Source organism: Bacillus sp. 01N45, assembly GCF_056399205.1.
Map to the genome: position 1 here is coordinate 1 of NZ_JBFTQW010000014.1, position 115,343 is coordinate 115,343.

At 31.5% G+C, this 115,343-nt stretch carries 111 protein-coding genes and 13 pseudogenes; 29 read left to right on the forward strand and 95 right to left on the reverse strand.

What is annotated here, in order from left to right:
- Positions 1-230 (reverse strand): annotated as a pseudogene (locus tag AC1DMU_RS24820) (acetyl-CoA carboxylase carboxyl transferase subunit alpha); the annotation flags it as partial.
- 32 nt (positions 231-262) lie between these two features.
- Positions 263-709 (reverse strand): MarR family winged helix-turn-helix transcriptional regulator, encoded by a 447-nt coding sequence (locus AC1DMU_RS24825; protein ID WP_476941590.1) that lies wholly within the window; start codon positions 707-709, stop codon positions 263-265.
- Between the two features lie 692 nt (positions 710-1,401).
- Between AC1DMU_RS24825 and AC1DMU_RS24830 the strand changes: the two genes are divergently transcribed.
- The 3 genes from AC1DMU_RS24830 (at position 1,402) to AC1DMU_RS24840 (ending at position 4,076) form a co-directional block, all read left to right on the forward strand.
- The gene (locus AC1DMU_RS24830; RefSeq protein WP_476941591.1) at positions 1,402-2,511 is read left to right on the forward strand and encodes an acyltransferase family protein; all 1,110 of its coding nucleotides are present in this window, start codon (positions 1,402-1,404) and stop codon (positions 2,509-2,511) included.
- Positions 2,512-2,745: 234 nt separating this feature from the next.
- Entirely contained in the window at positions 2,746-3,654 is a 909-nt protein-coding gene (locus tag AC1DMU_RS24835; RefSeq protein WP_215559242.1) for a VanZ family protein, read from the forward strand.
- A 14-nt stretch (positions 3,655-3,668) separates the two neighbouring features.
- The gene (locus tag AC1DMU_RS24840; RefSeq protein WP_088064979.1) at positions 3,669-4,076 is read left to right on the forward strand and encodes a hypothetical protein; all 408 of its coding nucleotides are present in this window, start codon (positions 3,669-3,671) and stop codon (positions 4,074-4,076) included.
- A gap of 386 nt (positions 4,077-4,462) precedes the next feature.
- Here AC1DMU_RS24840 and AC1DMU_RS24845 read toward each other — a convergent pair whose 3' ends face one another.
- Complete coding sequence (locus AC1DMU_RS24845) at positions 4,463-6,793, reverse strand: glycoside hydrolase (RefSeq protein WP_215559243.1); 2,331 nt, start codon at positions 6,791-6,793, stop codon at positions 4,463-4,465.
- A 1,181-nt stretch (positions 6,794-7,974) separates the two neighbouring features.
- Between AC1DMU_RS24845 and AC1DMU_RS24850 the strand changes: the two genes are divergently transcribed.
- The gene (locus tag AC1DMU_RS24850) at positions 7,975-8,088 is read left to right on the forward strand and encodes an exosporium leader peptide-containing protein (protein ID WP_327964159.1); all 114 of its coding nucleotides are present in this window, start codon (positions 7,975-7,977) and stop codon (positions 8,086-8,088) included.
- 235 nt (positions 8,089-8,323) lie between these two features.
- On the opposite strand, the gene AC1DMU_RS24855 is transcribed toward AC1DMU_RS24850, so the two are convergent.
- From AC1DMU_RS24855 to AC1DMU_RS24875, 5 genes are all read right to left on the reverse strand, one after another.
- Positions 8,324-8,704, reverse strand: a complete 381-nt coding sequence (locus AC1DMU_RS24855; RefSeq protein ID WP_075313087.1) for a hypothetical protein — start codon at positions 8,702-8,704, stop codon at positions 8,324-8,326.
- A gap of 282 nt (positions 8,705-8,986) precedes the next feature.
- Positions 8,987-9,268, reverse strand: coding sequence for a hypothetical protein (locus tag AC1DMU_RS24860; RefSeq protein ID WP_088064977.1), 282 nt, complete (start codon positions 9,266-9,268; stop codon positions 8,987-8,989).
- Between the two features lie 648 nt (positions 9,269-9,916).
- Complete coding sequence (locus tag AC1DMU_RS24865) at positions 9,917-10,306, reverse strand: helix-turn-helix domain-containing protein (RefSeq protein ID WP_215559244.1); 390 nt, start codon at positions 10,304-10,306, stop codon at positions 9,917-9,919.
- Positions 10,307-11,071: 765 nt separating this feature from the next.
- Positions 11,072-11,812: a hypothetical protein gene (locus tag AC1DMU_RS24870; protein WP_088064975.1), complete on the reverse strand. Its 741-nt coding sequence runs from the start codon at positions 11,810-11,812 to the stop codon at positions 11,072-11,074.
- Between the two features lie 180 nt (positions 11,813-11,992).
- Positions 11,993-12,496, reverse strand: a complete 504-nt coding sequence (locus AC1DMU_RS24875) for a hypothetical protein (protein ID WP_476941592.1) — start codon at positions 12,494-12,496, stop codon at positions 11,993-11,995.
- 1,062 nt (positions 12,497-13,558) lie between these two features.
- Here AC1DMU_RS24875 and AC1DMU_RS24880 point away from each other — a divergent pair.
- A pseudogene (locus AC1DMU_RS24880) lies at positions 13,559-13,729 on the forward strand (DUF6262 family protein); the annotation flags it as partial.
- A 748-nt stretch (positions 13,730-14,477) separates the two neighbouring features.
- On the opposite strand, the gene AC1DMU_RS24885 reads toward AC1DMU_RS24880, so the two are convergent.
- Positions 14,478-14,696 carry an alpha/beta-type small acid-soluble spore protein gene (locus AC1DMU_RS24885; RefSeq protein WP_372471298.1) on the reverse strand — a complete coding sequence of 73 codons (219 nt, stop codon included), beginning with the start codon at positions 14,694-14,696 and terminating at the stop codon, positions 14,478-14,480.
- A gap of 324 nt (positions 14,697-15,020) precedes the next feature.
- Positions 15,021-16,193 (reverse strand): tyrosine-type recombinase/integrase, encoded by a 1,173-nt coding sequence (locus tag AC1DMU_RS24890; RefSeq protein WP_476941593.1) that lies wholly within the window; start codon positions 16,191-16,193, stop codon positions 15,021-15,023.
- A gap of 403 nt (positions 16,194-16,596) precedes the next feature.
- Between AC1DMU_RS24890 and AC1DMU_RS24895 the strand changes: the two genes are divergently transcribed.
- Positions 16,597-17,595 carry a helix-turn-helix domain-containing protein gene (locus AC1DMU_RS24895; protein ID WP_088064969.1) on the forward strand — a complete coding sequence of 333 codons (999 nt, stop codon included), beginning with the start codon at positions 16,597-16,599 and terminating at the stop codon, positions 17,593-17,595.
- A gap of 569 nt (positions 17,596-18,164) precedes the next feature.
- Here AC1DMU_RS24895 and AC1DMU_RS24900 read toward each other — a convergent pair.
- Positions 18,165-18,350 (reverse strand): hypothetical protein, encoded by a 186-nt coding sequence (locus AC1DMU_RS24900; RefSeq protein WP_371400271.1) that lies wholly within the window; start codon positions 18,348-18,350, stop codon positions 18,165-18,167.
- 61 nt (positions 18,351-18,411) lie between these two features.
- On the opposite strand from AC1DMU_RS24900, the pseudogene AC1DMU_RS24905 reads away from it, so the two are divergent.
- Positions 18,412-18,477, forward strand: a pseudogene (locus AC1DMU_RS24905) (DUF2187 family protein); the annotation flags it as partial.
- A gap of 58 nt (positions 18,478-18,535) precedes the next feature.
- Here the strand turns inward: AC1DMU_RS24905 and AC1DMU_RS24910 are convergent.
- The 4 genes and pseudogenes from AC1DMU_RS24910 to AC1DMU_RS24925 form a co-directional block, all read right to left on the reverse strand.
- Positions 18,536-18,835, reverse strand: coding sequence for an ArsR/SmtB family transcription factor (locus tag AC1DMU_RS24910; protein WP_000214796.1), 300 nt, complete (start codon positions 18,833-18,835; stop codon positions 18,536-18,538).
- 625 nt (positions 18,836-19,460) lie between these two features.
- Entirely contained in the window at positions 19,461-20,201 is a 741-nt protein-coding gene (locus AC1DMU_RS24915; RefSeq protein ID WP_262751746.1) for a YrrS family protein, read from the reverse strand.
- 238 nt (positions 20,202-20,439) lie between these two features.
- On the reverse strand, positions 20,440-20,874 hold the full coding sequence (locus AC1DMU_RS24920) for a hypothetical protein (RefSeq protein ID WP_002004029.1): 435 nt from the start codon (positions 20,872-20,874) through the stop codon (positions 20,440-20,442).
- A 355-nt stretch (positions 20,875-21,229) separates the two neighbouring features.
- Positions 21,230-21,357, reverse strand: a pseudogene (locus AC1DMU_RS24925) (Holliday junction resolvase RecU); the annotation flags it as partial.
- Positions 21,358-21,756: 399 nt separating this feature from the next.
- Between AC1DMU_RS24925 and AC1DMU_RS24930 the strand changes: the two are divergent.
- Positions 21,757-22,064 (forward strand): annotated as a pseudogene (locus AC1DMU_RS24930) (hypothetical protein).
- Between the two features lie 197 nt (positions 22,065-22,261).
- Here the strand turns inward: AC1DMU_RS24930 and AC1DMU_RS24935 are convergent.
- From AC1DMU_RS24935 to AC1DMU_RS24980, 10 genes and pseudogenes are all read right to left on the reverse strand, one after another.
- Complete coding sequence (locus AC1DMU_RS24935; protein WP_088064967.1) at positions 22,262-22,537, reverse strand: barstar family protein; 276 nt, start codon at positions 22,535-22,537, stop codon at positions 22,262-22,264.
- Positions 22,538-22,557: 20 nt separating this feature from the next.
- A complete protein-coding gene (locus AC1DMU_RS24940) occupies positions 22,558-22,779 on the reverse strand; it encodes a ribonuclease domain-containing protein (RefSeq protein ID WP_427325874.1) in 222 nt (73 codons plus the stop codon).
- 88 nt (positions 22,780-22,867) lie between these two features.
- Positions 22,868-23,191 carry a hypothetical protein gene (locus AC1DMU_RS24945; protein ID WP_088064965.1) on the reverse strand — a complete coding sequence of 108 codons (324 nt, stop codon included), beginning with the start codon at positions 23,189-23,191 and terminating at the stop codon, positions 22,868-22,870.
- A gap of 20 nt (positions 23,192-23,211) precedes the next feature.
- Entirely contained in the window at positions 23,212-23,463 is a 252-nt protein-coding gene (locus AC1DMU_RS24950) for a hypothetical protein (RefSeq protein ID WP_372471296.1), read from the reverse strand.
- Between the two features lie 78 nt (positions 23,464-23,541).
- Positions 23,542-23,940: pseudogene (locus AC1DMU_RS24955) on the reverse strand (pre-toxin TG domain-containing protein); the annotation flags it as partial.
- A gap of 150 nt (positions 23,941-24,090) precedes the next feature.
- Entirely contained in the window at positions 24,091-24,411 is a 321-nt protein-coding gene (locus AC1DMU_RS24960) for a hypothetical protein (protein ID WP_088064964.1), read from the reverse strand.
- A 216-nt stretch (positions 24,412-24,627) separates the two neighbouring features.
- Entirely contained in the window at positions 24,628-24,828 is a 201-nt protein-coding gene (locus AC1DMU_RS24965; RefSeq protein ID WP_065228895.1) for a cold-shock protein, read from the reverse strand.
- Positions 24,829-25,251: 423 nt separating this feature from the next.
- Positions 25,252-25,434, reverse strand: a complete 183-nt coding sequence (locus AC1DMU_RS24970) for a hypothetical protein (RefSeq protein ID WP_088064963.1) — start codon at positions 25,432-25,434, stop codon at positions 25,252-25,254.
- 209 nt (positions 25,435-25,643) lie between these two features.
- Positions 25,644-26,231 (reverse strand): annotated as a pseudogene (locus tag AC1DMU_RS24975) (DUF3967 domain-containing protein).
- 97 nt (positions 26,232-26,328) lie between these two features.
- A complete protein-coding gene (locus AC1DMU_RS24980; RefSeq protein WP_088064962.1) occupies positions 26,329-27,009 on the reverse strand; it encodes an S-layer homology domain-containing protein in 681 nt (226 codons plus the stop codon).
- A 466-nt stretch (positions 27,010-27,475) separates the two neighbouring features.
- On the opposite strand from AC1DMU_RS24980, the gene AC1DMU_RS24985 reads away from it, so the two are divergent.
- Complete coding sequence (locus AC1DMU_RS24985; RefSeq protein ID WP_476941600.1) at positions 27,476-28,891, forward strand: WXG100 family type VII secretion target; 1,416 nt, start codon at positions 27,476-27,478, stop codon at positions 28,889-28,891.
- Between the two features lie 16 nt (positions 28,892-28,907).
- On the forward strand, positions 28,908-29,219 hold the full coding sequence (locus tag AC1DMU_RS24990; RefSeq protein WP_000923399.1) for a contact-dependent growth inhibition system immunity protein: 312 nt from the start codon (positions 28,908-28,910) through the stop codon (positions 29,217-29,219).
- Positions 29,220-29,259: 40 nt separating this feature from the next.
- Here AC1DMU_RS24990 and AC1DMU_RS24995 read toward each other — a convergent pair.
- Positions 29,260-29,949, reverse strand: a pseudogene (locus tag AC1DMU_RS24995) (N-acetylmuramoyl-L-alanine amidase); the annotation flags it as partial.
- Positions 29,950-30,074: 125 nt separating this feature from the next.
- Between AC1DMU_RS24995 and AC1DMU_RS25000 the strand changes: the two are divergent.
- Positions 30,075-30,212 carry a DUF3956 domain-containing protein gene (locus AC1DMU_RS25000; protein WP_000376554.1) on the forward strand — a complete coding sequence of 46 codons (138 nt, stop codon included), beginning with the start codon at positions 30,075-30,077 and terminating at the stop codon, positions 30,210-30,212.
- 142 nt (positions 30,213-30,354) lie between these two features.
- On the opposite strand, the gene AC1DMU_RS25005 is transcribed toward AC1DMU_RS25000, so the two are convergent.
- From AC1DMU_RS25005 to AC1DMU_RS25020, 4 genes and pseudogenes are all read right to left on the reverse strand, one after another.
- On the reverse strand, positions 30,355-30,546 hold the full coding sequence (locus AC1DMU_RS25005) for a hypothetical protein (protein ID WP_476941594.1): 192 nt from the start codon (positions 30,544-30,546) through the stop codon (positions 30,355-30,357).
- A gap of 442 nt (positions 30,547-30,988) precedes the next feature.
- Entirely contained in the window at positions 30,989-31,186 is a 198-nt protein-coding gene (locus AC1DMU_RS25010; protein WP_016119215.1) for a hypothetical protein, read from the reverse strand.
- Between the two features lie 903 nt (positions 31,187-32,089).
- Positions 32,090-32,458 carry an ArpU family phage packaging/lysis transcriptional regulator gene (locus AC1DMU_RS25015; RefSeq protein ID WP_088064961.1) on the reverse strand — a complete coding sequence of 123 codons (369 nt, stop codon included), beginning with the start codon at positions 32,456-32,458 and terminating at the stop codon, positions 32,090-32,092.
- Positions 32,459-32,593: 135 nt separating this feature from the next.
- A pseudogene (locus AC1DMU_RS25020) lies at positions 32,594-33,207 on the reverse strand (Holliday junction resolvase RecU).
- A gap of 413 nt (positions 33,208-33,620) precedes the next feature.
- Here AC1DMU_RS25020 and AC1DMU_RS25025 point away from each other — a divergent pair.
- Complete coding sequence (locus tag AC1DMU_RS25025; RefSeq protein ID WP_170962667.1) at positions 33,621-33,797, forward strand: hypothetical protein; 177 nt, start codon at positions 33,621-33,623, stop codon at positions 33,795-33,797.
- Between the two features lie 977 nt (positions 33,798-34,774).
- Here AC1DMU_RS25025 and AC1DMU_RS25030 read toward each other — a convergent pair.
- The 6 genes from AC1DMU_RS25030 to AC1DMU_RS25055 all read right to left on the reverse strand — a co-directional run bounded on the left by AC1DMU_RS25030 (position 34,775) and on the right by AC1DMU_RS25055 (position 38,124).
- A complete protein-coding gene (locus tag AC1DMU_RS25030) occupies positions 34,775-35,020 on the reverse strand; it encodes a hypothetical protein (RefSeq protein ID WP_088064985.1) in 246 nt (81 codons plus the stop codon).
- Positions 35,021-35,802: 782 nt separating this feature from the next.
- Positions 35,803-36,066, reverse strand: a complete 264-nt coding sequence (locus AC1DMU_RS25035) for a hypothetical protein (protein WP_088064959.1) — start codon at positions 36,064-36,066, stop codon at positions 35,803-35,805.
- Complete coding sequence (locus tag AC1DMU_RS25040; RefSeq protein ID WP_141542821.1) at positions 36,063-36,308, reverse strand: helix-turn-helix domain-containing protein; 246 nt, start codon at positions 36,306-36,308, stop codon at positions 36,063-36,065. The genes AC1DMU_RS25035 and AC1DMU_RS25040 overlap by 4 nt, the downstream gene beginning before the upstream one ends.
- Complete coding sequence (locus AC1DMU_RS25045) at positions 36,265-36,528, reverse strand: hypothetical protein (protein ID WP_088064957.1); 264 nt, start codon at positions 36,526-36,528, stop codon at positions 36,265-36,267. Before AC1DMU_RS25045 ends, AC1DMU_RS25040 begins: the two co-directional genes overlap by 44 nt.
- Before the next feature lie 14 nt (positions 36,529-36,542).
- Entirely contained in the window at positions 36,543-37,301 is a 759-nt protein-coding gene (locus tag AC1DMU_RS25050) for an ATP-binding protein (protein WP_476941601.1), read from the reverse strand.
- The gene (locus AC1DMU_RS25055; protein ID WP_372471293.1) at positions 37,285-38,124 is read right to left on the reverse strand and encodes a phage replisome organizer N-terminal domain-containing protein; all 840 of its coding nucleotides are present in this window, start codon (positions 38,122-38,124) and stop codon (positions 37,285-37,287) included. The genes AC1DMU_RS25050 and AC1DMU_RS25055 overlap by 17 nt, the downstream gene beginning before the upstream one ends.
- 164 nt (positions 38,125-38,288) lie before the next feature.
- On the opposite strand from AC1DMU_RS25055, the gene AC1DMU_RS25060 reads away from it, so the two are divergent.
- From AC1DMU_RS25060 to AC1DMU_RS25070, 3 genes are all read left to right on the forward strand, one after another.
- Positions 38,289-38,564: a hypothetical protein gene (locus tag AC1DMU_RS25060; protein WP_252196089.1), complete on the forward strand. Its 276-nt coding sequence runs from the start codon at positions 38,289-38,291 to the stop codon at positions 38,562-38,564.
- Positions 38,565-38,648: 84 nt separating this feature from the next.
- Positions 38,649-38,981: a hypothetical protein gene (locus AC1DMU_RS25065; RefSeq protein ID WP_252196090.1), complete on the forward strand. Its 333-nt coding sequence runs from the start codon at positions 38,649-38,651 to the stop codon at positions 38,979-38,981.
- Positions 38,982-39,387: 406 nt separating this feature from the next.
- Positions 39,388-40,278 carry a helix-turn-helix domain-containing protein gene (locus AC1DMU_RS25070; protein ID WP_088064955.1) on the forward strand — a complete coding sequence of 297 codons (891 nt, stop codon included), beginning with the start codon at positions 39,388-39,390 and terminating at the stop codon, positions 40,276-40,278.
- Between the two features lie 832 nt (positions 40,279-41,110).
- On the opposite strand, the pseudogene AC1DMU_RS25075 reads toward AC1DMU_RS25070, so the two are convergent.
- Positions 41,111-41,676 (reverse strand): annotated as a pseudogene (locus AC1DMU_RS25075) (DUF3472 domain-containing protein); the annotation flags it as partial.
- A 711-nt stretch (positions 41,677-42,387) separates the two neighbouring features.
- Here AC1DMU_RS25075 and AC1DMU_RS25080 point away from each other — a divergent pair.
- Together AC1DMU_RS25080 and AC1DMU_RS25085 are read left to right on the forward strand one after the other, a co-directional pair.
- A pseudogene (locus AC1DMU_RS25080) lies at positions 42,388-43,260 on the forward strand (ComEC/Rec2 family competence protein); the annotation flags it as partial.
- A gap of 2 nt (positions 43,261-43,262) precedes the next feature.
- Entirely contained in the window at positions 43,263-43,475 is a 213-nt protein-coding gene (locus AC1DMU_RS25085; RefSeq protein ID WP_088064953.1) for a DUF3006 domain-containing protein, read from the forward strand.
- 44 nt (positions 43,476-43,519) lie between these two features.
- Here AC1DMU_RS25085 and AC1DMU_RS25090 read toward each other — a convergent pair.
- The 9 genes and pseudogenes from AC1DMU_RS25090 to AC1DMU_RS25130 all read right to left on the reverse strand — a co-directional run.
- A pseudogene (locus AC1DMU_RS25090) lies at positions 43,520-43,968 on the reverse strand (SDR family oxidoreductase); the annotation flags it as partial.
- 510 nt (positions 43,969-44,478) lie between these two features.
- Positions 44,479-44,748, reverse strand: coding sequence for a hypothetical protein (locus AC1DMU_RS25095; RefSeq protein ID WP_088064952.1), 270 nt, complete (start codon positions 44,746-44,748; stop codon positions 44,479-44,481).
- Between the two features lie 510 nt (positions 44,749-45,258).
- Positions 45,259-46,281, reverse strand: coding sequence for a 2,3-diaminopropionate biosynthesis protein SbnB (gene sbnB / locus AC1DMU_RS25100; RefSeq protein ID WP_088064951.1), 1,023 nt, complete (start codon positions 46,279-46,281; stop codon positions 45,259-45,261).
- A gap of 57 nt (positions 46,282-46,338) precedes the next feature.
- Entirely contained in the window at positions 46,339-47,358 is a 1,020-nt protein-coding gene (locus AC1DMU_RS25105) for a hypothetical protein (protein ID WP_088064950.1), read from the reverse strand.
- Position 47,359: 1 nt separating this feature from the next.
- Positions 47,360-48,385, reverse strand: coding sequence for a TauD/TfdA family dioxygenase (locus AC1DMU_RS25110; RefSeq protein WP_088055649.1), 1,026 nt, complete (start codon positions 48,383-48,385; stop codon positions 47,360-47,362).
- Positions 48,378-49,601, reverse strand: coding sequence for an argininosuccinate synthase domain-containing protein (locus tag AC1DMU_RS25115; protein ID WP_179864156.1), 1,224 nt, complete (start codon positions 49,599-49,601; stop codon positions 48,378-48,380). Before AC1DMU_RS25115 ends, AC1DMU_RS25110 begins: the two co-directional genes overlap by 8 nt.
- Positions 49,594-50,859: a DUF6421 family protein gene (locus AC1DMU_RS25120; RefSeq protein WP_098133736.1), complete on the reverse strand. Its 1,266-nt coding sequence runs from the start codon at positions 50,857-50,859 to the stop codon at positions 49,594-49,596. The genes AC1DMU_RS25115 and AC1DMU_RS25120 overlap by 8 nt, the downstream gene beginning before the upstream one ends.
- A gap of 3 nt (positions 50,860-50,862) precedes the next feature.
- A complete protein-coding gene (locus AC1DMU_RS25125; RefSeq protein ID WP_088064947.1) occupies positions 50,863-51,099 on the reverse strand; it encodes a hypothetical protein in 237 nt (78 codons plus the stop codon).
- A gap of 5 nt (positions 51,100-51,104) precedes the next feature.
- A complete protein-coding gene (locus tag AC1DMU_RS25130; RefSeq protein ID WP_088064946.1) occupies positions 51,105-52,613 on the reverse strand; it encodes an AMP-binding protein in 1,509 nt (502 codons plus the stop codon).
- Between the two features lie 212 nt (positions 52,614-52,825).
- On the opposite strand from AC1DMU_RS25130, the gene AC1DMU_RS25135 reads away from it, so the two are divergent.
- A complete protein-coding gene (locus AC1DMU_RS25135) occupies positions 52,826-53,212 on the forward strand; it encodes a RidA family protein (RefSeq protein ID WP_088064945.1) in 387 nt (128 codons plus the stop codon).
- An 856-nt stretch (positions 53,213-54,068) separates the two neighbouring features.
- Here the strand turns inward: AC1DMU_RS25135 and AC1DMU_RS25140 are convergent.
- The 15 genes from AC1DMU_RS25140 to AC1DMU_RS25210 all read right to left on the reverse strand — a co-directional run bounded on the left by AC1DMU_RS25140 (position 54,069) and on the right by AC1DMU_RS25210 (position 70,833).
- The gene (locus tag AC1DMU_RS25140; protein ID WP_179196856.1) at positions 54,069-54,791 is read right to left on the reverse strand and encodes a winged helix-turn-helix domain-containing protein; all 723 of its coding nucleotides are present in this window, start codon (positions 54,789-54,791) and stop codon (positions 54,069-54,071) included.
- A 23-nt stretch (positions 54,792-54,814) separates the two neighbouring features.
- A complete protein-coding gene (acpS, locus tag AC1DMU_RS25145) occupies positions 54,815-55,234 on the reverse strand; it encodes a holo-ACP synthase (protein ID WP_179196855.1) in 420 nt (139 codons plus the stop codon).
- A 36-nt stretch (positions 55,235-55,270) separates the two neighbouring features.
- Positions 55,271-55,525 (reverse strand): acyl carrier protein, encoded by a 255-nt coding sequence (locus tag AC1DMU_RS25150; protein ID WP_088055641.1) that lies wholly within the window; start codon positions 55,523-55,525, stop codon positions 55,271-55,273.
- Positions 55,526-55,556: 31 nt separating this feature from the next.
- On the reverse strand, positions 55,557-56,708 hold the full coding sequence (locus tag AC1DMU_RS25155; protein ID WP_088064942.1) for an acyl-CoA dehydrogenase family protein: 1,152 nt from the start codon (positions 56,706-56,708) through the stop codon (positions 55,557-55,559).
- Between the two features lie 5 nt (positions 56,709-56,713).
- Positions 56,714-57,448 carry a hypothetical protein gene (locus AC1DMU_RS25160; protein WP_088064941.1) on the reverse strand — a complete coding sequence of 245 codons (735 nt, stop codon included), beginning with the start codon at positions 57,446-57,448 and terminating at the stop codon, positions 56,714-56,716.
- A 17-nt stretch (positions 57,449-57,465) separates the two neighbouring features.
- Positions 57,466-58,731, reverse strand: coding sequence for a diaminopimelate decarboxylase (gene lysA / locus AC1DMU_RS25165; RefSeq protein WP_088064940.1), 1,266 nt, complete (start codon positions 58,729-58,731; stop codon positions 57,466-57,468).
- Between the two features lie 5 nt (positions 58,732-58,736).
- Positions 58,737-59,603 (reverse strand): amidohydrolase family protein, encoded by an 867-nt coding sequence (locus tag AC1DMU_RS25170; RefSeq protein WP_088064939.1) that lies wholly within the window; start codon positions 59,601-59,603, stop codon positions 58,737-58,739.
- Between the two features lie 28 nt (positions 59,604-59,631).
- Positions 59,632-62,475, reverse strand: coding sequence for an excinuclease ABC subunit UvrA (gene uvrA, locus AC1DMU_RS25175; RefSeq protein WP_088064938.1), 2,844 nt, complete (start codon positions 62,473-62,475; stop codon positions 59,632-59,634).
- 23 nt (positions 62,476-62,498) lie between these two features.
- Complete coding sequence (gene uvrB / locus AC1DMU_RS25180; RefSeq protein ID WP_098133742.1) at positions 62,499-64,334, reverse strand: excinuclease ABC subunit UvrB; 1,836 nt, start codon at positions 64,332-64,334, stop codon at positions 62,499-62,501.
- A 24-nt stretch (positions 64,335-64,358) separates the two neighbouring features.
- Positions 64,359-65,702, reverse strand: coding sequence for an ATP-binding protein (locus tag AC1DMU_RS25185; protein WP_215559264.1), 1,344 nt, complete (start codon positions 65,700-65,702; stop codon positions 64,359-64,361).
- A 9-nt stretch (positions 65,703-65,711) separates the two neighbouring features.
- On the reverse strand, positions 65,712-67,166 hold the full coding sequence (locus tag AC1DMU_RS25190) for a class I adenylate-forming enzyme family protein (RefSeq protein WP_088064935.1): 1,455 nt from the start codon (positions 67,164-67,166) through the stop codon (positions 65,712-65,714).
- Between the two features lie 32 nt (positions 67,167-67,198).
- The gene (locus tag AC1DMU_RS25195) at positions 67,199-68,140 is read right to left on the reverse strand and encodes a hypothetical protein (protein WP_088064934.1); all 942 of its coding nucleotides are present in this window, start codon (positions 68,138-68,140) and stop codon (positions 67,199-67,201) included.
- 13 nt (positions 68,141-68,153) lie between these two features.
- Complete coding sequence (locus AC1DMU_RS25200; protein WP_088064933.1) at positions 68,154-68,528, reverse strand: carboxymuconolactone decarboxylase family protein; 375 nt, start codon at positions 68,526-68,528, stop codon at positions 68,154-68,156.
- 93 nt (positions 68,529-68,621) lie between these two features.
- A complete protein-coding gene (locus tag AC1DMU_RS25205; RefSeq protein ID WP_088064932.1) occupies positions 68,622-69,797 on the reverse strand; it encodes an LL-diaminopimelate aminotransferase in 1,176 nt (391 codons plus the stop codon).
- 112 nt (positions 69,798-69,909) lie between these two features.
- The gene (locus tag AC1DMU_RS25210) at positions 69,910-70,833 is read right to left on the reverse strand and encodes a 3-oxoacyl-[acyl-carrier-protein] synthase III C-terminal domain-containing protein (RefSeq protein WP_088064931.1); all 924 of its coding nucleotides are present in this window, start codon (positions 70,831-70,833) and stop codon (positions 69,910-69,912) included.
- Positions 70,834-70,999: 166 nt separating this feature from the next.
- On the opposite strand from AC1DMU_RS25210, the gene AC1DMU_RS25215 reads away from it, so the two are divergent.
- The 9 genes from AC1DMU_RS25215 to AC1DMU_RS25255 all read left to right on the forward strand — a co-directional run bounded on the left by AC1DMU_RS25215 (position 71,000) and on the right by AC1DMU_RS25255 (position 78,834).
- Positions 71,000-71,935, forward strand: a complete 936-nt coding sequence (locus AC1DMU_RS25215; protein WP_088064930.1) for a 3-oxoacyl-[acyl-carrier-protein] synthase III C-terminal domain-containing protein — start codon at positions 71,000-71,002, stop codon at positions 71,933-71,935.
- A 16-nt stretch (positions 71,936-71,951) separates the two neighbouring features.
- Complete coding sequence (locus AC1DMU_RS25220; RefSeq protein ID WP_088064929.1) at positions 71,952-72,971, forward strand: hypothetical protein; 1,020 nt, start codon at positions 71,952-71,954, stop codon at positions 72,969-72,971.
- Positions 72,955-73,680, forward strand: a complete 726-nt coding sequence (locus tag AC1DMU_RS25225) for a ParB N-terminal domain-containing protein (protein WP_088064928.1) — start codon at positions 72,955-72,957, stop codon at positions 73,678-73,680. The genes AC1DMU_RS25220 and AC1DMU_RS25225 overlap by 17 nt, the downstream gene beginning before the upstream one ends.
- A 126-nt stretch (positions 73,681-73,806) precedes the next feature.
- Positions 73,807-74,373, forward strand: a complete 567-nt coding sequence (locus AC1DMU_RS25230) for a hypothetical protein (RefSeq protein ID WP_088064927.1) — start codon at positions 73,807-73,809, stop codon at positions 74,371-74,373.
- On the forward strand, positions 74,366-75,367 hold the full coding sequence (locus tag AC1DMU_RS25235) for a BtrH N-terminal domain-containing protein (protein WP_215559268.1): 1,002 nt from the start codon (positions 74,366-74,368) through the stop codon (positions 75,365-75,367). The genes AC1DMU_RS25230 and AC1DMU_RS25235 overlap by 8 nt, the downstream gene beginning before the upstream one ends.
- An 81-nt stretch (positions 75,368-75,448) precedes the next feature.
- Positions 75,449-76,408, forward strand: a complete 960-nt coding sequence (locus AC1DMU_RS25240; protein WP_088064925.1) for a cysteine peptidase family C39 domain-containing protein — start codon at positions 75,449-75,451, stop codon at positions 76,406-76,408.
- A gap of 6 nt (positions 76,409-76,414) precedes the next feature.
- Positions 76,415-77,395 (forward strand): YpdA family putative bacillithiol disulfide reductase, encoded by a 981-nt coding sequence (locus AC1DMU_RS25245; RefSeq protein ID WP_088064924.1) that lies wholly within the window; start codon positions 76,415-76,417, stop codon positions 77,393-77,395.
- Between the two features lie 18 nt (positions 77,396-77,413).
- Positions 77,414-77,653: an acyl carrier protein gene (locus AC1DMU_RS25250; RefSeq protein WP_088055621.1), complete on the forward strand. Its 240-nt coding sequence runs from the start codon at positions 77,414-77,416 to the stop codon at positions 77,651-77,653.
- The gene (locus tag AC1DMU_RS25255; protein ID WP_088064923.1) at positions 77,650-78,834 is read left to right on the forward strand and encodes a hypothetical protein; all 1,185 of its coding nucleotides are present in this window, start codon (positions 77,650-77,652) and stop codon (positions 78,832-78,834) included. Before AC1DMU_RS25250 ends, AC1DMU_RS25255 begins: the two co-directional genes overlap by 4 nt.
- Before the next feature lie 159 nt (positions 78,835-78,993).
- Here AC1DMU_RS25255 and AC1DMU_RS25260 read toward each other — a convergent pair whose 3' ends face one another.
- From AC1DMU_RS25260 to AC1DMU_RS25385, 26 genes are all read right to left on the reverse strand, one after another.
- Complete coding sequence (locus AC1DMU_RS25260) at positions 78,994-80,160, reverse strand: AAA family ATPase (RefSeq protein WP_088064922.1); 1,167 nt, start codon at positions 80,158-80,160, stop codon at positions 78,994-78,996.
- Between the two features lie 25 nt (positions 80,161-80,185).
- Positions 80,186-81,154: a beta-ketoacyl-[acyl-carrier-protein] synthase family protein gene (locus AC1DMU_RS25265; RefSeq protein ID WP_215559269.1), complete on the reverse strand. Its 969-nt coding sequence runs from the start codon at positions 81,152-81,154 to the stop codon at positions 80,186-80,188.
- Between the two features lie 12 nt (positions 81,155-81,166).
- Complete coding sequence (locus AC1DMU_RS25270; protein WP_179196854.1) at positions 81,167-82,123, reverse strand: 3-oxoacyl-[acyl-carrier-protein] synthase III C-terminal domain-containing protein; 957 nt, start codon at positions 82,121-82,123, stop codon at positions 81,167-81,169.
- A gap of 4 nt (positions 82,124-82,127) precedes the next feature.
- Positions 82,128-83,279, reverse strand: coding sequence for an acyl-CoA dehydrogenase family protein (locus tag AC1DMU_RS25275; RefSeq protein ID WP_088064919.1), 1,152 nt, complete (start codon positions 83,277-83,279; stop codon positions 82,128-82,130).
- The gene (locus tag AC1DMU_RS25280) at positions 83,260-84,009 is read right to left on the reverse strand and encodes an FAD binding domain-containing protein (RefSeq protein WP_252196097.1); all 750 of its coding nucleotides are present in this window, start codon (positions 84,007-84,009) and stop codon (positions 83,260-83,262) included. The genes AC1DMU_RS25275 and AC1DMU_RS25280 overlap by 20 nt, the downstream gene beginning before the upstream one ends.
- A complete protein-coding gene (locus tag AC1DMU_RS25285; RefSeq protein ID WP_215559270.1) occupies positions 83,999-86,338 on the reverse strand; it encodes a xanthine dehydrogenase family protein molybdopterin-binding subunit in 2,340 nt (779 codons plus the stop codon). Before AC1DMU_RS25285 ends, AC1DMU_RS25280 begins: the two co-directional genes overlap by 11 nt.
- A 58-nt stretch (positions 86,339-86,396) precedes the next feature.
- Complete coding sequence (locus AC1DMU_RS25290) at positions 86,397-86,864, reverse strand: peroxiredoxin (RefSeq protein WP_098133755.1); 468 nt, start codon at positions 86,862-86,864, stop codon at positions 86,397-86,399.
- A 2-nt stretch (positions 86,865-86,866) separates the two neighbouring features.
- A complete protein-coding gene (locus tag AC1DMU_RS25295; protein WP_179196853.1) occupies positions 86,867-87,133 on the reverse strand; it encodes a phosphopantetheine-binding protein in 267 nt (88 codons plus the stop codon).
- A gap of 5 nt (positions 87,134-87,138) precedes the next feature.
- The gene (locus tag AC1DMU_RS25300) at positions 87,139-88,185 is read right to left on the reverse strand and encodes an XdhC family protein (protein ID WP_088064914.1); all 1,047 of its coding nucleotides are present in this window, start codon (positions 88,183-88,185) and stop codon (positions 87,139-87,141) included.
- Between the two features lie 226 nt (positions 88,186-88,411).
- Positions 88,412-88,882: a (2Fe-2S)-binding protein gene (locus AC1DMU_RS25305; protein ID WP_088064913.1), complete on the reverse strand. Its 471-nt coding sequence runs from the start codon at positions 88,880-88,882 to the stop codon at positions 88,412-88,414.
- Positions 88,872-89,507 (reverse strand): nucleotidyltransferase family protein, encoded by a 636-nt coding sequence (locus tag AC1DMU_RS25310; RefSeq protein WP_098133757.1) that lies wholly within the window; start codon positions 89,505-89,507, stop codon positions 88,872-88,874. The genes AC1DMU_RS25305 and AC1DMU_RS25310 overlap by 11 nt, the downstream gene beginning before the upstream one ends.
- A complete protein-coding gene (locus tag AC1DMU_RS25315; RefSeq protein ID WP_088064911.1) occupies positions 89,504-89,755 on the reverse strand; it encodes an acyl carrier protein in 252 nt (83 codons plus the stop codon). The genes AC1DMU_RS25310 and AC1DMU_RS25315 overlap by 4 nt, the downstream gene beginning before the upstream one ends.
- Before the next feature lie 3 nt (positions 89,756-89,758).
- On the reverse strand, positions 89,759-90,808 hold the full coding sequence (locus AC1DMU_RS25320; protein WP_179864160.1) for an alcohol dehydrogenase catalytic domain-containing protein: 1,050 nt from the start codon (positions 90,806-90,808) through the stop codon (positions 89,759-89,761).
- Positions 90,780-92,600 carry a beta-galactosidase trimerization domain-containing protein gene (locus tag AC1DMU_RS25325; RefSeq protein ID WP_088064909.1) on the reverse strand — a complete coding sequence of 607 codons (1,821 nt, stop codon included), beginning with the start codon at positions 92,598-92,600 and terminating at the stop codon, positions 90,780-90,782. The genes AC1DMU_RS25320 and AC1DMU_RS25325 overlap by 29 nt, the downstream gene beginning before the upstream one ends.
- Positions 92,601-92,603: 3 nt before the next feature.
- The gene (locus AC1DMU_RS25330; protein WP_088064908.1) at positions 92,604-93,755 is read right to left on the reverse strand and encodes a DegT/DnrJ/EryC1/StrS family aminotransferase; all 1,152 of its coding nucleotides are present in this window, start codon (positions 93,753-93,755) and stop codon (positions 92,604-92,606) included.
- 3 nt (positions 93,756-93,758) lie between these two features.
- On the reverse strand, positions 93,759-94,502 hold the full coding sequence (locus AC1DMU_RS25335; protein WP_088064907.1) for a sugar phosphate nucleotidyltransferase: 744 nt from the start codon (positions 94,500-94,502) through the stop codon (positions 93,759-93,761).
- Positions 94,465-95,619, reverse strand: a complete 1,155-nt coding sequence (locus AC1DMU_RS25340) for a glycosyltransferase family 4 protein (RefSeq protein WP_427325610.1) — start codon at positions 95,617-95,619, stop codon at positions 94,465-94,467. Before AC1DMU_RS25340 ends, AC1DMU_RS25335 begins: the two co-directional genes overlap by 38 nt.
- A complete protein-coding gene (locus AC1DMU_RS25345; protein ID WP_427325608.1) occupies positions 95,594-96,556 on the reverse strand; it encodes an NAD-dependent epimerase/dehydratase family protein in 963 nt (320 codons plus the stop codon). The genes AC1DMU_RS25340 and AC1DMU_RS25345 overlap by 26 nt, the downstream gene beginning before the upstream one ends.
- Complete coding sequence (locus tag AC1DMU_RS25350) at positions 96,556-97,881, reverse strand: nucleotide sugar dehydrogenase (RefSeq protein ID WP_088064904.1); 1,326 nt, start codon at positions 97,879-97,881, stop codon at positions 96,556-96,558. The genes AC1DMU_RS25345 and AC1DMU_RS25350 overlap by 1 nt, the downstream gene beginning before the upstream one ends.
- The gene (locus AC1DMU_RS25355; protein ID WP_088064903.1) at positions 97,881-99,275 is read right to left on the reverse strand and encodes a class I adenylate-forming enzyme family protein; all 1,395 of its coding nucleotides are present in this window, start codon (positions 99,273-99,275) and stop codon (positions 97,881-97,883) included. The genes AC1DMU_RS25350 and AC1DMU_RS25355 overlap by 1 nt, the downstream gene beginning before the upstream one ends.
- Before the next feature lie 19 nt (positions 99,276-99,294).
- Positions 99,295-100,062, reverse strand: a complete 768-nt coding sequence (locus AC1DMU_RS25360; RefSeq protein ID WP_088064902.1) for an acyl-CoA dehydrogenase family protein — start codon at positions 100,060-100,062, stop codon at positions 99,295-99,297.
- Positions 100,063-100,079: 17 nt separating this feature from the next.
- The gene (locus tag AC1DMU_RS25365; RefSeq protein WP_088064901.1) at positions 100,080-101,033 is read right to left on the reverse strand and encodes a PLP-dependent cysteine synthase family protein; all 954 of its coding nucleotides are present in this window, start codon (positions 101,031-101,033) and stop codon (positions 100,080-100,082) included.
- A gap of 19 nt (positions 101,034-101,052) precedes the next feature.
- Positions 101,053-102,048: a 2,3-diaminopropionate biosynthesis protein SbnA gene (gene sbnA, locus AC1DMU_RS25370; protein WP_088064900.1), complete on the reverse strand. Its 996-nt coding sequence runs from the start codon at positions 102,046-102,048 to the stop codon at positions 101,053-101,055.
- A 1,320-nt stretch (positions 102,049-103,368) separates the two neighbouring features.
- Positions 103,369-104,364, reverse strand: a complete 996-nt coding sequence (locus AC1DMU_RS25375; protein ID WP_476941595.1) for an ABC transporter ATP-binding protein — start codon at positions 104,362-104,364, stop codon at positions 103,369-103,371.
- 20 nt (positions 104,365-104,384) lie between these two features.
- Positions 104,385-105,179 carry an ABC transporter permease gene (locus AC1DMU_RS25380; protein ID WP_088055596.1) on the reverse strand — a complete coding sequence of 265 codons (795 nt, stop codon included), beginning with the start codon at positions 105,177-105,179 and terminating at the stop codon, positions 104,385-104,387.
- Between the two features lie 16 nt (positions 105,180-105,195).
- A complete protein-coding gene (locus AC1DMU_RS25385; protein ID WP_088055595.1) occupies positions 105,196-105,984 on the reverse strand; it encodes an ABC transporter permease in 789 nt (262 codons plus the stop codon).
- Between the two features lie 102 nt (positions 105,985-106,086).
- Here AC1DMU_RS25385 and AC1DMU_RS25390 point away from each other — a divergent pair, with 102 nt between their 5' ends.
- Positions 106,087-107,040 (forward strand): helix-turn-helix transcriptional regulator, encoded by a 954-nt coding sequence (locus AC1DMU_RS25390; protein ID WP_088064898.1) that lies wholly within the window; start codon positions 106,087-106,089, stop codon positions 107,038-107,040.
- A 241-nt stretch (positions 107,041-107,281) separates the two neighbouring features.
- Here the strand turns inward: AC1DMU_RS25390 and AC1DMU_RS25395 are convergent, their stop codons facing one another.
- Both AC1DMU_RS25395 and AC1DMU_RS25400 read right to left on the reverse strand, forming a co-directional pair.
- On the reverse strand, positions 107,282-108,961 hold the full coding sequence (locus AC1DMU_RS25395; protein WP_088064897.1) for a helix-turn-helix domain-containing protein: 1,680 nt from the start codon (positions 108,959-108,961) through the stop codon (positions 107,282-107,284).
- A gap of 646 nt (positions 108,962-109,607) precedes the next feature.
- Complete coding sequence (locus AC1DMU_RS25400; protein ID WP_476941596.1) at positions 109,608-110,609, reverse strand: hypothetical protein; 1,002 nt, start codon at positions 110,607-110,609, stop codon at positions 109,608-109,610.
- Positions 110,610-111,826: 1,217 nt separating this feature from the next.
- Here AC1DMU_RS25400 and AC1DMU_RS25405 point away from each other — a divergent pair.
- On the forward strand, positions 111,827-112,234 hold the full coding sequence (locus tag AC1DMU_RS25405) for a hypothetical protein (RefSeq protein WP_088064895.1): 408 nt from the start codon (positions 111,827-111,829) through the stop codon (positions 112,232-112,234).
- Positions 112,235-112,472: 238 nt separating this feature from the next.
- Here AC1DMU_RS25405 and AC1DMU_RS25410 read toward each other — a convergent pair whose 3' ends face one another.
- The 6 genes and pseudogenes from AC1DMU_RS25410 to AC1DMU_RS25435 all read right to left on the reverse strand — a co-directional run bounded on the left by AC1DMU_RS25410 (position 112,473) and on the right by AC1DMU_RS25435 (position 115,340).
- Positions 112,473-112,634, reverse strand: coding sequence for an aspartyl-phosphate phosphatase Spo0E family protein (locus AC1DMU_RS25410; protein WP_088064894.1), 162 nt, complete (start codon positions 112,632-112,634; stop codon positions 112,473-112,475).
- A gap of 186 nt (positions 112,635-112,820) precedes the next feature.
- A complete protein-coding gene (locus tag AC1DMU_RS25415; RefSeq protein WP_215559300.1) occupies positions 112,821-113,276 on the reverse strand; it encodes a hypothetical protein in 456 nt (151 codons plus the stop codon).
- Positions 113,277-113,340: 64 nt separating this feature from the next.
- The gene (locus tag AC1DMU_RS25420) at positions 113,341-113,940 is read right to left on the reverse strand and encodes a hypothetical protein (RefSeq protein ID WP_088610550.1); all 600 of its coding nucleotides are present in this window, start codon (positions 113,938-113,940) and stop codon (positions 113,341-113,343) included.
- 434 nt (positions 113,941-114,374) lie between these two features.
- Positions 114,375-114,620 (reverse strand): annotated as a pseudogene (locus AC1DMU_RS25425) (response regulator transcription factor); the annotation flags it as partial.
- Positions 114,621-114,729: 109 nt separating this feature from the next.
- Positions 114,730-114,912, reverse strand: coding sequence for a hypothetical protein (locus AC1DMU_RS25430; protein ID WP_088064892.1), 183 nt, complete (start codon positions 114,910-114,912; stop codon positions 114,730-114,732).
- A 236-nt stretch (positions 114,913-115,148) separates the two neighbouring features.
- Positions 115,149-115,340 carry a hypothetical protein gene (locus tag AC1DMU_RS25435; RefSeq protein WP_088064891.1) on the reverse strand — a complete coding sequence of 64 codons (192 nt, stop codon included), beginning with the start codon at positions 115,338-115,340 and terminating at the stop codon, positions 115,149-115,151.
- Positions 115,341-115,343 lie beyond the last annotated feature (3 nt).

The following is a 115,343-nucleotide window of genomic DNA, read 5'->3' on the forward strand; positions in this document are numbered from 1 at the left end:
GAGAAAGTTTGTAAACAATAAAGGTATATAGTCCAATGTCGTGGGCCGGTTACGTAGCCTTGCAATTTGAACTCGTTGAAAAGGTGTAATATTAGAATAAATTTTATCTTGCATTTTATTTAAACGTTTTTCTAATACATGAATTTCTGACGATAAATCTACATTATTTTCTTTAATTCATCAAATTTCTCTTTTAATTCAATAATAGGACGTTCGAAATCCAAACTCATTTTAYCCTCCAAATGTTATGATTTACCTCACTCTAATCAAAAGGCTTAGAAATAGAATCAATAAATAATTCAAAACCATCCACAACTATTTTTTGTTCTGATTCTGATAAATTATTGAGAATACTTTGATAAAATGTAATGGATTGCTCTCTTAAGSAATTAACAGTTATGTGACCTTTTTCTGTGAGGTGCAGAAAAAGTTCTCTTCTATTTTTTTCATTTACTTCACGATAAATAAGCCCCTTTTTTACTAACTTATCTACCAATCTACTTACAGTTGAAGTCTCTAATCTAAGTTTATTGGATAGTTGCCAAACAGTTAATTTTTCCACCTCTAGTTCCTCTAACGCCATCATTTGAGAAGTTGGTAAAGGTTTTTCAAATGGTCCATTGGGCAAATTTTGAGATTCAAAAACCCCAGTTATTATAATCATTTTCTTAATATCTGTTCTTAGTTTTAAGGCATCTTCTCTTTTCAAATAGGTCACCCTCCTACAACTAATGTATCATACATCAATTGTATTATACATGAATATGTTTTTTTCACAAGCTTAACGTAAGCCAATATTACAACATGGACGAGATATTTMTTCTTGTTAAAATGGTATAAGTGGATTGTTTTCTACAAATGGCAGAAGATCAATTATGTATCAGGGACCTTTATGGGGTACCGCTCATCGCAATCAAGCTAAGAAAATAAAACTACCATAAAAACGAAAATTTGTGACAACTTGCAACAAAAAACTCATAATTTTTGGGGGAATTCTAAATTCTTAAGTTGATGGGCATGTATGGTGACCCCAAGTAGACAATAAGAAAAAGACTAAGTTATCAGTGTGTTTCGATATTCAATCGGGGCACACTGGTTTGCTTTTTTTGTAAATGTGGAACAAATTTATTACTTAGATTGTCTATTAATTGTAATCCTAAAAATATAGTCGAACAGTATAATGGGGTGATTTTTGCTAAAAGTAATGTGATAAGAACAATATTTGAAGTTAGATTACCTAAAGAAAAGAGTGCAAAAATTTAATAAAAATTTAAAGTTTACCCTACTTTTTATTTTAATAGTACCTTCTATCCTATACGTATATATGTACAATTTTCCCACTACACTAGTATAGCGGCCTTTATTAACAGTAAAATCTACAATTTACAAGGAGAAGACTTTATGAGTAAGAGAATAAAAGAATTAGATTCTGTACGGGGATTAGCAGCTATTACAGTGGTAATTGGACATTTTTGTTTGATGCTACCATCGTTGCCTAATTCTATTAAATTATCCCCTCTTAGGTTTTTATGGGCTGGCGGGGAAGCTGTAATCATTTTTTATGTACTCAGTGGTTTTGTGCTATCTATGGCACTTTATAATTCAAAAACAAATTATTGGGGATATTTAATTAAGCGATTTGTACGAATCTATATCCCTTATTATTTCTGGATATTCATCACCTTTGCTTTATTTATGTTATTTTCATCATATGAAGTTACGGGACTACGAGATTGGTTCTATGATAAGTGGCAAGGGCCTATAACTAAATTAGATATTATCAATCACCTTGTACTTCTTAATAACTTTTTTACGGATAATTATAATCCGGTTATCTGGTCATTAGCTCAAGAAATGCGTATATCTATCGTGTTTCCCTTGTTATTCCTTCTGTTTTATAAAAAGAGTTGGAAGAAAACGATACTGTTTGCCATGAGCTTTTCTTTAATTAGTATTTTCCTTAATATGTTCCATATTGGAAAAGCTGAGGGGTTTTATAATGGTTATGCCGATACATTACATTTCACATCCATGTTTATGATTGGAATGTTACTTTTTAAATATCAGAAAGAAATTACTTGCTTATATAGAAGTATGAAAAACTTAAACAGAAAACTTCTTATCGCATTAGGGGTCTTTCTATATTTATATTCTACTGGAATTTTATTGATTTCACGTAGTGATACTGCTTTCCTATTAAAAGATTGGGGTGTGGTAATTGGCGTTAGTTTTCTTATTATTGTGGCTATGAATAACTTAAAGATAAAAGCTATTTTAAATAAGAGTGTGTTTGTATACTTAGGAGAAATTTCATATAGTATTTATTTATGTCATTTTCCAATCATGATGGTACTCTTTAAAATTTTGTATACAAAGATACCTATCTTTTTCCTTCTTATCTTATGTATTACAATGACAATACTTTGTTCTATAGTATCGTATCATTTAATCGAAAAGAAATGTATCAATTGGGCGAAACAAAGAACAACAAAGTTTCAAAAGAAAGTGTAATATTTTACGGAATCTTATTTGTTTAGTAAATATAAGAATTCCAATTTGTAAATATGGGCCCAGTTGTTAGAAAAGTAATCCTAGGCTATGCAAGATTTATCAGCACACTAGTCGAAACTTCGATTCGTAAAATCGCGTTGCATAAAATTTAACTGTATTTGACTCGACTTTTTCTTTGTTAAGAAATCTTGCAACAGAACCGAGAAAATATACATTATTCTAAAGAGGTGCCAAATGAATTTTATTAATAAACAAGAAAAGAAATTTACCAAGCGACAGGTTATATTACTTATATTAATAATAGGCTATTATTCCCTTTTAATAATAGCTACCACATTTGGTCGTTCAGCTGAGAATATCTTTGTAAGAACAATTGATTTCGATGTACTGAGCCAGTATCAACAAGCGTGGAATCAATTTTCATTTAATTCTTTTTTTCATATCATTGTTAATATCGGTATGCTGTTTCCGCTAGGAATTTTATTCCCTTTATTGAGTGAAGTTTTTTTAAAAGCAAAATGGATGTTAATCAGTTCAATTACAACGTCTTTATTTATTGAAACTCTCCAATTTATAACACTTCGTGGAAGTGCGGAACTAGACGATTTACTTCATAATACCATAGGAATGATGCTAGGGTATTGTATAGTAAATATAGGTCTTATTTTTTTCGAAAAAAAGGAATCACACAAAAAAATAGTCAAATATTTAATCTTACCCACTGCAGTAAGCTTCGTCGCGCTTGGAATAATTATTTCGTATCAAATGAAGGTATTTGGTAATATGCCATTTGATCCCTATGGAAAAACAGATATGTCTCATGTCACTATAAGAACATCACTGGAGTTAAGTAAAGAAGGTAAAAAAATGCCTGTTTATGATTCCGAAGGTCAAAAGGTGCGAGACGTCGAAATTATTTCTCCAAAAGAAGCATTTCAAAAACTGAAACAAGGAGACATTTATCCTATGGGACCTTTTGGGGCGGGTGAAGAATTTGAAGGTGAGACATTAGTCATTACAGAGTGTAATTTAGAGTACGCCAATGATACAAAAGGTTTTTCTCAACCTGTATATATTTTTCGCGTACAGTTAAAAGATAATGACGTAGTATTTATGACTCCACCTATTTCCGCAAAAAAATAATAGGAGGCGTTTAAGTGAACTTATCTCAAGAAAAAAACCTAAAATTAATGATGCATACTATTACTTTAGTATCTTTCATCATTCTCACTTTTTTTAGCATTACAATTTTTTATGTATCGTTCATTTTTTATTTCGTATTCAAATCAAAAGAACTTCGCATAATATCTATTGAAACAGCTGTTTATCAGCTATTCACTTGGATTATTGTATTGATTTGGAATACTTTTGTAATGAGGATTTTAATGTTTTCTATGTTCCATTTCGATATGAATGCAAGTAATATGTCAATGATATTGTGGACAGCCCCATTATATATAATCCTAACTATTTTATTAGTTTTCGGGCCCCTTAAAGGAATTTTATATGTATTACAAGGAAAAGATTTTTATTATCCGATTATCTCCAAATGGATTAGCAAGTAAAAAATAAATAAAGAAGAATCCAGCAAATTATGGATTCTTTTTTATTTTGTATTTATTGTCTGCTTATGAAATATAAACTCATATTTTATGTTTATATGCTAGTTTTATTTATAATTTCATTATATATCTATAAAAACAGCAAAAGGTCATGGTGTGGAAATGAAATCCAGTCTATGACCCATTTTCACACGTATCTCGGCTGAACCCCACGCCCATCAACTTAAGCAAAGTAAAAACCCCATAACGAAAAAATGAGCTACCTTCTCAAAACAACTAACTGTAGAGAAGGAGTTTTACCGTGACAGCTTTATTTAATGATGTAAAAAGGTATAACTTTTTTGCAAACAGTACGACTTTATTTCAAAGCAACAACTAAGTCATGTATCTTAGTACTTAGGAACTTCTAATATACTCTTTTTCTTCCCATCATATACTATAGCTGTTTTTGCTTTTATATTCTCATTGTTATATATAAAATCTTGGTTTGAGAAATTCACAATCACCTTCATATTTTTTCCAAATGTCGTACTTTGAACTTGCCGATCTTCAGACAATACTTCAAAATTAGTCATTGGTTTTGTTACGGCTTTCTCATGAAATGGAGACCATACTTTCAAATAAGAGGTAATGATGGATTTACTTTTCTCCCATTCATTTTTATCAATATGATATAAAGGTGGTACATTATACAACATTTCAGATAACATTCTATTTCCTATCTCATCCTTAATTCTAAAACTTCCCCATGACCATTGGTGAGTCGTAATAATTGAATCATTATATACAAGTTTATATAACGGAATTGAATATACAGGATTATTATGAATATTTTTATAAATAGGTTTGATTGGTATTGTTTTGGCATTCGATTCTGGAATAGCACCATCTGGTGAAGTGGGTTTATATCCGCCTACATAATATGGGTTCTTTTTATCTCTCATATCAGAATCGGGCCAAATCCCGGGTGTTTCTATTCCATGCGCAAAGGCAATTATATTACTAGCAAAGTCATTCCCACCTTCCGATCCGACTACCATGTGTTTTTCTTCGCTAATAGATTTCATTCTTTGCAATCTTGCTTTTACATCTTGTTCCTGAGTAGTAATATGATTTGGAGAATAATCATCATAAATTTCGCCTGTAGCATCGCAATCGACAAACCAAGAATTAAACGGTATATTATTTTGTAAAATATCATCTACACGTTCTTTCACACTAGGTAAGGATAAAGTTGGATTTAACTTTCTTCCTTTTCCTAAGAATCCTCCTATTTTTTCTCCTTTTTCATTAGATATTGTTGCATTTTCATATAAAGTTTTATCTTTAAAAGAAGCAGTATTCCAATCTCTACTTCCAACTTCATGAATCGAGTGGTATGAATCATAAGGGCCGATTAAATACCCCATTCTATTTGCTTCTTCTACCATTTTAGGATTCATTAATCCATTAGCCCAATTAGGTAACCCTACCCATGCTTTTTTAACATTCGATTTCTTCATATCAACTAAAACATCTGTTGTTTCTTTCTGTTCCCATCTGCTTACTTCATCCACTGCATCTGTTAACTTACTCTTAATTAATCCTTTATTCAGTGTATATAGTTCTTGTTCACTCAAGTTTTGGATTCCTTTTTTCAACAATTCATTTGTTCCAGAATCTAGATTGCTGAAAATGTCTTTATTATAAAGTTGTTCTAATTTTAATACCTGATTTATCGCATTAACTATTACTTTTTGCTGGCTTTTATCGATAGCTTTTTGATTCTTTATATCTTGCATAACAGTTTCAAAATCTTTTGAGCCATCTTCCGTATTTGCTTGTAACAACTGTGCAATCCAATTTGTAAATGTCTCATCCATTTTTTGTGTGAATGTATCCCACTTAATATTTTCTACTGAAATCCCACTGTGGTTCCAAAAATAAATATGAGGCGCACCATATAATTTTTTAATGTTCGGATTTGTTTTTGCTTTTTCTTCTAGTGTCTTAAATTCTCCCTGTTCTTTTATATAATTTTTATAAATGTTTGCCATCGAGACAGGGTTTTTATCAGTTAGATACAATCTGAATCCATATTCTTTATGCTTATTAATAGAAGGATATTGATGTGTAAAACTAAACTGTATATCGGAATCAGCAGTGAAATGAATATTATCATTATACATATTGTCAGCTATATACATGATGGAATATTTAGATTTATTCAATGCAAAGAATCTCATAGAAAAATTTTCTACGAATGACATGTCTTGATCTTTTAAATATTCTTTCCAGTTTGGGTCATTGCTAGGTATATTTTTCCCTTCCGATAAGGGTAACGTATAGCTGTCCGCACTTACTTTAGGCCATGTAAATTCATTAGCTCCTTCAGACTTAGTAGATTTTAACTTAATACTTAAATAGGATTCTTTCTTTTCAATCTTCACATCTATTTGGTCATCTGGATAATTCCAAGATATACAATCATCTTTTTTTATTAGATTTGTTATTTTTTTCTTCGGTAGTGGTAAGGACGCACTTTCTCTTACACCATCTTTTTCCACAAAAATTTCACCCGTTTCAGGATTCACATCAAAAGTAAAATTTTTGTATTGAGAAACTACGTTTTGTCCCTTTGTTGTAAAATCCTTTTGTTGCGCATAACTCAGGGATGGCAATGTAAGACATATTGAACTCATCAAGATTGGAATAGCTAGCTTTTTCATTTTTTTATTCATATTTATAAACCTCCTTATTTTCATTTCTATGATACAAATACATTGTGACAGGAATGTGACAATGTATTTTTTTATTTAGCTTCATGATGAGTGGCTCAAAAAAGAACGAATTCTTGCCGTGTCCCAACAAACTCTTTTTTGGGGACTCTTGTGTACAGAAAATTGTAGTATATGAACAAAGAGTAAGGTAAGAGTTACTCTTTGCCTTTTTACATATAGAGATAGTTTTTTTTAATTTTTCACCATTAACCACAAAAACATCTTATAATCGTTATATACTAAATTAATTAATGGATTAGGAGTAGATCAAATGCCAGTTACACTAGAACTTATTCTTTTCATTCTTCTAGCAATTTGTGCTGTTGGCTATTTAGTAAAAGAATTTCAAAAAACTAGGAAAAGAACACTTGGAATTTTCCTAGAATTCTTGGTTCTTTTCTGGTCAATTTGGAGAATATCAACTATCATAATCTAATTTGTAAAACATGAATTCCTTCGAATAAAAATCAATATTATGTCCATAATGTTGATAGGCTGTATGCCAAAATCCATTTAGTTTTCTCTGTATCTCCTTGTATTGAGCAGTTAGCTTTTGCTGGCTGCTCTTTTATTTGTAAAAACGCACTCAATTGACAGGAAATACATATAATATTCTGTGTTCCTTTCTTTATAAAATAGTCGTTACAAAATGAAATTTTTTATGAAAATAGCGTTTTCGCTTAAGATAATAGCTCCAGATTAATTGGACACATTTACCGATTTATTCACCGCTAAACCCATGTTAAAATCTCTTGTGAGTACGACATAGCTCAATCTTATGAAGCCCTGTAACATTTTCTACAGGGCTTCTTTTTTTTCAACAAGCCGTTAGTTAACTGTGCTGACTACCTTGATTTACAAAATCACTTTTTTAATACATTTATGAAACATTCATGTGTTATCTTCATTACTTTCTTAATATTATATATACTTAATATATAAATATATGTTATAATCCCTTTACGAAACATCACGTGTTTCAAATACAACATTTTTTTTGATGACCACTTATCTTTCCGTAAGAGGTCTTTTTTTCAAATAACTATTTTATTAAATTTCACATATACAACCGCTTGTCCATTTCACATCGCTCTACTTCCACATTTACTATTAGTAATACGAATTTTTCGAGATGAATCATATTGGCCGAGTTTTTATCTTCTGCTGCATTAAATCCGGGTTCGATTGGACCAACACTCCCACCTGATCCAATTCAATTAAAAATAGAATTCACTCGTCTCACAATGAAAATGTGAATGTTAGATTATCAAAATTTAATCAACCGAGCAGTTAGTTTTTGCTAGCTGCTCTTTTATTTATGAAAAAAGATAAAATTTTTTATAATGATTCTTCTTTATTTCTCAATATAAAGAGTCCTGGATTTTCATTAACAATCTTATAGTATATAAACAAAGAGTAAGGTAAGAGCTACTCTTTTCCATTTTAGGAAAGTTCCTGTTGGAGACAACGGGAACTTTTTTCGTAATAGGATTATTTTATATAGATTACTATAAGCATCCATAAAGCCAAGGCGCCAACGATAGCGAGTGCTATACGTGTAGATAGTACCCTTACTTCAAAGTTTGTTTTCTTAGAAGGTTCAGGATATACAATTATGTAAATTCCCTTTAATAATGCAAGCCATGCAATAAACGTTAGGACCCCCTGCCAGTTGAATCCCCATACATTATGTAGAATTACAGTACCTAATCCTAGGAAAATCGATAGGAAACCATACATAATACCAAATCCTCTGTCTTCAACCACTAATTTTTTCAAGTCACGTAGCACCAACGGACGGACGAAGAGTATTCCCGATACGATAACCGTCATCCATCCCCAGAACAGCCCTAAAAAAGTACTAGTTTCCATTTTTATTTCACTCCTCTCAATCATATTTATATTTCAGATATTCCCTCCTTTAGAACAATGTGAGCACTTTTATGTATAGGCTAAAGTCTGCTCTTTTTTAATACAAACATTCCGTATTCAATGCCAATCCTTAATCACCTCACCCCTCTAAAAAAATGAAATTTTTACCATGAAGATAATTATTAAATATTTTACGCCCATGCATTATAATAGAATAGTTATTGTATATTGGCAGTAAGAGGAGCGACCTGATTAAGGGCTTCTCTTTTTTATAAAATAGCATTATTGCAATCTCCCTCTGTATATCTTCTCGATCTGCGTTTCAGTGAATCCCTTGTACACAGCAAACACTTCAGGGAACTGACTCAAACACATATCAATAATTTTGTCATCTGTAGTTCTAATAAAGAAGTACTTAACTTCACTCATGTAATCGTTGTGTAGGTAATAACTCCTAATCTCGTAATGGCAGCCATTAGCTTCCAAGACTTCATACAGCCTAATCTTTGTTTCATCTATATCAAATATTGATAACTGCCCTTCAATCTCAACCTGTTCAATCATTTCCCCATTCCCCTTTCAAATAAAATAACATTTTGTTAGTTCTACTACGCCAATCACGTATAGATAACTATATATTATGATGTTAAAATGTTATTGTGATTCTTATATAGAGTCATATACGACTTTTTCTTTGTTCATGGGGCTCTTACATAGTAGTAAGGGCCATTTTTTATATAAATAGTTTATTTATATATTAATTCGAATATACAGTTGTAAAAATTGTTAGTTAAGTGTTAAAATTCCCTATATACTCCTTAGGGAGTTCTTATGTAATTAACAAGAGTTTGAAAATTCTCGAATCCTAAATCTTAGCCCCTTGGAGCGCCCTCCAAGGGGCTGCAACAATTAAAATAACGTTTTTGTTCACTTTTTTGATACATTTATGAAACATTTGTATGTTACGTTATACAAGTCCTTTTTTTGAATCATTTTCATTCTGTCAAAAAGTCCTAGCCCCTCTAGGGCTTTTTACGTTTAAATAAAGAAGTATACCGGATTTCTCAATGTACAAAATAACTTAACGTTGTAAAATAATATTTGGATGGGAGTCCAATACATATTATTAAAATTAAAGTGGTTCAATTCGGAGAAAGGCACCTTTGGGTGTCTTTTCTTTATTCATAAAAAAATAATGGGGTAATCACCCCATTATTTCTCTTGTACATACATTTCTTTTGAATTCTCTTCAACTTCTTTTATCATTTTTTCTGTTAATCCGCCCTTGTAACCTTCCATATCTTCGGCAAACCTTTCCTTCACTTCGTCAGGAAACTCAACATAAAAGATTTCAGTCATATCTGTAATTCTTAATGCAATCATGATTGGAACAAGGTGAAGCATGTTCACATTTGTTTTCTTCATGTTTGCAAAATCATTTATTGTTGCTACTCGAATACCAGTCAAGCGACTTAAATCTCCCTGTGACATTCCCCTTTCTTTTAGCAGTTCACCTAATCTATTAACAACACGATGTGGTGTGTTCTCTAATAGTCCAGTAACGACCGAATTCGTATTTTGATTTAGTAAATCACGATGCATTCCCACCCCCCTAATTACGTGATATCACTATATAGAGAAATTGTAAACAGGTACCATAAAAAACGATTGATAAGAAAGTTGGAGGAAGGTACCTTGGGTTGTCTTTTCTTTATTTCTCAATATAAGAACTTTAAAAATATGATAGTATTTTAATACAAATTCCCTTTTGTGCACTGAAATAGTAATAAAGATAAGCCCCACCTATTTCCTTAGGTGGGGCTTATCTTTATTACACAATACCAAATTATGCTCTCATTTTTTTATAAACTTTATGCAATTATACATAGTCGTAATAATTACACCAAATAAATATTACATGTAGTAAAATATAAATTGTGGATACATTCTATAAAGCAGATTCTTTTGAAAGGCGTAACATATCAATCATTGCAGAAGGTGTGGCGTCACTCTAATACTGATCTCAAATCTCTTGTATTTTGTAAACTAACAATCTGGTGTATATAGACGATTCTGCTTTATAGGATGTGTTTACATGTATAACAAAGGGATAATACGGATAAGTTTATACTAAATGAACGTGGTTCAAGTCGGAGAAAGGCACCTTAGGGTGTCTTTTCTCTTTAAATAAAAAAAACCACCTATTTCGGTATATGGGCTTAATTTTCATTACAAACTACCAAAATATACTCTCTCTTTTTCAAAATGGATACTTTTTATTTGTCGTATTTGATTCTCATATGAGATACCTTAAATCAAAATTCATTTAAAACCAACAAGCTAAAATAGATGCTATTGATATAGCATCTATTTTAATAAGGCGGTTCTAAAAGTATATTCAATTGGGTTCATTGTATATTTTCCCCAATCTTCATAAGGATATGGGAACAATATAAATTGTAAATTTTCTTCTATATGTTCAATTTTGGGAACATCAACTTTATATCCCAATGTTCCTGTATTTTTTGATTCTACGAACCAAACCTTGTCATCGTTTAACTTCACTTGATTCCAATCTTTTAAAGCGATAATAGCCGCTCGCATATTTTCCGTTGGATCAGGATTACCTATATGTAAATAAGCTTTAGTTTTTTCTTGAACTGAAGGTAATATCTTTCTATCTTTTGAAGATTTACTCAAAAATATAGGAGTATCATCAACCTCACTCTTATATGAAAAATCTGGATTTTTTATATTTACGTCTACCTTTTCATCACCATTCTCAATAATAAACCTTTTTGCATAAACTGGCTCATAATACGTTAATTTATCGAAATCCATTCCTTTAACTATTTCATTAGGCTCTTTAATAAACAAAACTGTTAAATCCACGTTTTCACTATCGACATCAACAGAAACTTTAATTCTCTCTTTTTTATTTTCTCCAATATTTATATCATGACTAGAAATAGATGTTTCACTATCATCAACATGAAATTTCGATTGAATAAAGTTTTGTAAAACAATAATCTTAAAATCTCTATCATAGTTAATTCCATTAAAAATCTCAAAATAAATCGTCTTTCTCTGATCATCCTCTATTTTCAACTTATTTTCAGTACTTAATGGATTTAGATTTTCATCATAGGATGCGATTTCTGTAACAGCCCCACTATCATCTGTAGAAGTTGAAACTTCATTGATTTTAGAAGAATCATCCTTAACATTGATAAATTTATTATAAGCGAGTACTAAAGTACACGCTGCTAGAATTAAATTTTTTTCATATTACCAATTTTTCCTTAATTCAGGATATGCATGTACATAACCACTTTTTTCAAATGTAAAGTTACCAATAGAATATGCACCATTAAAATTATTTATATAACTATCTGGTTTTGCTGTAGCTGAAACTATTTTAGTATTCTTTTGAGTATTGCTATTACTTTTCCAAAGTGAACCAGACTTTTTAAATAACCTTGCTCTTGCTCCTAATTTATCATGCGCCTTTTGGGTATCCGCTTTAGCTACAGTATACCAAGTTAAACCTAGTGGTCTATAGTTAGTAATACTCCAGTTTCTTTTTCCTCCTGAAGCTAGCGCGATCCCTTCTGGTGTAATCATTCCTGAACTAACCTGAACCCCATCAAATTCAAATATTTCACCCTGAATTGTTGTTTGACCTTCAAAGTTCTTGGTACTGATATTTTCTTCTGCTGATGATTCTAGCGGTGCAATTGTTAACAATGCTGCAAAAGCGATACTTGTTGGAATAATTCTCTTTAATTTCATAGTAAATCTATCCTCTTTTTCTATAATTTTACTGTACAACTAAATGTTAAAATAAATCAAAACCAACAACAAGACTAGTTATCTATACAATTCCTATAGGCAAACAAATATATTACACCAGATGTATGATCCCGAAAATTTAAACATAAATAATTACATTCATTCCATATAAACCCATTAATAGACAGTATGTTACGATTAATAGTACTGCATATTTACTACAGCTTTAAATTAGAAAACTAATGTCTTACTAAGCATTGCGAATAAACGCCAAAAAGCGTATGACTTAAGTCGGAGGAAGGCACCTTTGGGTGTCATTTCTTTTATACATTATATCTATTACGTTCTCATTGATGTTTTATGTACATTTCAATGAAAAAAAGACCACCATTACTGGCAGTCTTTTTTTGGTAGTTTTAGAAAAATAAATTACATAATCTAGATATAAAAATAATAAATATTTTATTTCCAAGGTACTATACATTTTTATAATTCTTGCTTTCTCAATCTTTATTGCATGATATATTTTTCTATGATGATTAAAAAATAATATTAAAATTATTAATTCACTAGATTATTAGAAAAAACTGGTTACCTATATAATGTTTTAGTAAAATATAGATATAATTTAAGAAGATAAATTTAATATAGATCAACTAAATAACGCAAAGAAAATGTTTTATTGCATAAAAAAAGGCTCCATTGCTGGAGCACTCAAAAATAAAATAAGTAAATGAATTAAAACAAATAACAGACAATTTAACTATATAGATTAAATATAAATAAATCTATATATATGCATTATTACATATAAAAACCCGATTTTTTGATGCTATGATAAGATTACTCGATGATTGTTATATTTTTTATGGTTTTTAAGCAATACAATACCTTCTTAACACCAAGTGTACAAGTAAAAGAAGACATCTTAATCGATGTCTTCTTTTCTTATATAATAATAACACAATAAAATTAAGAAAAGGCAAGTCGGAGGAAGGCACCGTTAGGTGTCTTTTTTTACAGGGATCCCACCCACATTTTAACGAAAACATACGCTAAGCAAATTTCGACCATAAAGAGCAACTAAGGCAGCTACACGATAAAAGGAAACAGACGCAACTATAGCTAAGGTTGAGGAAGCTATAAAACGTCTAACCAAGAGCTCTAAAGCAATTAACTTTAATAGTGTGGCAGAAAGAAGCCGGAGTGAGTAAAACCACACTAAGAGTACACAAAATTTTATACAGTTTTTCGGTTAATCCAATAACAGACAAGAACCCTAAAACCGCACCAGAATAGAAATGTATAAAAAAATGCATAGATCCATAGAACAAAAAAGACGAATCCTTATTCCCTTGTGAGAATAAGGATTCGTCTTTTTCTTCGCTACCAATCATGAGACATTATGTTAAACGATCACGGTAACTTTTGTAAATAATGTTATTTAAATGAAAAAGCAGGGCCGGCACGATAAATCAAATAACCTCTTGTTTAATGATGAAAATGAAATTAAAGAAAAGTGTGAGCTAAAAAATAGATTTTTTAAAATAAAGCCCTGAATTTTCTGCTTAACGTAGAAAACTCAGGGTTTTTGCTTCCTTATTTACTGTTCCTTTAAGCTTCGTTTCAAAGTTCAATAAAGAGAATTTAACTAAAAGAATTTTTGTTTTATTTGGAAATTTATTACCGATCGGTCTTTTAACTTATGCTATAATTTTAGAATTTGTAGATGAATTCTTGCAAACTGCACCTAAAAATAAAAAAATAGAGATCTTAGGTGAAATAACGTTTAATAGCCTCCAGATTACTTTTAAAGAGTTTAATGAGTTTCTGTACTTATGGTATTATCACAACAAATAAAAACTCTTACAAATGAATCTGAGTAGTCATTTTTAAGTTTCACAAAAATATTTTTATATTTTTGTGAATAAAAGGAAAAAGATTTATCTTAGGGGATCCTTTTTCCTTTTATTTTTTAATCTTAGTGTAATCTGTATTGTCCTGTTAATTGCTCTTCAGCCATTCGAACTAAGCGCTTTGTAATTTCTCCACCGACAGAGCCATTTGCACGTGATGATGTATCAGGTCCTAGTGTAACTCCTAATTCACGGGCAATTTCATACTTCATTTGTTCAATAGCACTTGCTGCAGCAGAAATAAGAATTTCAGTTGTATTACTTTCGTGTCTTTGAATATTCATAATTGCACCTCCACTATATTTGTATATAACATGTGCTTAATTATGATATTTATACGTAAGTAGACTATTTTTTTCTAAGATTTTTAGGAGAATTCTTTTTCGTTCTCTCTTTCCCATATTCAACTAACTGAACTTGAAAAATATCTGAATCCTGAATTCCTAATACGTTCATTTCTTCTCGAAATGAACGCCAGGACTCTACCTTTATTGATTTTTCTTGGCCATTCTTAATGTGTTATTATAATTAACCCTCCTCAAACGTTCAATAATGAGTATTTAATTATGTAAAAAAGACATAATTAAGAAATTTTTCATATTGAAATTTTACACCAACATATCCGCAAATGAAGTACCCACATTATTCTTCCGTTTCATATGCTTCTCTAAATAGATTTTTGTCGTTTGGATATTTTCGTGGCCCAACGTTTGCATTAAATGATATAGATCCGCATTTCCTTGTTCAACTGCCATGATTGCAAAAGCATGACGGAATGTATGTGCCGTTACAGGATTTTCACGATACTTTAGAAAATCTAAATTTGTCTTTTTTATCATGTCTGTTACCTGATTTGATAACGTTTTCGAATTATAAAAATTCCCTCTTTGATTTACGAATAAAGGACATTCATCTCCCCGATCCAATATAGTTTGGAATCCTCTTCTCCGTCTCATTTCGTTAATACATTGGAATAAATGCTCAGGAATGAAAAGTTCACGTACTTTATCCCCTTTTCCTGTGACTTTTAACCAATACTTTCCGTCATAATGTAAGTCTTTCACTCTCGCGGTGCACAATTCTTGAATTCTTGCACCTGTACTTGCTAGAGCTAGTAAAATTGTATAGTTTACTAAATGCCCTTGTTCTTTATAAAACCCTAAAATTTTCATCACTTCTTCATAAGAAAGGTCCCGATTTGGCCGATCCTGTTCATTTACATTAGCGCGCTGCAGTTCTTCATGAAGAGGTCTTTCAATATAAGCAAATACATGAAGGTGTTTTAAAAAAGAACGTATAAGTACTGATTTTTTTGCAAGTGTTGCGACCGCGTACGTATCCCCATTTCTACCGTTCTCTACCTGCTTCAACCAAGCATTATATTTACGAATATGCCAAGGCTGTAATGTTTTCAATAACGAATCATTTTGCTGCACTTCTTCTCCATTCAATTCGAATTCCTCTGCATGCTGCACCATGCACTGACAAAATGATAAGATTTCAGATACATAACTCTTTTTTGTATCCTCTTTTCTATTCTTTTTCTCATCCATATCTTTTTGTAAATGTACGAAATGATAAATGACTTCCAAATCACTTAAATACGTATATTTACTCTTTCCCTCTTTTTCTGCAACCTCCATCTTCTCTTCCAACTTATCTACATAACGACTATCATGCAGGAATGGAACCATATCTCTTATATTTTCTACATATGTATCTATATCTTCACTTTGATTCTTTGTTATAGGTAAATTCTCTTTTTTATTTTGTTTATCCATATTTCGAATTCACCCCTCCTATTGAAGATTATGAATATAATTCGCTTTATTACCTTTACTTATCATTTTATTTTACTTCTATACATTATACAAATGATTATTCATTTTCTTTCTGTAAGAATCCTACATTCTTCTCTATTATCCTATATTTATATTTTTTTATAAATTATTAGTAAATAGATGTCATTTAATAGTTAATACCTTAGATTTTAAATACCTTTTACAAAGAAAATAAATTTAAAATTACATTAAGATATAAATTAAATCTAAAATTCTTTTAAATTAGAAAATTTTATAAGAATTTTAATAAATTCTATTTCTCATTTTAAATATATCTCATATTCTGATATGATATATACATATCTAAAATACTAGTAAACAATAGTTATGGAGGTGTCCTTTCATGACACAGGATTTATTGTTCATTACAAAACCTACTGTAACGACAAAAGAGGCAGCCGACTTATTAGGAGTAACGGTACAAACAATTTTAAAGAAAGAAAAAGATGGATTAATAGAATGTGTATATAAAGATAACTGGAAGCAATTCGGTAGTAAGATTTTCTATTTAGAGGATATTGAACGTTTAAAAAATAGCGAAGAGATTGAGGGTTATAGTACAAAAGAAGCAGCTGAGATTCTGAATGTAGCACCATCTACTGTCTTTACATATATCAAATCTGGAAAACTACCTGCTTCAAAGATTGAAAAGCGCGGAAAAGAAGTATATATCATTGATAAAGATGACCTTGAAACTTTTCAACTTACTCATGAAAAAACTACCTCAAAAGAGCGAAAAACATTCATTGCTAAGATTCAAGACGAAGATATATATTTATATCAATTATTAACACATCAACATACCGGAAAAATAGCGAGATTAATAGAAATTAATGGAGCAGATGGCAAGATTCTTACAGAAGACGAAGAAATTTTCCCTCTATCCACTTATAAAGAACATGATTACTCCTTTGAATCTTTCCGTAAGCAAGCTGTAATTACAAAACGAGGGTATTTATCTTTTTCATTTAAAAAACCTCAACTATTTAATTCCATTACTTATAATCTAATAAATGTATTTTATAAAGAGCTAGGTGTCACAAATATGCGATTAAGTGTTTCATCTGATACTATTAAATTAGAAATTAAACCTTTCGTATTACAAGTTGATCCATTGCAATTTCAAGAAGAGATTAAATACTTACATTCTCATATGAAATCAGGTACGATCCTTCCACATGTAGAAGGAGTTTACTTTAAAAGTAATGTAGAGCCATTAACTTTTCATGCAGATCATGAATTTAAGCAAAAAGTAGTGAAAATGGCAGTGGATGCAGGTATGGGACAGGAAGAATTTTTATTGCAAGCTGTAAAATCTTATATTAAAAATTTGGAACAATAGTTGATTTTTATCAATAAGAAAAAGCGTAGAAATTAAATCTTTCTACGCTTTTTCAATTATACAATTTAATTATTCAATTCTGGGAGAGTAACACATGCCTATCAGGCTAAAATTAGCTAAGTTCAAACTCATCCAAACTTTTTGTTCTTGTACAAGGGCATAAAACTCCAAACTATTCCGAGAAAAATCTCTATTCAGGTAAATTTCATATCTTTAATTGAGCAAACACTTTTCGAAAACTACAACAGCTGTTTACGAGAATACAACCTCAACATAAAAAAGACCACCCCTTTCAATAAAGGAAGTGGTCTTCCTAAATTATCTATTTTATTAAAATAAACCTATAATAACTCTGATATCTCTTTACTCAGCCATCCGTTTATAGCAATAAAATCCATTAATACATGTAATTCTGTCCCTATTAAAGCAGAAATAAAAATGATTTTTAATGAAGTACTCTATTTATAAGTAAACAATATTATTAATCTAGGTATTATAAAATTAGTACCTCACTTAAGAAGTTTTAAAAGACAAGCTTGTTAATGATGCTCCAACACTTAAGTCGGCATTTAATACGAGCGATAACAAGCTACAAATGGTAATGTAATAGTAATTGAGCCATCAGAATTAATCACTATACTAGGACTAGATCCACACTCTTCTCCACCACTTACAATTGATTCTACCCCGCCACTAGGAGTAAACGTAACTATAAGACACACATCGATACAAATATCATTTAAAGTATATGCCATTACTTATCCCCTCTCTAAAGGAGGAACTATTATTATGGGATATGATTGTAGTAAGCGGTGTACTTTTGAATTTGATCGAACCATTGTAAATCATAAAAACTATAAAATTTCAAATGCAAATACATAAAGCAACACAAAATAGCCCCTTCTCACCAGCAGCGGCTATTTTATATGAAAATACTTCATTAGTTTATATATCCTAAAACACTTACAATCTTACTCGCTTTTAAATTATGAATATGATAATAAATTTCTAAACCTTTTCGCTCAGCTCGTAACACTTTACCCTTCATTTTTGATAAATGTTGTGAAACTGTCGATTGTGGAATATTCAGTAATTCTGTTAATTGTGTTACATTACACGTTTTTCTCGTACTTAATTCATTTACAATTTGTAAGCGGATTGGATGCGCCATAATTTTCAAAATATCTACATCTTCTTCTGAAACTAAACTTTTTCTCATTTCACTTGTATATGTTGTCATAGGACATTCCCCTTTTATATGAACTCCTTTTATTTTGATCTATTTCCAAAATATTTAAAATTCCGATGTAAAACCTTTATATAAAAATAAAGGAATTTTAAATTTTTAAAAACAGAACGAAATACAATTCACTTTATTTACTCTTACATTACATATAAATAATAAAATATTAATATGTGCTCTATGTGAAGTTAGCCTAAATTTATAATGAAGATTTTTCAAATCATTCACATGTAGCTACCGATTTTTCTGCTTTGTGTTTCCCTTCTATCTTTGTTGTTTTCTTTCCTTGAGCTTTTCATTGTTTTCTCTAGGTGCAGGAGTGTTGGTCATATAAAGATCGATACTACTAAGTCGTTTACTACGAGGAGAATATTTCCTTCCTTTCTATTTTCTTGTACAACTTAATCCTGTAATCGTTTTTTTGTTGTTCTTTGGTTAATAGATGAACGCTCACACGAGATGAGACTTTATTGATTATCAAAGTTGATCCACATCAGGATCTAACAAATGAGTCCAAGTAATTAATGCTGTCAACATAACAAAAAGAGTCCTGATTGATACGGACTCTTTTTGGAGTTTTTAAAAAAGTAAACTTTTAAACACATAATTACATTTCTATTATCTATTTCACCACTTGAACAGATGCTGGTTTCCACCCCTGATTCTCTACCCAATCAATATCAACCTTATATTTTTTATTACTTTGCTTATCTCGTACATTACCGTAGGCTTTATTATCACCATTATTCCCAATAAAATCGAAAATCAATTGGCTCTCTGGAACATCAACAGCATAAGAAATTGCTTGTTTCATCTCACTCCAATCTACTGTTCCTTCTTTAAATTTCATTTCAGGTTTTGCTCCTTGCACTGTACCAATTGGCTTCCAAGAAGGATTAGTTTGAGAACCCTTTTCTTGAGATGCCGTTTTTTCTCCCTCTTTATTTTCATTTCCGTTCATTTTTACCGATTTTTCTGCTTTTTGTTTCTCTTCTAACAGTGCTGCTTCTTTCTCCTCACGTTCCTTCTCTTCTAACTGCGCTGCTTCTTTCTCCTCACGTTCCTTCTCTTCTAACTGCGCTGCTTCCTTCTCCTCACGTTCCTTCTCTTCTAACTGTACTGCTTCTTTCTCTTTACGTTTCTTCTCTTCTAACTGCGCTGCTTCTTTCTCTTTACGTTTCTTCTCTTCTATCTTTGTTGCTTTCTTTTCTTGAGCAATTGCTTTCTTTGATGTATCAGAAGGGGAAAACAACTGGTATGTCACTATACCAACTGTCACTAATACCAAAGTAAATGCAATATTAAAAACCACCTTTTTACGACGATTTTGTTGTTTTTCTTGAAACCTGCTTACTTGTCCCATTTTTTTAACCCCCGAGTTTATTTTCTCTTCTAATCTTTATGCATTATTCTTATAATTCTTAATATTTTTATTAAACGATGGAAATAAATCACAATTCCCATACAAGATTTCATATCATAATAAAATTTGTGTTGATTCAAGCATCTGACATATGTTATTCAAAAATATTTTAATACATGAAAAATTGATAAACTCCTGTTCGTAAGAAACCTTCAATTTTATTCAAAGATGATTCCAATTACGTCCACATTAGATCTCCTGTAGAAATCTTTTTAACAATTAAGCCCCTTCTTCCCTTATTTATAATTTTTAAATTAAACTGCCCTCTATGGTACAATAAAGATGTGTTGTTTTCTACTGGGGTATGTCGTAAAATCAGAAGGGATTTTATCTCTTTTACCTTTTTTTCAGAGTAACTTTCACCACTAGGAAACTCTATTATTCCTAATGTAATCTTTAATTCGCTTTCATCAAAAGTCCAATCCTTATTAAGTTCCCTTATCTTTTGTATAAAGCTTCTTTTGGTTTTTCCTATATAGATCAATGTTTCATTTTTAGCATATACTCTAGAGATTGCAAATATTCCCTTCTTAAAAGCTTCTTCTCTACTATAAAAATCATTTAAACTATACAATCCATACCATTTAATATGTACTTTTTCTATTAATCTCACCTCATTTTTAGATAATATTATAATTTCTGAATGTTCAAATTATTATGGATACATAGCCTTGATTACTTGAATTATAAATAGTGCTTTTCAATAATACATTTTATTATTACTAATTTCAATAATGAATATGTATATCTCATCATGAATTTCCTATCATTTGTTTCGTCAAGTAAGGCTCATAATTCTCTTCGATAATTATATCGTTCTGTGGTGAGAGAATCCTTGTAAAGGGGAAATGGCGCGTCAGCCGGATGAGTTGATTTTTCGTTTTCTAAATACCTTTTCTTAAAATGATATGCGGTGTTTTCACCTAGGACGTCATTTGCATAGAATAGCGTACTTTTTTGGGGAAATTCGAAAATAACACGTTCACAGGAGTCGGAAACTTGTCGATAAGCGCCACGCCCCCTCTTTGATACATTTCGTTTGCTAAATTGATAAGCATTTCAAATGCCATCCCATCCCACGGTTTCCTAGTCCCATTGTTATTCCTCGCTTCCTACTTGTAAATTTCTACTTCAATAAAATATGCAATATTTCATATTTTATTATTATAATATTACTTTATTATTTATCACTTTCGATCCTATCATTGAAATTCATTAATAAACCAACATTTGTAATTTAATTCCTGATGTTTATTTCTGTTATAACAAGTTAATTTTATATATTAAAATAATCATACTGGAATTTCTTGTTCTGTAAATCTATACTTGTTTTGTGTATTATATAGCGGAAGAGTAAGGTAAGAGTTACTCTTTGCCCTTTCTTCGTAAAAGGATTATTTTGTTAAAAAATTCATTTCAATTTATAATCGCTATCTTTTTCTTTAATTTTCCAGTAAAATCAAATGTAAATATTTTAATTACATAGGAGAAAGCAATGAAACATAACATTAATCTATGGTCCTTTATTTTTTCTTTTATTTGCATTGGTTTATTCCTCTTATATCTTGAAATTGGTTCGATAGCCTCATCTGAAACGAAATTGTTTATTATGAATTCGCAACCTATTCATCCTTTATTTTTTTACTAGTTTTAACAATAGGAACTTTTTTTGCTGGTATGAAAGGATTTTCTAAAATAGATAATTGGGTTGCTATGCTTAGAAGCATAGCGACAGTTCTACTAACACTTTTATTATCAGTGTTTTTAACACTAACTTTGATCATTGGCTATGCATTGAGTTAAACGTCATTCCTTGCTAATAAAACTAAATATTCCGTCAATACTATATATGACATTAGATTTTCTCCTTGTTCCCCCTTGGAGAACCGAGCAGATTCGAGGTATGAGGGGCCACTATGAAAGAAAATCTAATTGATAAAATAAAACCCGTAGAAATTAAATATTTCCACGGGTTTTATTTTTACCTAAGATCCTTTAAATTATTTTACAACAATATAGAAATTACCTGGCATTTCATTTTGTGCATCCTGAAATATTTTTAAAATTAAATCCGCATAAGGTCCTAACATTTTTTGAGTACTCTCGAAAAATTCCCATTCTATTGTTATAGGAAGACCTATAAATCCAGTTAAACAGTCCCACAAAGCATCTGCATTTTCCCCATAAAAACTAGGGAAATCTAATTGTTTTTTTAATGTTTGGTGCAATACTTCTTTACTAGTGAATTTTCTTCCATCCAATTTTACTATTTCCATAAATTTAATCCCTCTATTTCCTATTTTACTTCTGTAAACGTTTTATAATGATCAGAAGTTTTATACAATAATCCATCACTGGAATAAATAATTCTATCATTTCCTCGATACCCTGATATATAATTTATATTCGCTTCATACCAAGTCCTATTTGGAGCACTTGGTAATAAAACTTCATTATTACGGTAAATATAACTTAATATGCAGACGAATGAGTTAGAAGAAGTTTGGTTATGCCTCACTTTTTTATATCATGTTCAGGGTATGTAAGGTGTTCTAGGTCTTAAACATAAAATAAAAAGGATCAAGAAAATGACCCTTTTTATTATTTTAAAACTTAGTCTGTAATGAAAAATTTGGTTTAAAAGCAACTTGTAATAGTTGTTTTTCACTTTCATCGTAAACTTTCAAAGTATTTTCCCAAGCTTTTATTTTATTTACATTAACCACTACAATATCGTAAATAAGTGATTTTAAGTTCTCATGCGTCAATTCAAGGCTTACATAGTTTTCATAAACAGATATAAATAATTCCAAGGTATATCCTAACGTATCTGTCGATTTGTAACTATATATACTTGCATCAGCATCTATAACCTTAGGTTCATTGCAGAAAATCTCTAATAATTCCAATTCATCATAAATAATTCCCATCGCGATGGCTCCTTTTATCCTTAATAAGGGACAACGGTTACTACATCACCTTTACCATTAGTAATGACTCTAGCGTCACGTCCAGTATATTCCCATGAATCAGGTTTATTTCCAGCTTTTTTTGTCCCATTTTTGATTATATCCTCTACTACAGAAGGTGTAATACCTCTAGGATCCACAAATTCTTTAAATTTCTGTGTACCAGGTACAAGCCCTCTACTTTTCGCGCGCGCCTCTAATTCAGCGCGTACTTGGATTGTATCGGGAGCCATTCTTTATAAAGCATGCTCAGAATATTTACGACCATTGATGACCCCTCCACCTCTTGGCATACTCCATCCGATACCTGAAGTACCTTGTGTTGCTTTTTCAAGATTTTTCGCTTTCTTTTCTAGGTCACCAATCTTTCCAACAACTTTACCAACAACTCGTGTTGTACCACCAGATACGGCAGCCAGTGTACCCCACGCATAATCTTCTGGACCGTATTTTTGACCTGTTACTAAGTCTTCACCTTTGATGAGTTGTCCAATTTCTTTTCCTGTACCAATTATAGGCGTAATACCCAATATGAAAGATAAATCTCCATCATTCTTACGATCATATACTCTAGATGGATCAGCACCTAAATCACGTAGTGCATTACTCAAGTCAATATTTCCAATGTTTTTGGATGCTGCAGGTACATCAATTTTATAACTCGCAATTTTATTAGCAGAGTCCATAATGTTATTGGCAGCATCTAATCCAGACATAATATCTGTATGTATTGTTGGAAATGCTTGTTGGGCTTCTGCAACATGCGTTGAGACACTATTAATTAGTCCATCAGCCATTACTGCTTGTTTATGAAGTGATGCCCCAGCCTTCTGTACAGAATCACCAAATTTAAGGAAACTTTAATTTACAACACGTAAATCAGAAGCCATTTGTTTATATTCAGGTAATCTGCTTTTAAACCCTTCATGCATAGCTGTAACTTTCTGTCCATAGTCGCGAACACCGACTGCAAATTTTTCTATTTCACCTTTTGGTAATGTGCCAACCCATTTTTCCGCTGGTTCGATAAACACCTTATTAATTGAGAGCGAGTAAGCTGTTGTCATATCCACAAACATTATCATGGCATCTGTTCCTGCTTCTGCAGTATCTACAAACCACTCCAACATTTGCTTTTTATAGGCTGTCATACTATTTTTATAATTCGTTAAATCATTCACAACGTTAGCTTTATCCTGCTGTACTAAATATTTACCTTCTTGAATTTATTGAATAATATTATCTGAACCCTGATTCGCTTTATCGATAATCATAACACTATCTTTTAGTAGCATTAATTTATGGATTTTCCCAAAATTCCCTTAAAAAAGTTGTATTCGGAATATTGTAACTAAATCAAAAAAAGACCCTACAAGAGGGTCTTTCATCAGCTAATATTAAGCTTTTTGAACATTAGTAGCTTGTAGGCCACGTTGTCCTTTTTCTACTTCAAACGTTACACTTTGTCCTTCGTCTAAAGATTTGTAACCGTCGATTTGGATAGCTGAGAAATGTACGAATACGTCTTCTCCACCTTCACGCTCGATGAATCCAAAACCTTTGTCTGCATTAAACCATTTTACTTTACCTTGTTCCATAATTGTTGCCTCCTAGTGTGGATATCCACACATATTGTTACTACCCTTGCTCAAATACCTTAGACGAAAAACAAAATTTATTCTTAATCTCAAACCGAACAAAAATAGGTCTTTCTTAAATTAACATACTTTCTAAAAAATAGCAAATTTCAAAAATAAATCCTTATAGTAATTAACCACTAATAGTGGTTGCTGGAGAAAAAGTCACTATGATAGTCATCACAGCAAGAAGTTGCCAAAGGATCTCGACAATATCATTGATTTGATTTTTTTCAGACATTCAACAATTGATAAAATTAGCTATTTTCGAGTTAAATTTTACTTCTGATAACGAAAGTTATGTAAATAAGCTAATTTTTAATATTAGAGCAAACTCCTCCCCGAATGGAGAGGAGTTTGCTTTTTTCAACAATGCAAAAACAATTAAAATGCTTGTTTCTTATACTCACTAATGTACCTGAACAATAAAGTTGTCCCTGCTATATTAGACAGAATGCTGACTCCTAACATTACAGCCCATGCAATATTCTGAACTTTCATTGTCAAAGTTAACATGAGAAAGCACATGCCAACCGCAACAAACAAGAAACCTAAAAGTTTATTCATAATTTTACACCTCCCCTTTTTGTATTTTAACATTATAATGAAACGATATGTTATGTAATTTTGGGTATATATGGTATTCATGTTAAATTGACATAACGTCTCATTATTGATAGCAAGAAAGGGGGATCCCTACTCTCATAAGGGATCCCCCTTTCTTTTTCTATAACTCTATTTTTATACGTTCCTACCGGCGGTGCATCCTCCTGCCCTCACCAGAGTTTCCACCACGGCTTCTTCTCTTTCGCTGCAGCAACCTCATCCCGAAATTCTTGCATCATTCTCTTCGTTTCCTGCATCTCACGCAGTGTCTTCATAAGTGTCTCATCTCTTGCTTCCAATCGTTTTTCCACCCGCTCATTATGCGCTTCTACGCTCGCTTTAATTTCTTCATTACTCTGCTTCGCCCGGTCACTTAATCGCTTCTCCATTGCCAACATACCCTGTTTCATTTCTTGTGCCATAACGCCATACTGTTGCTGGAGTTGTTCTTGAATATGGAATGGGATTAGGTCTGTTTCCTTTGGCTCTTCTTTAATCAAATCTGGATTAACCTTTTCTATTTGCTGCGCAATCATCTTCGCTGCCTTCTCTAGCGTCATACCGTCATGCTTGCTCAGATCAATTAATTTCTCAATCACCATAATGTCACTGTCTGTGTATTAACGTCTACCACGATTATCCTTCTTTACTGCGAATCCTTCACGTGATAATACTTCCATGTACTTTCTAAGGGTGCTATCGGATATTCCTAGTCGTTTGTATACTTCACTAGCAGAATAAACAATTCCGTCCGTCATAACGTCACAACACCTCCTAGTGACAGTATTCCATGATGTTTTATAAATTCCTGCAAATAAAAAAACCGACTCATAAGAGTCAGTCTTTTAATTATTTTTACTTAGCGTTATCTCGTAGTTCTTTGATGGACACTGGAATAGCTCTATATAGGAATACCGCTAATTGTTCACGCGTTACTGTACCGTCTGGATTAAAGTTATTGTTACCTACACCACCAGTAATACCATTACTATATAAAATTTCTACGGCTTCATTGGCCCAGTGTCCTTGTGTATCGTTAAATTGATGATCAAACTTCTTGTTTAACCAAAAAGCGTTTTTGAAAGTTTGAGCAAGTTCTGCTCGAGTTACGATTCTTTTTGGGTTAAAATGGCCATCAAATTCGTAAAGGAAAATTCCACTTTTATATCCTGCTGCAATTTCCTTTTTAAACATTGAATCATTTATATCATTGAAAGGAAGCGGCTGTGACATATCATAATCGGGAATTTCCACCGTTCTATATAAGAATGCCGCTAATTCTTCACGCGTTATTTTTTCTACAGATCCAAAATAACCATTGTGGTATCCCAACATTATATTGTGGTCAACCATGTAGTTAATTTCATTATATGCCCAATGCCAATCGGGCACATCTATAAATTTACTAGTTTGAGCGCTCGCTGCTTGTATTCCCTGATTTGTGATAGTGCCCGATGTTTCAGCCATAGAGTTATTCGCAAAAAAAGTTGTACCGAATACTGCTGCACATACACCTGAAATTAATAATTTTTTCATTGCTATTCTCTCCCCTTTATTTTAAACGTCAATAATATAATTCCAACAATCATTATATAACTATTTTAGGATTAGTAAAAGAAGGAATTTTTTTATTTTTATTCCAATAATAAACCCATTAATAGAATTAAATAGCTTTAGCGATTTCAACAAGCAACCTCATAAATAACGGAATCATTTGGACTACAATATAACCAATCCCCGCACGACTGATTAGCGAGAATCCCCGTTCCTGGCTGCCTACCATAATGAACAAGCCGCATAACGCTACAACGGATGCATTTTATAATAATATGACGTTGAAATTTATCGATATTATTGGTGTAAAACAAAAAAATCATCTAATAGGGCGGATTCTCTTTATTTCGCATAATTATTATTATACTAATCTAAAGTTTCTATATTTACATTTTTTTCTTTCGTCTCATAATTTTAATTGGGGAAAGGGAGGGGAAAAATGGTTTAAATCAAAGTAACACCTGAAGTACTAGAAGACGTCGCTAATCGTGCAAATAATACCAGAATCGCATTAGAATCTATACATAATAATCTATGTAATGAAATAGATCGTTTATGTTTTCAATGGATTGGTGCCTCTAATCAACAATTCGTTCAAATTTTCAACGATGCGAGACCAAAAGCTTTTACATCTATCAATTCGATTATAAAAGTGGAAGAGGATTTGAAACGAATTGCCGAAAAATTCCGTACCGCAGATGCTTCATATGACGAAAATCTTGAAGATGGAGCATTGTGTGGTCCGTTAAATAGTGAGAAAAATGATGGATCTTTACGTGATAAAGTTTGGCATGGCCTCAAAGAAACTTATAAGGATCTTAGTAAAGTAAAAAATTCCGATGAGTCTTTATATGATAAATTTAAACATGGTATCGATACAGCTTATAAAGATGTGAATAAAATAAAAGACACTATAGATGATGAAATCGAATCTGCTTTTGAAAAAGCTGGATTAGGTGTCCCCTATCACTTAAAAAAGGGAATGGGCGACGCTATAGGTGATGAATTATTAGGACTTGCAGATGCAGTTATCCATCCAATTGACACATTTAATAACAAGATTGAAGCCGTTTCTCACCCAGTCGAGACGTTCAATGCGATAAAACAAACAATTTCTGATTCTTGGAATCGTGATGTTACTAATGGTGACTCGTATAGTGGTGCAGAATGGTATGGAAGCGCGGCTGGTCATACTATATTGGCTGTTGGACAACTATTCGTAGGAACAAAAGGCGTGGATAAAATTGCAATGTTGAACCCTGGCACAAAATTAGCTGAGATTTCACGAACTGCTAATCAAAGCTTGCAAGACGCTGCATCCTTATTCAATCGTAATCACAATGAGTTTGCTTTAGCTGGTGGAAATAATATACGCTCTGTATTTGATACACCTGATTTTAGACAAGCTGAAGAAAAGCTATCGACCCATCAGTTTGCTAAAGGAGAAAATACCACTACTGTGAAACCCAGTGATAGCAGTTCACTTACTCCAGGAGGCGGACTAGCTGCACATGAAGCTAGAGGTGGGCATTTACTTGAACGACATGTAGGAAAAACGGATGAAGAACTATTACAAAGAATACAAAGTGATCCTAGAATAGCAGGTGCATCTACTTTTACTGATAGGGCATCAGCTGAAAAAATAGTGGCTACCGTCTTGAATAACCCTCGTAATCAAGCACGCATTCAAAGTTGGTTAAATAGTCCAAGAGACAATAATTTAATTTTACGTTATCATGGTACTGAAATAATTGGACGAGGTGTAATAAGAGGTTCTATAACAGTTGAAGATATGTCAAATGCAAAAATTGTACTTAAGAAGGATAGAAATGGAAGTTTTATTTTAACTGGATATCCATCTTGATAATAGGAGGAAGATTATGTTATTAGAAGACAATTTCGATAATCTCGAAGATGATGAGGTATTTCAATTTCTAGCAGGTACTTTTCACCAAGATACTTTCTATGAAGAAGCGCTCCAAGAATTACTAGAAGAGGTATCAAAAGAGTATTTGCAAGATGCTGTTATTTTTCTAACTGAATTTATTCAAAGCGATTATAGTAATACAGAAAAAAATGAATACATACGGTATTCTGCAGATGGAATATATTTTGATGGGTTAGAAGTAACACCATTAGAATGGCTGGAACAAACAGTTAAAACGATAAAACAAGCATTAAAAAATAATTAGTAAAAATTGACCGCCCGTAATAGGCGGTCTTTTGTTCATATTACTTCACATACACATAGGCTTCATTTGCTGTTACATAGTATGTTTTCCCTTTGCTATTGTGTACTTTAAATTGTAGGGATCCATTGACGTTTATTTTTGTATCAATTGTGAAACCTAATCCTGCATCTACAGAACCCGCAACATCTTTATCCTGCCAAGATGGAGCATCGTAGAATCGTAGATTGTTAACCTTTGAAACAACACGCTTCCCTACAATAGAAGAATTCACTGTGCTTTTCTTACTAAATTTCACATAAGATGGATCATTTTTAATCCATTGCTCACCGCCAAAATTTAACCAACCATCCTTTTCAGCCCATACAACATAAGCTTCTGGTTTGTTTAACTGACGAACCTTAGAATAGCTTGTACCAGGTCCTTTACGTAAGTTAACATTGTAACCTTCAATATACGCGATTCCGTCTGTTACAACTGTTGGAACTTCTGCTGGTTTAGATGGCTTTTCAGGTACAGAAATATCCACATTAGAATTATTGTATGCTCGTTGTACGTCTGCTCTAAATTGAGCTTCTGAAACGCCATGAGACTTTAAGTAATTAAGTGGATCTTCATGACCTGTACCACCCAGATATTTCGTCACATCGTAGTGAGTCCATAATCCTTTTTCTACTGACAATCCACGATCACGAAGGATTTTAGCCAATAACTTAACATATTTATCATAGCTGAAACCATCCATTGTTTTGTTTAAATAGGTTAATCTATCAATTATATTAAATCAATTAATTCGACTATTACATATTAACGTTTAATGCATATACTATAGTAGATTGCTAGAAAGGAGGCGTAACCATGGATAGTTGCGTTGTGTTTGTAAATGGACAACCTTTTTTAGTTCTCTCAGTAGCTGGTATTGAAATTGCTAGATTGGAGATTTCTCTTCAAGTAGCATTAGCTCTTAGAGTACTTGGAATACCAATCTGCGATTAATTACCAAATCTAAAAAAGAGAGCATTAGCTCTCTTTTTTATTTCTCCTTTATCTTTCCTTAACAACAAACAAGACGCCACCCAGATTGCGGTAGCGCCTACGATAATTCCTATACACTTAATCAAAATCATATTTCCTCACATTATTTATTTCTTTGGTTCCATACCCCATTCTCTTTACGATAAGTATTCTTGCCATTCATGAAGTCAGCTGTATTACCAGGAATGCTATATTTCTTATTCTTTTTCTTAGCCTTCTTCTTCAGCCTTTTCTCTTCTTGAATAGCTTGCAGATCCGCCTTCCATTGTTTCAACAAATCCTTTTCACGCCGCATCGAATTAGTACCCCTTGGATTAAAATGTGAACCAACTAATTAGATTCTACCTATTTATATAGATATCCTTTAACCCAAATGTCCATTTTGTTCAATAAAAAAAGAACACTATAAAGTGCCCTAAGCTTCTGAGTATTAAATATACGACAATGCCCAGCCCGTTCTAATGGCGCAACATAAAAGAGCTTTATAGCGGAATATATATAGCTCTCGGAAAAGGAATAAGTTGGTTGGCATTGACTCGATATTGTATGTTTGGGAATTCCTTATGTGCAATAAAAAAAAGAGCCCTAAAAGGTGCTCGTCCGATACGATTATAAAGAATGAATACGTCGTGTTCAGTTATTAGTATATGCTTGTCTCATTCAAAGTTTTACTGGTTTAATGTGTAATTTCTATCTAACAAAGAAAAAAGCACCCGTTATGGATGCTTTTTTTGTATTTAATCCTTCTTCTCCTTTACCACCAAAGAGAATACATTGTCCAAATTAACCATACGATCTCCAAATCTGAAGAATCTTGCTTCTCTTGCTTGTATAGAATTTTCTATAGCAGCAACTGTTACTGTCTTTTTATGCTCAATTTCAAATTCGTGTTGTTTACCATCGACTGCTTCTATACTTATTATAAATTTTTTCATTTACTTATCCCCCGCCTCTCCCAATCTATCTATTCGACAGAAAAGAAGAATATCCTACAAAACAAAAAGCCATCACCGAAAGGTGACAGCTCCTAAAGGGGAAGAGAGAAAACAAATGGCAAAGTTTCTCTTAGATCAAGGCTGAGTACTCGCAACCTTCTCCAAGCCACCGCATCATGTAATTTTTTAGCTCTTATTAGCTACGCACTTTACGTTCGGTGACTGGGAGAAGACTAAGAATAGTCCTCCCTATGAGAATTTGTCGTCCTGGTCAATACATCGGTTGTCGCTGACCTTAGCTGACCGTTGCCAAATTATAAAGGATTTATATCAAGACGTATGTGTTTCTTCCGACGCCTTGTTTGAACCAATACACTAAGGGGACGGAAAGGGAATATTTCCGCTGTATTGGCTCAAACAAAGAGTGGAACTCTTTGCCCTTGTTTTGGTCATTAATAAGAGTCGTGAATAATTACTAATGCACCAGATCACGTATACTGTTTTAGATTTTTAGAATGCAAGTGTCACTCAATCATGAGCAACCACCCCCATTCCATTTTCAAGACCGACATACTAAAGAGTAATAGACTTATATTTATTATCAACCCAGAGGACGCGTTCCGAGCTGATTGATAAATACAAATTAGAAACAGCATGACGAATGCGAGTTATCTCACACCCACCACACTGGAATATGTCATTATTAATCATTTAAGGGAATCTTACCACCCTTATGGCGAGATTCTTACCGCCCATGCCCACCCTGCCGCGGTATACGTTAAGGTGTACTAATCCTCTTCGATATGCGGTTGTCAAAGGGCTTGTACATATAATTTACCGTTATTTTCATTTGCAAAAACTCCCCAAAAAATATGCTATTTCTCTACTTTTTCTCTGCCATTTTCAAATGATTCCTAATGTAGTAGCGATCAGTTTAATTGCACTCTTCTTCTTCTCACAAAAGTATGAGTTTTTCATCATCAATTCGTTTTGTACGAATGAATCTTTAACTGGTTTGTTGTCTAAGAACTTCATAGTGATGATGTTTCTTTCATCCGCATCTAAGATATGTTCTAAAGTCTTCTCTATTTGTTTCACCTTTAATTCGCTTACTCTTCTTGAATTTCGTATCTCTGGAAACAGACTGATCCCTTCTTGTTCCACTTCATTATTGAATCGCATCTTTAATGCACGGTATTCCTTTAAGATGCTGACTACTTCCTTTTGCACTTTCTTGTCATCGATTGCTGGTAATAAAGTTAATTGTTCCATGAGGGAATCTCCCTATTTCGAATTTTGGTTTTTACATTCACATTAGGTACGTGAAATTTTACTATCTCTTTGTTGAATAAGAGAAACATGCATAGCGAGTATCCCCACCATCCCCCTGCATAGTTCCGTTATCCATTAAGCAATTAATAATTTACGTTTCTTCTTTGCCATCTTCTCTTTTGCTACTTCAATGTTATTTGCTACCTTCTTATGGTCCTGATCAAATTGAATCATGCCGTCAAACATAACTGGAGTTACTGCTTCGTCTACATATTGTAAGTAATCCACTGGCGCTCGTTCCGTCTGTTCTACTAAGTACCCATAAATATCAAAGTCCGCCCTCGGTATAGACTTCTTACCCCTAGGTTGATGAGACATCCTTACATAAGATTGAATGACTGATAGTGGTACAACGAATATCGACTTATCCTTACTAAATTCAATAAGGAAGAAACAAATCACTCCCATCTGCTCTGCTTTCTCCAGGTAATCCAACTGATGCTGCGCAATATTCTTTAAATCAAATCGTGTAGCATTCTCTGTAGACTTCGCTTCAAATGCTATAGCTCGTCCCTTATACACACCGTCATAGTCTACTGTACTTTTAGCTTCATAGAATCCATTTAGTACACAGCCACCTTTACAGGAGTCGGACGCTTGTTTATAAGCGCCACTCCCCCTCTTTGATACATTTCATTAGTTAGATTGATAAGCTTTTCAAAAGCTATACCACGGTTTCCTTGTCCCATTGTTATTCCTCACTTTCTACTTTAATTGAATATGCAATATTTCATATTTTTTTATTATAATATTCCTTTATTAATCATCACTTTCTATCAAACCATTAATATTCATTGATAAATCAACATTTGTAATTTAATTCCTGATGTTTAATCCTGCTGGAAAACACTTAATTTATATATATAAATAATTGTATTGGAATTTCTTGTTCTACACATCTATACGTATTTTATGTATTATATAGCAGAAGAGTAAGGTAAGAGTTACTCTTTGCCATTTTAGGAAAGGTCCTGTTGGAGACAACGGGGCCTTTTTTCGTAAAAGGATTATTTTGTTTGAATTCTCATAAAACACTTTTTAAATTCCTCAACATTGGAAATAGCTATATAATAAAAAAGATTAAATGTTAGGAGTGCTATAAATGTCTGATATGATTAAACTCTGTATTGTAATAGCCGTTGCCTTATTTTTAATGTTTTCGATAATATCAGAGTTTAAGAAACCTCAAAAAGATATGTTTTGGTTCTCAATTGACGTAATGTTTCTCCTTGCAGCTTTTTTACTAATAAAAGACTATATCGTCAAACATTTAACGTAATCGACTGAATAAAACTCAATATTCCGTCAATAATATAGATAGGCGATAGCCAGAACTCATTTAATGAAGTACCTAGCCTTTCTCCTTTCCCCCTGTTGAAGAACCGGCCGAGCAGTTAGTTTTTGCTAGCTGCTCTTTTATTTATGAAAAAATATAAAATTATTTATAATGATTCTTCTTTATTTCTCAATATAAAGAGCCTTGGATTTCTTTTAACAATCTTGTAGTATATGAACAAAGAGTAAGGTAAGAGTTACTCTTTGCCATTTTAGGAAAGGTCCTGTTGGAGACAACAGGTCCTTTTTACATATAGAGATAGTTTTGTTTAATTTTTCACCATTAACCGCAAAAATATCTTATAATCGTTATATACTAAATTAATTAATGGATTAGGAGTAGATTAAATGCCAGTTACACTAGAACTTATTCTTTTCATTCTTCTAGCAATTTGTGCTATTGGCTATTTAGTAAAAGAATTTCAAAAAACTAGAAAAAGAATACTTGGAATTTTCCTAGAATTCTTGGTTCTTTTCTGGTCAATATGGAGAATATCGACTATCATAATCTGATTTATAAAACATGAAATCCTTCGAATAAAAATCAATATTATGTCCATAATGTTGATAGGCTGTATGCCAAAATCCATTTAGTTTTCTCTGTATCTCCTTGTATTGAGCAGTTAGCTTTTGCTAGCTGCTCTTTGTTTGTAAAAAAGCACTCAATTGACAAGAAACACATATAATATTCTGTGTTCCTTCCTATATGAAATAAGTTAGTCTTTACAAACGAATGATCTCGTCACGAGAGCACTTTATTAAGTGCTCTTTTCGTATTTCAAATACATACAAAATGAAATTTTTACCATGAAGATAATTATTAAATATTTTACGCTCATACATTATAATGGAATAGTTATTGTATATTGGCAGTAAGAGGAGCGACCTGATTAAGGGCTTCTCTTTTTTTATAAAATAGGATTATTGCAATCTCCCTCTGTATATCTTCTTGATCTGCGTTTCAGTGAATCCCTTGTACACAGCGAACACTTCAGGGAACTGGCTTAAACACATGTCAATAATTGTGTCATCTGTAGTTCTAATAAAGAAGTACTTAACTTCACCCATGTAATCGTTGTGTAGGTAATAACTCCTAATCTCGTAATGGCAGCCATTAGCTTCCAAGACTTCATACAGCTTGATCTTTGTTTCATCTATATCAAATATCGATAACTGCCCTTCGTTTTCTCTTACATTCTGAAACTGTAATTTTTGTTCTTCATCTAATTCAAATTTCACTTTTGCTTCTACAACCATCATTCATTCCCCTCAGCTATGAAAATAGCGTTTTTGTTTAAGATAATAGCTCTAGATTAATTGGACATATTTACCGATTTATTCACCACTAAATCCATGTTAAAATCTCTTGTGAGTACGACATAGCTCAATTTTATGAAGCCCAGTAACATTTTCTGCGGGGCTTCTTTTTTTCAACAAGCCCTTAGTTAACTGTGCTGACTACCTTGATTTACAAAATCTCTTTTTTAATACATTTATGAAACATTCACGTGCTATCTTCATTATGCCCTTAATATTATATACACTTAATATACGAATATATGTTATAATTCCTTTGTGAAACATCATGTGTTTCAAATACAACATTTTCTTGATGACCTCTTATCTTTCCGTAAGAGGTCTTTTTTTCAAATAACTATTTTGTTTAAATTTACCTTAATTCACATTAAGTTTTCTTAACATTCGAATTAATGACTGTATAATATAATTAAACTATTTGTATGAGAGGTGATTATTATGAACTGGAAACAAAAATACAATCCAAAGTATCTCTTTTACTGCATGTATAGCTATATTTATAAAGCCCTTGATGATATATCATGGTCCTTAAAATAATTGAGATTGTTATGAGTACACATTTGCTGTGTGCTCTTTCCACAGTTCCAAAAACGATCCTTAACTTTGTTTTACATGTCATAGCGCTATGCCTCCTAATCCAAATTCATGATTTCCTCTAAAGTTCTATCCGAAATATAAGTATTAATGATTTGTATCCTTTCGTATTTCTTTTTAGCCATTTCTATAGCCTCGCTCTCGGACTTTGCCTCAAACCAACGAAGCTTCCACTTTTCGTCTTTGTCGTAAAACTCTACTGAGTACGTCATAACGCTATTACGCTTCAAAAATTTGTCCACGGTACTTGTTGCTGTGTAATTGAAACTTCTCACAACATCCTCTAGTGTTAGTTGTTTCATGCCCCCAGCCCCATCGGACGCGATTTAATGATATTTTTATCTGCCTGATCCATAATCAAGGCGGTAATTTCTAATTGATGTCTTCCCAACTCTTTTGCAATTTCAAGGATTCCTTTGCCTTCCTTCCACATTTCTTGCAATCGAATCACTTCGATCTCATCAAATACCAGGTCCCACTCTTCTAAAGCGATATACAAGTTACGACGCGATTTCTTCATGTACTTCCTCTGCTGCAACGCCATCATATAATTTTCCTTTTCCAAATCCGTTCCAAGTCTTGGCATCCCAATTCCCCTCCAGTTGCAATTGATGAATCTCTCTTAACTCCGCCATAACAGCATGACGCTTTCTATCCACTTCTTCAGGACTGCGATTCCCCGCTTCGCAAATACATGGTCCAAACTGATACATACCCATTCCAATGCTGTTATGAATTACTCCCGTTCCGTTACACGCACACATCTCAAATCCCCCTTTTAAAATGGCAATGCTTTTCTTCTGTAATCCTTTGTATCTTTGAAAACTAGCGCCCTGAATTTATTGAAGATACGTGATACAATCCGTTCATCGTATGCGCCCTCTAAACGCTCTCCTGTAAGGTTTGTCGTAAAGATAGTGGATTTATCTTGCCTTCCATCGAAAACATCGAATAATACCCTGTTAATGAAGTTTGTTGCTTTTGTATTGGCATCTAACGCGCCTAATTCTGCTCCCAAATCATCGACTATCAATACTTCTGCTCTTACTAAACTTCGTATAATTGCATCCTCAGTTAATGTAGAATCTTTATTGAATGTACTTTTAATCTTCCGTAGCAATTCACCAACTGTGACGAAGACAAATGACTTACCTGCTCCAGCAAGCTGATCCGCTATAGCGTAAGCAAGATGTGTTTTCCCTGCTCCGCAATTCCCGGCCATAATCGTGTTAAACACTTTCCCGTTGAGATAATCAGTTGCGATTACCGTTGAGAGTTCAAGGTTCTTTGCTCCTTCATCTCTAGTAGGTTGGTAATTATCAAAATTAGCTTTCTTGATGTTGCTATCAGCGATCATACTTTGTTGGTGGAACATGAATTTCTTCTCATTCGCCTTATCTGCATCGTATTTCGCTTGTTCCTGTTGCTGAAGCTTCCTACTATCGTTTTCAAGGAAACAGCGAGGGCAAACAACTTGTCCACCGAACTTCATCTTATTCATGCCATGCGTATCACACACATCAGAATCCATAGTCATATTCACCTTTTTTGCTATATCGGTTGGTATTGCTGCCGCTGCTCTCTGCATTGCTTTTCGTTCCTTTTTTAGAATTCATTTGGATTGTTAACTGGTCGAACTTTTCACGTAGCTTTTTAGGAGATAAAATGTTTCCTTGCCAGAATGGATCAGCTTGGCACCAATCAATAACATCCTTAATCTCTTGTAATTCACGGTTATCCTTTTCGCGCATTAATCTAAAGTCGTTAGCCCAAGAATCGAAGTTAGGTTCTTTTTGTTTAGGGGTATTACCCTTAATTTTTTCAAATAGATAATTAGCCCCGTTGGTGTCGCAGGTTTCAAACTTGTGACGGGAATGCTTTTCTTTCTTCTTTTTATCTTTTTCTTTATCTATATCTAATTCTTTATCTTCTTCTATATCTGTTGCGTCACGTGACGTCACGCAAGCGTCACTTTCTTCACCCTTATCTCCCAGTGCTAATTGCTGTTGTTTCTTGCGTTCGCGGTACTTTTTGTTTCGTTCTGCATTCAATTGTTTTACGCGTTCTAATCCATCAATGTTCTGATGCTTCTCCCAGTTCGAGATGCATATGTACTGATCATCTGTTACATCAATCATTCCGAACTGTTTAAATGTTTGTAGTGCCAGTCTTACAGTTGCTATCGGTCTATTAAAAAGTGTAGAAAGCATTTCTTCTGTAAAAGGAATGTTTTCACTCAAGAAAATGTAACCATTGGCATTCGTTCTACCTGCTTGAGACAACAATTTAATCCAAATAATTAGTAGTGTATCTGCCTCTGGTAAGCTTTCAATCAACCGAATCTTTTCATCTTCAAACATACTAGATGAAGTAAAAGCGTATGAAGAAAGTTTAAAAAAATAACATTTGAACAAGTTTTCAATACGGATAGCATTAAAATTAAGATGATTTTAGTTGGAGGGAAGCACTCAAAAGAGTGCTTTTAGTTTGTTCTCAGACATAAATAAAATTAGGGGTGATGTGTGTGAAGAAGAGATTTATGGGGATATTATTGGCTGCTATATGTCTTATATTCACAGGTTGTTCAGCGAATATGAAATATGTAGAACATGAAACTAAGGAAAAATTAGAAGATAGTCCGTTAGGCCCATATATTGAAAAAGTCGATTATAAAGCTGATAAAAAGGAAGACGATACCACGCCAGTAAACATCCAAATACATGTAGATGAAAGATTCTCCGACTTATCAACTATGGAAAAATATGAAGTTTTGAACAATACATTTGAAAAGATAATGTGATCTTTTAATTCTGTTTCTTGCGGTGAAAATAATTCATGCCGTTACCAGAAACTCAAAGTATTCTATGACGACGATATATATGTTATGGACATTTTTAACGACATACTTATTATTAATGATTTTGAAAAGTATACAAAAAGCGATTATAAGTCAGATATGAATACAGAAAGAGAAAAGAAAGAAAGAGAGTACGCTAATAAGGATAATACGCTTAATTCAAATAATACATCGCAAAATAACGGACAATATGCAAGTAACGGAATAAGCTATACGGTCATATTCGACTTTATGAAACAACAATATAACATCCTAACAAATAACGATGAAAACTACATACCTGAAGTCCATGATCCTCAGGTTGCTGAAATAGCTGCTAAACGTTTCGGAATTACAGCTAAAGAAGATGGATACTTTTAATTAAAATATAGATTTTGTTCACTTTTACGATACATTTATGAAACATTCGTATGTTACGTTATAAAAGTCCTTTTTTTGAATCATTTTCATTCTGTCAAAAAGCCCTAGTCCCCTCTAGGGCTTTTTACGTTTAAATAAAGAAATGTACCGTATTTCTCAATGCACAACATTACTTAACATGATAAAATAATATTTGGATGGGAGTCCAATACATATTATTAAAATTAAAGTGGTTCAAGTCGGAGGAAGGCACCTTAGAGTGTCTTTTCTTTATGTAGAAAAAAGCCTCTCCATCTTATAGAAACGGTAAGCCCTTAAAAACAATAATTGCAACTAAATTAATTTTACATTACATTAAGATTAGAGAATACTATACTAATAAAGCGCTAAATAGTAGGTGGAGAAAATGGAATTTAACGATTTGGGTATTACCATTAAAGAACTTCGAATTAAAAAAAATATATCTCAATCCGAATTATGTCATGGAATATGTTCACAAAGCCAAATTAGCAAGATCGAAAAAGGTGTGATTTATCCATCTAGCATATTGTTATATCAATTATCTGAAAGACTTGGTGTTGATCCAAATAATATATTTGCACTAACTCAAAATAAAAAATTAAAATATATAGAAAATGTAAAATACGTAATAAAGGATTGCATAAGACAACATCAATATACAGAACTTTATGAAATAGTAACAAAAGAAAAAAACTTAAATAATTTTCAAACAAAAGAAGATAAACAATTTCTACTATGGCATGAAGCAATTGCTATATATCTTGTGAATAACTCAATAAAATCGGCTTTAACTCTTTTAAATAATGCATTAAAACTAACTTTAACAAATATTGATTTTTTATCTGAGAGAGAAATAGATATTATGCAAACAATGGCTATATTTCATGCAGAAAATAAAGAATACAAAAAAAGTATTAATATATTAAGAAGATGTTTAACTAATTTTAACAAGTTAGATTTTCCTAGAGATAGAGAAATTAAATTAAAAATCATTTATAATTTATCAAAATGTTTAAGTTACACATGTCAATACGAAGAGGCACTAAAATACATTGATAAGGGCATCCAATTAGCTATTAATCTAAATACTTTATACTTATTGGGTGAACTATACTATGGAAAAGGTTCAAACTTATTAAAGCTTAAACAATCTAATGACGAAAATGTTGCTAATAACATGAAAACAGCGTTATTTATATTTGAATTAACAAAAAACGAAAATAAATTAAAAATAATTAAAAAAGAATATTTCGAAAAAAAATATAACCACTCATAATTTCGTAAAAACTACTTACAAAGCCCACAGGAAAAATCCCTATAGTTTTTTAAATTAGAACTATATTATTAAAATTAAAGTGGTTCAAGTCGGAGAAAGGCACCTTAGGGTGTCTTTTCTTTGTGTAAATGATGCATGGATACTAAACAAGTTAATATAAAGTTAATACAAATTAAATACAAATTACAATGAGAAAAACACATGACTGTAATGTCATGTGTTTTTCTCATATCTATTCCTACTCACAAAAAATGTACCAGAACAAATACTAGTCATTAACATATATTGAGCTATATCCATAGTAGTTAGATATTCGTAAGAAGTTGGATATCCCAAATATAAAAAAATACTAATCAATCCTGTTCCTAAAAAAATATATAATATAAAAGAAATTATAAATTTACACTTATTTAATAAGATAATACACCTAAACAATAGTTCACCTAGAATGCAGCCAAATAAAACCATTGGGGCTCCAAAAATACATACAGTTAATGTTGCTTGGATCATATTAACATAGATATCAGTAAGTATATTGTATGTAGATTTTTCCTTCAAAAGTACGTAATTATACTGCTGAATTATATTTACAATAATCAACAAACTTAATACTGAATATGCATAGGGTAATAAAAATTTATTCAATCAAATGCACCTCATCCCTATTCCATTATTGCTATCAAAAGTAATTCAAAATATAAAATTATTAGTAAAGAACTCAGTGCTTTTCAGCAACTGAGTTCTTTACTAAATCTTAATTAACTGTATTCCTTGGATATACTGATACAAATTCTACTGAAGACACACCGGGAACTAGAGCCCAAAATTTTAATACTGGATGATCCATAATAGCAATTAACTTCCATTGATTTAATTTATTATCTTTTATCCACTGGCCAAACTTTGTATGGCCATCTTCTTGCCAAGAACGTAGAGTCATTCGATACCATTCACTATCTTTCCAATTATAAGTTGTTTGTACCTTCAGACCTGTTCCTTCCCCACCAAATCTACTGGCTTCTGAAGTCGGCGATAAATATTCAGCTTTTATTGCTTGGTTTGATGCTATTGGATCCCAAAGTCAAAGTGAAGAGTATGTTTATCAGTTTGATCAAATCCGCTTTGTTGTTGGAATCCTGCATAACCACCACCCTCTCCCCCCTGATTCCAGTTATGTACAGCCCAATATGTATAAGGTGCTGTTTTGACTGGAGACCAGTCTATGCTAATAATATCTGAAGCAGCAGTATTTTGTGGTGTTACATAAACTGATGGGGCATGAGATCGGATTGCTGCCTCTGTACTAGAAATTGGTGCTCCATACATTGACATCATGGTACAGGCCGCAGAAATCATAGCAATTTTTTTTATTCTTCCCCTTGTTTTTACATTAAACATAACTTCCTATCTCCTTTTAAATTATTTTAGTTACATTGAATAATAACGATATACATACTATTAAACAAATTTTGTAAAAAAAATAACATTATCTATATTACCTAGATATGTTTAATGTTTTTTTCACTACTATTACTAATCAAATTATAGTATTTTGTTATAAATTCGTATGATTTGGGACTAAATGTAGACTAAAAATATTATAAAAATTCATAAATATATAGTTTTAGATATTTATGATGAAAGACCTACAAAATAAATTCACTGATTTTGTGATAGATTTCTTTCCTTTATTAATTACACAATTAAACATAAATTTGTTTACCGAAATAACATTATGTAAACTTATCATGTGACAAAATGACTTATCAATTTGCCAGTGCCTTATCATTAGATAAAAAAGAGTCCACTAAAGAACATAGACTCCTTTAGTTACCTAAACATTACATACATTGCAAACGACCATTGAACTACCCTCACTTTCACTTCGTTTAGAAGAGGCGGTAGTTCAATCCTCTCATTTTCCATTACTAGTATAACCAAATATATTACTCTATTAGGCTTTGAATTATTGGTAATAAATGCTAAAGTTAAATAAGTTTAAAAAATATACAAAGTGAGGCGATATTGTTGAGAAAACTCAGTTTATTACTAACGGTATTTCTAATGATTGCAGCATTATTTATTCCTAATCTTGCAAGTGCTAAATCTTTCCCTGATGGTACATTTGGTACAGATGTAAAAGTAACACGTGAGCAGTCAGCTGCATCCTTAGCTCACGTATTAGAACCAAGCTTCCGTCTTCTCCTTCCTCAACCAGAGGGAAACTTAGAAGTTCATTATATTGATGTAGGACAAGGTGATGCAACGTTTATAAAATCTTCAAGTGGAGAAACAATCCTCATTGATGGAGGAAACAATGGCAAAGGTAAGGTAGTCGCAAATTATCTAAAAGAACTAGGATTTCAAACCATTGATTATATGATTTCTACACACCCTGATGCTGATCATGTAGGCGGATTAGATGAAGTCCTAAATTCTATGAACGTAAAAAATGTTTATGCACCTAAAGTAAGCCATACTACCCAAACATTTAAAGACTTTTTAACTGCGGTAGCCAACAAAGGATTAACAATTAAAGAAGCAAAATCCGGTTTAAATTTACCAATCAATGGTTTAAGCGTACAATTCTTAGCCCCTGTTAAAGAATATGGTGATGACTTAAACGAATGGAGTGCTGTATTAAAAGTAACGCACGGCAGCAAATCATTCTTATTTACTGGTGATGCTGAAGCAAAAAGCGAAAAAGATATGATTGCAGCACATGGTTCAAACCTAAAATCTGATGTATTAAAACCAGGTCATCATGGAAGCAAGACTTCTTCTTCTCAGCCATTTTTAGATGCAGTTAAACCAAATATCGCTGTTATTAGTGCAGGCGCAGGTAACAGATATGGACATCCTACACAAGAAACGTTATCCAAGTTATCTTCAATGTCTGTAAAGGTATACAGAACTGATTTAAATGGAACTGTAGTTATTAATAGTGATGGTTCAAATATTTCTGTAAGAACGGAGAGATAACGATGCAAAGAGGTATTATTGACCGCTTTGAAGGAGCATTAGCAGTTATTGAAATCAATAACATAACAATTGATGTACCCAGATCCAAACTTCCTTCTAATGTAAAAGAAGGGGACATTCTTATAATTGAAAATGATACGTATACAATTGATAAGAATGAAACAGATAAAAGAAGATGTGAAATTCAAAATCTAATGGATAAGCTATTTGAATAATAGAGTTTCAAAGTCAGCTTAATATAAGCTGGCTTTTTGCATTGCTATTTTAAACAAGATCCGCCACTTGCATCGATTAATTCACCATTTATCCAGTGACTGTTTGATGAAGCAAGAAAAGCTACAATATCAGCTATATCCTTAGGCTCTTCTCATCTATTAAAGGCCCACAAACCTGCATCATATTTCTATCCATCTTAATTTCCCAAGTTGCAGCTTTTATTCCCATATTAATTATGCCAGGAAGAATGGCGTTTACCGTAATACCGCGGTAAACACGTTTGTTGTGCTAAAGTATGAGTGAGTGTATTAATTGCCCCCTTAGATATACTGTAAGCAAAAACACTTATCGATGCGACACGTGCAACAAACGATGAAATATTGATGATCCTACTGTGGATTTTTCTAATGTTAAAATCCGCTCGATTCCAGCTTTATTTACAAGAATATCAACCGTAATATCGCCTATATGTTTTTGAAGAGATTCCTCCATTGTAAAAAGACAATAAAGTTATTTAATTTTTCATATCAGATACTTCACTGTACTTAAAAATTAAACAATAAAGTCGTTTGAAAATCTAAGTTTCATTCAAAAAATAGCGCCTGATTGTTGAATAACATGACTGGTGTTTTTCAAACAACTTTATTATCTCTGTACATCTAAAACATTGCGAGCAACATTACTAGATGACCCTGAAGGGATATTTTGTTATTTCAAGTACAAATTTCATATAACCATTTACAAAAAAATCACCGAAAGAAAATGCATCTTTGTAGGTGCTTTTTTCGGTGAACTATTGATAAATGAAATCCAAATAAATCTTCACTAAATGTGACTTTAATCCTTTATTAATACTAGAAATAATAAATGAAAAATTCAAATATTATTATTGCTAATAGTGAACATACTACACGTAAAAAAATTATATAAAGATATTCCCCCTACCTACTTGATAGAGGGCTGTCTTCCCCATCAACAACAGCTCATTTCCAATAAGTATATTTATACTTTATTAGCTTTATTTTTTTCTATATGTTCATATAAAATATCTCCTAGCTGTTGTACTATTATTTCTCCCTTTTCGTAACTCTCTATAGTTTGTAATAGGAACTCTAAATCAATCATTTCTTTCAAGATTTTATAATTAGAAAAAAAGGCTTTATTTTCTACGTGTATATCCAAATCCATTAAAGCTGAAATAAGTTTTAAATTTTCTCTATCTGCTTCTATTATTTTAATTATAAGTTCTTTTAATACCTTTTCCTGCCACACTATAAACAACTCCTTAAGATCTTAATCTAAATAACTACTTCAGAATACCCCTATTAAATTTACTACCATTTACTTGTTATTTTTCAATTTGCTAAAGAATATTATAATCAAAAATTCTTGATACCTTATTTCTTTTATATTATCCCTCAATATATTAAATTACGACTATGTTCATTTTTTAAAGTATACATCCYCTTCATGACTTAAGTATAACAAAAATAATAAAAAAATAATTAATTTGATTTTGAAAATGAAAAATAAAACTATTTATGGAAAATTAAAGACATAATTTATAAATAAACTAGTTAAGTTTCTATATTTAAAAATCTACCATTTCAAAAATTCCGTTAGAACATTAAGTAGTGGGTGGTTCAAATACAATTTTGAAATGCACTTATATCTCATTACATTATCAAGAATAATACTAATCTATCTTTTTCAAAAAACAGTTAAAATAAAAAAAGATGCTCGAAAGCATCTCACTGACTAAAAAATTATAATATTTTCAAATCAATATAAATTCAAGTATTTACCAATGTTATTTTTCAGGGCATTCTCATAAATCTCATACGCACATGAAATATCCTCAATAGCCATTCCCATGGGGTTTAGGATAATTAATTCATCCTTATGTTCTCTCCCTGCTTTTAATCCAGTAATTATATCCCCTAATTCAGCATGTAACATCTCTTTGGAAAATTTACCTTCTAAAACCAATTGATTTATTACTTTCTTTTCTCTATTTGCTTGATCCCAATCATCTACAATTACCTTATCCGCTTGTATAAATAATTCACTTTCTAAATCCATTATAGATACATTACTAATAAATGTTCCTTTTTGAATCCACTCTGCTTTAATATATGGCTTATTCGCTACTGTACATGTAACTAATACTTCTGCTTTTTCAACAGCATCCTGAACTTTATCAGCTACTCGAAATGATACATTTTTATATTTTGACTGAAACTTTTTCATTAATTCTTGTGCTTTATATGACTCCACATCGTATAGTACAACATTCTTAATACCTTTGAAATTTTCTAACATAGACATTACATGCATTTTAGCAATCAAGCCACAACCAACAATAGATAGATTTCTAAAGTCTTTATTGGCTAAATGTCTCGTAGCAACTACAGAAACAGCTGCTGTTCTCATTGCACTTATAGAACTTCCCTCTAAAATAGCAATTGGGAAATTTGTTTGAGGATCATTTAAAACAATTAATGCACTTGCCCGTTCCATGTTTCTCAAAGATGGATTATCATGCTTACTTCCAATCCATTTAATACCAGAGATAGACGGCTCACCTAAATGTGCAGGCATAGCAATAATCCTATCAGCAATATGTTCATCTTTTTTGTTAGTTTTTAAGTATGGTTTCAGAGGTTGACTAAAATCCTTACGAGAGTGTAGGGTTAATGCACGTTCTACACCCTTAATATAAATATCAGAACTATTTTCTTCTAACTTATGAACATCTGCTCTACTAAGATAAAGAATTTTCGGCTCAACAGTTTTATTAGTCATTCATTTCACCCTCTATTTTATTTTCATATATTACTAATATTATGAGTACTAGTCAGTCTATAATACTTCTCCCATTATGTTTAATTTTTGATATATAGTATCTATTTCCTTGTGGATATCCTTCTCAACAGACATTAGCTCTTCTAAATTTAATTGAATGGAAGAGATAATTTGTTGTGGATCTTTTTTCTTTAAATTTGCCTGCATTATAATAAAAGAAATTTTCCGCGTAATTCTAAGCGAATGATCTAAATAACTAATCAACTTCACTGTATCAGGAGAAACTATATGGTGATATTTATTTAAGTAATATAGCATCCCTTCTCTACTATAAAGAAAACAAGTATTAAATCTACGAATTAAAAAATTCCAATTATCCTGTATACTTTCTTGTCTACTCATTGCATATGAAAATACTTGATCTATCTCCATATATAGTTTAGAAATTGCTGTTGTCCCTGTATAATAACTAACACCCTCGAATTGAAAATGCCCCTGTAAATACTGAGATAATTTCAATAAAAACTCATATTTCAAACATTTTATCATTTCATCATTAAAATTAATTTTTCGTGCAGTTTCTATATTTAACTTAATAACTTCGCCTGCTTGTTTAAGCTTTTTAGGTTGAATAGAATTATTAATTAAGTCAATAGGTATCTGACCATGATAACCAAAATATTGATCTTTAACATGAACATTTTCGTTCTCTACTCCTACTATGTTTAAGTAATGATAATCATGAACTGATGGGAAAGTTGGATACATAGTTGAAAGAACTTTAACATCTACGCATAATAAAAATGATTCATTATTATTATGAAGAAACTCTCTTAATTTATGAGGAACTACCTTAGATTTAGTAGTACTAATATAATTTTGCAACCATCCAAGATTATTAGGCTGTTCCGCCTCAAGTTCAAAAGTAATATCTAAACTAGGATTACTATATACATATCCAAAATTTAAATGCTTTAAAATTAATGGCTCTAAACCAAATTGCTCCAATAACAAAGACATACTATTCCAATAACAATTGATACCTCTTCTCAAATAGTTATACCTTTCATTAAGCATCTCATAAAACTTCCTTTTCGTTTTCATTAATCTCAAAAAGAACATTTACCGGAGAGCATACTAATTTCCCTGGATGTCTTGATAATTCAGACGTCTTAATGTTTCTTACTGCAAACATTCGCTGTAACCACCGATCATTTCCATCATATTTTGGAGTAAAACCTGTCCGAGCATGAATAGCTTTTTTATTATCCACAACTAATAATTCACCTGGTTTAAGAGCGACTTGTATACAGTTCTCTAACAATTGCTTTTTCAAATATTCTAGCGCCCACTTAGCCATAGGTGTTTGAGGTTCCATTAGATAAAAATCCATGCAAATATCCGGATCTAGTAAAGGTCCACTTAACACAGGTATAGTAGTATGATAACTGCCTTCATCCCCATTTTCTAAAAATGATGATGGTGCATTAATTTTATATAAAGGTTTTCTTAATATCTCTATTACATCATTAGATAAGCTAAATAAAACTTTTCGGATTGAGGAAGTAATTGTCTTTGCCTTAGCTTCTTTATCAGATTTTACACAGTATAATGCTAAAAAGTCAGGTTTATATGGATGAAACCCATCTTCAGTATGGAACTCTAAGATATCAGATCCTGTATTCTCTTGCTTTTTTTCTTGTCCTTTTACCGGGCAAATATTTTGAACCAATAACCCCTGTTTTTCATCTTCATATGCAAGCGGTTCCCCTAAACAAAGCATAAATAAAAATAGGATATACTCACTAATGGCCGTTTGTTTATCTTTACTTAACTGACCCTTTACTGGTGTATTCGGAAGAATGGGATCTGTTGGTAAATTAGAGAATTTTAAAGTTCCAAATAAATTAGAAAACCTTTTAAAGGTAACTAATTCTTTTAAAATACGTATAGGTAACTTACTTTTAATAATATCTAATTCGTTTAATAATTTATCATCCATTTTGGTTATATCAAGTGATGGAAGCTCATTAATTAAATGTTTTAATTGTTTCGTCTCCTCCTCTGTTAAATGTATTTCCCAATTACTAGAATAATTAATCATAATATTCCTCTCCTTCCTTTCCTATGCCGATCCTTAATTCCCGAGCCTTTTGTTGAAAAAAACTATTAATAGAATATGGTTTAAATTCATCTATAAAGTTCCCAAAATTCGAAAAACTAAGGCTGTTACTTGCAGTTTTAGCAATACAAAAAACATTTCCTTTTGTAATTTTCCATTTGATAGTCCCATTTAAACTTTTATTAAAAGCTCTTATACTTTCATCTAAACAGGACTTAAGAGGACTAAACCATCCTCCACCTACTACTAGATTAGTCCATTCTCTATCAATATAGGACTTTACTCTTAGTTCATCTCTAGTTAATACCATTTCTTCTAATAATAAATGCGATTGATGTATTAACATTGCTGCAGGAGCTTCTCGAATTTCGGGATTTTTAACACCAAAACAACTATCTTCTAAACCTGCATATCTTCCAATTTTATAATCCGATAAGAGATCATTTAATAAAATTACTATCTCCTTTAAACTCCTCTTATCATTATTAATCTTGGATGGAATACCATTTTTGAATGTTATATCTAGGTATAGGGTTTCTTTTTCTTCTATTTTATTTGTCCAATCAAATACGTTATCTCTAATTTCTAACTCAGTATACTCTAAAGTATCATTCTCTATAACTCTGCACCATAAGTTCTCGTCAATAGAATATTTAGATGAAGTAGGGAAATCGATACCTAATTCTTTCTTCAATATCATCGCTTTATCTGCACGTGTAGTATATTCTCCTATAGCCGGACAAAATATATTTACATTTGGATAATTGGCCATTATAGAAAGGTTAAACCTCATAGCAGAATTCTGATATGGTGTTGAATTATGAACAATTAGTGATCCTCCAATTTCTTTGGCATACTCACATGCCAATTTAGCAAGTAACGGCCGTGTGTAGCTAGAAGAAATAGGGAAATGGTTGTTATATAAAGCTTTGGCCATTATCCCATGTGATATATAGCTATTACACAAATCTTCTGAAGCATCAATAATATGAAGTTTTAATTCTAATTTTTGAGATAATTCCATAATTTCATCAGAAATGCTTTGGCCAACATCAATTAAAACAGCATGTATATCCATATCGTATTTTTTCAATTCATAAGCTGTATAAAAACTATCTAGTCCACCAGAAAACAAGAGTACAGCTTTTTCATTTTTAAAAGGCAAGAGTTCTTGAAATTGACCATATATTTTACTCATATAAGTTAGTTCTCTTTTCATTTTTTGCGATTAACTTATTGTTAAAATATCTTATATTACGAGGAATATTTAATCCCATTCCAAACTCTATAATCCATTTAGAAAATACTGTAGGGACAATTTCTGAATTTCTGTAAAAGTCGAAGTTAACACTGAACCATTCTTTGATTACATCTGGAACTATATCTTTTGGCGAATTTAAAATACGTATTTCAAGGTCTGTAATATCATCTAATAATATACTTAGATTTTCTTTGATTTTCATAAAATTCAACTCAATTTTAAAATCTTTAAATGTAATTGCTCTGGCCTTTAAAAGGTACTCAAATAAAATATAATTTGTTAGACAGTCAAAACTTTTTTCAGGATCATCAGCATAGCTATAACGAAATAGTCTTTCCACAAGAAATATCTCTTTTGCTAGTTTATCAATATAAGAGTCCTTATTTAATAAATACAAATATGCTGATATATCTACTCTAACTTCTTCAAATGAACTTCCTAGTAGTGAACTTTTTTCTTTAAAGAATACATTTAAAGGTAATACTCCTTTGTAATGATAGTAATCATGTAAGTAAGAAAGTAGCATTCTTGCCGTATAAATATCATTATGATTAGCTTTAAATATTGATAGAGGTGTTTTTAAGACCTCTTCACCAATAGGTTTAGTGATCTGATGGAACACTTGTAAGTACTTGTTTATAAAAAACAAAGAAAACTTATCTTGTTCTATACTACTATTTGTTACAATTGCTTCGGGGAAAAAGCTAAATACATTGGCTTCTAAAATACCTTTCGTTCCCAAGATTAATTCTACGCCCATAAAAGTATCAAATGGTAACTCTTCTCTTAAATGTGTGATAGCTTCTGGTTCATTCCGATAATAAAAGCATGCTTCAAAATTAATAATTTTATTTTTTTTCACAGGAAAAAAGAACATACCAAATTCTTTATTCTCAATTTTATTGTACTTCCCAAAAGTAAAATCAAATTTTGGTGTATTATTAATACCAGATTCTTTCCATGCAATTAAATCTTTTATAATTGCTTTTACTAAGCCTTCATCAAAATGAATCTTTAACTTTTCTAAAATGAGTATAATGCGTTCAATAATTTCTTCACAATATGAATCTTCTTTATTAATTTGACCTAAAGAATTTTGATTTACTCTTAATTTTTCAACTTCTAAAACTAACTCTTCTGCACTGTTATACCATAATAAATTTTTCAAATTATTCATATCACTTGAAATTAACATAAATTACCTCCTATTTAATAATTTTGTTATAGAACTAATTGAATTGAAATTTTCAAATAAAATTTCAGACTCCATGAATTGAACCTGTTGTACATTTTCTATATAAGTTATTAACTCCATAATTTTTAAAGAATTAAGTATACCTGTCCCTATTAAATCTAGATCATGCGGGATACTTTCAATACTTCCATCCTGCAATAATTGTGTTTTTATATAATCTTCTAATTCCACTTCCAGCATGCACTTTATTCCTCCGTATATCCCATTAATTTCTTTCGATCAATTTTGCCAGTACTAGTTTTAGGTAATTTATGCTCTGTAAAAATAAAATTACTAGGAATTGCATAAGCATCTAAAAACTCAGAACAATACGCTCTAATATCTAAGGAATTTAAAGTTGCTTTAGAATGAATATAACAAGTAAGACCATCATTGTTCATTACAATAAACACCTCATCTATAAGGTTGTGTTTAGAAATTACATTCCTGACCTCTGAAAGATAAACCCTTTTTCCTTGAATCTTAACCATGTCGTCCTTACGTCCCATATAATAATACAGACCATTTTCCTTTTTAACCAAATCACCAGTTGGAAAGTATTTTAAGTTATTTGAGTTATTCATTTTAAAGGTCTCATTGTATGCTTTATTCAAATAACCTTTTAACATCGTCGAAGAGTGTACATATAGCTCTCCAACTTCTCCTTCACCACATGGTAGCAAATCAGCATCTAAAACCTGTAATTGTACATGTTTTAATGGTCTGCCAATAGGAAGAATTCTTAGTTCCTCTATGTCTTGAGGAAAAAAATAAGATAATGCCTCATTAACCTCTGTATTACCATAGAAATTCACAATATTAGCATTTTTAAAACAATCTCTAACCAATTTCACATCGCCGAAAGGTAAAGCTTCACCCGCTAATCCCAAAAAACGAACAGAAGTATAATTTTTGATTTTTTCATTTAGAAGCAATTTAATTGATGAAGGAACCAAATGCAAAATATTAATATTTTCCTCTTCAATCAATTGATTAATATATCGCGGATTATTCCTCTTTTCACTCGAAGGAAGTACACAGCAACCACCTACAGTAAGAGGGAGAAATAAAGAAAATATAGACATGTCAAAATATAAAGGCGCATGACATAAAAATTTATCATCACTCGTGACTCCAACAAACTCACTTCCCCAGCTAATAAAGGCACGTAAACTTTCTCTTGCTAAAATTACCCCTTTTTTCATACCTGTCGAACCTGAAGTGAAAAATATAAAGGATTCAAAACTGTCATCTATTCTACCAACATCAACTTTTGCTTCCATAGACTTAACATATGCTAAATCAAACAAATTTTGTTGAGGTGTACATAGATCCAATGAGAATAATAATAAATCTTCTACAAAATTCAATTTAGAATCTATAAAATTTTTTTGGTTAACTATACAGCATTTTATTTGAGCACTTTTAATACTATCTTCAAAGATTTTCGCTTGTTCATCTGGATTTAGCGGCACACTTACAGCCCCTATTTTTAGAGCTGCTATATAAGTTATTACGTTGTGTATTGGGTTTGTACTTAAAATTCCAATCCTTTCTCCAACGGTAATATCTTTTGACAATAGGGCATTGGCCAATTGGCCAGATAAATCATCAAGTTCTTTATACGAATAATTTTTTGTATCCGTTTTATAAGCTATTTCATCTTTATATTTTTCAAATGTATTATTAAGCATTGTTTTAAGGCATACTTTCAAAGCATCTCCCCCTTTTAATACCTATATATATCCTCTCACGAAGTTTTAATTTTCAGAATAAAACCAATGTTAAATTCACATTAGTTTGTAATAAAATACAAAAACTTATTTGTTAAGTAACGTTAAACTAACCCCTGTTATACAAACACGCTATGTTGAAATGTAAGAGCTTGTATTAAATTTAAAGAAAATATTTTATGGAGTTGATTTTTATGTCAAATGAAAAAACAGTAGTAAGCTCTAATTCCCCATTTGAAGACTTTTTAGGATCTTCTAGAGCAATTAAAAAAGGAAATACCATTGTAGTTGCAGGCACAGCCCCCTTAAATACTAATGGTGAGACCACAACCTCTAATGTTTATGAACAAACAAAAAGTTGTATTGATGTAATCAAAAGTTCTTTAGAAAAAATGGGCTCCTCTTTAGAGGATGTTGTTAGAACAAAAATTTATATTACAGATATGAATAAGTGGAATGAAGCAGCTAAAGCCCATAAAGAATATTTTTCAAAAATCAAACCAGCTTGTACAGTTTTTGAAGTAAATAGATTTATAAAAGAAGAGTGGCTTGTAGAAGTTGAAGCTGACTGTTTGCTATAATACTATCCCACCTAAGCATAGACTTAAGGTGGGAGCTTTTTATGGATTGTCCTCGAAAAAATCAACTCAAGTTAGTTCGCAAAATTCCCTTGCAACAATTTTCTGTTCTATTTACAAATGTATTTGAAGCTACTTTATTCAAAAGCTTCCAATCGGATTATTAGTGTTTTAAAATTTTCTCTTAGTTCTGTACACCTCTCATTTGCAAGCCTTCCTCAAAACTACTATTCTACGTAATTTTGAATAGAATCTTTAATTTAGAAAAGAAGCTTTCATTAATAATCAATTTAAATATAAATTCAAACACATAATTTTGTATCAAATATATTCTTAAGCAAGACATTTAATAATGTATAACTTACCTTAGGTTTTTCCTTTGTCGGAAATCTAATTAAGGAAGCAACCTTAATTATTTTCGTACATTAATTAGCATTTATAACTCTTTTTCTCGAATTTAATGATAAGGGTAAATTTTTATCATGGTAAATATTCAAGATGTAACTAATCATTTTAGTTTGGCTGAAAACTTACCTTAGCTCCATTTGATAATAAATTGAATCAAAAAGGGTTAATGGTGACTTCTATCACTTAATTATGACTTTCACAGTACTCGAAGTGGTAATTAAACTTACTTAAAAGATCATAATAGATGTATATGAAAATATAAATAGAAACTTAAAAATATTACTATCATTAAAAAAAAACAGTTAAATTAGAAGGATATAATTCAACTTAAGGAGAATAGTATCTAAAAGGTTTTAAAATTTTAAAATTAATTTTATACATACGTAAGAGACATGTAGAATTCTTCTTATTTTAAATAAGTAATTCTAACACGCCTCTTTTTAATAAGTTCTTACAGTCCTACAAGAAATTCGTTTCCTTTGCCAATTAAGGTATAGCCAACTCCTTTTCGGTGGACTATAAGATTAAAATTTTTCTGACTAGTATACAATTTCTTTCTGAGCTTATAAATATATTGTCTAACAGTTTCAGTAGTTGTATATTCATCCCAAATAGCAAGTAGGATATCTTCTGTTGTGACAAATTTTTCTCGCATGTTTATAAAGAACATAAGCATTTCATACTCTTTTCCAGCTAAAGGAAAAATTTCACCTGCATTATCTAGATAATGCATATCTACATTCATAAATATCCCTGGATAGAGTTCAACAATATTCTTGTTGTGTTGCTTATTTCTATTCAATTGGACAATATGTTTATAAAAATGACTCACGCACTCCTGTATTTGTTGATGAGTATGAATTTCAAAAGACATTGTAGAATTTTTTTTCAAAAGTTCTAATCCTGCCTTATTAGTACTAATATCTTCATCAAATAATATTAATATTGGGATATTATCTAACTCTTTTTTTATATTTCGAAATTCTTTTACCTCTTCAAAATCTAAGCTTTTTAACCTCCATATTATCCCATCAAAATGGTTTCTTTTATCTTTTAAAATATAATTTAGAGAAGTAATATCTCCCACATGTATAATTTCCCAATTGGGATAGTGTGCAGATCTCCGAGCTAACTTTGGTAAAAATAATTCAGGACTAATAACGACAATTTTCATTTCCCATTCCTCCATAATATTTTTTATTTGTTAAAATTAGATATCAAGACTACCTGTGCGATAGAGTAGTCTTTGGAATGAGAAAGTGATACAAAAGCTTCCAACTTTTGTTTCTTAATCGTTTGTTCAGTCTTATTATAGAATTTAAAATGAGGTTCGCCTGTCTTCTTCTTTAGTATAACAGCATCAGTAAAACAGAATCCATTGCCAATCCCTGTACCTAATGCTTTAAAAAGGGCTTCCTTTGCAGAAAATCTCGCTGCAAAATGTTGGGATGGGTTACTTTTTTTTCTACAATATTCAATTTCTTCTGGAGCGAAAATTTTATTTAAAAATTTGAGATCATATTTTTCAATTGCAGATTGAATCTCAGTAATATCTTGAATATCAATCCCTATACCATATACATTAGGCACAGATAAGATTGAATTTCCCTGTTTCATGGTATACATCGACTCCCGAATAATTTTTTTATTATTCTAGCTATTTTTCAACTCCATAATATAATTTGAAATAGTAGTAACACTTTCTAAATATGAGGGATCCAACTCTTCCATATCAAATTCAATTTCACATTTCTCTTCAAGAGCTAATAAAAGTTCAATTATACCTGTTGAATCTAGTCCTAATTCTTCAAAAATATTGGCATCTACTTTCACATCAGCTACAGCAAGTTCTAATTGCAGTGCAAGAATTTCAGTAACTACATCCATTAAATTATTTAGCTTATTCATATACTTAACCCCCAATTATTTAATTTTATTATTAATTAATTCTCAGTAGTTCTTGAGCAACTTCACGTTTATGAATATTTGTTGATCCTTCCATAAACTCTATCATTCTGCCATCCCTTAGCCATTTTTCTAATAATGGATGGTCAATAATTGCTTCCGATCCTACAACCTGATTAATTCGTCTGGTTATTTCGTATACCAAATTATTTGCCATCCATTTACCCATGGAAGAAGTACCTGCATTATAAATACCTTTATCAACTTCTTTAGCTGCCCGATAAACTAATCTCCTAGTTCTTTCAATTTTCCATTGAAGTTCATCGATTATAATTTCTTCATTTAAATTCAACTTAATATTTTCTCTCACGTAATCTACCATGGCTCTGGATGTTCCAATTGCAATCGAAGATGTCGAAGGTCGCATTCTAAAAAACACTTTCATAGCTCCCCGTAACCCTCTTTGAAGAGGTGGTTTATTTAAACCAATAATTTGAGATTTATCTACTTCTAAATTGTTATAGACTGTATGACCTAACCTAGCTGCACGCATTCCTAAAGTCCGACCATAATCTCTATTTACAGTATCCGAATTTTCAAATTGATCTTCATGTATTAAAAAGCTTTGAATTGCAAACGTGTTATTTTTATGGCCCATCTTAGCAAAAGAAAGTGCCCACTGCGCTCTTTCTGCATTAGCTATATATTTTTTTTCCCCTTGTAATAGATACGTTCCATCATTTTTTTTGGTTGCAACCGTTTCGATAGCCGCTATATCTGATCCAGCATTAGGTTCCGTTAAATTGAATGCCGTCCAAACTGGATTCCTCCCCATAAAGGAGTTGAAGAATTTATCCTGCTGTTCCTGAGTTCCTAGCTCTTTTAATATTGGTCCTAATAATTGTGGTCCAGGTAAAGATAACATCATCGCTGGATCTCCATATGCTAACTCCTCAGTCCATATAGCTAACTCCAAAGAGGAATCTCCATAATAGATTTGATTATCTCGTCCTCTGATACCAGTATAACCATACTCCTTTGGGACACCTAAGCGCCATAAAGGATGGTAAAATGATTCTTGCTGAAGATAAGTGGGTGGTAATCCTCGACTCTTATCTGCTTCTAATGCAAATTCCCTTAATGATTCCCCGTATACTCTTAATTCAGTTCTAAGTGATTCAAACATATTAATTAGACCCCCTTCAACATTGAAATGTGGTGTATTTTGAGAAAGTTTTTTATAATGAAAGGATCCTCTAATCCAAATGCCCCCAAAACAGGTAATATCTTATCTATAATTTGAGTACTATTTTCCAACATAAAATTAATTTGTTTAAAAAACTTACTATATTCTGCTTCATCCATACTAAATTTTGTTGATAATTCCCTTAAAAACAGTATATTCCCTTCAATTTCACTACTTGCGATGACAAATGTATCATAAACCATTTGGTGTTTAGCTATTGGTACGCCAAAGGTTTTACGTTCTTTAATATAATCTTTACAAAATTGTAATATCAATTTACTGAATTTCAAAACAAAAGATGCTAAAATAATTTTATATCGAAGTCCATAAATCCATAGTATCTTTTGTTGATGAGAGGGAACTTTTATAACGTTTTTATACTGTTCAACCTTTTTAAGGGACAACTCCTCATCATCTAAACTGTAAACTTTCACACTATCTTCAAAACTCATTTTCCACCATAAATTATTATCTAGGTATAGAATAGAACCATCCTGATGCTTTCCAGCAAACAAATATAAATCTCGATTTTTCCAGCCCAAGCTTACTTTGACTTCTTTTAATTCTTGTAATAATTTTTGTTCTTCTTTAAGCAGTTCATTATAAAGAGTATTTTCATCTACATTATCTATTATGCTATCTATTCTTGTTGAAAAAGATGGAGATTTCAGTGTTTCCATGTATAAACTACCCCCTATTAACTTTGAAATGTTTGTACTACTGGCAGATCATATTCTGTTTTCTTACGAATGATTATATACTTATCATCCTTCATCAATACTTCAGTAGGAAGGTGATGACTTAAAAATAGTACAGGACTTGCAGTCAATCCATATGCTCCAGCATTCAAAATGCCAATATAATCACCAGGCTGGGATTTAGGAAGACTTATCTTCTTTGCAATTAAATCGTTTGGGGTACATAAAGGACCGGAAATATAATATTCGGTATTAGGTTCCTCATTCCATTTATTAAGAACCTTGATTGGAAAATTTTTCTTTAGAGCATTCCCCATTCCACCTGCGGCCATATGGTGATGTGTTCCTCCATCCACCGTTAAAAAATCGCAATTTTTAGATTGCTTTTCATATAATACTTTTGTAACATAAATCCCACTTTCACCTACAACATATCTACCTGACTCTAAAAATATCGGAATTTCTTCACCAAAACTACTATAAAACTCCTGAATCATAGCATGTAATCTATCAGAAATATCATCCAAATCAAGCGTGCTTTCATTAGAAAAATACGGTATTCCCATTCCACCACCGATATCTATATAATCTAATTTAACCTGGAATTGTTCTTGAACTTTCTTTGCCAAATTTAATATATATGCTGTATTTTCTATGAACACATCACTAGATAGAATGCGTGTGCCATTATATACATGTATCCCTACAATTTTTAGATTTGATAATCTTTCTTCTAACTCAAATATATTTTGCAGTTGTTCTTCATCCATACCAAACTGCCTTGGCTTTCCACCCATAGTTAATTTTGAACCTTTTGCTGATACACTTGGATTAATTCTAATACCAACTCTAACGGTTACTTCTGTTTCTTGAGCTATATCATTTACTTTTTGCATCTCTTGTAGTGACTCTACAATAAAATATTTAACTCCGTACTCAAATACTTTTCTAATTTCTTCTTCAGTTTTTCCTGGTCCCAAATATAAAACTCGTTCAGGAGAAACTCCTATTTTTTTTATTATCTCTAATTCTTTTAATGAACAAATTTCTAAATTGGCTCCTAAGTCATAAATTAACTTTACAATAGATGGATTAGGGTTTGCTTTTAGGGAATAAAATAGTTGAATTGCCTTATGAAGGTTCAAGAGCTTGTATACTTGCTCTTGAATAACACTAGCATCATATACATAAGCCGGTGTACCTATATTTTTTACCACTTCTAAAAGGTTATTTTTTTCAATATTCAGTCTACTCGTGGTAATCATTTATATTAAACTCCCTTCTTCAATTGCAATAATTTTTCTGCATTTTTATAAAAAATCTGAGCCCATTCTTCTTCTGTGATATGAGCTCCTTGTTCTTCTAAGCGCTTTTTTATATTCTTAAAGCGATCAATGCTTTCCTCCATTGTACACATTGGATAATCCGTACCCCAAATTAACTTATTAATAACCCCCTGTTCTTTTGCCATTTGAAAAATATTACACATTTCATCAATCGGTTGATAAAAAGATACAATTGATAAATCAGTATATACATTTTTATATTTTTTAAGAAGAGATAATGTATCGTTAATCCATGGCCAACCCATATGAGCTATTATAATATTAAGATTCGGAAATTTAATAAGTACATCATTTAGTAACACAGGGTGACAATAACGTAAACTTGCTTGTTTTATCGGAGTAAAACCCATGTGAACTAAAACTGGTAGGCTACGCTCCTCTGCATCTTCATACAGAGGATACCAGCCCGGGTCATTAGGTGAAATGCCCAAGTACCCAAAAGCTAATTTATATCCATGTAGGTTGTATTTAGTTAACTCTTGTTCTAGACTCTTTTTACACAAAGTTTTTTCATAAGCATCAAACGAAGCAAAGCCTACAAAATATTCCGGATATTTTGCACACAATTCTGAAACATACTCATTTGTAACATGTACTCCTAATGTGCGTTTAGCATTAAAAGCAAGTAATACCGCTTTTTTTACACCTGATCCTTCCATTTCTTTGATTAAATTTTCTATTCTTACTTCCATATTTGTATGAGATTTATTACATGAATCCATCATTTGTTGAGCAAACTCTTCAGTGTACTCACTTTTTAATTCTCCAACATGAACATGAAAATCAATCAAACAATCACCCCCTTTCCAAAAACACTTATTAATTATGTTCTAAAAATCCCCTTAAAAATTCCCCTGTAAGCGAACTAGGTACATTACATATTTCCTCAGGAGTTCCTGTAGCTACTACCTGTCCTCCATTTTTCCCTCCATTGGGCCCCATATCAATAATATAGTCTGCTGTTTTTATAACCTCTAAATTATGTTCTACTATCAAGACTGATGATCCCTTTTCTACTAGTTGATGTATAACTTTTAAAAGTCGGTTGATATCTTCTAAATGTAGACCTGTAGTAGGTTCATCAAGGATATATAAGGTTTTACTAGTAGATGTCCTTGATAATTCTGTAGCTAGTTTTACACGTTGCGCTTCTCCACCTGACAAAGTTGTTGCTGGTTGTCCAATTTTCATATAACCTAAACCAACTTTATTTAAGCTGTTTATATATTTTATAATTTTAGGATGATCTTTAAAAAATTCTGTTGCATCTGCTACAGTCATATTTAAAATATCGGAAATATTATTATTTCGATATTGAACATTTAAAGTTTCCTGATTATATCGATGCCCTTGGCAATCATCACAAACAACATAAACATCAGGTAGATAGTGCATTTCAATCTTAACTACCCCATCGCCCTTACAAGTATCACACCTTCCTCCAGGTACATTAAAACTAAATGCCTTTTTAGCTAATCCCCTTACCTTAGCATCTGGTGTCTTTGCAAATAAATCTCTAATTTCATCAAACATACCTGTATACGTCGCTGGATTGGATCTAGGTGATCTTCCAATCGGTGATTGATCAATATTAATCACTCTATCAATGTGCTCTAAACCACTTATCTCATCAAAATTACCTGGCAACAATTTATATGCTCTGTGAATTTCTCTAGCTAAATGCTTATATAATATTTCATGGATTAGGGTACTTTTCCCTGAACCTGAAACACCAGTAATACAAGTCAATAGTCCTAAAGGAATATCGACGTCAATGTCTTTCAAGTTATTTTCTTTAGCGCCTCTAATAGATAAATATTTCCCATTTTCTTTTTTTCTTTCTTTAGGAACTTTTATTTCCTTAGCACCAGATAAATATTGACTAGTTAACGAACCATTCCCTTTTTTAAACGCTTCAGGAGTGTCGGCTGCTACAATTTCTCCACCTTGATTCCCTGCTCCAGGTCCTAGCTCAACTATATAATCCGCTGCTAACATTGTATCTGTATCATGTTCTACAACTATTACCATGTTACCTAATTCTCTTAACTTTTTTAAAGTATTTATTAAACGAATATTATCTCTTTGATGCAATCCAATGCTGGGTTCATCTAAAACGTATATTACTCCAGATAAAGCCGACCCTATTTGAGTAGCTAATCTAATACGCTGAGCTTCTCCACCAGATAATGTTTTTGCTTCTCTATCTAAGGTTAAATATTCTAATCCTACATCCAATAAAAACTGTAATCTACTATTAATTTCCTTAAGTAACCTTTCGGAAATTTCTATTTGTTTTTCAGTAAGAATTTGATTGATTTGCTTAAAAAAATTAGCTACATTATCAATAGACATGCTAGATAATTGTGCAATGTTTGTATCTCCAATATATACAGCTAAACTTGTTTGTTTTAATCTCTTACCACTACAAGATTGACATGTAATGCTAGACATTACTTCTTCTAATTTTTCCTTTACACTGTCCGAATTACTAGCATTGTATCTACGATTTATATTAGGAATTACTCCCTCAAAAGGCGCTGAATGCGTTCGTTGTTTACGCTCTGACTCATATTGAAATAAGATTTCCTCTGTTCCACTTCCATAAAGAAGAATATCCTTATGTTGATCAGAAAGGTTTTTAAATGGTGTTTCTTTAGAAATAGCATAATGATTACACACGATATCAATTATATTGTGATACCATTTTGCAGTACTCGTAGCCCAATTTTCAAACACACCTTCATTTATAGACTTATTCCAATCTGTTATTAATAGCCTTGGATTCACTTGTAAAGTAGCCCCTAATCCATGACATTGTTCACATGCGCCATATGGACTATTAAACGAAAAGTTCCTTGGTGTTAGCTCATCAATAGAATAACCACATTCGGAACATGCCTGTAAGCTATTAAAAAAGTACCTGTTTGTTTTTCCATTTTGTTCTAATGTCTCTATTAATACTTGTCCTTTTGCTTCTAACGCAGCTTTCTTGATTGAATCTGTAACCCTTCTTTTATTAGCATGTGAAAAAGTGACTTTATCAATAAGTGCCTCTATTGTATGTTGTTTACTTTTATCTAAAACGACGGGACTAGTAATCTTTAATAATTCGCCGTCAACCCTAACTCGAATAAATCTCTTCTGAATAGCTCGCTCAATTACACTCTTGAACTCTCCCTTTTTCCCCTTAATGAGAGGGGCATATATATACAACTCTGTCCCATCTTTTAAATCTTTAAGCTGATTCATCATTTGATCTATTGATTGGGGTTGTATAGGAATATTATGTTCTGGGCAATAAGGAATACCAATTGAAGCGAACAATATTCTCATGTAATCATATATCTCAGTTATAGTTCCAACTGTAGATCGAGGATTCTTATGTATAACTTTTTGCTCAATAGATACTGCTGGTGTAAGTCCTTCAATAGAATCTACATCTGGTTTTTCCATTTGTCCTAAAAACTGCCTCGCATACGATGATAAAGAGTCAACATACCTACGATGTCCCTCTGCAAAGATAGTATCAAATGCTAAGGATGATTTTCCTGAGCCACTTAAACCTGAAAATACAGTAAGGCTATTAAAATCTAAATCTATATCTACACTCCTAAGATTATTAGCTCTTGCTCCCCGAACTTTAATTATCCGGTCAGACATACCCTCATCCTCCTTGTTCCCACTTAAAGCTCCTCAGCGATACCTAATAAATTTTTCAAAGAAACAGGTTCTTTTTTTACAATTGTTTTAGGTACAATATTGTTATCTTTGTTATATTGTATTTGAATTTCTCTCCTACGCTCGGTCTCCTCAATAGCACCTTGAATATTATCTTTTATACTATCGGCAAACAGAAGTGCTCTTCCATTAATATTTCTAGCAGCACGACCAATTAGTTGTAATAATGCACTCTTGGATCGAAGGAAGCCCCTTTGATCCGCTCCAATTACAGCTACTAGCGATACCTCTGGTAAATCTAAACCTTCTCTTAAAAGATTAATTCCTACAAGCACATCAAAACTACCCATTCTAAAATCTCTAATAATTTCTGATCTCTCTATATTCTCCACTTCAGAATGCAAGTATTCTGCTTTTATTTGTAAGTTATTAATTTCTTTCGTTATTTCTTCCGCTTGTTTTTTGGTTAACGCAATAACTAATACCTTTTCATTTCGACTAATAGTATTTTTTATTTCATTTATTAAAGTCTCAAAGTAATTTTCGCTACTCTTCACTTCAATAACTGGATCGATAAGCCCAGTAGGGCGTATTACCTGTTCCACAAAAACTTCTTTAGACTCTACTTCATGTTTTCCAGGAGTTGCCGACATAGACACCATACATTTCGTATTGTTCATAAATTCTTCAAACTTAGGTGGCCTATTATCTAGTGATGAGGGTAAACGATATCCATAGTCAATTAGATTTTTCTTTCTAGACTGATCTCCAGCATACATAGCGTGTAACTGAGGTAATGTTACATGAGATTCATCAACTACAGTTAAATATCCATCTTCAAAATAGTCCGTCAAATTAAAACATCTTGACCCTTTTTCTCTATTTTGCATATATAAGGAATAATTTTCGATTCCCATACAATGACCTGTATTCTTTAACAATTCTAGATCATATAATGTACGTTGTTCCAATCTTTCTGCCTCATGAAATTTACCTAAACCTCTTAAAAGCTTTAATTGCTCAACTAAATCCTTTTCAATTAAAGGTAGAGCTGTTTCAATTTGTTTTGTTGTAGTAATAAAACTTGTAGCAGCAAAGATATGAACTTCCTCTAGACTATCCACTATCTCTTCAGTAACAGGATGAATAGTAAGAATCTCTTCTAGTTCATCCCCAAAAAATTGTAACCTGATAGCTTCCTGTTTACCCATTGGATAGATATCAATTGATCCTCCACGGATTCTAAATGTTCCAGGCTCAAACTCTATATCATTTCTTTTGTACTGATTATCAATTAGATGCTTAATAACTTGCTCATATGTGTAAACAAAATACCCATCTGGTTTTACAGATAAAACGAAAGAAGTACTATTAAAATCCTCGGGGGCACTCATAGGATACAAACATGAAATACTGGCTACTACAATGACATCCGTTCGTTTTAATAGACTGGCCATAACAGAATGCCTCATTCTTTCAATTTCACTGTTAATTTTAGAGTCTTTTTCTATAAAGAGATCTTTATGTGGAACATAAGCCTCTGGTTGATAATAATCATAATAACTTACAAAATACTCTACTGCGTTATTAGGGAATAATTGCTTTAATTCGCTCCATAGTTGCGCCACTAAGGTTTTATTATGAGCAATAATTAATGTTTGACGATTAAGTTGCTGAATTACATTAGCAATAGTAAATGTCTTTCCGGTACCTGTAGCCCCTTTTAATAACAGCCTACTTTTTCCACTTTCTACTCCCATTACTAGCTTTTCAATGGCTTGTGGCTGATCACCCATAGGTTCCATAGATGATTGGATTTGAAAATCTATCGATTTTCTCATATGGTATCTCCTTTTATTTCTCTTCTAATTAATATTTAAATTTCCTAATTTACTCTTCAAAATTTCCACCATATCTTTACATTGATTGATAGTTTCACCAAGTATAATTGTATATAACCTCCCTTTCTTATTAATTCCTAAATTCAACGTAGAAAAACCATTAATAATTACACCATGCTCCTTTTCCTTGGTATATAAAATATCCTTTAGTTCCTCTTTAATTCTTTTGAAAGGTACTGTTTTTTCCAGGACAACCTCAAAAGGTATAGCCATAAAGAACGCATCGGGATTGAAAAACCTTTCAATAATATTATTTTGGTATGTTGCCATGTTGAATCTAGCATTTATTTCGACACAAGGGTACAAAAATCCTTTTCTATCAATCATTGCATCAACACCAACTACACCATAAAACCCATCTCTCGCTAATGTTTTCCCAATAGCTTCATAACTTTCTAGAAGTTCTTTTTCCTGAACTTTTGTTAATTGAACTGGTAATTTATGCCCCAAATGTACACCCTTATGCACCAACGCTTCTCGAACTGATGTAAATTTGATATTCCCGTTTTTATCTATGATGAATTGATAGTTAAGATCTCTTTCTTTTTCAATCCAATTTTCTAAAATCATTTCTATATTTTCATGGCCCTTTTTTACAGACATTCTTTTTAGTAAATTTAAAATATTTTCAAACTTACTATCTGAATCAATTAGAACCATTCCTTTTCCAGATACTCCCATAGAGTCTTTTAAAACTAATGGATTTTCTAAATATCTTTTTCTAATTTCATGGTAATTAAATTCAAGTTCTGAGATAGTATGACTCACTTTTCCTGCTACTTGACGAAGATTAAATTCATCTCCTAACTTCCAGCTATAAATCTTGCTATTAACCTCACGACATATAGTTGATGCAGGAGTACATAAAGAAATTGAAGTTTGTTGAGATACCTTTTCCTCAATGTTTGATGTACCATATGGTAGTAATGAATACGAATTATCCCTATTAATATTTTGAAGCCTATTAATATTTTGAGTGCTAGATAAAATTGTTTCTGAAATATTTTCTCCTGAATTATCAGAATAGAAATTCAATATATTGGGAACAAATCCTCGGGTTTCTTCTATATACTGTACATAATCCTCATCAATGCCTTCTTTAAGACAAACAATGTCTTCTTTTTCAGCAAGAAATAATGCCATTTCACCTATTTTATTAACCAATGATTGCGCTTTTGAAATATTACTACCCGGTAGTGTAATGATATTTTCTTTTTTCCAATGCTGTTCTACTTCAACATTACCTAACCATATAAAATTTTTTTCCGGTTCACTAAGACTGTTCTTTAGTTCCTTATAGAAAGACATAGTTTCCTCCTAGACTAAATTTTGCAGTTCATTTTTTAAAACCTTACCATTATTATTACGGGGAATTGCGGATACAAATTTAACAATTTGTGGTATTTTGTAACTAACTAATCTTTCCTCACAAAATTTCACTACAGTTTCCCTTTTTAAATAATCATTAGCAACTACAACTGCTGCTAAAATTTCCGTTCTTTTTTCTAGATTTTTTTTCCCAAATACAGATACATCATATATTTCGGGATGCTTTCGTAGGACATCTTCTACTTCAATTGGATCTACTTTTTTACCTGCTACATCTACAACATCACTTTTTCTTCCTTTTATATATACTTTTCCATCCAGTCTCATTTCACCTAAATCTCCAGTCAAATAATAACTTTGAGATAACCTTTTTTCTAACTCTCCTGGAAGATTATAATAGCCCTTCGCCCTTGACTCCGTATATAATGCTACTTCTCCTACTTCACCTTTTTGTAACTCTTCACCATCTTTACCCAAAATTTTCACTTTAACATTATGGAGTGGATAACCTACACTGTTATAGTCATCCGTTTGATTTAAGATTGATAGCCCAGTTTCAGCTACGCCATATAAATCTGAAATATTAATACCAAACAGCCTATTGAATTTTCTTTTTATACTTTCATGAAGAATTGTACCTGAAGATACACACATTCTTACATTTTTAAATTGCTTTACATTTTTTATTCTAGTCATTAAATCATATAAAACTGGAAAAGCCACAAATATAGTAGGTTTCTTATCTAATATAATTTCAACTACTTTTCTTGGGGTTATATTATCATGGAGTAAAATTGTAGCACCCACTCTCAATGGAGCAAGTATTGAGGTATTAAAGGCTAAGCCGTGCGTTAAATATGCGGCACAATATACTATATCATTCGAATTTAAATTAACTGATTCTAACCAATTTGTAGATGCTGCGATTACATTTTTTTCTTCGTACATCATACATTTTGGAATACCTGTCGTTCCTGATGAATAACGGCATGATATTATATTTTTTAATCTCTCCATCGCAATCTCATTAGATAAATATTTTTGTTGAAGTATAATAAGTGATATATTTCCATATTTATAAATATGTTTTATCTTTTCTACTAAAGGAAAATCATCTATTTCTTCCGTCCTAACAATAAATCCGCCAAGATGAACATGCTTTATTAAGTTGTCTAACTCATTCTCTCGCCATTTATGATCGACTAAATGAGCAACTTTCTTAGCTTTAATAAGTGCATAATAAGAAATGATGAAATCTGGGTGATTTTTAATATAAATACCAATTGGATAAGAAAAACCACTTATATCTTGCTCTATTTTTTCACCAATACTATTAAATTCATTTACAAATTGTTTATAGCTTAATTTATAATCTTTATACATTAAAGCCTTTTTATCCGGAAACTTCTCTGCAGATTTATATATGTATTCCAATATCTCCACTTACTAATCACCTCTGTCATTTAATAATGTTATTACATGCATTCTAGAAGAAGCGTCCCAATAGTACCTTTAGAACCAGCAAAGATTAGTAGAATATGCATCCCTTTTTTGATTTGTCCTTTTTGATGCATCTCTTTTAGACTATAATACGGATCTGAAGTAGTTAGGTTAGCTGTATTTCGATATTCACGTTGATAAAAATAAAAATCCTTACAATCTAATTTAATTTTATCTATAAAGTTCGAAGAGAAATTTTGTAATATCACTTGGTAAGGCATAATATTTAAATTTTCTTCTTTTATGTGCTTTAACTGTTCTTGAATATGTACAATTAGCTCATCTTCACAATTATTTTCTTCCTTAACATGCCATGAATGAAGATCCCATGAAATAACCTTAAACTGCCCATCTTTTCCGGAAATTGTAAACGAAGAAGCTCCGTCGCCATAAGGAAAGTGATTATGTTTAACACGCATTTGTGGAAGATTACATTTATCAGCACATACTATTTGAAATTCCTGCTCTTTATCTTCTATAAACATTTTCGCAATATTGATAGCTGTTAAAGATACAACGGATCCCTGATCTTTAATAGCATAAGGTAGTGCTTGAGATAAATCCCCAAGCCTTTTTATATTCATTGCTACAGTTATAGGTTGTGGGAGATTTAAAAATTCATGGCAGTAAACGAGATGTTTAATATTATCCTTTAATTTTCCATTTAAGGATTTCATCACTACGTCACCTGACATTTCCGCAATATTATTATCACTAATTGGAATTGTATACATATATTTTTTAAAGGAATCTAGTCCCAAATCTTCGTTGTCTTGACTAGACTTCTTTTTATACGCTTCAAACATTCCATTAAAATCTGGATTAACTTCTGCTCCTTTTATATCGCACAAATAATCCTTTACAGTCTTATATTTATCTAGATACAGTACTTCTAAGTTAGAAATATATAAATCCATTCTATAGTCTCTCCTAATTATTATTCTTTTCACTTTCCATTACTTCTTTAATTAAAGACATACCAAAATTAAATGCAGATAATCCTTTAAATAAGAATGCTAGCTTAGCTACATCAAATAACTCGTCCCAACTAGCGCCAGCTCTTCTTGAGGCAATCAAATGCACCTTAGCCCCAGGTGCAGCTAGCATAAGTAACATACCAAATAACATTATTTGTACATATTTTTCTGGAATATACTTTGATTCCATGCTATTTTTTCTAAACATTTCATGTAATTCAAGCTCTTCGGGCCTAACTTGAAGAGTCACCTCATGCCTAGCCTCAGTTGGAGCTGGAATAAAACCAAATAGATTTTGATAAACTTGATTAATATCATTCATATTCATATATAACCCTCCAAATTTTTAATAATTAGAAATAGATGAGTTGTATTTTTTATTATATTGGTATCAAATATTAATAAAACTATTCTATTGTGTTTATTTTTGAATATATATATTTTCATTAATTGACTTAATTGCTCTATGAAGCTGTTCTTCTTCAACATTTAAGGAAATCCTTATAAATCCTTCTCCATAACCTCCAAATCCTATACCTGGAGTCATCAAAACCCCCGCCTTTTCTAATAACATCTTACAAAATTCCATAGAACTATTATTATTTGGTACTTTCACCCAAATGAAATATCCTGCTTTAGGCACCTGAATTTCCCAACCAAGAGGCTCTAATCCTCTTTTAAGGATATTCATACGCTCTAAATAACGCTCTTTGATTTCTTTAGGAACTTCGTTATAAGAATCTAGTGCAAATGAAGCCGCTTTTTGGATAGCTCCAAATACGCCTGAATCTACAAATGCTTTCGTTTTAGCTATATTATCTATGACTTCTGCATTCCCAACCACCATTCCAATACGCCAACCAGTCATACAAAATGTTTTTGAAAAGGAATGAAATTCCACCCCTACTTCCTTAGCTCCTTTTGCTTTTAAAAAACTAGGCGCTACATAATTACCAAAAGAAACTTCTGAATATGCAGCATCATGTGCGACTATGATATTATTCTTCTTTGCAAACTCTACTGCTTGCTCAAAATCCTCAACACTTGCTACTGCACCAGTAGGGTTATTAGGATAGTTTAAAAACATTAATTTTGCTTTTTTAGCTACCCTAGGAGAAATGTTAGAGAAATCCGGAAAAAAATTATTCTTTTCTAGTAAAGGTAGCTCCTCAACTTGCCCTCCAGCAAGAGCCACTCCACCTGCATATGCGGGATAACCAGGATTAGGAACTAAGGCTATTTCCCCCGGATCTATATATGAAAGTGATATATGAGATAACCCTTCCTTTGAACCCACTAAAATCAATACTTCTTTCTCGGGATCTATATCCACACCAAACCGCCTTTTATACCAATCAGAAATTGTAATTTTCAACTGATCAATACCGCGAAATGGAGGATATCGATGAGTTTCATATTCAGATAAAACTTCTTTCATTTTTTCGACAATATGACTTTGTGTTGGAAAATTAGGATCTCCCACACTTAGATCAATAACAGGATATCCATCCTTTACTCTCTTTTGTTTCATGTTTTCAAGATGTGCAAATAAATAACTAGGTAGATTAGATACTCTATTCGAAATTTTAAAATTCATCTAACTCCTCCGAATTTTTAGTTTTTTTACGCTATTTTAGTAAAATTATAATAGTATATTTTACCAAAATACATAAAATCTATGTTAATCCCACGTGATTTATATATTAATATTATTTTTTCATTAGAACACTACCATAAGCACCTCCAAGGCCCACACTTAGCATTAAATAATATGAATCCTTTGGGATATCAAATTCATGTAGGGAATCCTGAAGATTAAGTAATAAATCACAACCACTAACATGCCCTAATTTAGCTATATTGTTTGTATATATATTTTCAAACGGAATGTTCAAAGAACGTGAGGCTAACTCCCAAGTGTCAAAATTCACATTATGCGGGATTATGAGTTTAATATCTTGTAAATTAATATTGGATTTTTTCTCTGTCAATTTAAGTATTTTCTTTATACCCAAAAAATATGACATTTGAAACCAACGATATGATTGATCATCCCATTCCCCAAAGCTTGATACTTTAGAGTCTACAAATTGGTTAACACATATGATTTTATTACTATCACCCTGAGAAGATATTAAACATGCTGCTGCCCCATCAGAGAATACAGTCATATCCTCAATTTTACGCATTGAATCAGTATACATCTTCTCAGCAAATAGTAGCAAAATATACTTTTTATCAGAATTTTCGAGTAACTTAGTCGCTATTTCAATAGCTGTTATTGGTGTTACACAATTTAAATCTGAAATTGTAAATGCGGGGATATCACCTAAATGAAATTCTTTTTTTAACTTCTCTAAGAACATGTTACCATCAGGATGACTTTGCATGGCATGTCCATATATAATTCCCCCTAAATCATCAGGCATTATTTTGTTAGTTTCGAATAAATCTTTAACTGATTTTTTCACCATACTATAAGACGTCTCTGTACCAGAATCCATAATATATCTTAACTTATGAAAATCCGTTATCCTCTCATATTCTTTATCACTTAGTCCCACTGATTCTTTAATATCATAAATATCTACTCTCTTTTCTGGTCTATACGTGGAAATCTGATGCAAATACATTAAATACACCTCTTTTAATAAATTTTAAACTTATAATAACTCAATAAATGTATTTTTTTAAGAATATTCAGTATTTTTAACATGTTATTAACTTTAGATTGATGTAGTTAAATATGGTATTTATTGTATCTTAACTTTAATAATAAATACTATTAGGAGGCACTAGATGAGGATAGGCATTCAGGGAATCGGTATTTACGTTCCTAACAATCGCATAAATTTAAAAGAGTTAGCAAGTACCTTACATTTATCTGAAAATGAACTTGATGTACTAATGAATACTCATCACTTAAAAGAAATAGCTATTGAAACTAAAAAAAATGCTAATGAGATGTTAATTGCAGCTATAGAGAACCTCATGTTGCACAATAAAATTGATTCAACAGATGTTGGGTTAATTTTATTTACCCATACAATCTTGCAATTTTCACCTTTTCTATCTGAACCACTTCTAGCTATTAAAAATCAATTTGGCTTTCATAATGCACACAGTATGTCAGTAGCAAATCTGAATTGTGCAGGAATGGATTTTTTACTATCTCTCTCCCATAAATGGCTACTAAATAATAATCACGCAAAAAGTGTCTTAATTTTAACAAGTGATAAAACATTTGTAGAAGATTTTAGGTATCTCAAGGAAAGTTCTGTAATGGGAGATGCTGCTTGTGCCGTCTTAGTTTCAAAAGGTTCACAGCAAAATCAAATCATCGCATCTAATATTAATGTAGATGCTACTATTTTTAATGGGGAAGCATCTGCTCCCGAGGAATTTGATTGGTTTCTAAAAAGTGTCTCAACAGGAATAATAAAAAATCTAAAGTCCCTCTTAAAAGACGCTAATTTCAATTCAGATGATATCACTCTAATTATTCCAAGTAATATAAACTTCCCGACTTGGAGTAACATAGGAAAAATTTTAAAAATACCAATTGAGAAATTCTATTTCCCTACTTTATCTAATACTGGACATGCACATAATTCTGATCCTATCCTTAATCTTCACCAGGCAATAAATTCAAAAAAAATTCATCCAGGAGATTATTATGTAACATTAACTGCTGGAATAGGTGGTACTTTTGGATGTACCTTATTCAAATGTTAATCAAGAGGTGTAATTCATGAACTCAAATATATTCATTTCGAACATAACAACCTTCGTTCCTAATTCTTGCAAAATTCAAAAAAACGATCTTATAAATCAAGATAGTATTATTAAGAAATTTGAATCTCAAAAACGGAAATTCCCATTATACTCTATGAACAAAGAATACGGATTAGATAATAATTACGATGGGAAAAATGCACAGTTTATTATTCCAAATATTTCACTGCCAATATCTTTAAATCAAACTTCTTCTGATTTGGCATTAGAAGCTACAAAAAAATTAGTGGATAAAACATCAAAAAGAAGCCCCTTATACTTTGCATATTGTCATGATACAAACGAGCCAAGTATCTATTTAACTCCTGCTTTAAAAGTGAAAAAAAAACTAAAATTAAAGGGTTCTATACCTTTCTCGATAAGTCACCAAGGTTCTGCTGCTTTTACTAGTTCTATATTTCTGTTAGATACTTTGCATAAGCAAAATTCAAAAGAGACATTTTCTATCATTACTACTACTGATCAAGTATGTCCACCCCATCCTAGAATTTTTTTCACCGCTTATCCTAAGGGAGATAGTTCTGCTTCCTGTATTTTTAGTACAGACAATGGACAGTATCGCATTATTGACTACACTTTACATACTTTTTCTTCAACTCCTACACCACTAAGGTGGAGTATAACAGATTATTGTTTATTTGAAGAAAAATTGATTTCTATTACAAGCAAATTATTAGATGAATTTATTAATACCAATTCCATAAAATGGATAATCGCACAAAATTTGAGTAAACATTTCATTGAAGCACTAGAAATGTATACTCAAAAAAACGAATTAAAACTCTTCAAAAGGACCATTGCTACTAGCAGTAATCTCCTGACTAGTGATTGTTTAGTTTCATTAGAGCAAGCTGAACAATCTGGCGTTTTAGATACTAATGATAACATTTTACTACTACAAGTTGGTCCACTTTCGCATATTGGACTATTACTATTAAAAAAAGAGAGAGCTGATAATTTTGTCTATCTTAAATAATTTAGATTTAATTCCAATAGATTCTTTACGATTTCATGAAGATCACGACCCACATAGATTGAAACGTATTACAAATGACATTAATAGCCTAAAATATTTAAATAATCCCCCTATGGTAACTGTCTGTAATGATAATACCTATTTAATATTAGATGGATTACACCGGGCTAAATCTTTAATAGAGATGAATATTAATAACATTATAGTACAAAAAGTAGACTTGGATCATCCTAAACTTAAAATATTATCGTGGACACATGTCATACCTGATTATATAGAAATCCTTAATAATAATAATAATTATGCTAAAGAGGTTCCTATGTTTACTTTATTTCGTTCTAATCAAACTACAGTATTTCTAGGACCAAAATCATTAAAATTACGTTTAGAAATACTTCACAAAATAACTTCAAGTTATTTAAATAAAGATGAAATTGAAAGACTTCCAGAACCGCCAGACTTTTTAGAACCTGGTAAACAGTATCTTTCTTTTCAGCCTTTTACATTAGAAGAATTTAAGGAATTGAGAGACTATCATTATATTACTCCACCAGGAATGACTCGATTATTAATTCCAGATCGATTATTAAACCTAAAAATGCCCTTACATCTTTTAGATCAAAAAAATGATGAAATTTTCCAAAATAAAATACTTTCTTATAAACATCGTCTAAGAAAATATACCGAAGACGTCTATATTCTCGAATAGAATTACTTTTAAATTTCTTAATTGAATAATACGCTAACGTTTTCTTAACAAATGATTTATGGTCCACATAGACAAAAGTATTATAAGCTCATTTTAATAACTATTGTAAAAAGTGAGGGATTTATATTGAAAGATTACCACCTTAATTTAAGTGATTTATTTAATAATCATGGTATTCTTGGTAAAAATGAACCTATTAATGATAGTAGCTTTAGCTTAGGAATTTCATTTTATCCAGCAGAACATCTCCCTAAATACGGAGAAAAATTCCATTGGGAAAATACTTCATTTCTTTTTCCAACGAAGACTAGTGAGGGTTTCGATAATTTAACTTTAGATTATCAAACTATTCAAGTTCCTAAAGGGAAATTCACTGACCTCTATATACTTGGTTCTTCAAATAATGGTAATTTTTACGATGATGTTCAACTCCTATTTAATAACAAAATAGTTTATACATTTAAATTAGCATTAACAGAATTTGTTTCAGAAACCTCCTGGTTCGGGGATCCGATTGTTTTAGAATGTCCCTTTACTAGAAACAAAAATCTTGATTTATTCAGCTTACAACCTAAGATATATTGTCATCAGGAACAACTACCTTCTAATATTACTTTCGATGAAATTAAATTAGGTAGCAATCCCTTTATCCATCTATTCTCAATTACATTAAGAGGTGAAACAATTGAATAAATCCAAACTATTTACTCATCCCTATCATAATTGCTTAACTATGACGGTTACGGGCGTAATTCATGAAGAGGTAGAAATTGAAGGCCTGTGGTTTCTCAGTCAACTCTATACTATTAAACGTCCAGATAACTCGGTAAGGTTTATACCTAGAATGAGTTTTTTCAATGATGAGATTTCTGAATTTTCGAACCTAGTACCTGAACATAAAACATTTTCCAATTTTAATGATTACAGGGAAAGTTTAGATTCTACCCTCCATAAGGGGATACCAGTTATTGCTCCAGTCGATACTTTCTTTCTCCCTTACTCATCCAGATACCAAGTTCAACATAATTTTCACTGGATGGAAATTTGGAAAAAAGAAGAGTCTAATTATAAATTAGTCGATCACTACTATCATTTCGTAGGCGATTTGAGTGAAGCAGATCTTCAAAAAGCTGTCGAAGGATCTAAAGAACTATTACAACCATCAAGTTATCAGTATTATTCTTTAAGTACTGAAAATTATAAGTCTTTCGCTAAGCAATCATATCAAAAATCTATAAATATAAACCTAACAAGCCTTCTTTCTACTGACCAAGTTGGTTTGCCTGTTTCATATAAGATTTTTGATGAATCCTATGTTATCTCACAAGGATTAGACGTCTTTACAGATATTTATCAAAAATTAAATTCTGTTAATCAACATATGGACGAAGAATTACGTCAAGCAACCCTCGAGGAGCTCTATGAAGACTTTAATGAATTAGGAAATTCTAGATATGTATTTGGAGAATTTCTCGAGAAATATGATACTTCAAAAAAAACTACTACTCTGGTACAAATCCTTACAGATTTAGCACAAGAATACAAGATTTGTGCTAACCTAGCACTTCGTAATGTAGTGCGTAATGATCACTTCTCACAAAAGGTTTTGGATAGGGTATCTCAATTGAAAGAAAAAGAAGAACAATATATCAAACAACTTATAAAATTATCTATTAGCACTAATTAGTACTATATATTTGATTACTTCTCTCTCTATCCCTCTTCATTAAAAATATCTAATATGACTAAGCTGTAAAAGGAGTATAAAATGAAGAAATTAAAAATAGCACATATGGATAATCAGCTCGCAGACTGTATTACAGTATATTGTATGGCTGCCTTAAAAGGTTTGGGTAAAGTTAATTTTCAAGAAGTAACAGGATCTTTTTGGCGTTTTAATTATAAAAAAGATCCCCTGATCTTCTTCTCATTAAGTCTATTTAGTTCACCATTTGAAAGGAATAGACTACTTAATGATTATTTTAATATTCAACTTACGGCTATAGAGGAACCTAAAGTAGACTATCATCAAATGATTATTTCCTCTCTTAGTAAATCTAAATTACCAATGGTTTTTATCGATAGGTTTGACTTGCCACATGATAATATATGCTTTCAAAAGTTTCATGAAAATCACTATTTACTTATTAGAGGATATGATTCTATTAATCAGGAGTATCATATTGTAGATTTTTTCACTACACCTTCCTTTACTAAAATTAATCGTAATATTATTGAAGAATCTATAAAAAATGCATTCCATATAGAACACCCTATGATTATTGCTAGCATCGAAACAATTGAACATACTTTTAACCAAGATACACTAACTGAATTAATTCAATCAAACTACAAACATATGACACAAAAAAACTCTAACTCTTCTGGCTTTTTAGGAGTTGAAAGTCTATATACAGATTTGGAGAAAAGAGATGACTATTTGCAAGATTATATAAAGGTAATAAATCTTTTTTCTAAACTAAAGCATATGGGATCCTATAGAGCTCAACATGCAGATTTTATTAATACTTATTTTGGACATCCAGTATTAGAAAATGCATTCCACGAATTAGATCACAAATGGAAATTAGTTGCAAATTATATATTAAAATCCCATCTGACTAAGAACGACACACTAATTAGTCGTTCATTAAATACTTTGCAAGAGATTATCCAAATAAAAAAAGAAATATTACCCTTATATAAACAATTAACTAAAGGAGAGTAATTATAAATGAAGGATCTTATTATCATTGGAGCTGGCCCCTGTGGTCTTGCCGCAGCTGTAGAAGCCCATAAATCTAAACTTGATTACCTAGTTATTGAAAAAGGTTGTATTGTAAACACTATTTCTAAATTCCCTACATATGTTACGCTTTTTGGACCTCCTGAAGATTTTGAAATAGATTCTATTCCTTTCTCTTTAAAATATGGTCCCCCAACAAAACAAGACTCGATGAAATATTATTACAAGGTTTCTAAATATTTCAATTTAAATATTAACCAATATGAAGAGGTTTTAGATATCTCTTCAATTAACAAAATGACTCAAACGTCTTATGAAATCCGTTCGGATAAAGGAATCTATCATACAAAAAATGTTGTTTTTGCCACTGGTTTCTTTGATAATCCTAGAAATTTAAATATCCCTGGAGAAGACTTGAACAAAGTAAAAAGCTATTTTACAGAATCTCATCCATATTCTAATCAAAATGTTGTTGTTATTGGAACAGGACACTCTGGTTTGGAGGCCATAATTGATTTACTAACTGTAGATGCAAAGGTTACTCTTATCCACAGAGGATCGAATCTCAGTTATACACCAAAAAGGTGGATGTTGGCATCTGTACGAAAGGCTATAGATGAAGGAAAAATTACTGCCTATTTTAATTCTAACATACAAGAGGTTAAAGAAAATACTGTAACTATCAATACTCCAGATGGCGCAAAACACATTAAAAATGATTTTGTGTTAAAGCTCATTGGATTCCAACCTAATTATGTTCCACTCCAATCACTTGGGGTTGAGTTCGACGAAGTTACAAATATACCAAAATACAACAAAGACTCTTTTGAAACAAATATCCAAGGTATATATTGTTGTGGTGTGCTCGCCGGAGGATCCGATGTTAATACTATAACTATTTCAGACGGACGCTTTCATGGCAAAAAGATAATTCAGAGTATTTTAAATAAAAATAAATTATATATTTAAGATTAGGGAGAAGATTTTATGCGAGATTCTATTATTGAGTTGCTTCAAAAACAGATTCACATTGATATTAATACAGACGATGATCAAGACTTATTATTTGTTGGTTTCAACTCTATTGCGTTTATGCATTTTATTGTAGACTTAGAAGTTTATTTTGAATTTGAAGTATTTGATGAGGAATTAACACTAGATAATTTTACTACTATTAATAAAATAATAACTTTTGTACAAAATAAAAAAGGGGTTGTTTTGAAGTGAATGAGCTAATTATTGATAATTTCACAAAAAACGAAGAAGAATTCCAACAATTCCAGTACCTGCTTCGTTTTTTAAATAATAATATTATCTCTTGTAAAATTGACCATGATAAAATTAAAATTGATCATACTGAAAAAATTACTATTCATCTAGAAAAACTAGTCCAAAAGTTAACAAAAAGAATTTCAGGAGGAAGGAATCTTCCTTTTAAAAGTCAAATTATTCATGAGCATTCGGTACAACCACCTTATGTAAATGACATATTTAAACAACTTATAGATCAAAATATTATTGTGAAAAACCATGAGGGAATCTTCACATTCCGTCCTCCTTTTTCAGACTTAATCCTTTTTTTAGACCAATTAATTGTTGATTATGTTGCAAAACCACTAGGTGCTGTAAATGAATATTATCCTACATTAATTTCAATGGATACTTTAAATAAAACCAATCACTTTACTTCTTTCCCACATCATGTACTATTTACTCAACATTTAGAAGAAGAGTTAACAAATATAGATATGTTCACAGAAAATGTAAGAGCGAACGAGGGTTTGAATGCAGATATGATTAAACCTAATGATGTCAGAACAACTAGCCTTGTTAAAAATCCAGCTGTTTGCTACCATTGTTATCAAAGTTTAGAAAATAAAGAAGTCCCTAATGAGGGAAGTACAATAACATCTGTTGGAAGATGTAGCCGGTATGAATCAAATAATCATTCAGATTTTGGTAGATTACTTGATTTTTCAATGAGAGAAATTATTTTCATCGGTAGTGATGAATACGTAAAATCAATGCGTGAAAAATCAATTATATTATTAAAAGAATTTCTTAACCTATGGGAAATTGATTCTTTCCTTGAAAATGCTAATGATCCGTTTTTTACAAATGATTATAAAGTTAAATCTTTTTTCCAAAGAGATCTGGATATGAAGTATGAGTTAAAATTCAAAATTCCTTATCTAAATAGTTCTATTTCGGTAAGTTCATCTAATTACCATGGTAATGTTTTTGGACAAGCTTTTTCAATTAAAAATAATAATGAATTTGCCTCTACAAGTTGTATGGCATTTGGTTTAGAGAGATGGATATTTGCATTCTTGGCTCAGTATGGTTTAGATACTCAACTATGGCCGAAAAAAATTAAAAAATTATTCTCAATGTATTTAAAGAGATAATAATGCATTTTAAATATTTATCACTACACCCTTACTATTCCCAATATAAAAATGCTCATTAATATATTTTTACAAACATAACAAATACCAATCTAAACTTAGATTGGTATTTGTTATGTTTGTACTTAACTAAAAAATTATCTCCTTAATAATATCTATTTAGCTATTCCTTCTCTTTTCTATAAATTTTTTTACGTTTGCCTCTTGTCCAACATCCCACGGTGTAAAAAACACTCTATTTTTACACGATTCAGGCAAAAAAGGTGTATCTTTTTCCCCCGCTTTTTTATTTCCTTTATAATAGTTCAACAAATATTCTGGCACACTCGGTAAATATCCACTTTCAATTTCCTTAAAAGTTGTTTGCACAGCTCCAACAATACTTCTTGATTTTGGAATTAAAGAAAGATACACTACCAAATTTGCTAATACTAATATTGAGTCGTATTCTTCATCGCCTAGATTATTATATAATTGTTGCGCACTTGCAATAGACTGCATAACATCAGGTTTTGCAAGTCCTACATCTTCAGCTGCAAAAATAGACAACCTTCTAAATATTTGACTACCTGGAACTCCAACGCGTATCATACGGCATAGATAGTAGAGTGAAGCATTCTCATCACTCCCACGTAGAGATTTAATAAAAGCTGACATTAATTTTGAAGGATCATCCCCTTGAGTAATCCCTAAAACTGATTGTACATCCTCTAAGGTTATAATATTCTCTTCTATATTAAACAATAAATCTAAAGTCGTTATAAACTTTCTAACATCATTCTCATACGCACCCATTATTAATTCTTCTGCTTCAGGTTCAATCTCAATATTATTAAAAATTTTTTTTATTTTCTGGATTAATAATTTCACTTCTGTTCTGTTTGGAGGATATACTTTTGTTAAAAACATTCTAGACCGAATAGCATCAGCAATTGTTTTATATGGATTTTCAGTTGTTGTACCAATACAAATAACCTTACCTTCTTCCATATACGATAATAAAATACTTTGCAATCTTTTATTTAAATAGTGAATCTCATCTAATATCAGCACAAAAGAACTGGAGTGCTTTTCGATTACTTCTCGAATATCACCCGTTGAATTTACTGTTGCATTCATCTCTTCAAAAGGCAGATCAGATGATTTTGCTAAAATCTTTGCTAAACTCGATTTACCTGTACCTGGGGGGCCATATAGTAAGATAGATTTAAGATTTTTATTCTCTAGCATTTTCATAATAGGATGATTTTTCTTTTTTAAATGAGACTGCCCTAGGACCTCTTCCATACTTTCAGGTCTAAGGAATTCTGTTAATATTTTTACCATTACTTTTTCCCCCACTCTAACTCTCTCACATTTTTTCTAAAACTACCCCTGCAACCCCATAATCAATGCTTGCAGATACAAGCAATATATCATCTCCTGCTATTAATTTCTTATTAGACTCTAAATCTATTAGTGATAAAAAAACATCACTACTTAAGAAATTTATCTCATGAGATTTTATTCGATTCCAAGAATTTAATCCTTTGTTAAATCCTATCTCTTTAAACATATTATCTAATCTCTTGGATACATTTTGATATACCACCCATTTAATTGAATGTTCTTTATTATTAATATCATCCGATAATTCTCTATATTTTGCAACCAGTAAATCCTCAGCAGCTAAATAATCATTGATACCCCAATGCGCAGGACTTATATTATGGCAGGTAGGATATACTTTGAAATATTTAATTTTGTAATCACCATTCTGGTTATTTAATAACAAAGAAATTGCCGCATCCCCTTTTGTATAGCCATTAAAAGCAGAACGTGAAAAAGGAGCATGCATCGAATCTACAATAGTAACCAGAAAATTTTTATACCCATTATTCAATAGTGCTTTAGCTATGTCCATAGCCATAATACCACTTAAGCTACCTGCTTGCCCAATTGAAAATGGCAAAGCTTTTTTTAATTTTAACTCCTTCTTAGCCTTAAGTACGGGTAACATACTATGACTCTGTTCTAACGTTTCATGACAGTAACATAATACATCTATTTCATTAGCGGGTATATTAGATTCACTTATTAATTTTAGTAAAATATCTGAATGAGGAGCATTAAATGTAGGTACTTTGATTGTTTTTGAAAGGAACTTTTCTTGTTTTTTTGAATCATGAATTGACGGTATGTTATGAATATTATCCTCGAACAGCCAATCCAAAGCGCTGTCTACGTTCATTTGCTTTTTATTAGAATCTTGTAAATGACCTGACTCATTAGTATATAAGGGATTTTCAACATTTAAAATTGATAAAAAAAAACTATTCACACTATGACCTCCTTATAGATACTGGTGTAAAGCACAACCATATGTACCTCCTAGCCCCACAGTAATAGTTAGATAATAAGAACCTGGTTTTATTTTTTTTTCTTTTTCAATCATTTGTAAATTAAATAGAATATCTGAACAGTATAAATGTCCTACCTTATCTATAGTGTCCGTATAGAATTTGTCTATAGGAAAATCAAGTATTTCTGATACTTTTAGCCACGTCTTATAGTTAGCATTGCTCCCAATTATAAGGCTGATCTGTTCTAATGTAAGATTCGCCTCTTTTAAAACTTCCCTCACTATTTGTCTAATAGCAAAATAGTATGTTGTATTAAACCATTCTAACTGATTTTGGGTAGAATTTACGCCATTATATGTCACCGCATCAACATTATTCTTTATAATTTGAATTGTATGGTGATTCCCTTTAAGATTTTTACTCAAATAACAACAACTAGCACTATCACCTAATAATGAATCAGGGATACGTCGTAGGCTTGGATGAAAGGCTTTATCTCCACTTACTAATAATATCCCTTCCATTTCTTCATTGGAATTAAGTAATTGTTGTGCTAATAGTAAAGAAGTATGAATAGAAGCGCAATTTTGTTGGGCAACAGAAAATGTGGGTATGTCCAATAAATTATAATCATGCATCAGTTTACGAAATATATTTTGCTCATGCCAATATATCTGAGAAGTCCTAGTCAATATTATTCTATCTATCGCTTTACCCTCTTTTTGTAATTTACATATTGTTGGAGTACAGGCCCTGTAAATCATCTCTTCCAAACTTAATTTTTCTTCTATTGGTACACATTTAAAACCTAAATTGCTGTCAAATCTATCAATATCACTTTTACTAAACGGATAATCAACAGCATTTATCATTCTTGCAACTTCAGGAATATCAATTTTCTTACTAGGTATATAACTAGATATATGTGATAAGGCCATAGGATTCATAGTCTTAAAACCTACCATTCATCATTTTATTTTTGATATCCATTTTCAATATATTAGTTGAACCCTCCATAAATTCTATCATTCTTGCATCTCTTAACCACTTTTCCAAAAGAGGATGCTCTATCAATCCGTAGTCACCCATTAATTTTGAGCATTCTCTAACTACCTTTACTACTACACCATTCATATACTGCTTTGCCATTGATGAATAATATGAGTTGAAATTACCAGTATCACATGTAATAGCTGCTTGCAATGTTAATACTCTTCCTCGTTCAACCTCCCATTTCAACCTATCTAAAATAAATTTATTATATTCATGATTCACGCATGTTTGTACATAATCTATAATAGCTTTACTTAATCCAATGGCAATTGCAGCTGTTGCCGGTCTCATGTGTAAAAATGTTTCCATCGCTCCTCTTATCCCTCTTTTTAACGAACTCTTGTCATGTCCCAAAATATCTTGCTCCGTTACTAGGTAATCAGTAAACTCAATTTTTCCTAAACGAGCCGATTTTAATCCGAGTGTATTATCGACACTCTGTTTAATATTGGATAAATTATTATTTTTATTGATTAAAAAAGCATCTAAAAAAATACTTTTATTTTTTGGTAAATCTTTCTTTGTCTTTTTAGCAAAAACAACCATATAATCTGCAATAGCCCCATTTCCAACATATCTTTTTTGACCATTTAATAAATAAGTATTGTTTTCTCCTTTTTCTGCAGTCATTAGCATATTGGCTACATCAGACCCCGCGGTTGGCTCTGTTAATGCAAAAGCTGACCAAGAATTGTTATTGATGAAATATTCAAAAAAAATATCCTTTTGTTCTTGCGTTCCTATTTTATCTACTATTGTTCCCGAAAGATTCGGGCCTGGAAGGGATAAATATAAACCTGGATCTCCATAAGCTATTTCTTCTACAAAGATGACATTCTCTAATGCCGTTGTACCGAATACTTTATTTCCATCCTTTAAAGTAATTCCATCCCAGTACCTAGAAGGTGTTTTAAAAAAATGAAGAGGCTTAAAATAGGAATCCTCAACAAAAGTATTAACAGGTTTACCAGCCCTATCACTTTCTAAAGCCAGATCCCTTACAACTGTTGCATATGGGTTTAACCATTTTTTAAATAAGTCTATTTTCATCCTTAAGCCCTCCTTTGAATTGATTTAGTATATGTTGAACCATAGAAATTTTATATTTTTTATATTTCGATATACTAGCATAATCAAATAACTCAGTAATATTAGTTCTATATAAATCTATTATCATTGGATACTCCTTAATTCCTGTAATAGCAACTTTTTCATTAACAATGGTGACACCAAGCATTTGCCTACTCTTTAAGTAAAATTTAATATATACACTATTATGTATTTTAGGAATTTCTATTCCCAAAATAAGTTCATCTGATTTTAAATATAAATTATTTTGTCCCTTTACTAATTCTTTTATTGGTACCTTCTTCAATATATTTTTAGACCTTATCCAAACTAAAGCATTAGTAAGGTACCATCCCCCCCAATAATCTCCTGACAAATTAGCATCACAAATTGTTCCACCAATTGTTGCTCTATTCCGGACTTGTAAATCTCCTATAGTGCCCGCTGCTTGATAAAAAGCTGGAAGGGATTCCGCTACTATGTGATTATTTAAAATATCAGTATGTGTAAGACACGCCCCTAAAAACACGCTATTTTCTTCTATCCTAATTTCTTTAAGTTCCGGAATTCTTGTTATATCTAAAACCGTATCTGGGAAGAGAGTTCCTTTTACTATTTGATTTGTTACAACTTGTCCACCGCTTAATATTACTTTTCTTCCCTTTTTTACAGTTAATGCTTTTATTGCATCCTTAAGACTTTTAGGTGCCATGTATTCCACCATTGTTAGCCTCCTGTATTAATGACCAAATTTTATCTGATGTTGCAGGCATATCAATATGTTCTATACCAAATGTAGATATTGCATCTACAATTGCATTTATTATAGCTGGTGGACTTCCTATTGTACCTGCTTCACCTACTCCTTTAACTTTTAGTGGGTTTACGGGAGATGGGGTGATTGTTTTTTCTAGTGTGATTTTAGGAATATCCATCGCTCTTGGTAATTGGTATGTTCGAAAAGATTGTGAAAAAGGGACTTCATTATCTTCGTCATTACATACCTCTTCTAATAGTGCTTGTCCCATCCCCTGAACTATACCTCCTTTAATCTGCCCTTCAACAAGCTCTTCATGAAGTATATGTCCACAGTCATCTACTGCAAAATACTCTAATATTTTGGGTTCACCAGTTAAAATGTTAATTTCGACAATGCATAAATGCGAACCAAAAGGGAATGTAAGACTAGAGGGTTCAAAAAATACCGTTGCCTCTAAGCCTGGATCAACACCTTCTGGAAGATCATGGGCTAAGTATAATTTTTGTGTCACTTCTTCAATCCTCATAGTCTGGTCTTCATTAATGAAGAATAATCCTTTTTCAAATTGAATGGAACGAATATCTTTGTTCCAAATCGCAGATAAGTATATCTTTGATTTATTAATAATTTGCCGACACGCCTTGTATATGGCACTTCCACCAACAGCAGCACTCCTACTACCATAAGTCCCTCCCCCCCAAGGTACATTGCTTGTCTCACCGGTAATTACCTCAATATCTTCAAAATTTATTCCTAGTTCTTGGGATACTATTAATGACCACGCAGTTTCATGTCCTTGTCCAGCCGGACATGATCCAGAGATAACAGTTACAGTACCTAAAGGATGAATTCTAACAACAGCAGATTCAAAGCCACTCGTCATCAAACCGATTGCCTTATGCTCCTTAGATGGACCAGTTCCACAAAATTCTACATAACTCGAAAGGCCTATACCTAACTGATAGTTACTTTTATTTTCCCTTCTTATTTGCTGTTCTTTTTTCCATTTTTCATATTCACTAATTTTTATTAATTTTAGTAAAGATTTATGGTAGTCACCACTATCATAAGTTAATCCCGTAACTACACTTTTAGGAAATTCATAGGGTTTTATGAAATTTTTCATTCTAATTTCCACAGGATTTATACCACATTTTAGAGCAATAATATCTATAATTCTTTCTAATAAATAGATTGCTTCAGGCCTTCCTGCTCCCCTATATGCATCTATGGCTACTTGATTAGTATAATATGCTTTTATATCAACATTTATATAAGGAATATTGTAGCAACCTGATAACATCTTTGAAGTATAGATAGGCATTCCCGGTGTAGCTACTTGTAAATACGCTCCCATATTTGCATGTAATACTAAATCTATTCCTAGGATTTTTCCTGAAGGATTATAGTAGACCTTTACATCATGTATTTGATCTCTACCATGGGTAGTTGTACAAAAATTTTCATATCTTGTTTCTATAAACTTAAGAGGCCTTTTTATTTTCTTAGCAAAGTAAGCCAACAAAACTTCTTCCCTATACACATTCATTTTTGAACCGAATGCCCCACCTACATCCGGGCATTTCACATACAAACGATTTTCCGGATGTCCTAAAGCAATTGATAAAGATAATCGTAAAGCATGGGGGAGTTGAGTAGAAGTCCACATTGTTAGCGTATCCTGATACTCGTCATAGTAAGTTACTACTCCTCTAGTTTCCATTGGTAGAGGTGCTACCCTTGGAATTATGATTCTCTGTTCAAAAGAATGTACTGCATTTTCAATTTCTTTCTTATTTCCAAATGTTTTTTTTATATTGTAAGCTACATTTCCCTTAATATCTTCATGTATAGATACACCTTTGTTATCTATTGCTTCCAATAGATTTGTAATAGCTTTTAACTTTTTATATCTTACCTTAACTTTACTAGCTGCTAATAAAGCAATTTCTCTACTTACAGCAATTATTATGACAATAGGCTCTCCTACGAATCTTACCTTTTCTTTTGCTAACAAGGGATGCCCTGGATTTTTCAGGTTCTTTACAGGCCATACAATTGAAATCTCCCCCAAGTTAGTATCTAAATCCTCACTTGTAAATATACCAATTACCCCTTCTATGAGGGCATCTGTTTTATCAATTTCTTCAATAAACGCATGCGAGACTGTACTTCTGACAAAAGTAACATAATGCATATCAGGAAGGTTAATATCGCATACGTATCTCCCCTTACCAGTAATAAATCTATTATCTTCTTTCCGCAGAGGTTTATTATTCAAACAATCACCTCATTCCCCACGTTTAATTTATAAAAGTTAGAAAATAAAACCACGTATTTTACTTTCTAATTTTTTTCAATTCTTCCAACACTTCTTTTGCGTGATCACTTGGATTAACATCTGTAAAAATTTTTTGGATAATACCTTTTTTATCTAAAATAAATGTGGTTCGATTAATTGATTTAATAGCCTTATTAAGAAACTTTTTCTCTTCATACACACCATATCGTTTAGCAACTTCAAAATTCTCATCACTTAATAACTGAAATGGTAATTTGTAATCTTCACTAAATTTTTGATGAGATTCTAAATTATCTGCGCTAATTCCAAATAGCTCTACATCCTCGAGTTGTTGAAACTCACTATAATTATCCCTAAATGAACAAGCCTCTTTTGTACAACCTGGTGTTCCATTTTTAGGATAGAAAAACAAAACAATATATTTACCTAAATAATCATTTAAACGTAGCTCTTTCCCAGTTGAAGTTAAAAGTTTAAAATCTAGAATTCTATTTTCCAGTATCATAATTAAACAACCTCCCCATTAACTTTTGTATTTATATACTTTGTTATTTTTTCAAATGACCAAATTAATTTATTTTCTAATAACACCTTTTCCATATCTAACTCAATATTAAATTCCTCCTCCATACTTACCAACCATCTAATGATAGTTAACGAATTTAGAGATAAAGCACTTATATCATCCTTAACTTCCATAATAGTTTCTTTATCTAATGCCTCTTCCGAAGCTTCAATTAAAGTTTTTACTATTCTCTCTTTAATTTGATCCATTTTAATTACCTCCATGTATTTGTTTGATCATTATAGTAATTAATAATTTCTCCTAAAATGCTTATTGCAATTTCTTCAGGTGTTTTTGCTGCTATATTTATCCCAATTGGACAACGAATAGAATTGGTTTCTGTAGCATCAATTTCTGTCAGTAAATTATTTAATCTATGTCTAGGTCCCATTACACCAATGTATTTAAACCCCAGATTAATTGCACTTTTTAAACATAAGCAGTCAAATGAAAAATTATGACTCATAATAACAACTGGTGTATTCTTGCTCATATTTGTTAAATAGGATTCAACATTTTCTATATTATTAGACAGTAAATTAACTTCTTTGCATCTATTAGTAAATCTTTTAATTAAACTCTCCCTAAAATCGTTTATTCTTAGTTCAAAATTTAATTTCTTTGCTATTTCCAAAATGGGAAATACATCATTTCCTGCCCCCATAACAATTATTTCTTTTTGGGGATAAAAAGCTTGAATAAATATGTCTGTCTTATTTTTCTCATCATGATACAAACCTGTTTTAATTTCTACATTCTTCAAGGTCTCTTTGATTTTGGTATCTAGTAAACCAGACTTATTTAGAATTTTCATATCTAAATTTTCATATTTGATAAAACTCTGCCCTACTAGCCTAAAATCAATATGATTGATAATGGTACCAATTAGTACCATCTCGTTTTTATTTAAACTATTATATATAGTATGAAGATGTGGTTGTAATTGCTTAGTATCTAAAATCAGAATATCCATGTCGCCTTTACAACCTTTATCAAAACCAAAAATAGGATCTGGTTGTGAAAGATTTAAATAACTGCCAATATCAAGATCTGTTTGATTATTCATTACGTCTAAGGATTTATCAATTATGTTATTTTCTATGCACCCCCCGCTTAACTGGCTATATCCTATTCCTTTATCATTAATAACCATTTGAGCTCCCTGCTTACGGTACGTTGAACCCTTAGTATTTATAACTGTAGCTAATACAGTTTTTCGCCCCTTTATTGTTTCACTTAATAATTTCTCTATGGTTTCCATCTATTAACCCCTTAAAATTTTTTCATTGGATAAATACATGAAATTATTTTATTAGAATAAGACATAAATAGTATTAAATGCATAATCCATTCTTTAACGGTCTCGTATTTATTTTAGTTTTAAAATATAAACTTCACTCTTGTTATCATACACATCCTGTAGCAAGAATATATTTAAGGTCAATAATATACATCTTTCAGCATTCTCACTTTCGCAAGAGTGTTATCTATTCTTTTCCTAAACTTTCTTTTATTGCTTTGATAATAGGAGTATAGCCAGTACATCTACAATAATTCCCTTTTAATAGCTCTGCGATTTCTTCATCCTTTAATTCTGTAAAATTTTTAGTAATATAAGTACCAATCATCAAAAAACCTGGCGTGCAATATCCACATTGGAGAGCATATTGCTGTTGGAAACTTTTTTGTAATATACTATATCCTTGATCTGTCTCCAAACCCTCTACTGTAGTTATTCGCTTTTGGTTACATTGTGCTGCTAAGATAGCACATGATTTTACAGGTTCATCATCCAGTAGCACCGTGCAAGCACCACATGAAACACAATCACAACCTATATGAGTACCTGTTAGTTTTAGATCATCTCTTAAAAAATGTACTAACGGTTGAATTGAAGAAACAGCAATATTAATTTTCTCCCCATTCACCATTATTTCAATAGGGATTTTATTGGTCACATTCATACCCCTCTTTTAATTTTATAAATTTAAAATAGTCCTCTTTAGTATCAATATCTATTATCGGGAAAATATTTGAATTATCTATATTTTTAACCGATATCTTATTTTTATTTATTAAAGTGTTGAATCCCTTGTCACCTTCTAGTTCATCGACTTTTTTAAGTAATTTTGGTCCTAACAACACGGGATGTGCAGGGGTATTATTATAATTATTACGTATTACATCGTATTGATATTTGAAGTAGCATGTTTTCATCTCAAGTATTAATTTTTGAGAAATTATAGGCTGATCTCCTAAGAAAATAAAAACAGGTATTTCACCTTTAAAATTACCTATACCTATTTTTATCGATGATGAGATTCCTTTTTTGTATTGATCATTTCGAACAATTTTAATTTTTTTTCTTAACTTTATTGAAATGCTCTTCTCTACTGCCTTGTCCATAAAACCTAACACTAAAATAATTTGATTAAATCCGGCTTGTACTACTTGTTTTATGACATGCTGTATCATAGTTTCATTATTTATTGATAAAAGTTGCTTAGGTTTTCCCATTCTACTTGATACACCCGCAGCTAAAATTAATGCACCAAACCTCTTGGATTTATTACTTTTTCTCAAGACCTATTTCCATGTTCAATATATTGAATTAGATGTTCAATCGTATTACTATGTTCATCAAAAGTTTCACGATAGTCTAGCTCAATATTAAATTCATTCTCTAAATCAACCATTAATTTCATAAATTTGATAGAATCAATTTTTAATTTTCCATAGCCAATCCTATCCTCCATCTTTAATTCCTGTGTAGAAATATTATTATCTGATAATACGATTTTTAACTTCGTTAAAATCTCTTCTCTACTCATTTTTCATACCCTCGATTCTCCTAGACTTAAAACTATTTTCAAAGCTTTTTGACTCTCGAACATTTCATAAGCTGTTTCAATATTCTCAAAAGACATACGATGAGAAATAATAATACTAGGGTCTAGTTTTCCATCTTTTATTTTTTCTAAAAGTAACTCTCCATATTTTAGAGGGTCCCCAACCACAAATTTTAATGATAACTCTTTTGCAAAAGACTTCTCAGTATTAAATGGCATAGCCTTTGAATGGTGAGCGCCTACACACACTACATTACCCTTAGGTCGTACTAGATCTAAAGCTGCTTGAAGTGTATTATCTGTGCCTACGGCCTCAAGTACCACATCGGCCCCTCTTTGATTTGTAAAATTATAAATTTGATTTAACTCATTAGGCTTCAGAGGTATCGCTCCTAATTTCTTGGCAATTAAATGTCTATTTTCGTTAGGCTCAATTAAAAAGACTTTTGACTTTGTAAACATCTTTGAGCACAAAATTGTCATTAGTCCTACAGGTCCACCACCGATAACTACTACACAATCATCTTCTTTTATTTGTCCCTCCACAGCACAGGCGTATCCGGTAGATAATATATCGCCAACAAAAATAGCCTTTTCGTCAGATACATTCTCTGGAACTTTTAATAAAAGCTTATCAGCGTATGGGACTCTTACTTTTTCAGCCTGTCCACCTGGAAAATACTCTCCCACAACTTCGCCATAGCCAAATAATGAAGCATTTTTACAATGGTAATGCATATCTTTTTGACAGTACCAACAATCTCCACACGCAACAATATCAGATACGACAACTCTATCCCCTACTTGGATATTTTTAACTTCATCACCTACAGATTCTACAATTCCTGTAAATTCATGTCCCATTATTGTATTATGTATAAAGTCATTAAGTTCTCCTCTATACGGATGCATATCTGTACCGCAAATAGAAGTTAAAGTAACTTTTATAACAGCATCTTTAGGATGTAAAATACTTGGAACTGGAACATCTTGAATCTGGATGAGTCTAGTTCCTCTTAACAGAGCTGCTTTCATCGCCATTCTCCTTATCCTTGAATATTTTTATTTCTTTTACTGACTTAGGTTGCATTTTTATATCTTTATAGGTGTTATTAATAAATAACCTCCCATTTTGCTCTCTTGGGGAATGATTAATTAAAACGTAGTTATTATGGTCATGATAATTTAAAATGTGTACATCAACAAAAGGCGATGAGAATTGTGCTGGTGCATCAATTCCTTCTGCGAAAAGGATATTTTTGTAGATTTTATAAAAATTTTCTTCTTCCATAGCGTAAGGCTTATTTAATAGCAACTCTATTGGGATATTAATATAGTAAACTTTCCCTTTTCCATATGAATTTCTTGTTATAATAGGCTTCTTCGATTCATTAAATCTTGCTAACACTTCTGCTTGATTTTCTTTTATAATTGGAATTTGATTATCTTTTAAATTTTCCCACTCGATGTAATATGAAGTCCCTTCATATTCAAAACTTCTAAAATCCTCATTGTTTAATGTATAATCTTCTAATTCTATCCCAAATAGGTCAGATATCCCATGTCCGTATAAGTAATTCCCCGTACTATAGATCAATATTCCACCTTGATTTACATACTTTTTTAAACTTTCTAAATCCCCAGTTGTCAAATGTTGGTTTGAAGGGAATAGAATTGCTTTATACTGTTCTAGATTTCCCCTACAAAATTCTGTTGGGATTTGCGTCTTTTTTAGCAATAAAAACGCGTAGAATTGAGATATTGATTTTTGTGTAAAATCTAAATTCTTATCATTTTCTTTAAACTGCTCTCCTGGTAAAAAAATCCCTACCTTTTTTTTACTCAACTGTCCATCTCGTATATTTTGGGAAATTTTCACACATTCTTTCAAACTGTATACACTCTTTTTAGGCTTTCCAGAAAGGCTATAAAAACCAACAAACCTTTCACCCGGTCTTAAATTAAAAGGCTTTTTAACAGCCTCAAAATCTTTCCAACACCATGAAATAATTCCTGTTGCTCCATGTAAAATACTACTTAATCCACTCGTCAACATATAATCAGCTCTTATATCATCCGAACAACCATACAAACCAAATTCATCCACCAAGGGCTTACCATATAATTTTGCTATTGAAACTAGAAATGATACATATAATGACGATTTCCATGAATTATTGGATTCAATATTGAATTTTGTCCATAGTGGAAATCCATGTATTGCAACCGCATCCAATTTACCAGAAATATTAGATAAAACAAAGGGATGTTCTCCTACTACTGATAAATGGTCACTTGCCATAATTACACTACTTTGTGGATTCCCCTTTTTTAATGCAGTAATCATATCTCTTAACCATGTATTTGCTTCTTCATTTTCCAGCGATAAAACAGCTTTTTCATTTGCATATATTATTTCATCACCTATGTCAAAATATAAAATATTTTGATATTCCCTTAGTTCCTTACCTATAAACTCTAAAAAACACTCTGCTCTAGTTTTAAGTTTAATATTTCCCCATACATCCGTTGAATCATCCCAAGGTAGTTTAAATATTTGTCCATTCATCCATATTGTTAAAATTGAAGGAATACAATACAAATTAGCCTCATTTGCTAATTTAATAAACTGATGTAATCGCTCTACAACAAGATAATCATAGGCTCCTTCATGAGGTTCGAAATCTTTCCAAAACAAGAAAAATCTTACTACATTAAACCCTTCTCGAGACATTTTTAACAAATCAGCTCTTACTTCATCTTCATCCCATTCATGCCAATATTGGCATCCACTTTTGGATGGATGATAGTTGAAACCTATATACATAACTTATATATTCCCCTTCAATGTGTGCTCTAAAACACAACAAACTCTATGAATATCACTTACATTCAAATTAGGATGTAAAGGTAAAGTTAGTTCCCTATCTGAAATTTCTTCAGCTATAGGACAATCACCTATTTTTGTTCCTTGCGTCTGTCTGTATAGTGTAAATAAATGACATGGGGGATAGTGTACACTTGTTTGAATTCCTTCCTCTTTTAACTTACTAATAACGAGATTCCTATTTATATTTTCAGGTAATATTATAGGAAAAATATGGTGACTACTTTTTGAAACACTTACGGATTCAAAAGGTATTTTCACATCCTTCATTTGTCTTAAATTTATCCTATATTCTAAAGCTAGTGCTTCTCTTATTTTTTGATTTTCTTTGTACTTATATATCTGTTGAATCCCTATCGCAGATGCTAAATCTGTAGTCCTATAATTCATACCTACTTCCTTAACATCGTATGTTGTAGGTCTCCCTTTATGTTTTTCCCATGAGCTAACGCTCATAGAATGGGATCTAAATAAACGTGCTCTCTCATGTAAGTTAGAGTCGGAAGTCACAAGCATTCCACCCTCACCTGTAGTTATGTTTTTTGTTGAAAAGAAACTAAAGCATCCTATGTCTCCAATGGTTCCTAAAAACCCCTTAGGAGTCCTTACAAATGGTCCATGTGCTACGTCTTCAACGACCTTTATTCCATAACTATGTGCTATCTGCATAATTCTATCCATATCTGCACTATAACCACCATAATGCACCACAATTATAGCTTTTGTTTTTGGAGTTATTTTTTTCTCTATTACTTCCGGATCTAAATTAAAATCATAGTGGCTTGTAGAATCTATAAAAACTGGTGTAGCTCCCACCATCTTTACTGCATTAGCTGACGCCACAAATGTCATTGAAGGTACTAAAACTTCGTCACCTGGACCAATATCTAAAATTTTCATAGCTGTATGTAGAGCAGCTGTTCCACTATTTACAGCTAATCCCGGCAAACTAATATTTAAGTTTTCAGAAAATATCCCTTCGAATTTTTTAGTCTCTTCCCCCATCGATATCCATTGAGATTTTAATACTTTAGTTATAGCCGATATTTCTTCTTCACCAATTGTTAAATCATATAAAGATATTTTCCAATCCATAATTTATACAACCCTATCTTTTTCTATTAAATTTTCTTTACTTAAATTCAATAATTGATTTTTATTTTTTTGAAAGAAATCTGTAGCTAAGTCTAACCCTCTCTTTGTCCCAATATCCATCCATACACCTTCATGAGTATATGATTTAACTATTTTTTGTGATTTAATTAATTTCTTTAAAAATTCAGGTGCACCTATTTCTTCATCTTTATTTAAATAAAATATTGATTCTGGGTTTAGCATATAAATCCCTGAAGAAATTAGTAGATCGTGAGACGGCTTTTCAAGGTAATCGGTAATCTCACCAATAGAATTTCTTTCTACCACACCAAAATCAACATTTAATGAATGGTTATATAACATGACCGTACCAATTGCATTGGAATCAATATGTTCTTTATAAAATTTTCTAAAATCCAAATCTGTTAATATATCTGCATTCATTAATAAAAAAGGCTCATTTAAATTCTCTATTAATGTTAGTGGTCCAATTGTTCCCATTTCTTTATCTTCAACTGTATAGTCAATATTTAACCCTAACTCTTTTCCATCTCCAAAATAAGTTTGAATTAAACGAGCTTTATAATTTAAAGTTAGAGTTACATGTGTAAATCCATGGTATTGAAGTTGTCTCAGAATAACTTCTAAGATTGGTATTTCATTCAAAGGAATAAGTGGTTTAGGGATGATTTTAGTATATGGGTGTAATCTAATCCCTTTCCCCCCTGCCATTATTACTGCTCTCATATGTTTCTACCTCTCTTTCAATAGTTTTCTCATATAACACTTTAATATTTTCTGTTACCTTTTCCCATGAATATTGATTGATAACCTTCTGATACCCATTTTCCCCATACAACTGAGCGAGATACTTATTTTCTAATAAAAACTGTATATTTGCTGAGATAGATTGTATTTCCGTATTTGTTATCAGCCCATTTTCCCCATGGTTAACGATATTCTTAACACCTGGAAAGTTAGCTGAAACTACTGGTTTCTTACACAGCCATGCTTCTAGGAATGTCAATGGAAATACATCTGCGGTAGAAGGTAAACATAGTAAATTACAAGCTTGTAAGGCGGAAAGTTTTTCTCTTTCTGAAACTTGACCTAAATCTAATATTGCGTTATTACCCTTATACCTTTCGAATATCAATTTAGATCCTTTAGAATGAGGTCCAATGAAAATAAATTTACTATTAGGATGTTTCTTTATTATGTCACTACTTGCTTCCAATAAAAGATGATAGCCTTTTGATTTTATTTTTCTTCCAAGAAATAAAATTATTTGATCATCCATTGAAATATTATATTTTTCCCGGAAATCAAATGTTTCTTCATCACTTATTACAGGCGCCTGGGCAATCCTAACAATATTATTAAGATATTTTGATCCTAATTCTTGTATAAGATTCTTTTCCTCGTACTCTGTTAAAGTAACTATATTTTTTGCAAGTCGACATATATTTAGCCCTTTCCTTCGATTTTCCCATAAGCTAATATCTGTTGCAGGAGTTACTACAACTGGAGCTTTATAACTTAACTTTTGAACAACATCACAAAACTCTTCATCTACTAAATCCACTAAATGTATTAAATCTGGTTCAAGTTTTTCTAAATAATCAATATGATCGTCAAGGGATGATGAACTAGGGATAAAAATCCTTGTTCCTAGTCCATCTCTTATTATTTTATATTTTTTATGAGCATCGCTTTTTTGTACCAGTATTATATCTACCTCATTGTGTTTAGATAAAAATTTAGCAGTATAACTTGCCATGTTATCCGCACCTGATACCATTGGATAGCTACTTCTAAACAACATCAATATTCTTTTTTTAAAATTCTTCTTTGTACCATTCATAAGTTCGGGACAACCCTTCTTCTAATGAGACTTTAGGCTTATAGTTAATTATTCTTTTAAGTTCTTCTGTACTTGGGCATCTTCTCGTAGGTGAACCTGCTGGTGCTGGAAGATTTTCAATTTCCACATCATAATTAGCTATCTTAAATATTTTTTTACATAAATCTTTAATTTCAATTTCTTCTTCTGAGTTACCAACATGAACTATCTGACATTTTTCATCTTCTAGTAAAGCCACCTCATATGTTGCTTCCACTGCATCTGTAATAAAGCAAAACGCTCTTGTTTGTTCAGCACCATATAGTTTAAAAGGAGTCTCTTTACTAAAAATTCTTTCAATTAAAGCTGGAACTACATGATCTTTTCCCATTCTTGGTCCATAAATATTATGATAGCGAACAATTTTCCCTGCAAAATTATATTTATTCGCATAATGAATAGTTAATAATTCACCAGTAATTTTCGAACCAGCATAAGAATTTCTTGGTAAAGTTACATCACTAATTGCGACAGGTACGCCCTCGGATGTCGGGATTGGTATATCAAAACATTCTTTTGACCCATTATACGTTTCGCTAGATGAAGAAAAAACAAATGACTTAGGTGGATGCTTTGCACACCAATCTAAAACATTAATCGTGCTCATAATATTGGTCCTTAATACTTGTTCAGGCATTTCATTCGCATATTTAACACCATTTATAGCGGCTAAATGAAATACATAGTCGAATGACTTATCCATTAGTAGATCATCTAAAGGTTTAGTTAGATCACCTTGTATAAAGTTAAATTTAGATTCATGTTTTCTAAATTCATCATCTTCTTTAATTCTAAAAAAGTTATCAATAACCGTTACATTATGTTCTTGGGAAAGTAAATACTTTACTAAATGAAAACCTATAAAACCTGCTCCACCAGTTACCAAAATTTTAGCCATTAAAATCCCACTCCTAAGTAATCACATTTTTTATTTGTCACATCTTTGAGAACCTCTTTATAAATACCCCATACATCATAAATAATTTTCTGTTTCTTCTCATGAGTATCAATAATATTATCTGAATATAATTGATACTTAGGGTGATTATTTAAAATAATCACAATATCCGTTTCTTTCATTCCAGCTTCGAATGTAACAGCCTTTAGTCCAAATTCCTCTTCAATTTTTTGAGCATCAATCACAAAATCATGTAATATAATTTCTTTAACTTTCTTTCCTTTTAAAAGGTTAAGTAGCTCCCATATTGCACTTCCTCTTAGATCATCCGTTTCAGGTCGTCCCTTGTATGCCAACCCAGAAACAAAAATTTTAGAGGTATTCCAATCCAACTCTTTCCTCTCTAAAATATCATTTATTTGTAACATAATACCTTTTAGCAAATTCTCATTTGTATCTCTTGCTGCTTTTACTAAATGCGGCATATATCCTTTTTGCTTAGCAGAATAAATTAAGTGATAGGGGTCTTTAGTTAAACAGGATCCCCCTACATAACCCGGAGTCGCAATATCTGGTCTAGGATAATTATGATTTGCAGCTTCTATCATCTCATGTATATCTATATTAAATTTTGTTGAAATATTGGACATCTCATTCCCAAAGCTATATAAAATATCTGTATGTGCATTGCACATTAACTTCAGCATCTCTGCTGTTTCAAACGAACGTACCCTGACTACTTCTACGCCTAGCTTCTCAAAAATTCGTTTAGCTTGCTCAAACTGTTCATCATTGGATGTTCCAATAACTTGTGGTAGATTTAATAACTCTTCTAATGCTTTCCCTTGAATTGTTCTTTCCGGTGCAAATACAACTTTAGGATTTTTAATTTTATTTTGAAGTATAGGTAAAACAAATTCCCTAGTGACACCAATTGGTAATGTACTTCGAATAACTATTAAAGTATCGGGTGTCATTTTATCTTTTACAGACTCAATAGCTTCCTTGAGATAACTTAAATCTGGCTTATTATCTTTTTGTGAGTACGGAGTACCTACACAAATAATTACACTCTTCAAATTATCCGGAATATATTGTTGAACTGTAAGTCTATTATTAATTTCCTCTTTTAATATACTTTCTATTCCAGGTTCAAATAGATGTATATCCCCTCTACTCAATTGATCCCTAACTTCTTTTTTCACCTCAATACCTACAACATTCTGTTTTTTAGCAAGAAATGCACTAGCTAGTGTAACACCAACATAACCTAATCCGACTATACAAATACTATCGTTTTGTTCTTTCTCTTCTACGTATCTCATTAGTATCTATCCCCCTCTATATATTTTTCCTTCCAACTCTTTGAAATTTCTTGTACAATTTTAATCTGGTGGGGTAATTTATATTCTGCTAATCTTCTTTCTAAAAATTCTTTAACACATTCAATAGTTAGATACTCACTTTGTGCTTGAACATAGGCAACAATTCGCTCTCCATATAATGTATCCACTTCTCCTAAAACTTTAGAATCTGTAATATAAGGATGATCCACTAAAGCACGTTCAATCTCGGCTGGATTTATTTTTCTACCTCCAACATTTATAAATGTTTTTGCCCGTCCTTTTAAAAATACCTCTCTATTTTTAACGTATCCATAATCTCCCGTTTCGAATGTTCTGTCAATAACAAGCGAATGCTCACCTACTTCAGTTAAATATCCATTAAAAACCGTATGACTTTGCACTTTTAAACAACCATTATTACTTGTTTCTACTTTAACGTTAGGTAATATGTAACCCACCGCATTTAAACTTGATTTTCTAACAGGATGTGTCGCTGCTATGGCACCTGTTTCTGTACTTCCATATACTTGTTGAATAGGCAGACCGAACTTTTGGAAAAATTCCCCCTTAACTATATTATCTAGGGGACCTCCCGATGAAATTATTAATCTTAGTGTTTCTAAATCTATTTTTGTTATCTTTTGGGCTTGAGTAAGTATGTTATAAAATACAGGTACTCCAAATAAAATTGTAGATTTTGATGCATGAACTGCATTAATGACTTTTCTGGGGGTAGGGTTTTTACATAGATACAGAGTAGCTTGACTAAAGATTGAAGTTAAACATGCACCTATCAAACCGTATGAGTGAGTTAATGGAACGGTTGAAATTATAGTATCGGTATTTTTAATATCAAACCAATCTCGATAACTTTCCGCACCTCTCCATAAACTATAGTAAGGAATCTTGGCAATTTTAGTAATACCACTTGTTCCAGAAGTAAGCATATATAAGGATTTACTTTCTGCTTCATAGTTATTATTAGGTCTTTTCAATTGTTCACTATAAACTTCCGAGTAAGTGTAACAGCTGCTGGTTGATAAAGATTCATAGTTATAAGTATCTGGTATAATCCATACACTTGTTTCTGTAACTTTTTTAACTCTTTCTATTTCAGAAACTGTACATTTACTATCCAATGGTAGTAAACTATATTCTTGCTCTATAATTGTTAACAATATCATCAATGATCGTAAAGAATGATCTACTACTAAACCAATTTTTTCTCCCTTTTTGAAATGCTTAAAGTTATTACTAATAACGTCCATTTCCTTTATTACTTTTGTAGGAGAATATATAAATTCTTCATCGATAACTGCTGCTTCTTTTTTTAACGCTATTTGTTTTTTTAACAAAGTTTTAATATAACCCACATTTATCAACCCCTCTTAGCTAGACGTAGTTAATGTAGTGGAATACAGAGCCGATTCCATGAATTTCCAAAAACCTGCTATTTATACCTGCCTCTTCAATTAATCCATATGCGCCAGTTGTAGGAACTAACTTATCTACAATTTCTTGTTGACTCTCTATAAGAAATATTATTGATCTAACACATTCTTTCATAGTAATGGATTTCTTATCTAATTTCTTTGCTAGTTCTATTAATAATAATTTATTGGTTGTATACTCTGTAAAACTATCTGCTAATGTTTGGCCCACTAATTGATGTTTATGAATAGGTACATCAAAAGCAACGCGTTCTTTTGAGTAATCAATACATATTTTTAGTACTTGCTTTAAAGATAATAATTGTAACACTGGGATAAGGAAATAATTTATTCTTTGGTGATGTATTGATTCATTATTTATTTCTAATTCCTTTAATATTCTCGCATATTTCAGGTTGATCTCTATTACTACGATCTGATAATGAGTCAGTTCAAGTCGCTGCGTAATGTAACTAGACTCTATTTCATAAATTATATTCTGTTGTATAAATTTTACACTTTGTTCAAGATTAGCATTCTTTTCTACTATACTTATATATCGATGCCTATTTACACCTGTTGAAAATAAAAAATTAACATTCTCTATTTGAGTTAAATCATACCCAACTTCATGTACCATTTTAAAAATCTGCTCAACATCAGTAGTATTTCTATTACAAAGATACTCAATCATTTGAGCCATGGTAGATTTATTTTTATTCATTATCATTAAACTCACCTCCTTGATTAAAACAGATTATGTTCTTTGAGCCATTCGTCATTAAAAATTGTGTCTAAATATTTGGTCCCATTATCAGGACAAACTGCTAAAACTCCACCTGATTCTTTTAATTGATCGGCAATTTTGATAGCAGCATATACTACAGCTCCCGAAGATCCTCCTAATAATAAACCTTCTTTAGTAGCTAAATCCTTTGCTGTTTTAAAGGCATTATAGTCATTAACCTTTTCATGATTATCTACATGTACTGTATTAAATATTTTAGGCCTAAAATAATTTCCGGGACCTTGTTGTAAATATGGGCCTTTTTCTCCTCCAAATAAAGTAGATCCAACTGGCTCCACCCCATATATTAGCAAATCTGGCCTTTTATCTTTGATACCTTTAGAGACACCTGTTATTGTTCCACCAGTGCCAACACTAATAACTATCGCTTTAATATCTTGATTAATTTGTGTTAATATTTCTTCTGCAGTATGTATTTCATGAGCATGAGGATTCATCACATTATCATATTGACTCAAATTAATATAATCTTTATTATCTGCAATTAAATTACGAATGTATTTTATACGATATTCTGTTAAATCTGCATTTTTCAAATTTATAGTTCCTTCAACCATCTCTACCTCTGCACCATATGCTTTAAGTAAGTTAAGCTTTTCTCTTGGGATATTTTCATCTGCTACACATATAACCCTGTAACCTTTTTTCTTCCCATATAGAGCTAATGCTATGCCGGTATTACCCGAAGTGGATTCGACAATAGTCATACCCGTCCTCAATCTACCCGACTTTTCCGCATCTTTCAGCATTTCTATAACAGGTCGATCCTTGACGCTCTTACCTGGGTTAAAGCTTTCAAGCTTTAAAAATACATTCTGATATTTTGCCATTCTATTTAGTTGTACAATTGGGGTATCGCCACATAAATCAAATACAGATCTTACATAATCCATTGTTAGCTTCCTTTCATTGCTAATAAGCTAGATTTTCAATATTTACTTTCCGATTATTTTTTGTACAAAATACATCCAATAAACCATCCAAATATCTATCACCATTATCAGGAAATATTACTACTATATTTTTTTTGCCTTTTATATTTTCCTTTAACTTAAGTGCTGTAAAAAGTGCTGCTCCTGAAGATGGACCAACAAGAAGACTTTCATTTTTAACAATCTGCTCACACATGTGAACACTCTCATCGTCATTCACATGAAATACTTCATCTATAAGTTCTCTTTTTAAATTAGGAGGTGTTACATTCCCACCAATTCCTGTCATCCTACGAGCAGAAGCACAGCCACCAAAAATAGTTGATCCTTTTGCATCAACCGCTATAATTTTTGTGTTTTTCATATGATTTTTAACAAACAAACCACAACCTGTTACTAATCCTGCGGAACTAACAGGTATTACTAAGTAATCAACATCTTCCCCTAACGCATTATAGATTTCAAAAGCTGTTCCCTTATAATGTGCCTCTGGATTCCCCTTATTGTCATATTGATTCGGCCAATAAGCATCTTCATATACTTCTAGTAATTCCTTTACCCTATCAATCCTTGCTTGTTGATAGCCACCATAGTTATCTGGTCGAGAGACCATGTCTATTGTTGCTCCATACGCTCGCATAATCTTTAAGTTAGTCGTGCTAATTCTAGGATCGACTACACAGTGTACCTGATATCCCTTAACTGCACCAATCATAGCTAGAGCAATTCCTAAGTTCCCTGAGCTTGACTCAATAATTCTTCCACCAGGCTTTAACATTCCTTTTTCTTCAGCAATATTAATCATATTTAATCCTGGGCGATCTTTCATGCTCCCACCAGGGTTAAACCCTTCTATCTTCGCAAAAATTCTCACATCATTATCTGAAAATTCTTCTAATAACATTAATGGTGTACTACCTACCAAATCTAATATTGAATTGTTAACTTTATAATTTTTCATTATTTTCTTCTCCATATTTTTTATTCCTTAAATAAAAGAATACAAATTGATTAAAAGTAAAAACATAAATACACAGTTAATTTTGTGTTATTTACAGAAAAAACATTAAAATCTGAAATTTACCATCAAACAAAAAATCCTTAGCAGTAGGTCTAAGACTTTTTCCGAGAAATTAAAGTATTTAAACTAATCAAATCTAATTATTTATAATAAGAGCTTAGTGAGGAAAAATAGGCATTTTAAACATATATATATCTGCTCTTACTGAAACCATTAAATAACTTTGATCACAAGAACTTTTGATTTTCCATCTCGCATATTTATCACCTCCTTTATACAGTAATAATCCTATATTTACTTGTACTGTCCCATCAATTTAGAACAATTAACATGTTAATACCCACGTTAAGAGCTACTAACATATTCCTTTAACATTTTTTCATAAAACATATCCAAATAACATTTAATTATTAATACATATTGATAATAAGTTAAAATAAATAATAAATAAAACCACTCAGAAATACTAGCAAAGTAAGTCTGAATGGCTCTACCTAAAAAATTAGAACAATATTACGCATTTACTCCTCCAACAAGAACTTTTGAGTTTGTCATATTAATCACCTCCTTTATATAATTATTTTCTTATTTCATAGTTATCATCTCATATACACTTGTACTGTCCCATTACTTAAAAATGATTAACATGTTAACGTCATGTTAAAGACTTTCTGTACCTTCCTTTTAATCTTCTTCAGAAAATACATCTAAAGAACATTAGTAAATTAATGTTTTCTTATATAAAAAAATAGAACCACCCAGAAGTACTGAAAAAGTACCTCTGAATAGTTCTACCTAAAAAATTAGAACAATATTACGCATTTACTCCTCCAACAAGAACTTTTGAGTTTGTCATATTAATCACCTCCCTTATATAATTATTTTCTTATTACATAGTTATCATCTCATATACACTTGTATTGTCCCATTACTTAAAAATGATTAACATGTTAACGTCATGTTAAAGACTTCTAGTGCCTTCCTTATGACTTTTTATACGATACTACCAATAACATTAGTAAATTAATGTGAAATAATGTTTTCTTATATAAAAAAATAGAACCATCCAGAAGTACTAAAAAAGTACCTCTGAATAGCTCTACCTGAATAATTAGTTAAATATTAAATCTTTACGCCACCAACAAGTATTTTTGTGTTTGAATCTGTCATGTCTTTCCCTCCTCTCATTATATATTGCCGCTTGGCATATTTATAATATAATAATCTACTTTTATCATTCCATTATTTAATAGTAATTTTGTTGTTAACAGTACGTTAAAGAACCATCCCATATTGTTTATTTTCATATAATTCCCTTAGTACTTGTTCTATTTCAGGTGTTTCAATTTCTATTTTAATTAACCTGAATTGTTTAGATAATTCATTAATAATCTTTGGTACTTCTTCATGATCACTAAATTCAAAATACATTTTATTATCTTCTTTTTTTATCGGAATCAAAGATGGTATCTTATCCATGTCTTCAAGTGCAAATTCCACAATTAACGTATCTTTTTTTGTGGTCATTTTCTTTAAATTATTTTTTGCACCATCAAACATAATCTTACCTTGATCAATAAGAACAATTCTATCACATAATTTTTCAATATCGTCCATGTTATGAGATGTTATTAATATCGTTGTTTTTTCTTCTTTATTTAAAAATTTAAGAAACTCCTGTATCTTATTTTTAGCCAAAACATCTAAGCCAATAGTTGGTTCATCTAAAAATAAAATTGGTGGTGAATGCAGTAGTGTAGCAACCATTTCTCCTCTCATTCTCTGCCCTAAAGATAATTGTCGGACTGGTCGATTTATAAATTCCTCCATATCTAATATTTCAATAAAGTTATTTAATCTTTTTTTATATACCTTAGAATCTACTTTATATATCGCTTTTAATAATTCAAAGGAATCATTTAATTTTAGATCCCACCATAACTGTGTTCTCTGTCCATATAGAACGCCAATATCTTTAGCATTTTCTTTACGATACTTCCCTGGTTCCCTACCCAGAACTTTTAACTCTCCTGAAGTAGGTGTTAAAACTCCTGAAAGCATTTTTATTGTTGTAGATTTCCCTGCCCCATTGGGTCCTAAATACCCTACCATTTCACCTTCAGCAATGTCCATATTTATATTATCTACAACCTTTTTCTTAGTTCCTTTCCTTCCTAAAATTTGATTCATCATAAAGAAAGAACCATTTTCTTTAGAATATACTGTAAATTCTCTCGATAAATTTTTCGCTTCAATAATCAATATAGACACCTCCAAATTTTTTTTGAAAATTAAGAACCGGCTCCCGAATAAAACTTAATAGACACATGCCAAATAATATAACTTAAAATAGATAAAATAAGTGAGACCGCCAAACAGATCAAAATAAGATTGTTATTTAATAAATAAGAACCTTTTCCTAATAAACCGGCACTTGGATAGAAACCTATAAATCCAATAGGAAGTATAAAAGTTAAGAAAAATTGTACCCATTTCGGAAAAATTGTGACTGGATAGTTATCAACATTCGTGTAGATATTGTCTAACATTTGAAACAATCCTCCACTTTGTAAAGTAATAAAGGCTGTTGATCCTATTATTAAATGGATAGATATAGAAACTATAGTTCCACATATAATTAATAACACGGTATATAAAATTGATACAGCACTCCATCCACTAATATGGACACCTGCGTAAATTAACGCACTTACTGCATAAATTACTGTTCCTAAACTGTTAATATTAATTTGCTTACTTGCAAACTGTAAAAGTGCGTTCATTGGTCGGACAAGAATTCTATCAAACTCCGCATTTCTTACATAATGATCAATGTCCATGATATGTATAAATAATAGTAAACCCAACGAATAGGAAAGCATGTTAAAAGACGAAATGAATAAAATTTCGTAAAAATTCCATCCTGCTATACTTGGAAAGTTCCTTGTTAGTACCCATATAAATAGGGTAGAAAATATTCCGAAACATGTAACACAAATAATGCCCAAGAAAAAATTAAATGGATATGCCATTCTAGAACGAATATTAGCTTTCTGCATTTTTAAATAAAGTCTTAAGTATTCCATATACCTCTCTCCTTTCTTAACCACCAGCAACTACAAGCACTCTTTGAAAATATCTAACAACTAAACGGATGATTATTATTAAGCCAACAGCCCATATTATTTGAAAAGCCAATAAACCTAAAATATTCTGATAATTAACTTGCCCTGTTATAATAGATAATGGAATATCGTACATTCCTCTAAAAGGTAGAAATTGAGCGATTTTTTGCAAAAACTCTGGAAAAAACCACAGTGGTATTAATTGTCCGGATAAAAACGAAGTAGCTAATCCTATAACAATCTCAAATCCCCAAACTTCTACAAAAACAAATGCAAGAAGAGCAATAAAAAACTGAACACAAAAATTTATTATAATACCAGCAAAAATACTAAATAAAAAAGCACACCACATAATCCATGAGCTACTAATATTAATTGGGAAAATAAACACGGTAATAACTCCAATTGGAATAACGACCGTCATAACATTTGCAAGAATCATTCCGAACGAACGCGAAAGCATTGCAAACTCAAAATTCCATGGACGTTGAAACTCTTGTGCTATTTGTCCATTTTGAATTTTTTGACTTACTTCCCATACAATTGTAGGGGTATATAGGGATTGTAGTACAATAGAGATTGTCATATATGTTAACATTACGTCTAAAGTAACATTAACCCCATTCGCTGGGGGATTCTCATATAAGACGGTCCAAACTTGCCTTACAGCAAACACGGCTATAAGCGTTGCTATAATCTTTGTTAATACATTAAACTTGTACACTGTTGCACTCTTAAAGGTAGTTCGCATCAATTTACTGTACATATATTCGCCTCCATTCCTTATTTGAACAACTTAATCGTAACATTTAATAGTGACAATTTTTGTCATGTATAAAAGAAAAATTTTAAAAAAGGATGAAAACTGATGAGTAAGGTAAATAGACTTTTTAATATATTGCTGCAGATCAACACAAAAAACAAATTTACTGTGCAAGAACTTGCAAATGAATTTAATGTATCTAAACGTACGATTCTACGGGATTTAGAAGAATTATCTACCCTTGGAATTCCACTTTATTCTGAACGAGGTCCTCATGGGGGGTATCGTTTAATAAATAAAAATGGCTTATTACCCCCCATTACATTCTCTGAAAATGAAGCGATCTCCTTGTTTTTCGCTTGTCAATCTTTACAATATTATGATTCCATACCCTTTGAACATGAATCTAAATCCGCTCTAAATAAATTTTATAATTATCTTCCACAAGAACTAAAAAAGAAAATTGATTCAATGAGTGAAAGGGTGCTCTTTATCACTCCAACAAGACAGGAAAAGACCCCTCTTTTAAAAAATATAATGGATGCTGCTATTGATCAAGAAGTGATACAAATTGAGTATGAATCAAAAAGAGGCTTCTCAAAACGAATTATACAGCCCATAGGTATTTATTCATCTAATGGATATTGGTATATGCCCGCATATTGCTTTAATAGGCAACAAAATAGATTGTTTCGAATAGATAGAATAAGAATGCTTGAATTTAAAAATAACTTCCCGCAAAAGAAAGATTTTTCTAATTTAACTTTAACTACATGGTTTGAAAAAACAGACGAAAAACCCAAAGAACTTATAAAATTATTTGTAATTTTAACAAGAGAAGGTATTCTTAAATGTGATTTTAACATCTGGTTACGTGACAAAATTAAAATACTTGATGATGGAACAGGTCTAATTGATACATACCTAAATAAAAATGAAATCGGGTATATGAGTGAGTTTTTTTTAGGTCTGGGGGATGACATTGAAGTTAAACATCCCATAGAAATAATTACACTAATCAAAGAAAAGGCTTCAGCTATATTAAATAAATATGAGTAAAGGATTTACAAGGATATCCTAACATCCCATTGGTTTTGTTAGTCATAAATTTTAATATATAGTCCAACTCAATTTGAATTAAGATACTTTTATAAAAACATTGGGGCAAACCTTAAAAAAGCCTCTAAAAAACTTTTGCTTAAAGGAACTTCATTTATACTATTTCACTTAATCGGTATAATAAACAATTAAAATTGTTCATTATACCGATTAACAACTTTATTAAAATAGATATCCTTCTTTACATTTTTTCAATAATAATTTGTCTATTGTACCAGTGACTTAATTTGTCTCTAGCATTTTTAGAAAGACGCTTTGTCTTTCGATTATAGAATCTGGAAAGAGTAGGTTGCGAAATATCTATTTCTTCCGAAAGTTCTCTCATTTTTACGTTCTTTTTAGTATGAAAAAAAACTAGTTTCTCTCGAATCAATTTTTCATTCTCATCTGTATTCCAAGGTTTACTATTTATTTCTACTATTTGATTTTCCCCTTGTATTACATCTATATTTTTTCTTGTTTTCATTTTCCCCACAGAATTAATTAATTCTTCTGGTGGTAAAATCACAATTCCTAACTGGGAATAATAATTTTCAAACCAATACTTCTTTGTAAACTGTGTTTCATCTAAATCTTTAGTGTATTCCCAGTGAGAAATTACTTGTTCTTTTTCTAAATCCGTAAGAACACTTTCTAATTTCTCTCGGATACGATTTAGTTTTTGGTTCGGTTTTATTCCCAATACTACCAACAATCCTTTATCCCCACCTATAGAATAAGGCCTTTTGAGACTAGAAAACATTTGCCTAATTCTCCATTGCCATGTCAAATAACGGATTAGTCTTTTATGATATTTATACCTATAACTATTATATTCCAACGCTCTTTTTGACAATAATGCTGTAGTACTATTTGAGTCATACAGGTAACTTGCTAAAAAGCTTCCCGGTTTAATTCGACATGATTCTATTCCCATGTATTCGTTGGTTTTCTTATCTCTCCAAAGTACCACTGAATCTAATACAAACAGCCTTTTTATAATTTCTCGCTTTACCTCGTAATTTTTACCAATTTCAGCTTGATCATTTAATACTACAATTTCATTTTCATCATTCAGGTATATAAAAATACTTGCTAAAACTGCAATACGCTTTGCTATTTTAATTTTATCTTCTGCTCGATAATATTCAATTCCATTTGCTTTTGCCTTGGGAATCCTGCACATGTCTAAAACTTGTTCATATGAAAAATCAATGAACTCATCTGGTGACTTTACCTTGTTTAACCATTGAATCGTGATGGTATCTAAACAATCTGCCGTTAGATCGTCCATATTACTCATTACACCATCAATTAATGTATTCCATCGAGCTGCTTCTTCAATGTTCGCTAATCTTAAATCTTCATCTTTGTGAGAAGAGAGTTTTGCTACTCCACTACTATCTTTCGTTTCGATTAGATACGACTGTAATTTTGTATTTTCATCTTCTTCAAATTGATTCTTTGCTATTCCATCCCTTAACTTATAGTAAACTGCAGAGTTATTCACTTCAAGGTAGTTTTCAAGCACGTTCTTATGATTAGATTCAATTAAAATTTTAGGTGTTATATTATTAACTCTGTTGTCTTTCGGAAATTCTTGTTCAACAAATCTACCAATAGTTTCGTTGATTTCAATTTTATATTCCTCTATACTTGTGAATATTTGCAAAGAAGAGAGGCCACTTCCTTGCTTTTGTTCAAGCCACTTCACAAGCATTGAAAATGAAGGAGAATAATAAAACGAGGTTACAACCTTACTATTATTTTCTTTAACTTCTTCATAATAAGAATTCCATTTTTGCCATAACTCCGCATTATTTTTATAGAGCGGCTCTGATATCAATATTGCATCTCGAAATAATTGTAGAACATTCTCCATGTATACCCTCCTTCATTGTAAATTTTAGTCGAGGATTAATAAAAGTGAAATTTTAATTGCTACATGTACTCCCCTCCTAACAAAATTTGAGGTTTTATTAGATGATTTTAAAATTATAGATTTCTAATCTTGGAATATCATCTTTTTATCATAGATGTTTACATATATTGATAGCGATCTCTGACATTGATTATATAAAAGCAAATTAATTTTTAACATGAAATTAGCGTTAAATAAACATACTGTCGTAATATCAAATGATTTTCAACATATTTAAGGTCATTACATACGTAAACGGATTACTATTTCCAAATATTCTTGGATGATTTTTATAGAAAAACGTATATTTATATTCAGAAGTAATTAACCATAGGAAAATGCATTTTATATTATATCTAAATATAATTCATGAATATATCGAAATGGAGTTTACTTATCTTTTTTACTTATATGATGAAGAAATTCAGTTATAAGAAAATTAAACAACCGTTTGTTAAATTATACTTTTACTATATAAATTATATATTACAAAGAATAAAGTACCTACTTTCATAGGTACTTTATCGTATTTGATTAATGGATGCTTTGGGTGCTTTTAGATTTCAATTAAGGGTATTAAGAAACTTTGCAACAGAACCAATAAATATCAATTTACAATTTCAAAGTGTACATTCCCAAAATTCCCACCTGGTAATGAATATTTAAAATGACCATCAGATGGAACAGCCATCAACCAATATTTTTCTGCACTGTTACGGCTAACATAAGACGTACGGTACCATGAATTGGATGATGTCCACAAAACAATCTGTGCTTGTGTTGCACCAACTGATGCTAGGTTTGGAGTAATCTTAATCCGTTTACCTGTAGCATTTTTTAAAAATACACCATAGATAACTCCATAGTTTCCCAATAACTTTGAGTTTCCAATTACATTTGTACCTGTTTCGAATTCACCTGGATTGGCTATGTATGCTGAAAGATGAAAATTTGATACTGTCTTAGCATCTACAGTCAGTGTGCGAGTATCAGAATTAGAGAACCCAGATGTCATGTCATTTTTTGTAGATGTTGCTTTTGGTAGTTTAAATAGCTCGTTTAAATTGTATTTATTATCGGATACAAAGAAATTCCTTGCACTTAGCCCTCCTGATTGAGGGATAAATTTTACTTTTCCATTTACTATATATTGTGTTGGTGTAGCGATTGAAAGGATTACAGCGGTCCCATTGGCAGGAATAGAAATCGTTTGATCGTTGTTACTGTTCCCAAAATCGCGAAGTAAAGAAGATGCTGTATCTACTGTATATTTACCTGCTAAGATTGCTTTGTTTTGGACTCTCACATTTGCTGTGTAATTATTATTATTTTTAATCGCTATCCCAACTCGTAAAGAAGCTCCAGTATAGTTGTGATGATAGAATTCAGAAACATACGATGTGTTATTTTGTAATGGTTGGTCTACTGTATATTTACCATACAGAGCTGTATTTACCATGTTTCCTTCAATGGATTCTGGATTATTTGAATAAATATATTTGCTTCCGCCTGATGTCATATTCACTAAATATGAAGCGTCAGCGGGTGTTGTAAAACCAATGAAACATATAACACTGAGTAAACCGACAAGCATTTGTTTTAATCTCATTTTCTTTCATCCTCTCAATATTGCTTACCTCTATTTCGAAAGCGCTATCAGCATAATAATATAAAACATTTACAAAATTCCCTAGATTAGTAGCGTTTTTTCAATATGAATCAGAAAATTCATTTTTTAAAATTTGAATTTAACATATAAATATCAATACTTTCGTTTTGATACAACAGTTGGTTGAACTGAAGCACTTTAACGTACCATTTTCTTTTTTGATATGGTAACCTCATTGCTATTAAGCTAACAAAGACAGGTTATTCCAAAACGAAATTTTGTGCTAACTTGTAAGAGAAAAGCTCATTTTTCGTTCCTCCTTATTTACTGAGAGAAAACTTATGGTATAATAGAGGTAGCTAATTTTAGGGAATGTTTTCTCTACAGCGCTCGTTGCCATCGAGCGTTTTTTCATTTTTAATAGATAACACCTAACAATCTGTTGAAATTTAGTTACCAATATGTGTATCAACTGACCTGTGCTTCTGTACGGACTTTTTTGATACTTTCACATATCGGAATATCCAGGGACCTTTCAATCAGGTGGGGATACCTTTAGACCCCTGAATAGTTCAACAAAAGAGAACTTTTCTATGTTCATAAATTCGTAAAATCTTTATATAAAACTTTAATGAAATATATGTTAAACTTATAACATTCCAAGAAGTCCTTTACTTTTAGAATCGACAATTCTTCAATACCCTTAGTCTTGCCCTGCATCCCCTGCAGGGCTTTTATCATTTAGCTAAGATGATATATATACCTCTTGTTTGTTTCCTCAACCTTATCTGCGCTGTTATGTACCCCTCTAACTCTTAAATTCTTTATGCTCTAAAATATTTTCTTTCGTTCGTATTCATCACGTTGCCGTTTATTTGTCATCTTGTGACCATCCTGTCTTTTTTCCCAAAACATCTATTCGGTGTGCTAGGTATGCTGCTAAACATATAACTGTTGCTACGCTTTTTCTATTAGGTAATTCTATGTTTTATGCATTGATTTGAAAAAAATCGTAGTGTTTTCCTCTCTTTCAATTAATGAAATTCAATTGATTTTTAATGAGACTATTTAAAAAATGTTTTTTGCTCTGACATATGGATAGAAGTGTTTTCAAACAACATTATTTTAAAGCATTCATTTATTTGGAACAAAACAAAATATTTTATGTATTATGTGAGGAACAATAATTTTTAATTAAAAACAAGGGAGGAATAAGAATGAAAAAATTTAAAATAAGTATGATGGCATTCGTAACGACGTTGTTAGTAATGTTGGTCCCTTCTTCTACATTTGCAAACACAATAGAGCCTTTTAGTTCTGGATGGGATTACTTAGGAGAAGAAACGTTATATTCAAATGGTGCTGAAAGTTATGTATATGCCTCGACTGGTGGAGATTACAAGATTTGCCGAGCAGCTGAAGTAGGTTCAACTAGTAAGTTAAAAGTTGAATTATGGGAGTACGATCCTGATAGCTACAATGATTATGTAGGCGTACGATATTTAGGACCCGGTGAATGTGGAGTTTTCAGAAATATTGGTGGCTTTGTGGATGGAGGAAATGAAGCGGAATTTTTTGCGAAATCAAGATCTAGCAGTAAGATGCATTTAATCTTTTTTGATTAATTCATTAACAAAATGCTCCGCTCTCTGTTTACTAACTATATTGTCTTCTGTTAACTTAAATCGTTAAACAACTTTATCTTTTAACTCTGCTCTTAATTTTAAGATAGTAATCACATCACTTTTCAAACGAAATTAATTAGTGTTTTACACTTTCTCAATATTACAGTATGAAATTTCTTATATAATTAAATTATTCTCTTTATTTATTTTATGTATCTGTTCCCTTTGAACCCTACTATTATAGGGTTCCTTTTTTTATAATCATATATTTATTAATTAATTTATCAATTTCCTGACTTAAATAGAGGACTTTCGTATGACTAAAGCCATGTTTATTTACCAGTTCTACTAATTCTAATTTTTTATTTTCTATTAGATCATTTAACTTCGCCACTAACATAAACTTCTTTCTTTCACACTCCCCCTGAACAAAATAAAAAGAGCTGCTCCCAGCTCTTTTATAATAAAAATCTTTATTATTGCAGTGTAAATTTTACCATATTCTATTATAATTGAATATATATGAAGCCAACAACAATAATTTTAATGTATTTAGAAATAAAAAAGCAGCAATAATTCATTACTGCTACAACATCTTTATAAATTCATTATTTATAAAAATATATTCTTCTGGTCCATCAGATTCACCATACCAAACTTCCAGTTTTATAATATGTGCTGCTACTTCTTTTAATATCACATTCATAAATAATGAAATAGGTGTTACGTTATGTTCTTTAACTCTGTAATTCTTTAGATTGTCTATAAATGACCATTCATAGCCTTTTAAATTTGTATAATAGTCATTCTCTTCTTCCCAGTTGTCTACGTGCCACCTCATATATAGAAAATCATCTTCTGCTAATGCTTCATCTATCTGTTCCTTTGTAAATGGAATGTCTTTACTTTGATTAACTTTTATATATTCTTTAACAAATGGAAACTTTAAAGCTGCTTCTTCCCAGTTTCCTGTACTTATTAATTCCACCAATTCTTTATATTCATCCTTTATAATTACTTTACCTCGAAAGGCTGTATACATTTCAAAAGACAATTTTTTCACCCTCTTAAATTCATTATGAATTTAATTAACATATATATCTTAACTACACAATAGAAGGTTTTAAAAATCGTATTATGTTTCCCTTTTCACTAAATTCACTCTCATTGTTACAATTTTTTGAGGTAAGATCAACTATATAACTCTCTGAAATTTTAAAAGTTCTTTCCTCATTAAACATTGTCAAAGGAACTGATACTCCAACATTATTATCTAAATGACTTAGTACCATTACAGGGATAGTTTCTCCTTTTAATAAATCAACATATGAGGTCTTAACTTTATAATAATGCCCTTCTAAAAAATGCATTTTTCCGTTTATTAAATCCACTGCAACTCCATTATTACAATACGCTAAGCTTTGATTTGAAAAATGAATATCATCCGATACTTTAATAAATTTCATTGTTTTATTATCAAATATATAGTAACCCTCTCTTACTACAAAGAGATTATGCGGATTGATAAACTCTAGCAAATAATGTGTGATTTCAAAGCTAGTATCTCCCTCAATCATTTCTCTGTATTCTACATAAAGTTTCTCTAACTTTTTAAATGTACTTAGTTTGATCCCCTGATTTGGTCTTGATGCAAGTGTTAAGTCATCTAATACCCATTTAGCCACGTATGTTGACGTTGGAATCATTTACAATATACCCCCTTCAAAATTTTATATATGAACATATAAACTATTTAAATTTAATAAATTGGACTCTACTTAAAGTATAGGCAGAATCTATTTAATAACTAAGATAATTCTCTAACTTTTTCATAATAAAATGTTTAAAAATAATAATGAGTTATTCAGTTTTTCAGTTTGTATTTAAATGGTGGGTTTCAAGGATATGTGACCGATTCGGGGTATGGGGGCCATCCTCATGTATAAGGGTTACAACGCTAATGTTCACTATAAAACCCGACATAAGATCGATTATGTTGGGTTTTATATGATTGTCTTTATTAAAAATTAAACATTATTTATAGAATCTATAAAATCGCCTATAACAGACATTCAAATTACATTTTTTGAAGTTTGGTCCCTGAAATTCACGTACCCCTAGCAGATGACAGCACTCCCTCTTACGAGAGTAATCCTGTATCTCTTGCTTTTTGCACGGCTTCTTCCTGATTTTTGACTTCTAGCTTGTCATAAAGAGTAGAGGCATAATTTCTAACTGTGCCATTTGATAAGTAAAGTTTCGAAGCAATTGTTTTATAACGGATTCCTTGAGACAAAAGATTCAAAATCTCCAACTCGCGTTTCGTTAAGCCATACTCTTTTCCATCTGACTTCAATTCGACTGACTCTTCCTCATCATTTCCATCCGTTGTGTTCGTTTGTTTTGTTAGTCCTTATCCTTCCTCAACAAATAAGACCAGAAAATCCATGTACAAAAAAAGAGCGCTTTTCTTCAAAGCCCTCTCCAATAGGAATTTACCAATCCTTACGCTTATCACAGTCACGATCATGATTACGTCTACGACGACATTCATCACAGTCACAGTCACGTCTACAACGACGGTCATCACAATCTCTATGTCTGCGTCCGCAGAACATTAAATCATTCCAAAATCTATTACAATCTCTGCAATGTCTGAAATTACAATTACATCCCATAAATATGATTACCTCCTCTTAACTTTAAGATTCATCATATCTTATGCTAAAAAACAAAAACAGCTTGTTTACTAGTCTACTTTCTGCATTTTAAAGTAATAATATTATTATCTAGTCTTTAAGCTTCAAATCCATTTTACCCCTTATCTTTCCTTAACAACAAACAAGACGCCACCTAGATTACGGCAGCGTCTACGATAATTGCTATTGGTTTAATCAATTTATTTACCCTCACGTCATTTATTTCTTTGCTTCCATACCTCATTCTTTTTACGATAAGTATTCTTACCATTCATGAAGTCAGCTGTATTACCAGGAATGCTATATTTTTTATTGTTTTTCTTATCCTTCTTCTTCAGCCTCTTCTCTTCTTGTAAAGCTTGCAAATCCGCCTTCCATTGTTTCAACAAATCCTTTTCACGCCGCATCGA

Excerpts from the sequence above, each read along its gene's own strand:
- AC1DMU_RS24830 (WP_476941591.1), top strand. The coding sequence starts at position 1,402 with ATGAGTAAGAGAATAAAAGAATTAGATTCTGTACGGGGATTAGCAGCT.
- AC1DMU_RS24835 (WP_215559242.1), top strand. The coding sequence starts at position 2,746 with ATGAATTTTATTAATAAACAAGAAAAGAAATTTACCAAGCGACAGGTT.
- AC1DMU_RS24845 (WP_215559243.1), bottom strand. The coding sequence starts at position 6,793 with ATGAATAAAAAAATGAAAAAGCTAGCTATTCCAATCTTGATGAGTTCA.
- AC1DMU_RS24855 (WP_075313087.1), bottom strand. The coding sequence starts at position 8,704 with ATGGAAACTAGTACTTTTTTAGGGCTGTTCTGGGGATGGATGACGGTT.
- AC1DMU_RS24860 (WP_088064977.1), bottom strand. The coding sequence starts at position 9,268 with ATGATTGAACAGGTTGAGATTGAAGGGCAGTTATCAATATTTGATATA.
- AC1DMU_RS24865 (WP_215559244.1), bottom strand. The coding sequence starts at position 10,306 with ATGCATCGTGATTTACTAAATCAAAATACGAATTCGGTCGTTACTGGA.
- AC1DMU_RS24875 (WP_476941592.1), bottom strand. The coding sequence starts at position 12,496 with ATGAAATTAAAGAGAATTATTCCAACAAGTATCGCTTTTGCAGCATTG.
- AC1DMU_RS24885 (WP_372471298.1), bottom strand. The coding sequence starts at position 14,696 with ATGAATATTCAAAGACACGAAAGTAATACAACTGAAATTCTTATTTCT.
- AC1DMU_RS24890 (WP_476941593.1), bottom strand. The coding sequence starts at position 16,193 with ATGGATAAACAAAATAAAAAAGAGAATTTACCTATAACAAAGAATCAA.
- AC1DMU_RS24895 (WP_088064969.1), top strand. The coding sequence starts at position 16,597 with ATGACACAGGATTTATTGTTCATTACAAAACCTACTGTAACGACAAAA.
- AC1DMU_RS24900 (WP_371400271.1), bottom strand. The coding sequence starts at position 18,350 with ATGGCATATACTTTAAATGATATTTGTATCGATGTGTGTCTTATAGTT.
- AC1DMU_RS24910 (WP_000214796.1), bottom strand. The coding sequence starts at position 18,835 with ATGACAACATATACAAGTGAAATGAGAAAAAGTTTAGTTTCAGAAGAA.
- AC1DMU_RS24915 (WP_262751746.1), bottom strand. The coding sequence starts at position 20,201 with ATGGGACAAGTAAGCAGGTTTCAAGAAAAACAACAAAATCGTCGTAAA.
- AC1DMU_RS24935 (WP_088064967.1), bottom strand. The coding sequence starts at position 22,537 with ATGGAAATAGTAAAATTGGATGGAAGAAAATTCACTAGTAAAGAAGTA.
- AC1DMU_RS24945 (WP_088064965.1), bottom strand. The coding sequence starts at position 23,191 with ATGGGAATTATTTATGATGAATTGGAATTATTAGAGATTTTCTGCAAT.
- AC1DMU_RS24950 (WP_372471296.1), bottom strand. The coding sequence starts at position 23,463 with ATGGCTCCCGATACAATCCAAGTACGCGCTGAATTAGAGGCGCGCGCG.
- AC1DMU_RS24965 (WP_065228895.1), bottom strand. The coding sequence starts at position 24,828 with ATGGAACAAGGTAAAGTAAAATGGTTTAATGCAGACAAAGGTTTTGGA.
- AC1DMU_RS24970 (WP_088064963.1), bottom strand. The coding sequence starts at position 25,434 with ATGAATAAACTTTTAGGTTTCTTGTTTGTTGCGGTTGGCATGTGCTTT.
- AC1DMU_RS24980 (WP_088064962.1), bottom strand. The coding sequence starts at position 27,009 with ATGAAAAAATTATTAATTTCAGGTGTATGTGCAGCAGTATTCGGTACA.
- AC1DMU_RS24990 (WP_000923399.1), top strand. The coding sequence starts at position 28,908 with ATGTTATTAGAAGACAATTTCGATAATCTCGAAGATGATGAGGTATTT.
- AC1DMU_RS25000 (WP_000376554.1), top strand. The coding sequence starts at position 30,075 with ATGGATAGTTGCGTTGTGTTTGTAAATGGACAACCTTTTTTAGTTCTC.
- AC1DMU_RS25005 (WP_476941594.1), bottom strand. The coding sequence starts at position 30,546 with ATGCGGCGTGAAAAGGATTTGTTGAAACAATGGAAGGCGGATCTGCAA.
- AC1DMU_RS25010 (WP_016119215.1), bottom strand. The coding sequence starts at position 31,186 with ATGAAAAAATTTATAATAAGTATAGAAGCAGTCGATGGTAAACAACAC.
- AC1DMU_RS25015 (WP_088064961.1), bottom strand. The coding sequence starts at position 32,458 with ATGGAACAATTAACTTTATTACCAGCAATCGATGACAAGAAAGTGCAA.
- AC1DMU_RS25025 (WP_170962667.1), top strand. The coding sequence starts at position 33,621 with ATGTCTGATATGATTAAACTCTGTATTGTAATAGCCGTTGCCTTATTT.
- AC1DMU_RS25035 (WP_088064959.1), bottom strand. The coding sequence starts at position 36,066 with ATGAAACAACTAACACTAGAGGATGTTGTGAGAAGTTTCAATTACACA.
- AC1DMU_RS25040 (WP_141542821.1), bottom strand. The coding sequence starts at position 36,308 with ATGGCGTTGCAGCAGAGGAAGTACATGAAGAAATCGCGTCGTAACTTG.
- AC1DMU_RS25045 (WP_088064957.1), bottom strand. The coding sequence starts at position 36,528 with ATGTGTGCGTGTAACGGAACGGGAGTAATTCATAACAGCATTGGAATG.
- AC1DMU_RS25050 (WP_476941601.1), bottom strand. The coding sequence starts at position 37,301 with ATGACTATGGATTCTGATGTGTGTGATACGCATGGCATGAATAAGATG.
- AC1DMU_RS25055 (WP_372471293.1), bottom strand. The coding sequence starts at position 38,124 with ATGTTTGAAGATGAAAAGATTCGGTTGATTGAAAGCTTACCAGAGGCA.
- AC1DMU_RS25065 (WP_252196090.1), top strand. The coding sequence starts at position 38,649 with ATGGACATTTTTAACGACATACTTATTATTAATGATTTTGAAAAGTAT.
- AC1DMU_RS25070 (WP_088064955.1), top strand. The coding sequence starts at position 39,388 with ATGGAATTTAACGATTTGGGTATTACCATTAAAGAACTTCGAATTAAA.
- AC1DMU_RS25085 (WP_088064953.1), top strand. The coding sequence starts at position 43,263 with ATGCAAAGAGGTATTATTGACCGCTTTGAAGGAGCATTAGCAGTTATT.
- sbnB (WP_088064951.1), bottom strand. The coding sequence starts at position 46,281 with ATGACTAATAAAACTGTTGAGCCGAAAATTCTTTATCTTAGTAGAGCA.
- AC1DMU_RS25105 (WP_088064950.1), bottom strand. The coding sequence starts at position 47,358 with ATGCTTAATGAAAGGTATAACTATTTGAGAAGAGGTATCAATTGTTAT.
- AC1DMU_RS25110 (WP_088055649.1), bottom strand. The coding sequence starts at position 48,385 with ATGATTAATTATTCTAGTAATTGGGAAATACATTTAACAGAGGAGGAG.
- AC1DMU_RS25115 (WP_179864156.1), bottom strand. The coding sequence starts at position 49,601 with ATGAGTAAAATATATGGTCAATTTCAAGAACTCTTGCCTTTTAAAAAT.
- AC1DMU_RS25120 (WP_098133736.1), bottom strand. The coding sequence starts at position 50,859 with ATGTTAATTTCAAGTGATATGAATAATTTGAAAAATTTATTATGGTAT.
- AC1DMU_RS25125 (WP_088064947.1), bottom strand. The coding sequence starts at position 51,099 with ATGCTGGAAGTGGAATTAGAAGATTATATAAAAACACAATTATTGCAG.
- AC1DMU_RS25135 (WP_088064945.1), top strand. The coding sequence starts at position 52,826 with ATGTCAAATGAAAAAACAGTAGTAAGCTCTAATTCCCCATTTGAAGAC.
- AC1DMU_RS25140 (WP_179196856.1), bottom strand. The coding sequence starts at position 54,791 with ATGAAAATTGTCGTTATTAGTCCTGAATTATTTTTACCAAAGTTAGCT.
- acpS (WP_179196855.1), bottom strand. The coding sequence starts at position 55,234 with ATGAAACAGGGAAATTCAATCTTATCTGTGCCTAATGTATATGGTATA.
- AC1DMU_RS25150 (WP_088055641.1), bottom strand. The coding sequence starts at position 55,525 with ATGAATAAGCTAAATAATTTAATGGATGTAGTTACTGAAATTCTTGCA.
- AC1DMU_RS25155 (WP_088064942.1), bottom strand. The coding sequence starts at position 56,708 with ATGTTTGAATCACTTAGAACTGAATTAAGAGTATACGGGGAATCATTA.
- AC1DMU_RS25160 (WP_088064941.1), bottom strand. The coding sequence starts at position 57,448 with ATGGAAACACTGAAATCTCCATCTTTTTCAACAAGAATAGATAGCATA.
- lysA (WP_088064940.1), bottom strand. The coding sequence starts at position 58,731 with ATGATTACCACGAGTAGACTGAATATTGAAAAAAATAACCTTTTAGAA.
- uvrA (WP_088064938.1), bottom strand. The coding sequence starts at position 62,475 with ATGTCTGACCGGATAATTAAAGTTCGGGGAGCAAGAGCTAATAATCTT.
- uvrB (WP_098133742.1), bottom strand. The coding sequence starts at position 64,334 with ATGAGAAAATCGATAGATTTTCAAATCCAATCATCTATGGAACCTATG.
- AC1DMU_RS25185 (WP_215559264.1), bottom strand. The coding sequence starts at position 65,702 with ATGTCTTTCTATAAGGAACTAAAGAACAGTCTTAGTGAACCGGAAAAA.
- AC1DMU_RS25195 (WP_088064934.1), bottom strand. The coding sequence starts at position 68,140 with ATGGATTTATATATTTCTAACTTAGAAGTACTGTATCTAGATAAATAT.
- AC1DMU_RS25200 (WP_088064933.1), bottom strand. The coding sequence starts at position 68,528 with ATGAATATGAATGATATTAATCAAGTTTATCAAAATCTATTTGGTTTT.
- AC1DMU_RS25205 (WP_088064932.1), bottom strand. The coding sequence starts at position 69,797 with ATGAATTTTAAAATTTCGAATAGAGTATCTAATCTACCTAGTTATTTA.
- AC1DMU_RS25210 (WP_088064931.1), bottom strand. The coding sequence starts at position 70,833 with ATGTATTTGCATCAGATTTCCACGTATAGACCAGAAAAGAGAGTAGAT.
- AC1DMU_RS25215 (WP_088064930.1), top strand. The coding sequence starts at position 71,000 with ATGAGGATAGGCATTCAGGGAATCGGTATTTACGTTCCTAACAATCGC.
- AC1DMU_RS25220 (WP_088064929.1), top strand. The coding sequence starts at position 71,952 with ATGAACTCAAATATATTCATTTCGAACATAACAACCTTCGTTCCTAAT.
- AC1DMU_RS25240 (WP_088064925.1), top strand. The coding sequence starts at position 75,449 with ATGAAGAAATTAAAAATAGCACATATGGATAATCAGCTCGCAGACTGT.
- AC1DMU_RS25245 (WP_088064924.1), top strand. The coding sequence starts at position 76,415 with ATGAAGGATCTTATTATCATTGGAGCTGGCCCCTGTGGTCTTGCCGCA.
- AC1DMU_RS25250 (WP_088055621.1), top strand. The coding sequence starts at position 77,414 with ATGCGAGATTCTATTATTGAGTTGCTTCAAAAACAGATTCACATTGAT.
- AC1DMU_RS25260 (WP_088064922.1), bottom strand. The coding sequence starts at position 80,160 with ATGGTAAAAATATTAACAGAATTCCTTAGACCTGAAAGTATGGAAGAG.
- AC1DMU_RS25270 (WP_179196854.1), bottom strand. The coding sequence starts at position 82,123 with ATGAATCCTATGGCCTTATCACATATATCTAGTTATATACCTAGTAAG.
- AC1DMU_RS25275 (WP_088064919.1), bottom strand. The coding sequence starts at position 83,279 with ATGAAAATAGACTTATTTAAAAAATGGTTAAACCCATATGCAACAGTT.
- AC1DMU_RS25280 (WP_252196097.1), bottom strand. The coding sequence starts at position 84,009 with ATGGCACCTAAAAGTCTTAAGGATGCAATAAAAGCATTAACTGTAAAA.
- AC1DMU_RS25290 (WP_098133755.1), bottom strand. The coding sequence starts at position 86,864 with ATGATACTGGAAAATAGAATTCTAGATTTTAAACTTTTAACTTCAACT.
- AC1DMU_RS25295 (WP_179196853.1), bottom strand. The coding sequence starts at position 87,133 with ATGGATCAAATTAAAGAGAGAATAGTAAAAACTTTAATTGAAGCTTCG.
- AC1DMU_RS25300 (WP_088064914.1), bottom strand. The coding sequence starts at position 88,185 with ATGGAAACCATAGAGAAATTATTAAGTGAAACAATAAAGGGGCGAAAA.
- AC1DMU_RS25315 (WP_088064911.1), bottom strand. The coding sequence starts at position 89,755 with ATGAGTAGAGAAGAGATTTTAACGAAGTTAAAAATCGTATTATCAGAT.
- AC1DMU_RS25320 (WP_179864160.1), bottom strand. The coding sequence starts at position 90,808 with ATGAAAGCAGCTCTGTTAAGAGGAACTAGACTCATCCAGATTCAAGAT.
- AC1DMU_RS25325 (WP_088064909.1), bottom strand. The coding sequence starts at position 92,600 with ATGTATATAGGTTTCAACTATCATCCATCCAAAAGTGGATGCCAATAT.
- AC1DMU_RS25330 (WP_088064908.1), bottom strand. The coding sequence starts at position 93,755 with ATGGATTGGAAAATATCTTTATATGATTTAACAATTGGTGAAGAAGAA.
- AC1DMU_RS25335 (WP_088064907.1), bottom strand. The coding sequence starts at position 94,502 with ATGAGAGCAGTAATAATGGCAGGGGGGAAAGGGATTAGATTACACCCA.
- AC1DMU_RS25340 (WP_427325610.1), bottom strand. The coding sequence starts at position 95,619 with ATGAATGGTACAAAGAAGAATTTTAAAAAAAGAATATTGATGTTGTTT.
- AC1DMU_RS25345 (WP_427325608.1), bottom strand. The coding sequence starts at position 96,556 with ATGGCTAAAATTTTGGTAACTGGTGGAGCAGGTTTTATAGGTTTTCAT.
- AC1DMU_RS25350 (WP_088064904.1), bottom strand. The coding sequence starts at position 97,881 with ATGAGATACGTAGAAGAGAAAGAACAAAACGATAGTATTTGTATAGTC.
- AC1DMU_RS25360 (WP_088064902.1), bottom strand. The coding sequence starts at position 100,062 with ATGATAATGAATAAAAATAAATCTACCATGGCTCAAATGATTGAGTAT.
- AC1DMU_RS25365 (WP_088064901.1), bottom strand. The coding sequence starts at position 101,033 with ATGGATTATGTAAGATCTGTATTTGATTTATGTGGCGATACCCCAATT.
- sbnA (WP_088064900.1), bottom strand. The coding sequence starts at position 102,048 with ATGGAGAAGAAAATAATGAAAAATTATAAAGTTAACAATTCAATATTA.
- AC1DMU_RS25380 (WP_088055596.1), bottom strand. The coding sequence starts at position 105,179 with ATGGAATACTTAAGACTTTATTTAAAAATGCAGAAAGCTAATATTCGT.
- AC1DMU_RS25385 (WP_088055595.1), bottom strand. The coding sequence starts at position 105,984 with ATGTACAGTAAATTGATGCGAACTACCTTTAAGAGTGCAACAGTGTAC.
- AC1DMU_RS25390 (WP_088064898.1), top strand. The coding sequence starts at position 106,087 with ATGAGTAAGGTAAATAGACTTTTTAATATATTGCTGCAGATCAACACA.
- AC1DMU_RS25395 (WP_088064897.1), bottom strand. The coding sequence starts at position 108,961 with ATGGAGAATGTTCTACAATTATTTCGAGATGCAATATTGATATCAGAG.
- AC1DMU_RS25400 (WP_476941596.1), bottom strand. The coding sequence starts at position 110,609 with ATGAGATTAAAACAAATGCTTGTCGGTTTACTCAGTGTTATATGTTTC.
- AC1DMU_RS25405 (WP_088064895.1), top strand. The coding sequence starts at position 111,827 with ATGAAAAAATTTAAAATAAGTATGATGGCATTCGTAACGACGTTGTTA.
- AC1DMU_RS25410 (WP_088064894.1), bottom strand. The coding sequence starts at position 112,634 with ATGTTAGTGGCGAAGTTAAATGATCTAATAGAAAATAAAAAATTAGAA.
- AC1DMU_RS25415 (WP_215559300.1), bottom strand. The coding sequence starts at position 113,276 with ATGTATACAGCCTTTCGAGGTAAAGTAATTATAAAGGATGAATATAAA.
- AC1DMU_RS25420 (WP_088610550.1), bottom strand. The coding sequence starts at position 113,940 with ATGATTCCAACGTCAACATACGTGGCTAAATGGGTATTAGATGACTTA.
- AC1DMU_RS25430 (WP_088064892.1), bottom strand. The coding sequence starts at position 114,912 with ATGGGATGTAATTGTAATTTCAGACATTGCAGAGATTGTAATAGATTT.
- AC1DMU_RS25435 (WP_088064891.1), bottom strand. The coding sequence starts at position 115,340 with ATGCGGCGTGAAAAGGATTTGTTGAAACAATGGAAGGCGGATTTGCAA.